Origin of the sequence: Pseudomonas sp. UM16 (assembly GCF_050312595.1) — a bacterium.
Lineage (GTDB): Bacteria > Pseudomonadota > Gammaproteobacteria > Pseudomonadales > Pseudomonadaceae > Aquipseudomonas.
This window is the reverse complement of sequence record NZ_JBNPJT010000017.1, coordinates 57,672-146,311: the sequence shown is the minus strand read 5'-3', so window position 1 is coordinate 146,311 and position 88,640 is coordinate 57,672. Positions and strand designations below refer to the sequence as shown.

General features: G+C 59.5%; 78 protein-coding genes and 1 pseudogene (1 of these 79 only partly in view). 37 read left to right on the top strand and 42 right to left on the bottom strand.

Annotated features, from left to right (window positions below; translation table 11 throughout):
* The 6 genes from ACQRAX_RS20300 to ACQRAX_RS20275 all read right to left on the bottom strand — a co-directional run.
* Nucleotides 1-584 (bottom strand): PAAR domain-containing protein (locus ACQRAX_RS20300; protein WP_427867752.1); only part of this gene is annotated, 584 nt, incomplete at its 3' end.
* 6 nt (nt 585-590) lie between these two features.
* A complete protein-coding gene (locus ACQRAX_RS20295) occupies nt 591-1,058 on the bottom strand; it encodes a DcrB-related protein (protein WP_412040947.1) in 468 nt (155 codons plus the stop codon).
* 37 nt (nt 1,059-1,095) lie between these two features.
* On the bottom strand, nt 1,096-1,680 hold the full coding sequence (locus tag ACQRAX_RS20290; RefSeq protein WP_412040948.1) for a hypothetical protein: 585 nt from the start codon (nt 1,678-1,680) through the stop codon (nt 1,096-1,098).
* A gap of 11 nt (nt 1,681-1,691) precedes the next feature.
* A complete protein-coding gene (locus ACQRAX_RS20285) occupies nt 1,692-3,548 on the bottom strand; it encodes a type VI secretion system tip protein VgrG (RefSeq protein ID WP_412040949.1) in 1,857 nt (618 codons plus the stop codon).
* A 35-nt stretch (nt 3,549-3,583) separates the two neighbouring features.
* Nucleotides 3,584-4,288, bottom strand: coding sequence for a hypothetical protein (locus ACQRAX_RS20280; RefSeq protein WP_412040950.1), 705 nt, complete (start codon nt 4,286-4,288; stop codon nt 3,584-3,586).
* A gap of 4 nt (nt 4,289-4,292) precedes the next feature.
* Entirely contained in the window at nt 4,293-5,315 is a 1,023-nt protein-coding gene (locus ACQRAX_RS20275) for a hypothetical protein (RefSeq protein WP_412040951.1), read from the bottom strand.
* Nucleotides 5,316-5,738: 423 nt separating this feature from the next.
* On the opposite strand from ACQRAX_RS20275, the pseudogene ACQRAX_RS20270 reads away from it, so the two are divergent.
* Nucleotides 5,739-6,039, top strand: a pseudogene (locus tag ACQRAX_RS20270) (ADP-ribosylarginine hydrolase Tri1); the annotation flags it as partial.
* A gap of 52 nt (nt 6,040-6,091) precedes the next feature.
* Here ACQRAX_RS20270 and ACQRAX_RS20265 read toward each other — a convergent pair.
* Both ACQRAX_RS20265 and ACQRAX_RS20260 read right to left on the bottom strand, forming a co-directional pair.
* Nucleotides 6,092-7,390: an ATP-binding protein gene (locus ACQRAX_RS20265; RefSeq protein WP_412040952.1), complete on the bottom strand. Its 1,299-nt coding sequence runs from the start codon at nt 7,388-7,390 to the stop codon at nt 6,092-6,094.
* A gap of 6 nt (nt 7,391-7,396) precedes the next feature.
* Entirely contained in the window at nt 7,397-8,098 is a 702-nt protein-coding gene (locus ACQRAX_RS20260) for a response regulator (RefSeq protein ID WP_412040953.1), read from the bottom strand.
* A gap of 157 nt (nt 8,099-8,255) precedes the next feature.
* On the opposite strand from ACQRAX_RS20260, the gene ACQRAX_RS20255 reads away from it, so the two are divergent.
* The 3 genes from ACQRAX_RS20255 (at nt 8,256) to mobA (ending at nt 13,208) form a co-directional block, all read left to right on the top strand.
* Nucleotides 8,256-9,434, top strand: a complete 1,179-nt coding sequence (locus ACQRAX_RS20255; protein WP_412040954.1) for an efflux RND transporter periplasmic adaptor subunit — start codon at nt 8,256-8,258, stop codon at nt 9,432-9,434.
* 11 nt (nt 9,435-9,445) lie between these two features.
* Nucleotides 9,446-12,574 carry a multidrug efflux RND transporter permease subunit gene (locus ACQRAX_RS20250; RefSeq protein ID WP_412040955.1) on the top strand — a complete coding sequence of 1,043 codons (3,129 nt, stop codon included), beginning with the start codon at nt 9,446-9,448 and terminating at the stop codon, nt 12,572-12,574.
* A gap of 61 nt (nt 12,575-12,635) precedes the next feature.
* Complete coding sequence (mobA, locus tag ACQRAX_RS20245) at nt 12,636-13,208, top strand: molybdenum cofactor guanylyltransferase MobA (RefSeq protein WP_412040956.1); 573 nt, start codon at nt 12,636-12,638, stop codon at nt 13,206-13,208.
* A 37-nt stretch (nt 13,209-13,245) separates the two neighbouring features.
* Here mobA and ACQRAX_RS20240 read toward each other — a convergent pair whose 3' ends face one another.
* The 5 genes from ACQRAX_RS20240 to ACQRAX_RS20220 form a co-directional block, all read right to left on the bottom strand.
* Nucleotides 13,246-13,674 (bottom strand): MarR family winged helix-turn-helix transcriptional regulator, encoded by a 429-nt coding sequence (locus ACQRAX_RS20240; RefSeq protein ID WP_412040957.1) that lies wholly within the window; start codon nt 13,672-13,674, stop codon nt 13,246-13,248.
* Nucleotides 13,675-13,782: 108 nt separating this feature from the next.
* Nucleotides 13,783-14,466: a ribulose-phosphate 3-epimerase gene (gene rpe / locus ACQRAX_RS20235; protein WP_412040958.1), complete on the bottom strand. Its 684-nt coding sequence runs from the start codon at nt 14,464-14,466 to the stop codon at nt 13,783-13,785.
* Between the two features lie 12 nt (nt 14,467-14,478).
* Nucleotides 14,479-15,405 (bottom strand): alpha/beta fold hydrolase, encoded by a 927-nt coding sequence (locus ACQRAX_RS20230; RefSeq protein ID WP_412040959.1) that lies wholly within the window; start codon nt 15,403-15,405, stop codon nt 14,479-14,481.
* 37 nt (nt 15,406-15,442) lie between these two features.
* Complete coding sequence (locus ACQRAX_RS20225; protein WP_412040960.1) at nt 15,443-17,020, bottom strand: class I adenylate-forming enzyme family protein; 1,578 nt, start codon at nt 17,018-17,020, stop codon at nt 15,443-15,445.
* Nucleotides 17,007-18,608, bottom strand: coding sequence for a phosphopantetheine-binding protein (locus ACQRAX_RS20220; RefSeq protein ID WP_412040961.1), 1,602 nt, complete (start codon nt 18,606-18,608; stop codon nt 17,007-17,009). Before ACQRAX_RS20220 ends, ACQRAX_RS20225 begins: the two co-directional genes overlap by 14 nt.
* Nucleotides 18,609-19,057: 449 nt before the next feature.
* On the opposite strand from ACQRAX_RS20220, the gene ccoN reads away from it, so the two are divergent.
* Both ccoN and ACQRAX_RS20210 read left to right on the top strand, forming a co-directional pair.
* Complete coding sequence (gene ccoN, locus ACQRAX_RS20215) at nt 19,058-20,485, top strand: cytochrome-c oxidase, cbb3-type subunit I (RefSeq protein WP_412040962.1); 1,428 nt, start codon at nt 19,058-19,060, stop codon at nt 20,483-20,485.
* A gap of 11 nt (nt 20,486-20,496) precedes the next feature.
* Complete coding sequence (locus tag ACQRAX_RS20210; protein WP_412040963.1) at nt 20,497-20,709, top strand: cbb3-type cytochrome c oxidase subunit 3; 213 nt, start codon at nt 20,497-20,499, stop codon at nt 20,707-20,709.
* 56 nt (nt 20,710-20,765) lie between these two features.
* Here ACQRAX_RS20210 and ACQRAX_RS20205 read toward each other — a convergent pair whose 3' ends face one another.
* Nucleotides 20,766-23,243 (bottom strand): UvrD-helicase domain-containing protein, encoded by a 2,478-nt coding sequence (locus ACQRAX_RS20205; RefSeq protein ID WP_412040964.1) that lies wholly within the window; start codon nt 23,241-23,243, stop codon nt 20,766-20,768.
* Between the two features lie 221 nt (nt 23,244-23,464).
* Here ACQRAX_RS20205 and ACQRAX_RS20200 point away from each other — a divergent pair, with 221 nt between their 5' ends.
* The gene (locus ACQRAX_RS20200) at nt 23,465-24,163 is read left to right on the top strand and encodes a pirin family protein (protein ID WP_412041060.1); all 699 of its coding nucleotides are present in this window, start codon (nt 23,465-23,467) and stop codon (nt 24,161-24,163) included.
* Between the two features lie 51 nt (nt 24,164-24,214).
* Here ACQRAX_RS20200 and pgm read toward each other — a convergent pair whose 3' ends face one another.
* The 5 genes from pgm to ACQRAX_RS20175 all read right to left on the bottom strand — a co-directional run bounded on the left by pgm (nt 24,215) and on the right by ACQRAX_RS20175 (nt 32,824).
* Nucleotides 24,215-25,852: a phosphoglucomutase (alpha-D-glucose-1,6-bisphosphate-dependent) gene (pgm, locus tag ACQRAX_RS20195; protein ID WP_412040965.1), complete on the bottom strand. Its 1,638-nt coding sequence runs from the start codon at nt 25,850-25,852 to the stop codon at nt 24,215-24,217.
* A 95-nt stretch (nt 25,853-25,947) separates the two neighbouring features.
* A complete protein-coding gene (locus ACQRAX_RS20190; RefSeq protein WP_412040966.1) occupies nt 25,948-28,209 on the bottom strand; it encodes an ATP-dependent DNA helicase in 2,262 nt (753 codons plus the stop codon).
* Nucleotides 28,206-29,858, bottom strand: coding sequence for a VRR-NUC domain-containing protein (locus ACQRAX_RS20185; RefSeq protein WP_412040967.1), 1,653 nt, complete (start codon nt 29,856-29,858; stop codon nt 28,206-28,208). The genes ACQRAX_RS20190 and ACQRAX_RS20185 overlap by 4 nt, the downstream gene beginning before the upstream one ends.
* Nucleotides 29,859-29,948: 90 nt before the next feature.
* Nucleotides 29,949-31,352 (bottom strand): PLP-dependent aminotransferase family protein, encoded by a 1,404-nt coding sequence (locus ACQRAX_RS20180; RefSeq protein ID WP_412040968.1) that lies wholly within the window; start codon nt 31,350-31,352, stop codon nt 29,949-29,951.
* Nucleotides 31,352-32,824 (bottom strand): hypothetical protein, encoded by a 1,473-nt coding sequence (locus ACQRAX_RS20175; protein WP_412040969.1) that lies wholly within the window; start codon nt 32,822-32,824, stop codon nt 31,352-31,354. The genes ACQRAX_RS20180 and ACQRAX_RS20175 overlap by 1 nt, the downstream gene beginning before the upstream one ends.
* Before the next feature lie 554 nt (nt 32,825-33,378).
* Between ACQRAX_RS20175 and ACQRAX_RS20170 the strand changes: the two genes are divergently transcribed.
* Nucleotides 33,379-34,017, top strand: a complete 639-nt coding sequence (locus tag ACQRAX_RS20170) for an START domain-containing protein (protein ID WP_412040970.1) — start codon at nt 33,379-33,381, stop codon at nt 34,015-34,017.
* On the opposite strand, the gene ACQRAX_RS20165 is transcribed toward ACQRAX_RS20170, so the two are convergent.
* Nucleotides 34,014-34,895 (bottom strand): LysR substrate-binding domain-containing protein, encoded by an 882-nt coding sequence (locus ACQRAX_RS20165; protein ID WP_412040971.1) that lies wholly within the window; start codon nt 34,893-34,895, stop codon nt 34,014-34,016. The genes ACQRAX_RS20170 and ACQRAX_RS20165 overlap by 4 nt on opposite strands.
* 78 nt (nt 34,896-34,973) lie before the next feature.
* Here ACQRAX_RS20165 and ACQRAX_RS20160 point away from each other — a divergent pair, with 78 nt between their 5' ends.
* Nucleotides 34,974-35,645 carry an ankyrin repeat domain-containing protein gene (locus tag ACQRAX_RS20160; RefSeq protein WP_412040972.1) on the top strand — a complete coding sequence of 224 codons (672 nt, stop codon included), beginning with the start codon at nt 34,974-34,976 and terminating at the stop codon, nt 35,643-35,645.
* Between the two features lie 15 nt (nt 35,646-35,660).
* Here ACQRAX_RS20160 and tatA read toward each other — a convergent pair whose 3' ends face one another.
* On the bottom strand, nt 35,661-35,858 hold the full coding sequence (gene tatA / locus ACQRAX_RS20155; RefSeq protein ID WP_412040973.1) for a twin-arginine translocase TatA/TatE family subunit: 198 nt from the start codon (nt 35,856-35,858) through the stop codon (nt 35,661-35,663).
* Between the two features lie 15 nt (nt 35,859-35,873).
* Entirely contained in the window at nt 35,874-37,061 is a 1,188-nt protein-coding gene (pobA, locus tag ACQRAX_RS20150) for a 4-hydroxybenzoate 3-monooxygenase (RefSeq protein WP_412040974.1), read from the bottom strand.
* Between the two features lie 182 nt (nt 37,062-37,243).
* On the opposite strand from pobA, the gene ACQRAX_RS20145 reads away from it, so the two are divergent.
* Together ACQRAX_RS20145 and ACQRAX_RS20140 are read left to right on the top strand one after the other, a co-directional pair.
* Complete coding sequence (locus ACQRAX_RS20145; protein ID WP_412040975.1) at nt 37,244-38,155, top strand: helix-turn-helix domain-containing protein; 912 nt, start codon at nt 37,244-37,246, stop codon at nt 38,153-38,155.
* 213 nt (nt 38,156-38,368) lie between these two features.
* Complete coding sequence (locus ACQRAX_RS20140; RefSeq protein ID WP_412040976.1) at nt 38,369-39,292, top strand: SphA family protein; 924 nt, start codon at nt 38,369-38,371, stop codon at nt 39,290-39,292.
* Nucleotides 39,293-39,306: 14 nt separating this feature from the next.
* Here the strand turns inward: ACQRAX_RS20140 and ACQRAX_RS20135 are convergent, their stop codons facing one another.
* Entirely contained in the window at nt 39,307-41,145 is a 1,839-nt protein-coding gene (locus tag ACQRAX_RS20135) for a sigma 54-interacting transcriptional regulator (protein WP_412041061.1), read from the bottom strand.
* A 319-nt stretch (nt 41,146-41,464) separates the two neighbouring features.
* On the opposite strand from ACQRAX_RS20135, the gene pchA reads away from it, so the two are divergent.
* From pchA to ACQRAX_RS20115, 4 genes are read left to right on the top strand one after another with little or no spacing between them, the layout of a single operon-like run.
* A complete protein-coding gene (gene pchA, locus ACQRAX_RS20130) occupies nt 41,465-42,940 on the top strand; it encodes a 4-hydroxybenzaldehyde dehydrogenase (protein WP_412040977.1) in 1,476 nt (491 codons plus the stop codon).
* A gap of 37 nt (nt 42,941-42,977) precedes the next feature.
* A complete protein-coding gene (locus ACQRAX_RS20125) occupies nt 42,978-43,313 on the top strand; it encodes a c-type cytochrome (RefSeq protein ID WP_412040978.1) in 336 nt (111 codons plus the stop codon).
* 10 nt (nt 43,314-43,323) lie between these two features.
* The gene (locus tag ACQRAX_RS20120; protein ID WP_412040979.1) at nt 43,324-44,016 is read left to right on the top strand and encodes a hypothetical protein; all 693 of its coding nucleotides are present in this window, start codon (nt 43,324-43,326) and stop codon (nt 44,014-44,016) included.
* A gap of 10 nt (nt 44,017-44,026) precedes the next feature.
* Complete coding sequence (locus tag ACQRAX_RS20115; RefSeq protein WP_412040980.1) at nt 44,027-45,595, top strand: FAD-binding oxidoreductase; 1,569 nt, start codon at nt 44,027-44,029, stop codon at nt 45,593-45,595.
* A 61-nt stretch (nt 45,596-45,656) separates the two neighbouring features.
* Here the strand turns inward: ACQRAX_RS20115 and ACQRAX_RS20110 are convergent, their stop codons facing one another.
* A complete protein-coding gene (locus ACQRAX_RS20110) occupies nt 45,657-46,706 on the bottom strand; it encodes an AraC family transcriptional regulator (RefSeq protein WP_412040981.1) in 1,050 nt (349 codons plus the stop codon).
* 134 nt (nt 46,707-46,840) lie between these two features.
* Between ACQRAX_RS20110 and ACQRAX_RS20105 the strand changes: the two genes are divergently transcribed.
* From ACQRAX_RS20105 to ACQRAX_RS20090, 4 genes are all read left to right on the top strand, one after another.
* Nucleotides 46,841-47,530 (top strand): OmpW/AlkL family protein, encoded by a 690-nt coding sequence (locus ACQRAX_RS20105; protein WP_412040982.1) that lies wholly within the window; start codon nt 46,841-46,843, stop codon nt 47,528-47,530.
* A gap of 37 nt (nt 47,531-47,567) precedes the next feature.
* Nucleotides 47,568-49,184 carry a GMC family oxidoreductase gene (locus ACQRAX_RS20100; protein WP_412040983.1) on the top strand — a complete coding sequence of 539 codons (1,617 nt, stop codon included), beginning with the start codon at nt 47,568-47,570 and terminating at the stop codon, nt 49,182-49,184.
* Nucleotides 49,185-49,187: 3 nt separating this feature from the next.
* Nucleotides 49,188-50,630 (top strand): coniferyl aldehyde dehydrogenase, encoded by a 1,443-nt coding sequence (locus ACQRAX_RS20095; RefSeq protein ID WP_412040984.1) that lies wholly within the window; start codon nt 49,188-49,190, stop codon nt 50,628-50,630.
* 204 nt (nt 50,631-50,834) lie between these two features.
* The gene (locus ACQRAX_RS20090; RefSeq protein WP_412040985.1) at nt 50,835-51,890 is read left to right on the top strand and encodes a tetratricopeptide repeat protein; all 1,056 of its coding nucleotides are present in this window, start codon (nt 50,835-50,837) and stop codon (nt 51,888-51,890) included.
* A 9-nt stretch (nt 51,891-51,899) separates the two neighbouring features.
* On the opposite strand, the gene ACQRAX_RS20085 is transcribed toward ACQRAX_RS20090, so the two are convergent.
* Nucleotides 51,900-52,373: a nucleoside deaminase gene (locus tag ACQRAX_RS20085; RefSeq protein WP_412040986.1), complete on the bottom strand. Its 474-nt coding sequence runs from the start codon at nt 52,371-52,373 to the stop codon at nt 51,900-51,902.
* A gap of 154 nt (nt 52,374-52,527) precedes the next feature.
* Here ACQRAX_RS20085 and ACQRAX_RS20080 point away from each other — a divergent pair, with 154 nt between their 5' ends.
* Complete coding sequence (locus tag ACQRAX_RS20080) at nt 52,528-53,232, top strand: type 1 glutamine amidotransferase domain-containing protein (RefSeq protein WP_412040987.1); 705 nt, start codon at nt 52,528-52,530, stop codon at nt 53,230-53,232.
* A 101-nt stretch (nt 53,233-53,333) separates the two neighbouring features.
* Complete coding sequence (locus ACQRAX_RS20075) at nt 53,334-54,137, top strand: CSS-motif domain-containing protein (protein WP_412040988.1); 804 nt, start codon at nt 53,334-53,336, stop codon at nt 54,135-54,137.
* A gap of 63 nt (nt 54,138-54,200) precedes the next feature.
* On the opposite strand, the gene hppD is transcribed toward ACQRAX_RS20075, so the two are convergent.
* Complete coding sequence (gene hppD / locus ACQRAX_RS20070; protein ID WP_412040989.1) at nt 54,201-55,277, bottom strand: 4-hydroxyphenylpyruvate dioxygenase; 1,077 nt, start codon at nt 55,275-55,277, stop codon at nt 54,201-54,203.
* 308 nt (nt 55,278-55,585) lie between these two features.
* Here hppD and ACQRAX_RS20065 point away from each other — a divergent pair, with 308 nt between their 5' ends.
* Both ACQRAX_RS20065 and rarD read left to right on the top strand, forming a co-directional pair.
* Nucleotides 55,586-57,148 carry an EAL domain-containing protein gene (locus tag ACQRAX_RS20065; RefSeq protein WP_412040990.1) on the top strand — a complete coding sequence of 521 codons (1,563 nt, stop codon included), beginning with the start codon at nt 55,586-55,588 and terminating at the stop codon, nt 57,146-57,148.
* A 59-nt stretch (nt 57,149-57,207) separates the two neighbouring features.
* Nucleotides 57,208-58,095, top strand: coding sequence for an EamA family transporter RarD (gene rarD / locus ACQRAX_RS20060; RefSeq protein ID WP_412040991.1), 888 nt, complete (start codon nt 57,208-57,210; stop codon nt 58,093-58,095).
* On the opposite strand, the gene ACQRAX_RS20055 is transcribed toward rarD, so the two are convergent.
* A complete protein-coding gene (locus ACQRAX_RS20055) occupies nt 58,058-59,629 on the bottom strand; it encodes a TerC family protein (RefSeq protein WP_412040992.1) in 1,572 nt (523 codons plus the stop codon). The genes rarD and ACQRAX_RS20055 overlap by 38 nt on opposite strands.
* Before the next feature lie 284 nt (nt 59,630-59,913).
* On the opposite strand from ACQRAX_RS20055, the gene ACQRAX_RS20050 reads away from it, so the two are divergent.
* Nucleotides 59,914-60,501, top strand: coding sequence for a LysE family translocator (locus ACQRAX_RS20050; protein WP_412040993.1), 588 nt, complete (start codon nt 59,914-59,916; stop codon nt 60,499-60,501).
* On the opposite strand, the gene ACQRAX_RS20045 is transcribed toward ACQRAX_RS20050, so the two are convergent.
* Nucleotides 60,490-61,275: an AraC family transcriptional regulator gene (locus ACQRAX_RS20045; RefSeq protein ID WP_412040994.1), complete on the bottom strand. Its 786-nt coding sequence runs from the start codon at nt 61,273-61,275 to the stop codon at nt 60,490-60,492. The genes ACQRAX_RS20050 and ACQRAX_RS20045 overlap by 12 nt on opposite strands.
* 5 nt (nt 61,276-61,280) lie before the next feature.
* Nucleotides 61,281-61,823 carry a helix-turn-helix domain-containing protein gene (locus ACQRAX_RS20040; RefSeq protein WP_412040995.1) on the bottom strand — a complete coding sequence of 181 codons (543 nt, stop codon included), beginning with the start codon at nt 61,821-61,823 and terminating at the stop codon, nt 61,281-61,283.
* A gap of 159 nt (nt 61,824-61,982) precedes the next feature.
* On the opposite strand from ACQRAX_RS20040, the gene ACQRAX_RS20035 reads away from it, so the two are divergent.
* Nucleotides 61,983-62,765, top strand: coding sequence for an aldolase (locus tag ACQRAX_RS20035; RefSeq protein WP_412040996.1), 783 nt, complete (start codon nt 61,983-61,985; stop codon nt 62,763-62,765).
* 38 nt (nt 62,766-62,803) lie between these two features.
* Entirely contained in the window at nt 62,804-63,706 is a 903-nt protein-coding gene (locus ACQRAX_RS20030) for a dihydrodipicolinate synthase family protein (RefSeq protein ID WP_412040997.1), read from the top strand.
* On the opposite strand, the gene ACQRAX_RS20025 is transcribed toward ACQRAX_RS20030, so the two are convergent.
* A complete protein-coding gene (locus ACQRAX_RS20025; RefSeq protein WP_412040998.1) occupies nt 63,683-64,696 on the bottom strand; it encodes an AraC family transcriptional regulator in 1,014 nt (337 codons plus the stop codon). The two genes, ACQRAX_RS20030 and ACQRAX_RS20025, sit on opposite strands and share 24 nt — an antisense overlap.
* A 168-nt stretch (nt 64,697-64,864) precedes the next feature.
* Here ACQRAX_RS20025 and ACQRAX_RS20020 point away from each other — a divergent pair, with 168 nt between their 5' ends.
* Genes ACQRAX_RS20020 through ACQRAX_RS20010 form a run of 3 tightly spaced genes read left to right on the top strand, consistent with a single transcriptional unit; the run spans nt 64,865 to nt 67,519 of the window.
* Nucleotides 64,865-66,049, top strand: a complete 1,185-nt coding sequence (locus ACQRAX_RS20020) for an acetyl-CoA C-acyltransferase family protein (RefSeq protein ID WP_412040999.1) — start codon at nt 64,865-64,867, stop codon at nt 66,047-66,049.
* Nucleotides 66,050-66,066: 17 nt separating this feature from the next.
* Nucleotides 66,067-66,915, top strand: a complete 849-nt coding sequence (locus tag ACQRAX_RS20015; RefSeq protein WP_412041000.1) for a 3-hydroxybutyryl-CoA dehydrogenase — start codon at nt 66,067-66,069, stop codon at nt 66,913-66,915.
* Between the two features lie 10 nt (nt 66,916-66,925).
* Nucleotides 66,926-67,519 carry a TetR/AcrR family transcriptional regulator gene (locus ACQRAX_RS20010; protein WP_412041001.1) on the top strand — a complete coding sequence of 198 codons (594 nt, stop codon included), beginning with the start codon at nt 66,926-66,928 and terminating at the stop codon, nt 67,517-67,519.
* A gap of 47 nt (nt 67,520-67,566) precedes the next feature.
* Here the strand turns inward: ACQRAX_RS20010 and ACQRAX_RS20005 are convergent, their stop codons facing one another.
* From ACQRAX_RS20005 to ACQRAX_RS19990, 4 genes are read right to left on the bottom strand one after another with little or no spacing between them, the layout of a single operon-like run.
* Entirely contained in the window at nt 67,567-68,760 is a 1,194-nt protein-coding gene (locus ACQRAX_RS20005; RefSeq protein ID WP_412041002.1) for a hybrid sensor histidine kinase/response regulator, read from the bottom strand.
* On the bottom strand, nt 68,754-69,329 hold the full coding sequence (locus ACQRAX_RS20000; RefSeq protein WP_412041003.1) for a chemotaxis protein CheB: 576 nt from the start codon (nt 69,327-69,329) through the stop codon (nt 68,754-68,756). Before ACQRAX_RS20000 ends, ACQRAX_RS20005 begins: the two co-directional genes overlap by 7 nt.
* Complete coding sequence (locus ACQRAX_RS19995; protein WP_412041004.1) at nt 69,326-70,147, bottom strand: CheR family methyltransferase; 822 nt, start codon at nt 70,145-70,147, stop codon at nt 69,326-69,328. The genes ACQRAX_RS20000 and ACQRAX_RS19995 overlap by 4 nt, the downstream gene beginning before the upstream one ends.
* Complete coding sequence (locus ACQRAX_RS19990; protein WP_412041005.1) at nt 70,144-73,638, bottom strand: response regulator; 3,495 nt, start codon at nt 73,636-73,638, stop codon at nt 70,144-70,146. The genes ACQRAX_RS19995 and ACQRAX_RS19990 overlap by 4 nt, the downstream gene beginning before the upstream one ends.
* A 278-nt stretch (nt 73,639-73,916) precedes the next feature.
* On the opposite strand from ACQRAX_RS19990, the gene ACQRAX_RS19985 reads away from it, so the two are divergent.
* Nucleotides 73,917-74,279, top strand: a complete 363-nt coding sequence (locus ACQRAX_RS19985) for a response regulator (protein WP_412041006.1) — start codon at nt 73,917-73,919, stop codon at nt 74,277-74,279.
* 73 nt (nt 74,280-74,352) lie between these two features.
* Entirely contained in the window at nt 74,353-75,672 is a 1,320-nt protein-coding gene (locus ACQRAX_RS19980; protein WP_412041007.1) for a glycosyltransferase, read from the top strand.
* On the opposite strand, the gene cobF is transcribed toward ACQRAX_RS19980, so the two are convergent.
* The gene (gene cobF, locus ACQRAX_RS19975) at nt 75,638-76,387 is read right to left on the bottom strand and encodes a precorrin-6A synthase (deacetylating) (RefSeq protein WP_412041008.1); all 750 of its coding nucleotides are present in this window, start codon (nt 76,385-76,387) and stop codon (nt 75,638-75,640) included. The two genes, ACQRAX_RS19980 and cobF, sit on opposite strands and share 35 nt — an antisense overlap.
* A 68-nt stretch (nt 76,388-76,455) precedes the next feature.
* Nucleotides 76,456-77,745, bottom strand: coding sequence for an OprD family porin (locus ACQRAX_RS19970; protein WP_412041009.1), 1,290 nt, complete (start codon nt 77,743-77,745; stop codon nt 76,456-76,458).
* Between the two features lie 365 nt (nt 77,746-78,110).
* On the opposite strand from ACQRAX_RS19970, the gene ACQRAX_RS19965 reads away from it, so the two are divergent.
* Both ACQRAX_RS19965 and gloA read left to right on the top strand, forming a co-directional pair.
* A complete protein-coding gene (locus ACQRAX_RS19965; protein WP_412041010.1) occupies nt 78,111-78,470 on the top strand; it encodes a histone-like nucleoid-structuring protein, MvaT/MvaU family in 360 nt (119 codons plus the stop codon).
* Nucleotides 78,471-78,687: 217 nt separating this feature from the next.
* Nucleotides 78,688-79,209: a lactoylglutathione lyase gene (gene gloA / locus ACQRAX_RS19960; RefSeq protein ID WP_412041011.1), complete on the top strand. Its 522-nt coding sequence runs from the start codon at nt 78,688-78,690 to the stop codon at nt 79,207-79,209.
* A 42-nt stretch (nt 79,210-79,251) separates the two neighbouring features.
* Here gloA and ACQRAX_RS19955 read toward each other — a convergent pair whose 3' ends face one another.
* From ACQRAX_RS19955 to ACQRAX_RS19940, 4 genes are all read right to left on the bottom strand, one after another.
* A complete protein-coding gene (locus tag ACQRAX_RS19955) occupies nt 79,252-80,004 on the bottom strand; it encodes a FecR family protein (protein WP_412041012.1) in 753 nt (250 codons plus the stop codon).
* A 72-nt stretch (nt 80,005-80,076) separates the two neighbouring features.
* The gene (locus ACQRAX_RS19950) at nt 80,077-80,412 is read right to left on the bottom strand and encodes a DUF2790 domain-containing protein (protein ID WP_412041013.1); all 336 of its coding nucleotides are present in this window, start codon (nt 80,410-80,412) and stop codon (nt 80,077-80,079) included.
* A gap of 77 nt (nt 80,413-80,489) precedes the next feature.
* Nucleotides 80,490-81,242, bottom strand: coding sequence for an anti-sigma factor family protein (locus ACQRAX_RS19945; protein WP_412041014.1), 753 nt, complete (start codon nt 81,240-81,242; stop codon nt 80,490-80,492).
* Entirely contained in the window at nt 81,239-81,748 is a 510-nt protein-coding gene (locus ACQRAX_RS19940; RefSeq protein WP_412041015.1) for a sigma-70 family RNA polymerase sigma factor, read from the bottom strand. The genes ACQRAX_RS19945 and ACQRAX_RS19940 overlap by 4 nt, the downstream gene beginning before the upstream one ends.
* A gap of 131 nt (nt 81,749-81,879) precedes the next feature.
* Between ACQRAX_RS19940 and ACQRAX_RS19935 the strand changes: the two genes are divergently transcribed.
* Together ACQRAX_RS19935 and ACQRAX_RS19930 are read left to right on the top strand one after the other, a co-directional pair.
* Nucleotides 81,880-82,926, top strand: coding sequence for a catalase family peroxidase (locus tag ACQRAX_RS19935; protein ID WP_412041016.1), 1,047 nt, complete (start codon nt 81,880-81,882; stop codon nt 82,924-82,926).
* Nucleotides 82,923-83,450, top strand: a complete 528-nt coding sequence (locus tag ACQRAX_RS19930; protein ID WP_412041017.1) for a cytochrome b — start codon at nt 82,923-82,925, stop codon at nt 83,448-83,450. Before ACQRAX_RS19935 ends, ACQRAX_RS19930 begins: the two co-directional genes overlap by 4 nt.
* Here the strand turns inward: ACQRAX_RS19930 and ACQRAX_RS19925 are convergent, their stop codons facing one another.
* Nucleotides 83,451-85,709, bottom strand: a complete 2,259-nt coding sequence (locus tag ACQRAX_RS19925) for a KAP family P-loop NTPase fold protein (protein ID WP_412041018.1) — start codon at nt 85,707-85,709, stop codon at nt 83,451-83,453.
* A 160-nt stretch (nt 85,710-85,869) separates the two neighbouring features.
* On the opposite strand from ACQRAX_RS19925, the gene ACQRAX_RS19920 reads away from it, so the two are divergent.
* Together ACQRAX_RS19920 and ACQRAX_RS19915 are read left to right on the top strand one after the other, a co-directional pair.
* The gene (locus ACQRAX_RS19920) at nt 85,870-87,099 is read left to right on the top strand and encodes an MFS transporter (protein ID WP_412041019.1); all 1,230 of its coding nucleotides are present in this window, start codon (nt 85,870-85,872) and stop codon (nt 87,097-87,099) included.
* 58 nt (nt 87,100-87,157) lie between these two features.
* Entirely contained in the window at nt 87,158-87,706 is a 549-nt protein-coding gene (locus tag ACQRAX_RS19915; RefSeq protein ID WP_045183137.1) for a cupin domain-containing protein, read from the top strand.
* A gap of 126 nt (nt 87,707-87,832) precedes the next feature.
* Here the strand turns inward: ACQRAX_RS19915 and ACQRAX_RS19910 are convergent, their stop codons facing one another.
* Nucleotides 87,833-88,640 carry the 3' portion of a DASS family sodium-coupled anion symporter gene (locus ACQRAX_RS19910; RefSeq protein ID WP_412041020.1) on the bottom strand. 683 nt of this gene lie beyond the right edge of the window, so only the last 808 of its 1,491 coding nucleotides appear in the window; its start codon lies off the right edge, out of view; it ends in the stop codon at nt 87,833-87,835.

The window sequence follows — 88,640 nt, the reverse complement described above, 5'->3', positions numbered from 1 at the left end:
TTCATGCCGGCCTGGGTGCCGGCCTTGATCAGCTGGGCGATGCCACCGGCCGCACCGGCAATGGCCATCAACACATCCACGGTGGTGCGCAGCCATTTGGGAATTTCATCGTCCACCGGCAGGTAACGGTAGGTGCCGCCGCCGATGAGGACGTTGTCCGAACCGCCAGAAATAGTGGCGCCGCAAGTCAGCTTGTCGCCCTTGCGCGCCGCGGCCACGCTGTTGATAAAGACGTTGGTCGAGCCTTCGGCGATCTGCACCGGGCCTGGATGTTTGTCGCATGCCCCCAGGCTTTTCTCGACCCGGGCAGCCTTGCGGCTATTGACGAAGACATTCGGTGAGGCAGTCGCAATCGTCCCGGAGGGGGAAGAGAACATACTGCCTATGGCCTCCCCGGCGGCGGTCAGCAAGCTGCCCCCGATCCCCGCTGCAAGGCCGGCCAGCAACGCCACGCCGAACCCGCAGGTGAATGTGGCGATGGCCACCGTGGCGATCAGTGCGATGCCCAGGGCGGCACCGATCAGAAAGCCCCCCAATGCGCTGGTGTGCGATATATCGTCGCCAAACCTGGCCGCTTCGAACATGAGGGGTTACTCCTGTTCGCCGGATTCGGTGCTGGTCACCACCGGGTTGCGCGGGGTGAAGCTGGCCAGCAAGTTGTCCCAGTCCTGGTTCTGCTGTGGGCTGAAATCGGCTTGCGCGGTGGTGGAAAAAATCAAGGCGCGTTCAGGTGTCAGCAGGAACGCCGCCTGGCGTTGGTAGAGCGGCCGTCCCTGGTTCATGTAGTAAGCATCGATCTGCAGCCCCTCGACGGGTGCGCTGCTGGAGAGCCTGACGTCCTTGCTACCCATCCGGGTATAGCCACGCAACTTGGACGTAAGCATTTTGACCTGCCGATCAACGTACGCCTGCAACAGCTCACCGGGCAGTAGCGTGTCGCGCGAGATCGTAATGCTCAACGGCGCAGGAATACTGGCCCCCAGCACAAACATGTTGACCGTGCGATCCTCAAAACCTTCCGGCAATGCGATGCCACCTTCCTGCAGTTCATAGTCCATGCGATGAAAATTCCTGGTATCAAAAAATGTTGTTACATCAGCGCAGTGCAAGGCCATCGAGCAAGCGATCGAACGCCGTCAGCCACAGGCTCAGCCCGGGACTGGTCGGATCGATCACGCATGAAATATCCAGCCATTGCACCGCGTCACGGCCTTCGACAGGCACAAGTGCCCCCACCAGACGCCCATGGCGTGGCTCATGGCCCGCGCTGAAATGAAAATCCACGGCCTTGGCCGCACTCCCCGCAATAAGGCAGTCACGCTGACGAATCACCCTTAGTTGCGGGGTGAGTTCGCGAAGGGTCTGGGTTGCCGCCTCGAACAACTGCTCGAGTGTTTGTCCGGGGCGTACATCACGTCGGCGGATCGTCAAGGTAACCGGCTCACCGTCATGTTCGAGGGTGGTCTGGATATCGCGAAAGCGAAAGCCGGCCGGGAACATCAGGTTGAAACCAGCAAATGTGAAGCTGCTGGTGACGTCTTGTAACGCAACAGGCTCGGGTTCTGGCTCAGGCTGTGGTTCAGCCTTGCTGGCAGCCTCGGCCAAGGCTGCAATGCGGGCAGCTTCTTCCTGCGCTATACGCTTGGCGGAAATGCGGTCGTAGATCGAGGGTCTGCTCATCACTCGCGGCCTCAGTCGTTGATCCGGACTGTAGCGCCGGTGATCGTGGTGGTTTCGCTACTGGTGGTGGTGATGACCTTGCCCTTGATCTCGATGCCATCCGGGGTGAGGGTGATGCTGCTCTGCCCTACTTGCAGGATGATGTGCTGCTGGGCGCTGACCTGGATGAACTGGTTGTCCACTTGCAAAGTGAACGACCCTTGCTGGATGTTCATCACCGTGTCTTGCTGGATCGTTTCGGTATGGGTGCCACCGACAGTGATGGAGCGGTTGTTGCCGACATGGAGCGACTCGTCCAGCTCGATCTCGGTGTCCATGTTGCGCTCGGCGTGCATGATGATCTGCTCAGCGCCAGCCTTGTCTTCAAAGCGGAAAAAGTTCGCCGTGCCGCCGTCGCCTTTCATCGAGCGAGTAAGAAAACCACTTTGGGTCTTGTTGGCCGGCAAGGACCAGGGTGGGGTGTTCTGGCTGTTGTAGAGGCTGCCCATGATCAGCGGGCGATCAGGATTGCCGTCGAGGAACACCACGACCACTTCGTCACCGACCCGAGGGATCTGAATGCTGCCGAAACCACCACTGGCGCCGGCTTGGGCGACACGGACCCAGCAGGAGCTTTCATCATTGAACTGGCCCTGCCTGTCCCAGTGGAACTGCACCTTCACCCTGCCCAACTCGTCGGTGTAAATCTCCTCACCTGGCGGGCCAACGATAATGGCAGTTTGTGGCCCATTGATCGAAGGCCTACGGGTAGTCAGCTGTGGACGGTATGCGATTTTTTTCCGAACACAAACGAACTTGTTCAGGTATCCCGCCTGGTCGCCGGTCAGGTAGTTGTTGCTGCCTCGGTGCTGGATGCTCAACAACAAAAATTGGCGGTTATCTACGCCACCCAGGTCATGCTCGAAGTGTTGTGTGAGTTCAAAGGTATAGCCCGGCTTCATGGCCCGACAGTTACTGTCGCCATAGAAGGTCTTGCCCATCAATTCGAGCGCTTCGATGCGATTGCGCACCAGCGCTTCACCATCTTCGTAAGTGCCGTGGGTGTACTGACCTGGGAAGTCGTAGATCTCAAAGTTGTCGACATCGCCCTGCTGGTTGAGGCTCTGCATCGTCACAGGGAGGAAATTGCGCGGCTGGCGATAGTCAAACGTTCGAACAGCGATCTTGCCTGACTGTAACTGCCGGGTTGCATGCCACTGGGTGATCGAGTCAGCTGTCTCGGTGACCGAAGCGCTATGAAAGCGGATCTGCGGCTGCTCCGGCAACGGCAGCAGCGTGCTGGAATCATCGCAGATGATCATCACGTGCGAGTCAGCGGTGTGTTCGAAGTAATAAAACAGTCCTTCGTTTTCTAGAAGGCGCTGCACAAAATTGAAATCACTCTCACGATATTGAGTGATATAGCTGTGCTGCTTAAGTGGTTTACTCAAGCGGAACTCATACTTGGGTAAAGTGCCGAAGCCCGCGAACACTTCACTAATGACGTCCTGCACTGTTTTATCTTGAAAGATGCGCGAGTCGAACCGGCACGTGAGCATCCACAGCCAAGGCCCAAGCACCGCAGCGTAGCGCACAAACCCACCGTCGCTACCTTGGCTACTGAAACGATTTATGTAGCCATTGATGTATCGTATAGAGCCGTCAGCCAATTCAATTTCGACGGTTGCCGGGCGGCCGATCAACGACTTGAGCTTCACATCGGCGCGTTGACTCAACAGAGACAGGTCAAGCTCATACAGGCGTGACAAACCTTCACCGCCGGAGAAATGCTCCAACAGCAGGTGCTCTTCATTACCTTGGGCGAAGGTGTTGAGCTTGAACAGCCGCCTGTTCTGCGGGCTCAGCATGGAAAGAAGGTCCGTCAACATGGTGCTCTCCTTAAGAACTGAATTTCTGGCAGACCTTAACGGCCGGCTCTTACAGCAAAAATCCGGCCGAGCAGAGACGCCGCGCGCTTCTCTCGGATTTCTTCGATGTTCATGAATGTGTAATGGCAACGATCTCGTGCTTCTTGCTGCTTTAATGCCCGTAAGGCTGAGATATTGGCCTTATTAGAAAGCACCATGTAAAGCGAAACAGCGATCAAGACAATGAGCAACAGTGCATAGGCAATGTTATAAACCTGAAACACCGGAAAGAGCAAACTGCCAATGACAGCCGATGCACCACCAAGTAGCGTGTTGTTTGCCCACTCCACCTCTATCACTTCAACACGCTGCCCACGTACGACGAGAGGGCTGCGCTTATTTTTCAAAGTCCCCACCCAGACATAGGCAACTGCAGTGACGAGCAACGGCACACAACTGATACTCACTGACAACAAAGAAGTCGACTGTGAGTGTTTGTGCATCAATGCGAGCAGCAAGACAAACGCCACCATAGGTGTAACCGAAAGACTGTAAAACAATCGTAATGTTACATATGTGCTGAAACGTTCCGTACGAAACGCACACTCCACAGTCCAATAGGTCAACGCCAGAACGCCGACTACCGCTGGAACAATCAACAGCGTGAAATTAAGCACGACTGAAGATACTGCGAACATCGTAAACAAACACCAGCCGGCGAATAGTTTCACGAAAAATCGTTCTGGCTCGACGCTGAACATGAACTTATTCTTTCCCCGTCAGATAATTACCCAGTGACGTCCCCAGCCCTGAAACTTCATCACTCATGAAAAGTTGCACCCAAACGCCAACAGCCAGGCCCACGGGGATCATTACGACTGCGGTGGTGCCTCCAATGAAAGCGCCTACCATCAAGCCGCCAGCGAATGCAAGGGCATTGGTCGGTTGGCTGTAAGCTGATTTATTTATAAAATCTTCAAAGCCTGTTGCATCTTTAGCATCAAAGTAAAGCTGAGGAACAAAAGCCAGTACCGGCCCTGCCGCTCTACCCGCGAGGAGTTTTCCAACCCCTCGCTGACCATACACATTACTGTCGATATGCGCTTTCGCACGCAAAGCGCTGGCCGTGTTATAAACGGGAAGATGTGCAAACGCCCCTACCGGCGCACCTGAAACCCTGTACATATTAGCCCGTGCATTGGTGGGGACTTCAAAATATAGATTGCCACTTAATCGAATTATTTTTATACGCCCACGAAACGCCCGATTAGCAGAAACGCTGCCGGGTTTTCCACGCGTTGCGGCCCACCGCTTAAGTTTCTTTCTAGTAGCATCGGTCAAGTCAAGTAGGTTTTCAACTTTGGTTGCTTTTGATGCCGAGTGGAGAGTCCCACCGACACTCGCGAGCGTACCCGGCAAGTTTGCGTTCGAGAACAGTAAATTCCCGATATAGGGAACCGATTTGGCTTTTTCCTGAAGAGTCAGCAACTGCTCACTAGAAATATTTCCAGCAGTGCTGATCTTTCCCAGCAGAGAATGAAGCAGTACCGTGTACTCTTCAGTCTCTTGCTCATTCAATTCCGTTTCGGGCGCACTGAGTTCTGCAATCAAAAATTCGGTAGCACTTACATCGTCAACAGCATAAGTGCCAGCAATATCTATGGTCGAAGGAAAAGCCCGCGCGGCCACATCTCTCGGCCATGGCAAGGCTCCATCACCAAGCAATCCATTCTGAGGCCCGACCCCCATCGGATCGGCAGCAGTACATGGATAGAGTCCATTACTCACACCACACCTCCAGCGCCCCAAGGTTTAGTGCTGTGGAGCGATACAACCTTGCAATGAAATCCATAATCCCGCGTATCTCCTTGAAATCAACTGACCTTCAGCGCGTCAGTTTCCCGCTCTGCCCGGTTCCCGTCTGATCGACTGCAGCATGCCCGAAAAGTGCCCAGCATCCACTGAAAGTGGGACACATGTCACAACAGGAGCAGCGTTTCGGCGAAAAATGGATCCAAAGGAAACACCGGGAAAAACGGCCTGTCAACCTATGGCAGAACGACACTATTCGTGAAAGCTCGTCCCTTCATGCAATGCTTTGATGCTGGGTCGATCTCCACCCATTCGAATGATCCTTCTTCTGGGTTGTGACCGGGCCAAGCTACGGTGAACTTCGACCCTCTGTTTTGTTGCTACTTTTCAAGGAATGAAATGATCGACCTACGCAGCCCAAACGAGACGATGTCCAGGTACGTGGATCGCTACGACCACCTACTTCCGCCCCCCTGCTCCACAGTTGCAGCAGCGAATGGCTTACACCTTGCAGCCAGATGCTCCCAATCTGCCCATGCGCAAGCCGACATGGCTTTCATCGCGAACCTGCACCCTGCCAGAGGCGCAGGGTTTGAACCGAGCGCAAGGCGCGTTGCTTGGCCTGGCGATAGGCGATGCTGTGGGTACAACCCTCGAGTTTTTGCCACGTGATCGGGCACAGGTAAGTGATATGGTGGGCAATGCCAGCTCCCACCACATCAAAGCAAGCCAGTTAATCCTGCACAGCCAGCTCACCCACGTGGCAAGCGAATCCTGAACTGCGCCCCGCCCAACGCCGACTGACTCACGGTCAACGTCCCGCCCTGCCCCTCAATCGCCCGTCGGCTGATCGCCAGGCCCAAACCAAAACCGCCCGTAGCGCGGTCGCGGCTACGATCAAGGCGATAGAACGGCTGGAAGATCAGTTCGCGCTGGTCATGGGGAATGCCGATGCCGTCATCTTCAACAGTCAGCAGGCAGTGACCTTCGGCATCCAGGCTCAGGCGCAGCAACAGGTGTCGGTCACAGTAGCGCATGGCATTGCGCACCAGGTTCTGCAAGGCACGGGCGGTCAGGCGCGGGTCGAGGATAAAGCGTGGCAGGTTGCTTTCTGCACGCACCTGCCACTCGATGCCACGGCTATCAAGCTCTTCGGCAAAGCTGCCAAGGATGCTGTCGACCAGCTCCAGTAACGACACTTCAACCCGTTCACGGGCCTGATCGGCATTTTGCAAGCGGCTATAGGACAGCAGTTCGAGCACCAGTTCGTCCAGCTCGCGCACGTGCCCGACCAGCTCCAGCAAACGCTTGCGGCAATTGGCCGGGACTTCGTCGAACAGCAGCACCAGACCGAAATCAAGCCGGGTCAGAGGCGTGCGTAACTCATGTGAGACGGCATTGAGCAGCTCGCGCTGTTGCGTCAGCAAGCGCTCGACGTCCTGGGCCATGGTGTCGAACACCTGGGCCAGCTCGCCAATGTTCGAGCGCGCCGGGATCTGCGTGCGCTCCGACAACTGTCCACGGCCCAGGCTGCGGGCGGTTTCTTTGAGCCGTTGCAGGTCGCGCCAGTGCGGCCATACCCATAGCAGCAAGCAACCTAGCAACGCGGCACCGATCAACACGGTAACCCCCCAGGACAACAGATTGATGTCCAGGGGATCCGGCGGATTACGCAGCTCTACCGCCCAGGTCCCGTCCAACGGCGCCAATGCCGAGTTGTAGTAACCCCAATCCCCCAAGCGTACGACGTTTTCCCCGGCACTCAGGCGTGCCCGGTCAGCATGCGATAAACCAATCTGGTCCTGGCGCCGCAGTTCGATCTCCAGCGGGGCGAAATCCGCCGCCAAGGCGCGCGCCACCTCTGGCCAGCGCTCGGCCGGGGCCTGGCGAAAACGTTCGACGATAAGCGTTTGCACGCCTTTGGCCTGGTCGAGGTTGTAGGCGATGAAGCGCTCATGGAACGCGCCGACGATGGCGTCGGGAATCAGCAGCAAGGCACCGGCATAGGCGGCGATGATCACCAGGTACAGGCGGATCAGGATCTTCAGCATGCCGAATCAAAACTCCCATTCAACACGGCTGAACAAGTAGCCCTTGCCCCATACCGTCTTGATCTTGCGCGCTTCGCCGGCGCTGTCATCGAACTTGCGGCGCAGCTTGGAAATGGCCACGTCCACCGAGCGGTCAGTGCCGTTGAACTCGATGCCGCGCAACTGCTGCAGGATACGGTCGCGGCTGAGTACCTCGCCGGCATTGCGTGCCAGCACCACCAACAGGTTGTATTCACCGCTGGACAGTTCCACCAGTTGCTCGCGCCAGAACACATTGCGTTCGGCAAGGTCAATGCGCAGGCCACCCACGACGATCAGATCGGACTCAAGCCGCGGCTCGTTGATACTGCTGCGGCGCAACAAGGTCCGTACCCGCGCTAACAACACCCGCGGCTCACACGGTTTGGTGACATAGTCATCAGCGCCCATCTCCAGCCCCAGGACCTGATCATGACTGTCGTCGCGCGCGGTCAACATGAGGATCGGCAACGATTGTGACTCGGCGCGCAACAGGCGGCAAACTTGCAGGCCATCCAAACCTGGCAGCATCAGGTCGAGGATCACCAGGTCCGGCTTGGTGCGCCGCGCCTCGGCCAGCACGTGGTCACCGCGGGCAATCACACTGACGCAGAAATCATTGCGCTGCAGGTAGCTGGCGATCAATTCAGACAGCGCGCAGTCGTCTTCGACCAGAAGGATGTTGGGCATGGGTAATTTGACAGGCTGGAAAAGTCAGGCAAGGATATAGGACCTTATGCGCCGCTAGCGCAACCCTTCACACTTTTTCACACTCGGCCTACACAGCTTAACAGTTGGACGTTGGCCTCCTGCCTTAGCATTGCCGGGTCATTTATGGAAGATCCGCATGTTCAGTTCAAGACCCGTCCGTCTGTGTGCGCTACTGCCACTGTTTGTCGCTATGTTGGCGTTGAGCGCCTGCGATGACAGCGCCGTCGATGAAGAAAAAGCGCCGCCCAGCAACGTCAGTATCGAAACCGTAACCGTCCAGCCGCTGGCCATCAGCGCTGAACTCAATGGTCGCATCCTCGCCCCGCGTACCGCCGAAGTCCGCGCCCGGGTGGCCGGCGTGGTGCTCAAGCGGGTGTACCGCGAAGGCAGCGACGTCAAACAGGGCGATGTCCTGTTCAAGATCGACCCTGCTCCGTTCCAGGCCGACTACGACAGCGCCCGTGCCACCCTGGCCAAGGCCGAGGCCAACCGCTACCAGGCACGCCTGCAAGATGAGCGCTATCGCGAACTGATCACCATCAACGCCGTCAGCCGCCAGGACCACGACAACGCCCGCGCCGCGCTGATGCAAGCCGATGCGGCCGTTGCCGAAGCCAAGGCCGCGTTGGAACGGGCGCGTCTGAACCTGGGCTACGCGACGGTCACGGCGCCGATTTCCGGGCGCATCGGGCGTGCGCTGGTCACCGAAGGTGCCCTGGTAGGGCAGAACGAAAGCACGCCGCTGGCGACCATCCAACAATTGGACCCGATTCACGCCGACGTCACCCAGTCGACCCGTGAGATCAACACCCTGCGGCGTGCCCTGCGTGCCGGCGAATTGCAGCAAGTGGGCCAGGACCAGGCCAGCGCCACCCTGATCCAGGATGACGGCACGCCGTATCCGCTGCCAGGCAAACTGTTGTTTTCCGACATCAGTGTTGACCCCAGCACCGGGCAGATCACCTTGCGCAGCGAGTTCCCCAACCCGGACCTGGACCTGCTGCCTGGCAGCTTCATCCGCGTGCGCCTGGAGCAGGCGATCAAGCAGCAAGGCATCAGCGTGCCCCAGCGCGCCATCCTGCGCGACAGCGCCGGCCAGCCGCGAGTGTTGCTGGTGGATGCCGAACAACGCATCCACGAACGTCCGGTGGTACTGGGCAGCGTGCAGAACGATCGCTGGATCGTCAGCCAAGGCCTGGCCCCCGGTGACCGGGTCGTGGTCGAAGGCTTGCAACATGTACGCCCAGGCGACCAGGTGCAGGTCGACAGCCCCGGCAAAGACGCTCCCGTCATCGTTCAGACCACCGGCCAGTGAGGGCCTGATTCATGCCGCAGTTTTTTATTGATCGCCCGGTATTCGCCTGGGTGGTCGCGCTGTTCATCCTGCTGGCCGGTGCCTTGGCGATCCCGCAGTTGCCGGTGGCCCAGTACCCCGACGTGGCGCCGCCGCAAGTCGAGATCTATGCCGTGTACCCCGGCGCTTCAGCGCAAACCGTCGACGAAAGCGTGGTCAGCCTGATTGAAGAAGAGCTCAATGGCGCCGACAACCTGCTCTACTTCAGCTCGCAAAGTAGCCTGGGCAGCGCCACCATTACCGCCACCTTCGAGCCGGGCACTAACCCGGACCTGGCCCAGGTCGACGTGCAGAACCGCCTGAAAGTGGTCGAGTCCCGATTGCCGCGCCCCGTCACCCAGCAAGGCCTGCAGGTTGAGAAAGTCTCCACCGGTTTTCTCCTGATGGTCACCCTCACCGCTGAGGATGGCACCCTGGATGAAGTGACGCTAAGCGACTTTCTGGCGCGTAACGTCATGAACGAAATCCGCCGCCTCAAAGGTGTCGGCAAGGCGCAGCTGTATGGTTCCGAGCGGGCGATGCGGATCTGGCTCGATCCGCAAAAACTGATCGGCTTCAACCTCACCCCCGATGATGTCAGCGAGGCGATTGCCGCCCAGAACGCCCAAGTTGCCCCAGGCAGCATCGGCGACCTGCCCGGCCCAGGCACCCAGGAAATCACCGCCAACGTGGTGATCAAGGGGCAACTGAGCAGCGTCCAGGAATTCTCCGATATCGTTTTGCGCGCCAATCCGGACGGTTCGCGGGTGACCATCGGTGATGTCGCCCGGGTCGAGATCGGCAGCGAGGAGTACCAGTACGGCACTCGCCTCAACGGCAAACCGACCAGCGCCTTCAGCGTGCAGTTGTCGCCCGGCGCCAACGCCATGGAAACCGCCACCCTGGTTCGCGCCAAGCTGCAGGACCTGTCGCGTTATCTGCCACCTGGGGCGAAGTTCGACATCCCCTACGACACCTCGCCGTTCGTCAAAGTCTCGATCCAGCAGGTGATCACCACCCTGCTCGAAGCCATGGCCCTGGTGTTCGCGGTGATGTTCCTGTTCCTGCAGAACATCCGCTACACCCTGATTCCAACTTTGGTCGTGCCGGTGGCACTGGCCGGCACCTTCGCGGTGATGTTTGCGCTGGGCTTTTCGGTCAACGTCCTGACCCTGTTTGGCATGGTCCTGGCTATCGGCATTCTGGTCGACGACGCCATTGTCGTGGTCGAGAACGTCGAGCGGATCATGAGCGAGGAAGGCCTGTCGCCGCGTGATGCCACCAAAAAGGCCATGGGTCAGATCACTGGAGCGATCGTCGGCATTACCCTGGTGCTGGTGGCGGTGTTCCTGCCCATGGCCTTCATGCAGGGCTCGGTCGGAGTCATCTATCAGCAGTTCTCGGTGGCCATGGCGGTGTCGATCCTGTTCTCGGCGTTCCTCGCCTTGAGCCTGACGCCGGCTCTGTGCGCGACGTTGCTCAAGCCGATTGCCAAGGGTGAGCATCACGAAAAACGCGGATTCTTCGGCTGGTTCAACCGTTGCTTTGAGCGCATGACCAATGGTTACCAGCGTTGGGTGATTCAGGCACTCAAGCGCAGTACACGCTATCTGATGGTGTATCTGCTGCTGGTCGGCGCACTGGTGTATGGCTTCAGCCAACTGCCTTCCTCGTTCCTGCCGACTGAGGATCAGGGCTACACCATCACCGATATCCAGCTGCCGCCAGGCGCCAGCCGCGCACGCACGGAACAGGTGGCGGCACAGATCGAAGCGCACAACAGCACCGAGCCTGGCGTGGGCAATACCACCCTGATTCTGGGCTTCAGCTTCTCCGGTAACGGCCAGAACGCGGCGCTGGCGTTCACCACACTCAAGGACTGGTCCGAGCGCGGTGCCGAGGACAGCGCACAATCGATCGCCGACCGCGCCAACATCGCCTTTACCCAGCTCAAGGACGCCATTGCCTATTCCGTACTGCCGCCGCCAATTGACGGTTTGGGCACCTCCAGCGGTTTTGAGTTCCGCCTGCAAGACCGCGGCGGCATGGGTCATCCAGCGCTGATGGCGGCACGCGATCAGCTGCTGGCCGGTGCCGAGAAAAGCCCGGTGCTGGTCAACGTGCGCGAAAGCGCCCTGGCCGAAAGCCCGCAAGTGCAGTTGGAGGTCGATCGCAAGCAGGCTAACGCCTTGGGCGTGTCGTTCAACGATATTGGCAATGTGCTGAACACCGCGGTCGGTTCCAACTATGTCAATGACTTCCCCAACCAAGGGCGTATGCAGCGTGTAGTCGTGCAGGCCGAAGGCGACCAGCGCGCCCAGGTTGAAGACCTGCTGAAAATTCACGTGCGTAACAGCAGCGGCAAGATGGTCCCGCTGTCAGCCTTCGTTCAGGCCAAATGGGTCAGCGGCCCGGTGCAACTGACCCGCTACAACGGCTACCCAGCGGTTGCGGTGTCGGGCGAACCGGCGCCGGGCTATAGCTCGGGTCAGGCCATGGAGGAGATCCAGCGCCTGGTCGACCAGCTGCCAGTGGGAATGGGCCTGGAATGGACCGGCCTGTCGCTGCAGGAGCGGCTTTCCGGCTCACAGGCACCGATGCTCATGGCGTTATCGCTGCTGGTGGTGTTCCTGTGCCTGGCGGCGCTGTATGAAAGCTGGTCGATTCCGACGTCGGTGCTGCTGGTCGTGCCGCTCGGTGTATTGGGTGCGGTGATTGCCGTGAGCTTGCGCGGCATGCCCAACGATGTGTTCTTCAAGGTCGGCTTGATCACCCTGATTGGTCTGTCGGCGAAGAACGCTATCCTGATCATCGAGTTTGCCAAGAGCCTGGTCGATGAAGGCCATGATCTGGTCGAGGCCACAGTGCAGGCAGCACGTTTGCGTTTGCGGCCGATCGTCATGACCTCGCTGGCGTTTATCCTCGGCGTCGTGCCGCTGGCCATTGCCAGCGGTGCCAGTTCGGCCAGCCAACAGGCAATCGGCACCGGGGTGATCGGCGGCATGCTCAGTGCCACCCTGGCGGTGGTCTTCGTGCCGGTGTTCTTCGTTGTAGTCATGCGCCTGACCGGCAAGCGCCGGGCCCAGGCCGACGAGGTCCAGGCGGCGACGCAGCCGCACTGATCTGGACAGACGGCGGCGTGCATGGGAAGGTGACCAGCTGACACAGCCTGGAACCTTACCAATGCACACCGCCCTCGCCCCCTGCTCTATTCTTTTGCTCGCCGGTGGTCGTGGCCAGCGCATGGGCGGCCAGGACAAAGGCCTGCTGAGCTGGAACGGCCAACCGCTGATTGCCCATGTGCAGGCAGTGGTGCGACCCTTGACCGATGACCTGATTATCTCCTGCAACCGCAACCAGGCGCAGTATCGGCCTTATGCCGATCAATTGGTGAGTGATGCCGAAGCTGACTTTCCCGGACCACTGGCCGGGGTACTGGCGGGGCTTGCGGTGGCTCGGCACCCCTGGATGCTGGTGCTGGCCTGCGATGCGCCGTTGATCGACACGGCATTGATTACTGAGCTATTGAGTCAGGCCAACGATCAGGCCCACCCGGCGATGATTCGCCAGGGCGGCTTCTGGCAGCCGATGTTCAGCCTGATCCCCTGCGCCTTGCGTGGTGACCTTGAGCAGGCCTGGCAACAGGGTGATCGAGGAATTCAACGGGCGTTGCTCAAACATCCGGTTCGGGCGCTGGAGTACCCTGAGGGTGATCGGCGGCTAAGCAACTTCAACACCCCGGAGTTTCTTCAATAGCCTACACACGCCTTACCCTACAGGTCATTCGAGCGCATCAACGCAACCGCGAGCGTATGCGCTGACAGACGTTGAGCACCTGTTGCACCTCACTCTCGCCAAGGTCGATCTTGCAAGCCATGCTGTTGAACACTTTGGCAGCTTCTGCCTTGAGCTCACGGCCCTTGTCAGTCAACAGCAGGTTGCGCCGACGGCGGTCGCTCGGATCAAGGTAGACGGTGATAAAACCGTTATCGGCCAGGCGTTTGACAATCGGCGTCAACGTACCCAGGTCGAACAGGGTCAATTCACTCAAAGCGCTGATCGAGACGTCGTCCTTCCCCCACAAGCCGGCCATCACCAGCAGTTGCGGGTAGGTAATGCCACGCTTTTTCAAGGGTTCGGCATAATCGCGAACCATGGCATTGGCAGTCGAGTACAACGAAAAGCACAGCATTTTTTCGAAGTCGAAGGTCGGGTCAAGCATGCCCACCTCCCTTGACCCGACTGAACGGCTGCAAGGTAGTTTCGGTTTTATTGTGCAAGGACAGGTAACTCATGCTGGATTCGCGAGAATCGTGGGTATGACCGCGTATCAGTTGTGCTTGGCCACAGCGTCGGAAATCTTGCCACGCAAGGCCGAGATCGTATCGCGGTAATCGTGCTGGGCGAAGATTGCCGTACCGGCGACAAACATATCAGCGCCAGCGGCGGCCACCTGACCAATGGTGTCCAGATTGACCCCGCCATCCACCTCCAGGCGGATGTTACGACCGCATTCGTCAATCAGCTTGCGCGCTGCGGCAATCTTGGGCAATACCTGAGGGATGAAACGCTGGCCACCAAAGCCGGGGTTGACCGACATCAGCAATATCAGGTCAAGACGGTCCAGCAGGTAGTGAGCCGCCTCAAGGCTACTGGCCGGATTGAACACCAAACCCGCCTTGCAGCCAAGATCCTTGATCAATTGCACCGAGCGGTCCAGGTGCAGGGTCGCCTCGGGATGAATTGAAATGTAGTCGGCCCCTGCCTCGGCGAACGCTTGGATCATGCTGTCCACGGGCGTCACCATCAGGTGCACATCAATCGGCGCGGTGATGCCATGGCTGCGCAAGGCCTTGCAGAACTGTGGGCCCATGGTCAGGTTGGGCACATAGTGGTTATCCATGACATCGATATGGATGACATCGGCACCCGCTGCCAGCACCTGTTCAGCCTCTTCGCCCAAGCGAGCAAAATCGGCTGCCAGTATCGACGGTGCAATCCAGAACTCTTTCACGTAGGTACTCCATTACTCGTTGACTAAGCGTTGCTGTGGTCCCGACTCACCCCGCCCCAAGGCCTGGTTGAGCTGTTCAATCAGCGCTGGCGCTGGGGCATCCAGGTGAAAATGATGACCGCCCTCGTGCCACTGCACCTGGGTGTGTGGAGGCAAGGCGTGTTTGCGCTTGTCGAAGGCACTCCCGGCAAACAACCCCTGATGGCCCAGCAGCAGGTGCAACGGACAGTTGATTTGCTGCAAGAACTCGCAGGCCTGGCGTTCGCTCAGTTGCAGTGGCTCAGGTAACACCAGTCGCGGGTCATGACGCCAGCGATAGCCATGCCCAAGATTGATCAAGTCACGCATGACCAACAACCGTGCCCCTTCGACACTCAAGCTGGCACCGGCACCGCTGCGCCGCTCGTTGATGGCCATCTCCAGGCTGCGGAACTGCACCTCTTCAGGCCCGCTGAAGCCGTGCAAGCGTGCGCGCAAGGCCAGACGCAACAAGCGTTGAGCCTTACGCATATGCTCGACGGTATTGCCCTCCTCGACAGTGAAGGGGGCTCCCATGCCATCAATGAACACCAAGGTGTCGATGCTGCGGTTCATCGCCGCCAGAATCGAAGCGACGCCGCTGCCCATGGAATGGCCAAGCACGCCAAAACGCTTCCAGCCCAGGCATTCGACCAGGGCATTCATGTCGTCAGCGTGTTCCCACAAGTAGTAACCACTGTCGGCTCGGCGGTGCTGGGAACGGCCATGGCCAGCCAGGTCCGGGGCTACAACGAAACAATCACGCAGCAAGGGGGCGATGCGTTCAAAAGATGCGGCATTGTCCAGCCAACCATGCAAGGCCAGCACCGGCGGGTCACTTTCATTACCCCAGGTACGCAAGGCAAAGTGATTGCCATTGACATCCAGCGTTTGCTCACGACCGATGTGCCCCAGATTCATGGGTAGCCCTCCCTATGCAGGCGACGCGCAGTGACTTTCATCCCGCCACCAAGCGCTGTCCGTTACGTGCCGAGTGCTGTAGCTGCTGCAAGTCGACCTTGCCATTGGCGGTGCGTGGCAGGCTGTTTTCGATGCTGATCGAAAAAGGCACTTTGTGTGCCTCCAGGCCGAGGCGGCAACGTTCGAGCAGTTGTTCGGCACTGAGGCTTACGCCCTGCCCCAAGGTGATGAACGCACACAGCCCCTCACCGACTGAGGTATGTTCGACCCCAACCACGGCAGCGGCTTCGACACCGTCTATGGCATAGAGAAAGCCTTCCACTTCACTGGGGCTGACCTTCATGCCCCGTGACTTGATCATGTGATCCATGCGTCCGCGAAAATACAGGTAGCCATCTTCATCAAGGCTGCAGTAGTCACCGGTATAAAGCACACTTTCCCCCGGATAGCGCCCAGGTTTGAGCTTCAGCGCGGTGGCTGCAGGGTTGCGCCAATAGCCAGCCATGACCGTCGCCCCACGAATCACTAACTGCCCCACCTGGTGGGGCTGATCAATGCGCTGGCCGTCATCATCCACCAGCCACAACTCGGTATTGGGAATGGCAATACCGACGCTGCCCGGTTTGCTGTCGATGTCTTCAGGGGGCAAATAGGTGCAGCGCTTGCACTCGGTCAGGCCATACATGGAAAAAATCTGCGCCTGCGGGAACAGCGCCTTCATCTGCGCGATGTGCGGTGCCTTGAGCGCCGCACCTGTATTGGTAACCATGCGCACCCCGGCAAAGATCGCCTCACGCTTGTGGGCGTATTCATGCAGCAGGGTGAGCATGGTGGGGACGAACGGGATCACCGTGACCTGGTACTGGCGAATTTTCCTGATCAGGAATATCGGCCAGGTGAATTCCTTCTCCAGCACCAGGGTAGCACCGGCGCTGATCGCCATGATCATCTGGTAAAGGCCATAGTCAAACGACAGCGGCAGAGAACAAAGTACGTTGTCGCTGTCGTTGTAACCGAGGTAGGTGTGCAATGAAGTCAGGGCCGCGAGCATGTTGCGGTGGGTCAGCATCACCCCCTTCGGTGCACCTGTGGAGCCAGAGGTATAAATGATCGCCGCCAGGTCCAGGTCCAGATTGCCACACGGCAGCGGTATGCCAGCGCCCTGGCCAAGCAGGCTTTCGAAGGTCTGGGCGACGCTCGAGCCGGCTTCGCCATCAAGCAGTACGATCAGCTTGAGATGGGTAAGCTCGGCGGTGCTCAGCGCCAGGCTGGCAATTTTCTCGGTAGTGGTGATCAGCACCGATGCCTCGGCATCGCGAACGATGTAGTCGAGGCTGTCGGCTGGGGTTTCCAGGCCAACATTGACCACCACGCCACCCGCCTTGAGAATGCCCCAGAAGGCGCAGACCGTTTCGACCCGGTTGCCCAGGCACACCACGACCCGCTGCTGACGCTGCAGGCCATTGACCTGCAAGCCCGCCGCCAGGCGTGCGCTGGCTTCGTCCAGTTGTGCGTAGGTGTAGGTCTCGTCGGCGTAGATGATCGCCGCTTTGTCCGGGTGCAAGCCGTTACGGTTTTCCAACACATCCTGCAGGAGGACTTCAGGCGCGTTCATGCTGCACCTCGACCACCCCCAGCGGTCGGCGTAACGCACTGTCTTGCCGATGCGCATCAATATACCCGGCGAGCGTCGCCACGGTATTGAAATGCCCCGGGACAATGGTGTCCGGATTGACGAAGAAACCTTCAATCTGGTCTTCCAGGCTGATCAACAGCTCCATGGAGGTCAACGAATCCAGGCCCAGGTGGTCACGCAAGTGCGAATCGGCATTGATCACGGTGCCTTCTGGCAACTTCAGCACCACGCGCAAGATGTCACTTAATTGCTGCTGGGTCGCCAGCTGAACCTGCGCAGCGGGTTGCTCGGCAATAGCACTGCTGAGCATCGCTTCTAGCGGCACGTCGGCATGGCTGTCACGTATCTCCAAGGCGGTCTGGCGCGCCCTGGCGAGAAACAGCTGGTTGTTGCTGACCACGACCTCGGCCGGGTAGCCATGACTGTGGAACAGCGTCGGCGAGGCCGACGGGCCATAGGCGCCAGAGGCGGTCACGGCCAGCAGATCACCTTCGTGCAAGGTTTCCAGCTGGACGTCGCGCCCGAGCAAGTCATCGGGACTGCACAGGGGGCCGGAGACATGGTACTCGCGCAGCGGCGCACCGTTGTTGCCTGTGGCTTTGACGATACGGAAGTTGCGCTTGAGCACCTGACCGCTGCCGGCCGCCGCGCCGTGGCAGTTGGTGCCACCATCGGTGACCGCAAAGGTCTTGCCGTGGTTGTCTTTGATATTGTCGACAGTAACCAGCAAGGCGCCGCACTTGCCGGCAATGAAGCGTCCAGACTCGAGAATGATGCGGGTACGCGGAAATTCCTGGTGAAAGTCATTGAACAGCGGTACCAGCAAGTGTTTGAGCTGGGCGGTATCAAGTTCGGTTTCGTTCTCGTAGTACTTGATCCCCAGGCCACCACCGACATCGACCATGCGCATGTCCAATTGATGACGCCGCGACAGGGTACGAAACAGGCTGAGGATGTACGCAGCGTTGTCATACACCGATTGGGCGTCGAGGATCTTGGTGCCGTTGTAAACGTGGATACCCTTGATCTTGATATTCGGTAGCGCCAGGTACTCGGCAAAGTTGGCCACAGCCGTGTCTTCCTGGATCCCGAAGTGCGTGGGCCGCCCGCCCATCTTCCACGGTGAACCTGCGGCGGAAAAATTCGGGTTGATACGAATCGCCACTGGCGCGTCGCAGCCCAGCTCCCCAGCCAGGACCGACAACTTACGCAGCTCGCTTTCCGATTCGACAACGATGGCGAACACCCCCACTTCCAAGGCCCGGCGGTGTTCTTCAGGTTTTTTGTACGGGCCCAGGAGGATAATATCCTGCGCCGCCACCCCGGCTTTCAGGGCGATTTCCAGCTCGCCCAACGAGCAGACCTCAGTGTTACCGCCATATGAACGGATCAATTTCACCAGGGACAGGTTCGGGTTGACCTTCAACGCATAGAAGATATCCACGCACTCCGGCAATGCCTGACGCAACTCGTTGAAACTGCTGCGCAACACGGCTTCATCGTAGAGGTAGGTCGGTGTCCCGAACCGCGCCTTTGCCTGGAGGACGAGTTCCTTGGAAAGCTTCATCTGTTGCTCCCATCGTTCTTATAGTGTTCCGCTCTGCTGACGGTGCTGATTGCTGGCGTGTAAGCACCAGCGCACACGCTCGATGGCGGATTGGCTAGAGGTTTGATCGCGCATGTCTGACTGATCTTTGCGACTGCAGACAAAACTTTGCGCGCAAAGTTTATAGAAATATTGCGGGCGAGCCAAAGCTGATGTCAAGGTAATTCCACCAGCATCGGCTGCGGCACGAAGCCACGGTATCGTCAGCAATTTCCGACAAAACAGCGATATTTCGCCGCACATTAGCCATATCAGTGCGGAGTATTCCCAGTAAATACGGGGGATTTATCTGATCCGGTGTTCTAGCCAGTTTCTGAGTCTGTTTTGAATATCGGCAGCTTCCTACAGTCTGCGTCGATGTCCTGCATCTTCCGACAGTACCAGCCTTACAGGAATTGTGAATTCTAGTCATGAGCACACATCATCAGGCACAGGCCTATAACTACAAGGTGGTCCGACAATTCGTGATCATGACGGTGTTCTGGGGCATCCTCGGCATGGCGATGGGGGTCTGGATCGCGTCGCAACTGGTCTGGCCTGAACTCAACCTCGAACTGCCCTGGACCAGCTTTGGCCGCCTGCGCCCGTTGCACACCAGCCTGGTGATTTTCGGCTTTGCCGGCAGCGCGCAATTTGCCGCCAGCTACTACGCCGTGCAGCGTACCTGCCAGGTGCGCCTGTACAGCGACAAGCTGGCCGCCTTCACCTTCTGGGGCTGGCAGGCGACTATCGTGATCATGCTGGTCAGTCTGCCGCTGGGCCTGACCACCACCAAGGAATATGCCGAGATCGAGTTCACCGGCGCGGTGTGGATGGCCATCGTCTGGGTCGTGTATGGCATCGTGTTCTTTGCCACCCTGTTGCGCCGTAAGGTCAAGCACATCTATGTCGGCAACTGGTTCTTCGGGGCGTTCATCGTGGTGATCGCCATGTTGCACGTGGTCAACCACCTGTCGATCCCGGTCAGCTGGTTCAAGTCCTACCCGGTCTATTCCGGGGCCACCGATGCCATGGTCCAGTGGTGGTACGGGCACAACGCCGTGGGCTTTTTTCTGACCACGGGCTTTCTCGGCATGATGTACTACTTCGTGCCCAAGCAGGTCGGTCGACCGGTGTACTCCTATCGCCTGTCGATCGTGCACTTCTGGGCGCTGATCACCCTGTATATCTGGGCCGGCCCCCATCACCTGCACTACACCGCCCTGCCCGACTGGGCACAATCGCTGGGCATGGCCATGTCGCTGATTCTCCTGGCGCCAAGCTGGGGCGGCATGATCAACGGCATGATGACCCTCTCGGGTGCCTGGCATAAGCTGCGCAGCGACCCGATCCTGCGCTTTCTGGTGCTATCGCTGGCGTTCTACGGCATGTCGACCTTTGAAGGCCCGATGATGGCGATCAAGACCGTCAATGCCCTGTCTCACTACACCGACTGGACCATCGGCCACGTACATGCCGGCGCCCTTGGCTGGGTGGCAATGATTACGTTTGGCTCGCTGTATCACATGATCCCGAAAATCTTTGGCCGCGAGCAGATGCACAGCATTGGCCTGATCAACGCGCACTTCTGGCTGGCAACCATCGGCACCGTGCTGTACATCGCCTCGATGTGGGTCAACGGCATCGCCCAAGGCCTGATGTGGCGCGCCACCAACGAAGACGGCACCCTCACCTATTCCTTTGTCGAAGCGCTGGTGGCCAGCCATCCGGGCTTTGTCGTGCGCTTCATCGGCGGCGTGCTGTTTCTCAGCGGCATGCTGCTGATGGCGTACAACACATGGCGCACGGTGCGTGTGGCGGACGAACAACTGGCACTGGCCAACGCCCGCCTGGCCTGAGGAGCATCATCATGGATCAGTGGTTATATGCCCTGCATTGCCTCAATGGCGTGCTGTTCTTCTACCTGATCACCAGCGTCTGCCTGCGTGGTCATAGCCGCGAAGTGGATGATCAGGCCAGCCTGATGCCATTTGCCGATGATCCGGCCGTGGCGCAGCGGGTTGAACAGGCGATTGGCAAGCCGGTGCCGGCGGTGAAGCCGGATGTGGCGTTGGAAGCCTGATTGACGACCGCTTCGCGGCCGATCGCCGGCAAGGCCGGCGATCCGCCGCGACGTGGTCAAGTAACCAACATCTCCCGCCCATCCTCGAAGAACACCTTGCGCCCATCCACCTGGCTCGACGCCCTGGGCAGGTTAGCCGCATCCCCCGTGGGTTTCTCCACATACCAATAGCAATGCTTCGCTGCACGGGTAATGGCCACATAGGCCAGGCGCAGTACTTCATCTTTCTGGGCGTTATCGAAGGCCAGCGGATCACCCGCACGCGCCAACCCCGCCTGGCGATACACCTGATTTTTGTACGGCGAGCTGGTCAGGTGCTGGCAATCACCGAGCATGAACACGGCGTCAGCCTGCAGCCCCTTGGCGCTGTGGTAGGTCAGCTGACGGAAGCGTCGCTGGTTGGCTGGCAGCCCTGCCTCATGATTTATCAGAGGCTGAATATGCTCTGAAATCAATTGTTTATCGCTACTTTTTCGAAATAACATCATCACCGATTCACCGCGTCGGTAATGCTCCATCAGTGTCTGCGCCAAGGCGGCCTCGTCACGCTCAAGCACTTTCACCGGTAACGGATCCTCCGCTGCCGGACCACAGGCCCTGGCCTTCTTGCCAGTGATCGCTGGTGCCGACTTCACGATATGTTCGGCCGCATCAATGATGTGCTGATGGCTGCGGTAATTATCAGCAAGCATCACCCGCGTGGTACTCGGCGCGGCAAATTCCTTGGTGAATTCCATGAAGAATTTGGGCGAGCTGCCACGCCAGCCGTAGATTGACTGCCAGTCGTCGCCCACACACAGCAGTGAGGAATGCTGGGCTACCCGACCGATGTGCAAGTCAGGTCCGCGTCGACGGATCTCACGCAGGCAGGCCCGTAACCAGGAGACGATCTGTGGCGAGACATCCTGGAATTCATCGATCATCAGGTGCGCCAACGGACGCAGCAAGGGATCGGGCAGCAGCCGCAGGTTCTCCGGATTGTTCTCGCCGAACAAGGCGAACATGCGGTTGTAGCTCATGATCGGTGGCGATTGAGCAAGCAGGTGCGCTTCCAGAGCCTTCCAATACAGACTCAAGGCTTCGAAGAATCGGGCATCGCTATCCCCGGTGGGAAAGCTCATTGCACCTACGGCCCTGTTTACTTCAAGACCGAGGTTCTCGATAAAGCCTGCAGCACCGACGAAAGCATCGAGCAGCGGCACCGCTGAGAGTTCGCCCTTGACCTTGTAATCGAACCCCGGCCCGGCCACCGCATCACCTGCAAGGGAAGAGGTCAGGCGTTTTGCGGCAGCATAATTTTCAAGCCAAATCACAGGCTTATCGCAGAAAGCTTGAAACAAGGTGCGCTTTATTACCCATTCCGCCCAGACCGGCAACTTGGCCCCCGGACGCTTGTACTGCTGGTTTTCGCCCGGATCGAAACCGAGCACCACCCAGGCATCGAGCTCGGCAATATGGCCATGGAAATGGAAACGGCTGCCGTTGATCTCCACCGTTTCACGGCTCGGCTCGATGCCCTTGATTGGCCAGGCACCGGCGCCGAACCAGAGATCTTCCAGGGTATCGCAGAGCTCTTCGTCTCGGCTGGCGGAGAGCTGGGTCACGGCCATGCGCTTTTGCACGTCTGGATGATCGCGGTCCAGGGCCTTGAGCTGTAGCGCCTCGCGGCGCAGGCCGGCGATCAGTTCGGCAAAACGCGGGCTGCTGCTGAGCAAATCGCGATAACACAGGTTGAGTTGCTGGCGCTGGGCGTCATTAATGCGCAGGTCGAACGGATTACTCTCGGCGTTGGCTTCGCTGCCCCCGGGCATTTCGCTGCCCAGGGTCTCGAACGCGCGCACCTGGCTGAAGCCCGGCAGGCTACGCACCAGCGGCAGGATGCGCGAGTGGAAGGTACGTACCAGCTCGCGGGCCTGGGCAGGGTTCAGGTTGAGCTGCCAAAGGCCGAACACCTGCACCAGACGGGCGATGAAGTCCTTGCGCGATTCACGGGTGAAGGTCACCACGGTCATGGCGTCCAGCTCAAAGCCCAAATAGTGGCGCAGCAGGAGGATACGCAACACCAGCGAGGTCGATTTGCCAGCACCGGCGCCAGCGATGACACAGGTCGACGGTGTATCACTGAAAATCATCTTCCACTGTGCCGCACTGGGTTGCGCATGCGCTGGCAGACGCTGGACAACATCGACCTTGAAACGTTTCTTCAGCTCAGCCGTCAACGGCAGGCGCCAGTCGTCGAACAAGTGATCGTCCTGGCCCGGCACAGCATGGCCGTCAGGGCGCGTGTCGCGGATCACCAAGACCTGGCGCCCGGCTTCATATCCGTCTACCCGCCCTTCTTCGTAACCTTCGCGCAAACCGTCGGCATGCCCGTTGCGCTGGCCCGTGGCGTGGCCCTGAAACCAGGAATCGCGGTGCTGCGCGTGCAAGTGGCTCAGGCCACGGCCGAGCAAGCGCGCCGTTAGACGCTTGATCCACGGCAATTGCGCGGGTGGGGTCAACTCCAGGGATAGCTTGGGACGCTCTTCAGACACACCGACTCCAACAAGAAAAAACCTGCGCTCATGTTCGCTCCATCAGGCAAAAATCACCAGCTGAATGCTTACGGATCAGTGAATTAGACGATGAAGCGTATAAATTACCCCAGCTAACAACATCCAATAATTCGATTAAAACAAGCCGAAATTTACGCTTAATTTCGATCATAGATTGCGCCATGATCGCTCCATCAACCGACTCACCCGGAGAGCCCATCATGCTGCAACTGCGCCCCTTCAAGAGCCTTGGCCACGCCAACCATGGCTGGCTCGACGCCCACCATCACTTTTCCTTTGCCGAGTACTATGACCCGCAACGGATGCATTGGGGCAACCTGCGGGTCTGGAACGACGACCTGATCGCCGCCGGCAGTGGCTTCCCGCCGCATCCGCACCGCGACATGGAAATCATCACGTACGTACGTGAGGGAGCTATCAGCCACCAGGACAGCCTGGGCAATAAGGGTCGTACCGAAGCTGGCGATGTGCAGGTAATGAGTGCCGGCACCGGTATCACTCACAGCGAATACAACCTGGAGAACGTCGATACGCGGATTTTCCAGATCTGGATCGTACCTGAGCGCGTTGGCCAAGCACCGACCTGGGGCAGTCGCCCTTTCCCTAAAGGCGAGCGCGGGGAAGGCTTTGTGACCCTGGCCAGTGGTCGTGAGGGTGATGAGGACAGTCTGCGCATTCGCGCCGATGCACGGCTGGTCGCCGCTACGCTGCAGGCTGGAGAAAGCGCTGAGTATCGTTTCGACAACGGTCGCCGTGGTTATTTGGTGCCGGCCAAAGGTCTGATTGAAGTCAATGGCGTGCGTGCTGAGGCACGCGACGGGGTTGCCATCGAGGACGAACAGCTGCTCACCGTGACAGCGTTGCAAGACAGCGAGATTGTGCTGGTGGATGTGGCCTGATAGTTCAGGCTCTGGTGGGGGTCGACAAGGCCGGCCCCCACCAGGCCACAATCAAGCGATTGCCGCATCCACCAGTTCTTGGGCCTCAGCCACCAGACGCTGCAGGTGTGCTTCGTCAATGAAGCTTTCCGCGTAAATCTTGTAGATGTCTTCGGTACCCGATGGCCGCGCCGCGAACCAACCATTGGCGGTCATCACCTTCAGGCCGCCAATGGCCTGGTTGTTACCCGGCGCATGACTGAGGATCTGGATGATCGGTTCACCCGCAAGCTCAGTCGACTTGACCTGCTCCGGCGCCAGCTTGCTCAGCAAGGCTTTCTGCTGTGCGTTGGCCTTGGCCTCGACACGGGTGGCAAAGGGCTCACCCAGCTCAGCCGTCAATTGGGCATAAGCCTGGCTTGGGTTGCGACCGGTGCGCGCGGTGATTTCTGCCGCCAGCAGCGCCGGAATCAAGCCATCCTTGTCGGTGGTCCAGACGCTACCATCCTTGCGCAGGAACGACGCCCCCGCGCTTTCTTCACCACCAAAGCCCAGGCTGCCATCGAACAAGCCATCAGCAAAGAACTTGAAGCCTACCGGCACCTCGTACAAGCGCCGGCCCAGACGCGCTGTCACACGGTCGATCAAACCGCTGCTGACCACCGTCTTGCCGACTGCCGCATCCTGGCGCCACTGCGGGCGGTGCTGGAACAGATAGTCGATGGCCACGGCCAGGTAGTTGTTCGGGGCCAGCAGGCCGTCCGGGGTGACGATGCCATGGCGGTCGTGGTCCGGGTCGCAGGCAAAAGCCACATCGAATCGTTCACGCAGACCGATCAAGCCTTGCATGGCATAGGGTGAAGACGGGTCCATGCGGATTTGCCCGTCCCAGTCCACGCACATGAAGCGGAAGGTCGGGTCGACCTCGGTGTTGACCACTTCCAGATTCAATTTGTAGTGTTCGGCAATCGCCGACCAATAACACACCCCTGCTCCGCCTAGCGGATCGACACCCAGGCGCAAGTTAGCGCTGCGGATAACGTCGAAATCGATGACATTTTCCAGGTCGGCGACGTAACTGCTGACATAGTCATGGCGCTGAGTGGTGCTGGCTTGCAGCGCCTGCTCATGGGCCATGCACTTGATGTCTGTGCAACCGGCGGCCAACAGCTCGTTAGCCTTGGCCTCGATCCACTTGGTTACATCACTGTCAGCCGGCCCACCATTGGGCGGGTTGTATTTGAAGCCACCGCTTTGCGGCGGGTTGTGTGAAGGGGTGATGACAATACCGTCAGCCAGGCCGCTGCTGCGCCCACGGTTGTAGCAGATGATGGCGTGGGATACCGCCGGTGTTGGCGTGTATTCGTCATCCTTGGACAGCATGACCTGCACGCCATTGGCGGCCAGCACCTGCAAGGCACTGGCGGCAGCAGGCGCCGACAGCGCATGGGTGTCAGCGCCGATGAACAGTGGGCCATCAATGCCCTGAGCCTGACGGTACAAGCAAATTGCCTGGCTGATGGCCAATACATGATTCTGGTTGAAGCTCAGGTCCAGCGAGCTGCCGCGGTGCCCGGAGGTGCCGAACGCGACGCGTTGGCTGGCAATGCTGGCATCGGGTTGGCCGGTGTAGTAAGCGGTCAACAGGCGCGGGATATCCACCAACACGGAGGCTGGCGCCGGTTTGCCTGCCAAAGGACTGAGCTTCATGCAAAACCTCAAGAAAGGATGTTCAGTGTATTCAAAATGCGCAGTTTACTGGCACTTTGACAAGCATGCGACGCCAATGCTCCCTCCCCCGGTGATTATTTGTCCTGCGGCGCCCACCAGGCTGGGAACATGCCTTGCACCCTCGGCTCGGCAAAGCGATCGTCGATCAGCATGACCATGCCCCTGTCATCAGTGCCGCGGATTACCCGGCCAGCTGCCTGGATGACCTTCTGCACACCTGGGTACAAGTAGGTGTAGTCGAAGCCGGCAGCGAACAACTGGGTCATGCGCTGCTTGATCTGTTCGTTCACCGGGTTGACCTGGGGAAGCCCGAGGGTCGCGACAAAAGCGCCAATCAAGCGCGTGCCAGGCAAGTCAACGCCTTCGGCAAAGGCGCCACCGAGCACTGCGAAGCCCACGCCGCAGCCCTGAGGTTCGAAACGTTGCAAAAAACCCTGGCGCTGCGCCTCATCCATGCCCGGCGCCTGACGCCACTGGACAATCTGCGGATGCGTTGTCGCCAACATCTGGGCCACCTGTTGCAGGTACTCGAAGCTGCTGAAAAACGCCAGGTAATTGCCAGGTTCTGCAGCATATTGCCCGGCAATCAGCGCTGCGATCGGCGCCACCGAAGCAGCACGGTGCTGATAACGGGTCGATATTTGACGGATCACCTGCACTCGCAACTGCTCGGCTTCGAAGGGCGAGGCCACGTCAAGCCAGGCGGTGTCGGCCGGCATCCCAAGCAAATCGGCGTAATAGTGTCGCGGGCTCAACGTTGCGGAAAACAACACGGTGCTGCGGGTTGCGGCGATCCGCGGCGCGATTTGCCTGGCGGGCACCACATTACGCAGGCACAGGGTCGACATGCTGCGCTTGCCCGGCCCTTCTCGCTTGGTGATATCGAAAAGAAAGTGGCCGTCGAACAATTCACTGACACGAAGAAACTGCAACGCATCGAAGTAGAACTGCAACAACGCCGGGTCAATGCCGGCGGGTTGCTGATTGAGCTGTTCCTGGATCAGGCCAACGCAGTGCAGTAACGTTTTGAGTAAGCCTTCGGGCAACGCGTCGACTACCTGATAGGACGCCAACTGCGACTGGTGCAGGGCATTCCATTGACGATTCAGGCGGTCCAGCGCACTGCCCATGCCCACCGGTTTGCTTCGACGCAACGCCTGCAACTGCCATTGATCGAGGCTGGCGCTGTACATTTGCCGGGCACGATCTACCAGGTTGTGCGCCTCGTCCACCAGCAACGCCAAGCGCCACTGATTGACCTGCGCGAGGCTATACAGCAACGCACTCTGGTCAAAGTAGTAGTTGTAGTCGGCCACCAGCACATCGACCCAGCGCGCCATCTCCTGCCCCAGGTAATAGGGGCAGACCTGATGTGCCAGGGCAACTTCACGCACGGCCGCTTTGTCGAGAATGGTCCGCGCCTGAGCGGCCTGGCGAGCTGCCGGCAGGCGGTCATAAAAGCCCTTGGCCAAGGGGCAGGCTTCGCCATGACAGGCGCTGCCCGGGTATTCGCATGCTTTGTCGCGAGCCACCAACTCCAGGCTACGCAACGCGAGTTCGGGGGCGCTGGCGTGTACCTGATGCAAGGCGTCCAAGGCTAAAGCACGGCCCGGCGTCTTGGCCGTCAGGAACAGGATCTTGTCCAACTGCTGCGGGACCATGGCCTTGAGCAACGGGAACAGCGTACCGAGGGTTTTGCCAATGCCCGTGGTGGCCTGGGCCATCAGGCAGCGTCCGGTACTGACTGCCTTGTAAACGGTTTCGGCCAGTTCCCGCTGGCCCCGGCGAAATTGCCCGTGGGGAAAACCCAGGCCCTGCAGCCCGGCGTCGCGCACTGCCACGCGTTGCAGTTGCTGCTGCGCCCAGTGCAGAAACAGCGTGCACTGGGTGTTGAAGAACTGTTCAAGCACTTGCGCACTGCAGTGTTGTTCAATCAGGGTCTGGGTATCGCTGTCGACATCCAGGTACACCAACGCCAGATTGATGTCGGACAACTGGCGCTGCTGACAGAGCAACCAAGCATAGACCTTGGCCTGGGCCCAGTGCAGCTGTCGATGATTGTCGGGCTGACGCGCCAGGTCGCCACGGTAGGTCTTGATTTCCTCCAGGCGGTTCAGCTGAGAGTCATAGCCATCTGCCCTGCCGCGCACGTGCAGGGCAGCAAACTGCCCCTCAAGGCTGATTTCAGCCTCATAACCCGCACCCCGCCGGGCCACTACCCGTTGATGACCGCTAATGCCTTCCTGAGCCGTGGGTGATGGGGTGAAGCGCAGGTCCAGGTCGCCCACCTTGGCGCTGAACTCGCACAATGCCCGCACCGCGACGCGATAACTCATGGTGCTTGAGTCACCCAGCTGACATGGCAGACTTCGACCGGCAGACCATGCTCGGTGCAGAAGTCGATCCAGCGCAGCTGGTTGTCCTGCAGGCGATCCCCCGGCCCTTTGACCTCGATCATCCGGTACCGCTGTTGCTCGGGCCAGAACTGGATCAGATCGGGCATGCCGGCGCGGTTGCCCTGGATATCGTTCAGCAAGCGTTCGAAACAGTACTTGAGGTGCAGCGCTGGCAGGCAGGCAAGGGCCTGTTCGAGCAACGCTTCGCTAAGCACCTGCCAATAAACAAACGGCGACTGCAGCCCCTGCTTAATGACAAAGTGGCGACGAATCGTCTGTTGATAGCGGCCATCGTCCAGTTGCCCCAGGCAATCGGCGAACAGCTCGCCACGTCGTGCCTGAAACTCACCATCGTGCAAATCCTGTGGCGCGCTCTGGAACGGGTGGAAGAAGGCCCCCGGCAACGGCGCGAAAATCGCTTCCCAGCACAGCAGGCCAAACAGGCTGTTGAACAAGGTGTTCTCCACGTAATGTACGTGGCCGCCCTGCTGTTCAAGGTGCAACTGCACCGCCTGCTCCACACCCAGGACTGCGTGTTCTGTCGGCAACTGCAGCTCGATCAGGCCGGTGAGTTTTTTCCCCCGCCGAGATTGTGCTGGTCCGCCCAGCTTACGCTGCAAGCGTGGCAGTATCCGCGCCAGGGCCTGGACTTCGATCGCATTGGCAGGCTGCTGGGCAACTTCGCTGGCCAATGCCTGGGCCTGGGCCCACTGTTCACTACGTTCAAACACCCGGATGCGGCGAATTCGCGCCTGCGGGTGCTGGCTGCGTGGGTAGATTTGCAAGGCCAGCTCCCAGTCCGCTAATCGCTCGCACTGCTGGCCAAGCTGGTACAGCAATCGTGAGCGGCGACGGAGCAGCCACGGGTTATCGCTGCCCAGAGACTCAACCTGCGCCAGCACCTGCGACACTGGCGCCCCCTGCTCCAGCAGCTCGGCACAGTGGTGCAGGGCCAGGGCCAGATCGACATCGCCACGTTGACGCAGGGCCCGCGAATCATCACTGAAGGCCACCTGTTCGTAGCGCAGTAAGCCCAGGTCCGCCAGGACGAACTCTGACCAGTCCTGATACAGGTTGCCGAAAAACAGTAAGCGCAGGCGATCACACAGGGCCTGCAGGTGCAACGTGATGATCGGTTCGGCAAAACCTGGCAGCCATTCCTGCAAGGCGCGTGGCGTCTGTTCAAGGGCCTGTAATTGAACCCACAGCTCAGCCTTGGGTGCTTTCGGGCGGGTCAACTGCGCGACAAAGCCACTGGCAATTTCTTCTTTGCGCAAAACCTGGAACAATTGCTCCAGGCTCATCGGGCTGTTGTCGCTGACCCAGCCCCGTTCAAGCAAGGGCTTGAGCGCTGCCAACGGTGAACCAATCTCGGCGTAGAGCAGTTTGCTTGGACGAAACAGCTCCCCCTTGCGCATGACCATGCGCACCAGCAACGCCTGAGAAGGACGCGGCAGCTTGCGGAACTCGCGGATGAAGACCTGTTCGTCGCTGTTGAGCAGATCGGCATAACGTAACGCGATCCAGTCGAGGACCTGCTGAAAATTACCCAGGTAATAGAAGGGATCGTCGACAGAGTAAGCAATCACGATGAGGCTACAGAAAGACATTCAAGATACTGGTTATACATACAGAACACTGGCTTATGCAAGTACCGCAGCGACCGTCGATCGGTAGAGCTACTTGCCGACCTTCTGCGCCCGCTGTAATTCTTCGCTGAGCACACTCAGCCCATTGTGCAGGTCGCCTTGGGCACCGGATGGCCAGCCCAAGTGCAGGTGCTGTTGATAGTCGCCCTGCAAACTGAACACCTCGCCTGGCTCGATCACCAATCCTTGGCTCAACAAGCGGTTGAACAAGGCGCGGGAGTCCAGCGGTACGCGCACTTGTGCCCAGATGGTTGCGCCACCTGCCGGCATCTGAAAATGCAATTGGCTGCCCAGTTGCAATTGCATTTGCCGGTACAAATGGCTAACGCGCTCGCGCAAGCGCAGCCGCGCTTGCGTCAGGTGCACGTCAATCCTTCCCTTGGCATACAACCGCGCCACCGCTTGCTGACGCAAAGGCGGCAAACGAAAGCCCCGAGCCAGAAACTGGCGCTGCAAGCGACTCTGACAATGGCGCGACAACAGATAAGCGTAAGGTGCTTCGGCCCCCACACTACGTTGCAGTGACGAAAACACCAGTAGACGCTGCGGATCAACCATTTCGCGCAAACACGCTTGCGGGTTGGCGGCGAAGTAATACTCGGCGTCCAGGTCGTTTTCCAGCAACCACACGCCATGCCGGGCCAGCAAATGGGCAATGGCCTGATGCTGAGTCGCAAGCACCAGGCTGCCGTGAGGGCTGTGTAAACGCGAGGCAAGCATGACCATCCGTACCGGCTCACGTTCGAGCAGGCTGGCAAAGCGCTCCAGATCCACCGCCCCATCACTGCCCAGCGGCAACTCGATGACCCGCAACCCGACACTCTGCAAGATCCCCAGCAAGCGCCAGGAACAGGGTGATGTCACCACAATCGTGCAGCCCTGCAGCTCCAATGCTGCCAGCAGGGTCTCGAACAGCGAACGCAAGTCCAGCGCCAGATAAACATCTTCAGCATTCCAATACAGCTGCACCGACCGGGTGTAGCGCGCCGCCAGCGCCGTGCGCAGCTCCAACTCGCCACAAGGGTGGATATGCCCGACAGGCCGTGGGTACTGACGCAACAACTGCCGCTCAATGCCGAGCAAGCTAGCTTCCATCGACGGCAACGAGTGTGCGCCGCTGAACACCAGCATCTGCGGACTGCTGGCGTGCTGCTGCAAATCTTGCAACAAATCTTCGCCGGCGAATGGCTGCACAGGTACAGTGCTGCCGCTGGCGAAATAGCCGGATTTGGGTACTGACTGTACGCGACCTTCGTGCTCAAGCAGTGAATAGGCATACTGGATGGTCGAGATCGATACATTCAGGCGCTGGGCAAGATCACGTAGCGAAGGCAGCTTGCTGTAGCTACCCGGGGCCATCTGGGCTATCAGCTCCAGCAGGTAGCGATACACAGCTTGATAGGCAAAGTCGCTGCTTTTTGTCTGACGTCTCATCAAAGGCTGCCAACCTGCTCGCCCCTATGCTGAGTGCTGTTTGCAATGCGGGTCGACAAATGACGCAGGTCGGCCCCCCTCCCCTGCAAACGGCTCAACAGGCAATCGGTGCGACGAGCGGGCAATGGCTCCCGACCATAAAGCGTTTGCAGGACCAGCAGTGGCAAGCCGCTGATGTCCACCAGCCACTGCACCACCGGTTCTGGCGCTGGTTGCCCGCGCAAGGCCTTGTGCAAGTAAGGGACGGCCACCAACATGCCGGGATGGCAGCGACGGAGAAATGTCTCCAGCTGCAGCCCCTGGCCAACAAAAGGGCGGAACAATTGGCAAATCAATTGCGCTTCGCTAAGGCCATAAGCGCGCAAGGCAAAGTCATTGGCCTGAGCTCGTCGCTGCTCCACCTCTCCAAACTGCCAGTCATTGAGGACACTCGCTTGTAGGGTTCTGGATAACCCTTTACGTTGCATCAAGTGCCGGATCTGTTGCAGATACAGATCAATACCATCTCGATAGTGCCGATCATCAACGAACTCCGCCCGCAGTCCCTGCAGGTGTGCCAACAACAAGGGATTGGCACCTCCTGAGCGTTCGCAGGGGAACGCCTGTTCGTCGAAACGATAGCCCAGGAAACGGCTCAGCCGCTCACCTTTGGTAGAGTCATAATCAAACACCAGGTCGTCGATGGTGATAAAGCGCAATGCTGGCCGGTAGTCTGCATCGGACTCCGGCAGTTGCACCGGCATCCGCTTCTGCCCCAGCAACAGACTCAAATAGCGGGCGTGCAGTTCGCTCATTCCTTCCAGCAAAGACGCTGCACAGCTGTGGATCGGACGCACCCCGAGCAAGTCGGCATTGCGCAATGAACGTCGCCCCCACGCCAGGTAGCGCTTGCGATCAGCCAATGCGTCGGCACTGATGATTGCATCCACCCCGCCCTTGCAGCACAGTGCTTGGCGCCCAAGCTCCGCCAGGTGCAAGTAACCATGACTGGCAAAATTCGCCCACAGCGGCTTATCACTCGACAGGTGTCCGCACAGCAGCCACTCCTGCCGCTCTGCCTGCTGTTGGTCATTGGACGGTAGCCGGCGGCTGTCATAAGCCAGCATCTGCCCGGCATCCAGCACAAGCAAATCGATGCGCGGGTCATCATGCATGAACAACCGCGAGAACGTGCTCTCTATGTTTGCCTGGGTGGTTGTGCTCATACCCGCCTGCCAGGCAGTGGCAATGCGCAGCAAGAAAGTACCTGAGGAGCGTGCGGCAATACTCAACTGCGCAGCGCGCAGGCACGCCAGCGCTTGCGCACTGGGCTGACTGGCATCGAACACAAACAACAGCCGCAGCCCCTTCATCTGCTCGACACCACCGGCCGCCACAATCAATCGCTGAATCAACAACTGTAGCGAGGCTTTTTGCGCCTGCGACAAATGTTCAAGCAATCGCTGCAATACTTGTTGATATATAAACTGCATGGCTTGATCGTGAATACTGCCCATAACGCCCACCTGAATTTCAGTTACGGCCGCCTGAAAAATATCGCCATCGCGAAATCATTCAATCAGCAGAAATAAGGACCTACCTCATATCCTAGGAAACTTCCTACAATTTCCTACAACAACTTACGGACAAACAAACTCAACCACCCCAACCCCACGGCACCCGCGTCGTGCATCAACTTGACCACAAGACCTTGCTTCATTGCCACTCACTCCTTGAGCTCACAAAATGACAGGTTATTATCGGGCGTTGACCGATGAATAAAAGATACAGAACGCGGCAAAAAATCCGTTCAGATTTAAATACTCCCCGCTGACCTTCAGCCCCTCTAGAGGCTATTTGCCGCCTAACTTGAAAATACTCTAAACATCTGCGTCGTGCCGGGATAATAGTTGTTTGAAACATCCGACAATCATTTAGGAAAACGTTTTCTTGGCGCAGGTGCCACTCACAAGGTAATGGCCGCCACCCACGGAAAAAAATCACGCCTCACCTATGCTTGTTTCGACCGTCCGGCAGTGGAGCCTCCATGAATTCCAGATCCTTGTGCACCGCGCTGCTACTTCTGCTGCTTGGCAACGGTGCCCACGCCGACGCCTGGCAATTGGCCAAAGATGAAGACGGTATTCAGGTGTATCTGGATGATTCCGCCCACTCGAGATACCAACGCTTTCGGGGCGTGGCGCTGATCAAGGCCAGCGTCAGCACCCTCAACGACCTACAGGAAAATCTGCGGGTGGCCTGCAAATGGCTGTATGGCTGCGCCTCAATGCACCTGGTAGAAATCGAAGGCGACAGCACCTGGGTCTACCTCACCACCGACCTACCCTGGCCAGCCAGTCCGCGTGACATGGTGATCAAGGTGCAAACCGAACGTACCGATGACGGCGGCCTGATTCGCCACCTCAGTGCCGACCCCGAGAAGCTGGAAACGATGCCTGGGCTGATTCGTGTCAGTCAGCTCAGCGGCCTGTGGAGCCTGGTACCCAAAGGAGAGCGCCTGACTGAAGTAACCTACCAACTGGAGGCCGAACCTGCCGGGGACATTCCCTCGTGGCTGGCCAACCAGTTCGTCATCGACGCACCGATGGTGTCACTGCGCACTCTGCGCGCAGTGGCCGAGCGCCAAGGGGGAACGCCCCGCCCAAGACACCCGACGAATAACTAGACCTCATGGGCCTCAAGCAAACTGGCCAGCACCGCGGCCAACTCCTTGACCATCGGGTCGGCCGTTGGCCGATGAACAATGACAATCTCATAACTGTCGATCATCGGCAGCCCATTGTGTTCGCCCAACACCGCATGGTCACGGGTCGCTGCGCGCGGCGGCAGCAAGCTGATGCCCATGCCATCGGCCACCGCCGCCTGAATGCCACTCAGGCTCGAACTGGTAAAGCTGATGCGCCAGCGCCGCCCCATGCCTTCGATGGCGTTGATCATGTCATCACGGTAAAGGCCCCGCGGAGGAAAGGTCACCAACGGGATCGGGTCCAGATCAATCGACGGGGTATTGGCGCTATCGATCCATTGCAGCTCTTCCGGCCAGCAGGCAACTCCTTCGCGACTGTTGCGCCGCTGCTTGAGCAACACCAGATCGAGTTCACCGTTGTCATAGCTCTGGCTCAGATCACGGCACAGCCCGCTGGTAACTTCCAGCTTGATCTGCTGGTACTTGCGATTGAACGCCGACAATGCATTGGTAGTGCGGCCGCCGACGAAGTCTTCCGGTACCCCCAAGCGCACCGTCACACCGACGGTAGCGCCCGCCAGGGCTTCGAGCATCTGGTCGTTGAGGGCCAGCATGTGCCGGGCGTAACCGAGCAGGGTCTGACCGGCATCGGTAGGCAACACATCGCGATTGCCGCGCACCAGGAGGCGATGACCAACCATGTCTTCCAGGCGCCGTACCTTCTGGCTCACGGTGGACTGGGTGGAGTGCAGGCGTGCCGCAGCAGTGGTAAAGCTGCCACAGTCAGCCACCACGACAATGGCCCGAAGCAGGTCGAGATCGAACAAGGACCTATTCGGTTTTACACTGATATCCATGTAAATATTTAACTTCTAAATGGGAAGCTCGATATTTACCATGCGCTCACTCACAGGACAACACACGGAGACAAGCGGATGCGCCGGGAACAGTTGAACGTCTTTCTCGCCTTCCTTTTGGCCATGATGACCTCGATCACCGCCAGCGCCGAAGGCGGCGTGCTGGAAAGCCAACTGCGCGAAGCTGCTGAACAGGGTAACGCCGAGCGCGTACATAGCTTGCTCGACCAAGGCGCCAAGCCCGAGGCCCGCGACAAGCTCGGCCGCACGCCGCTGCTGCTGGCCACTCAGCGCAACCAGGTGGCCGCTGCACGGGTACTGATCGAAGCCGGAGCAGACGTCAACGCCAAGGACAACATCGACGACAGCCCTTACCTGTATGCCGGCGCGCGTGGTTTCAACCAGATCCTGCGCCTGACGTTGGCCCACGGCGCCGATCTCAAGAGCACCAACCGCTATGGCGGTACCGCATTGATCCCGGCTGCCGAACGAGGGCATGTCGACAATGTGCGTACCCTGATTGACGCTGGGGTCGACGTGAACCACCTCAATCGTCTGCACTGGACCGCGTTGATGGAAGCCATCGTGCTCAGCGACGGCGGGCCGCGCCATGTCGAAATTGTCGAGTTGCTGGTGAAAGCCGGCGCGGATGTGAACATTGCCGACAAGGATGGGGTAACGCCGCTAGCCCATGCCCGAGAGCGAGGCTATACGGCGATGGTGAAGATACTGGAGACGGCAAGCCGTTAGGCCCCCACAAGGATCTCAAGCCTGGTCGAGGGTACTCGGTTGACGCTCCACTGCCACTGCTGGCTTCACTTGTTCATCGGCGTTGACCGAGCGCCGAAAGCCTTTGATCGACTCACCCAGGTCGCTGCCCAGCGTTTTGAGCCGCTTGCTGCCAAACACCAGGACCACCACAACCAACAGCACCACCCAGTGTTTCCAGTCGAACACGCCCATGATCACCCTCCTCGCTTACTTGATGTCTTCGAATGGCAGGCCGACGTAGTTCTCGGCGATGTTGACCAGCCCGGCGTGAGAGGTGAGAAAGTACTCACGGTCAGCCTGCTGCATCTTGTGGTCCCAGGCATCCTGGTGCTCGCCAAAGTCATGCAGCAGGTTGGTCATAAACCAGCTGAAGCGCTCGCCCTTCCACACCCGGCGCAAGGCAATTTCCGAGTACTTTTCGAGCAGATCGGTGCGCCCTTCACGGTAAACCTTGAGCAAAATCCGGTACAGATAGCAGACATCCGAAGCCGCGAGGTTCAGGCCTTTGGCGCCCGTAGGTGGCACGATGTGCGCAGCGTCACCAAGCAGGAACAGTTTGCCGTACTGCATCGGCTCAACCACGTAGCTGCGCAGCGGCGCGATACTTTTTTCCAGCGACGGCCCGGTAACCAGCCGCGCGCCGACCTCTTCAGGCAGGCGTGCCTTGAGTTCATTCCAGAAGCGCTCATCGGACCAGTCATCGACATGGTCAGTCAGCGGCACTTGCAGGTAATAACGGCTGCGGGTCAGCGAGCGCTGACTGCACAACACGAAGCCGCGATCATGGTGGGCGTAGATCAGTTCGTGGTTGACCGGTGGCGTATCAGACAACAGCCCCAACCAGCCGAAGGGGTAGACGCGCTCGTAATGTTTGAGCACTGACTCGGGAATGCTCTTGCGCGCCACACCATGAAAGCCGTCGCAGCCAGCGATGTAGTCGCAGTCGATGCGATGGGTTTGGCCGTCTTTGTGGTAGGTGATGTAGGGCTGCTGGCCTTTCATCTCGTGGGGTTGAACATTGTCGGCCGAATAAATGATCGGCGCTCCGCAGGCTTCGCGGGCTTGCATCAGGTCGCGGGTGACTTCGGTCTGACCGTACACCATGACCGTCTTGCCACCGGTCAGGGTTTTAAGGTCAACGCGGATGCGCTTGCCCCCCACCAGCAGCTCGACGCCATCGTGCACCAGGCCTTCAGCGTCCATACGTTCGGACACACCGGCTTCGCGCAGCAGGTCGACGGTGCCTTGCTCAAGCACACCGGCACGGATGCGGCCGAGGACATAATCGGGGGTCTGGCGTTCGACGATCACGGTGTCGATACCGGCGTTGTGCAGCAGCTGACCAAGTAACAGCCCGGAGGGACCGGCGCCAATAATGGCTACCTGAGTTTTCATTATTTTTGTCTCGTATCAGGGTTCCAGGCAGTTCAACGGCAGTACCCGGAAATATTGTTGTTGTGTACCCCTGCATTTTTGCTGACAAAAAGCGTAAAAAAAGGTGATATTCCTTCGGTAAATTGCACTTTTAAACATTTCGTTCGATTATCGAACACACTAGCTCCGTCAGGTTGCCCACAATGACAAGATCCAACCTCCCGCGCATTCCGGTGTTCAAACTGTACGGCGAGAATCAGGCCTGGCCGACGCCCGACCTGCTGCACTGCGAATCCATCCCCAAGCGCAGCAGCCTGCACCATTGGGAGATCAAGGCGCATCGGCACGCCGACCTGTTTCAGTTGCTGTATGTGCGCCGCGGCCGGGCGCTGATCGAGATTGAAGGCAAGCGCAGCGAAGTGCGTGAAGCGGCGATCCAGGTCATCCCGCCGATGACCGTGCACGGCTTTCAGTTCTCTGAAGACATCGATGGCTATGTACTGACGCTGGGCGCGCCGTTGGTGGCGCAACTGGAAGCGCAACTGCATGCGCCGCTAACAGTCCTGGCATCGGCGGGCTGCTATCGCCTGGGACGTGATCGGCGCGCTTTGCACACCTTAATCCGGGTGCTGCACCAAGAGTATGAAGGCAGCGCACCTGCGCGCGATCTGTTGCTGCATTCGCTGGTCACCAGCCTGATGGTCTGGATCAGTCGCCACAGCCAGCAGAAGCCGGCACCGGGCAACCGCGACGAGCGCAATCAGCAACTGCTCGGACGCTACATCAAACTGGTGGAGCAACACTACCGCGAACACCTGTCGGTGGAGCAATTCGCTCATCGCCTGGGGGTTTCCAGCGTGCACCTGAACATCCTCTGCCGCGAGCTTGCCGAGCAGACCGCACTACAAATCATTCACCAGCGCTTGCTGCTCGAAGCCAAGCGCAACCTGATCTACACCAACATGAGCATCAGCCAGCTGTCCGACAGCCTGGGTTTCAGCGACCCGACTTACTTCTCACGTTTTTTCCGCCGCCTGTGCGGGCAGACGCCTAATGCGTTTCGCCAGGCGGGGGTGAGCCCTGCAGGTGCAGCTAACTCGACTGGCTTCATGTAGCCGCAGCCTCACGGCAGCGGCTACAGCAAATTACGCACCTTGCTGAAAAGTCTTAACAGATTCCAGCGAAGCCTTCGGTAATCCAACTAGGCATTATAAATTAACGTATTGATAAACAAGGAAATAAATACAAAAACAAACCTGGCACGGTAGTTGAGAGGGACCGAGTGAGCGTCGCGACGCATCACTCATAACAATAAGGTTAACCCTCTCATGTTCAAACGCACCTCGCAGCACCTCACTGCCGGCCTGTTGGTGGCCGTCTCTGCCTTGCACGCCCACGCCACTGAAGGCGGCATCTCCTCCTGGCCCATGGGTATCGAACTCTACGGTATGGGCATACTCCCCCCGCCGGGCACCTACGGCCAGCTGTTCGCCGGCAACTATCTGGCCGACAGCCTGCGTGACAACAGCGGCGCCAAGGCCGCCGATATCGACCTGCGCGTCTCTACCCTAGCCCCGCGTTTTGTCTGGGTCACTGAGCAGAAAGTATTGGGGGGTGATCTGGGCTTTCATGCCCTGCTACCGCTCAACGACATGCGCCTGAATATCAAACGCGGCCCCCATGACCACAAGCGCGGCCTCGGCGATGCTCACCTGGGCCCGGTAATTGGCTTTCACCCCAACGACAAGCTGCACATTGCCACCGGTGTCGACTTCGTCCTGCCCACCGCCAGCGAGTATGACGAAGACGACCTGATCAATCTGGGCAACCACTACTACACCGTGCAGGCGGTGCTGGCGATGACCTACCTGGACCCCAACGGCCTGAATGCCGATATTCGCCTGATGCATGACTACAACTTCGAAAACCGCGCGACTAACTACCAGTCCGGCCGCGAGTTGCACGCCGACTACACCCTCGGCTGGGGCCTGGGTAACGGCTGGGTGGTGGGCGTTGGCGGGCATGCCTATCAGCAGATCAGTGACGACAAATGCAGTGCCAACGACTGCGCGGCGGCTGCCCTGGTAGACGCCAACGACGGAAACCGTGGACGCTCGCTTTCCATCGGCCCGGCAGTGCAATACAGCAGTAAACAAGGCTGGATGTTCAGCGCCAAATGGCAAGATGATTCGGGAGTGCGCAACCGCGCCGAGGGTCAGACCTACTGGTTCAAGTTCACCACGCCGCTCTGACCCTGCCCTTACGCTCAGCTACCTTTGAGCCGGTAGCTGACCTGGGCGCGGCTCATGCCAAGCATCTGCGCTGCGGCGGTGACATTGCCGCCGGAGCGTTCCAGCGCCAGTTGCACCAGACGCCGTTCGATTTCCTCCAGGGAGGTACCCAACACCCGCTGCTGGCCAGTGAAGAATGCCTGCAGGCTGGCAAGTTCCGGCGCGCCGTTGTCGGGCAACACTTGGGCGCTTTGGTCGGCTGCAGGCCCAGCCTGCGTCGGTGCCTTGCTCATTGCCAAACGGCCTTCGGTGGTCAGGCCAATGGCTGCTTCCATCAAGGGTGCACCGGCCTCGGCCAGGTGTACAACGTCCATCACCTCGCCATCGCTGGCAGCAATTACCCCGCGTTCCACCAGGTTCTGCAGCTCGCGAATATTGCCAGGGAAGCGGTAGGTCAGCAGAGCATTGACCAGACGCATGCTGAACCCTGCCAATTGCCGGCCGTGTCGCTGGCTGAAGCTGCGCAGGAAGTAGCTCATCAGCAGCGGAATGTCTTCGCGGCGTTCGCGCAACGGCGGCAAATGAATGGGGAACACGTTCAGACGATAGAACAGGTCTTCACGAAAGCGCCCGGCTTCGACCTCCCGGCGCAGGTCCAGATTGGTCGCGGCGATTACCCGCACATCCACCTGAATCGGTGCGCGACCGCCCACCCGCTCGATCTCGCCTTCCTGCAGGGCGCGCAGGATCTTGCTTTGCGCATGCAGGCTCAAGGTGCCGATTTCATCGAGAAACAACGTACCGCCATGCGCCCGCTCGAAGCGCCCGGGCCGTGAACGTTCAGCGCCGGTGTAGGCGCCGCGCTCGACCCCGAACAGTTCTGCTTCCACCAGGTTTTCCGGCAAGGTCGCACAGTTCAGCGCCACCATCGGTGTGTGCTGGCGGCTACTGGCTTGATGCAAGGTACGGGCGAACAGTTCTTTACCTACGCCAGACTCACCGGTGAGCAGTACCGTGGCCTGAGTCGGTGCTACCCGCTGCAGCAATTGGCTGGCGGCGACGAAGCTGGCTGAAATACCCACCAGTTGCTTGCCCTCCGGCAGTACCTCAAGCTCGGCAACCGGCGTTTCAATACCCGTGTGATAGGCGCTGCGGCTAAGAAAATCGCTGGGGTCGAGGTAGGCCAGGTCGATATCGATGTCGTCCCACTGCTCGGCCGGCTTGCCGATGATGCGGCAGGCGCCATGCCCCATGGCCCGACACTGATGCTCGCGAAACACCACCAGGCGCCCGAGCAAGGATGAGGCATAGCCACTGGCGTAGCCGATTTCCATCCAGCACGCCGGCTCGCCACCCAGGCCATAGGCGGCAATGTGCTCGTCGACTTCGAGGGAGTTGTGCCAGAGAAATTCGGAATAGAAATGACCGATGCTCGAATCGATTTCGAAGCGCACCACCTCGACATTGACCATGCCTTCGAGCATGTGTAGGCGCGGCCCGGCACTGTAGAGGCTTGCGTGATCGCCGTCAGGCCATTGCTCACTGACCTGGGCGGCATCGCGAGCACCTGCTTGCCAGCCAATGCGGGTGAGCAAGCCACGGGCCTTGTCCAGCCCCAGAGCCTCGATCAGCTCGCGGCGAATCGCGCCAAAGGCTGAGCCTTGCAGCAGCATCATGCGTTGGCCGCACAACCAGATACTACCGTCTTGCGGCGCGAAGGCCAGCGACTCGGCCAGTTGCTCGGCCGAGGGCAGGCCGCTGCTGCCAAATTGACTGGTGCGGTCGACGATCAGGCGCTTGTGGCGGCCCAGGAGCTGTTTGAAGAAAGCTTCATCTACGGGGCGGCCCGGTTTGCCAGGTGTTGTAGGAGTCATAGGCAATGAACGCAAGGCAGAGAGTAAGGCCATCAGTATGCCCCCCACCCCGGCAGGGTCAATCAGCAGTCAGCTGTGGTGCCAGGTCAACGTTCGATAATCGCCCGAAATTTGATCTTGGCCGATATTGACGAGCTTTCTGCAATTGACGACTTCTCTGCATAAATTTCCGCAGCTGGCGGCGATACTACCTGGGCGCACTGACTCACAGAATTATGTTATCTAGTTGTTTTATATGATTATTTATCAAAAATCAGTACATGGCACGATAGTTGTTTAGGGCTGTTCATCGCAATGTCACAACAAGAGAGAGAAGCCGATGACACCTTCCCGCCCTGCCTACCAGAACCTTCACCTGCAGCCTTTGGCTGGCCAGTGGCGCCCCGGCAGCGCCGGGCGCTCGCTGACGGTGAGCGACCCGTTCAATCAGCAGGCCTTGCTGGAAATTCCGCTGGCCAACCGTGACGACCTCGACGCCGCCTACCGCGCCGCCCGCCAGGTGCAACCGGACTGGGCCGCGCAAACACCGGCTGCACGCAGCCAGGTGATGCTCGAAGCGGTGCGTATTTTCGACGAGCGTCGCGACGAGATCATCGACTGGATCATTCGCGAATCGGGTAGCACACGAATCAAGGCCCACATTGAATGGGGCGCTGCCCGCGCCATTATCCTCGAATCGGCGAGCCTGCCCAGCCGTGTGCACGGACGCATCGTTGCCTCGAACATTCCTGGCAAAGAAAGCCGTGTTTACCGCAAGCCTCTGGGGGTGATCGGCGTGATCAGCCCGTGGAACTTCCCCCTGCACCTGACCGCCCGTTCGCTGGCTCCTGCCCTGGCGCTGGGTAACACCGTAGTGGTCAAACCGGCCAGCGACACCCCGGTCAGCGGCGGCTTGCTGCTGGCACGCATCTTCGAAGAAGCCGGCTTGCCCACTGGCGCACTCAGCGTGGTGGTCGGTGCCGGGGCCGAAATCGGCGATGCTTTCGTCGAGCATCCGATACCGGCGTTTATCTCGTTCACCGGTTCCACCCAGGTCGGCCGCAACATCGGCCGTATCGCCAGTGGCGGTGAACACCTCAAACATGTGGCCTTGGAATTGGGCGGCAACAGCCCGTTCGTGGTCCTTGCCGATGCCGATCTTGAGCAAGCAGTCAGCGCCGCTGTAGTGGGCAAATTCCTCCATCAGGGGCAGATCTGCATGGCGGTCAATCGCATCATTGTCGAACAACCGCTGCTCGAGGCCTTCAGCGAACGCTTCGTTGCGCGGGTCAAGGCCCTGCCCTTTGGCGACCCAAGCCTGCCCGCGACCGTCATCGGTCCCGTGATCAACGCTCGGCAACTGGCCGCTCTGCAGGACAAGATCGCCACTGCTTTGAAAGAAGGCGCGCAATTGCTGGTCGGTGGTCAGGCCCAAGGCAATGTGCTGCCGCCGCACGTGTTTGGCAATGTCACCGCTGACATGGATATCGCCCATGAAGAAATCTTCGGTCCGCTTGTCGGTATCCAGGCCGCACGCGATGCCGAACACGCCCTGGAACTGGCCAACCAAAGTGAGTACGGGCTGTCGAGCGCCGTGTTCACGGCCAGCCTTGAGCGCGGTGTACAGTTCGCCCAGCGCATTCACGCCGGCATGACCCATATCAATGACATCCCGGTCAACGACGAGCCCAACGCCCCGTTCGGCGGTGAGAAAAATTCAGGCCTGGGTCGCTTCAACGGCGACTGGGCCATAGAAGAATTCACCACTGACCACTGGATCACCGTGCAGCACCGCCCGCGCGCCTACCCGTTCTGATTGCTGTGCCCATACCCATAACAATAAGGAGTCCGCAATGTCCCTAGTGCCTAACCATCAGGCTGTGCGACGGACCGTCAATGCCTGTCTCGCCTTGCCCTTGATCCTGCTTGCCGGCACTGCCGCCGCCGATGGCGACGGTGTGTTCAAAAGTGGTGAAAACGTTTATGCCAAAGTCTGCGGCCACTGCCATGAGGGCCAGGTTGGCCCAATGCTCAAGGGTCGCCAACTGCCACCGGCCTACATCAGTGCCGTGGTGCGCAACGGCTTTCGCGCCATGCCGGCCTTTCCCGCCTCGTTCATCGACGACAACGCCCTGCAGCAGGTCGGCGAGTACGTGTCCAAGGCCCCTGCCCCAGCGGCCAAACCATGAGGGCGCGCGCATGATCACCGTTGAACGTCGTTCGCTACTCAAGGGCATGGCCCTGGGTGGCCTGGCCGGTGTGGCCATCAGCAGTTCAGGCCTGAGCCTGGCTAACACGGTACTGGGCCGTAGCGCACAGGGCCTGGCTCCGACCCTTGCCGTGGTCAGCGCCGACGTCGCAGGCTCGGCGTTTGTCCATGGCCTGCAGGCAAGTCCATTCAATCCTCGCGTGCAGGTGATGCCCGCAAACCTTGAGCTGGAGGTACTGCTCGGGCTGCAGCAGCGCCTTGCCGGTGGCCAGCACCAGCGTCTGATCGGCTTGCTGGACGATGCCAGCGCCGCATTGATCGTCGATCTGGCGCGCAGCGCCGGTGCCCGCGTGCAGTGGCTGGGCCAACACAGCGCCAACCCGGGTCGCTGCGCACATCGCCTGCTCAGCGCCCAGGCCGCTCACGGTTGCGCCCTGCAATTGAGCCAGCAATTACACGCCTGCGGTCAGGATTTCAGCCTGCACGAGCAGCGCTTGCATAGCCGGGCCCCGACCTTACAACTGACAACCGCCAGCCGCGCGCCAGGCGACGACCAATGGGCGGCCACACTCGGTTATGCCCTGGCCGTACTCGGCAGCTCCGACACCGGTCGGGCGCCGCTGATTGCCCGCCGTCCCGCGGCACTGACCGGCACCTACGTGTCGTTCTTGATCGAAGTCTGAGGATTCCCTAATGAGCCAAGCAACAGCCAGTACCCTGCTACCTCGCGGCGTCGATGCTGCACATTTCGAGCAAGCCATCAGCCAGTTCCGTGCCCTGTTGGGCGAGGACAATGTCCTGGTCAAGGACGAGCAACTGATCCCCTACAACAAGATCATGATGGCCGTGGACAACGCCGAGCACGCGCCCGCCGCTGCCGTCACCGCCACCACGGTCGAACAGGTGCAAGGGGTGGTAAAGATCTGCAACCAGTTCAAGATTCCAGTGTGGACCATCTCCACTGGTCGCAACTTCGGTTACGGTTCGGCAGCTCCCGGCCAGCGCGGCCAGGTGATTCTCGACCTGAAAAAGATGAACAAGATCCTCCATGTCGACCCCGAGCTGTGCACCGCGCTGGTCGAACCGGGGGTGACCTACCAGCAGCTCTACGACTACATCCAGGAGCACAAACTGCCGCTGATGCTGTCGTTCTCCGCGCCTTCGGCAATTGCCGGCCCGTTAGGCAACACCATGGACCGCGGCGTCGGCTACACCCCTTATGGCGAACACTTCCTCATGCAGTGCGGCATGGAGGTGGTGCTGGCCAACGGCGACGTCTACCGCACCGGCATGGGCGGGGTCAAAGGCGACAACGCCTGGCAGGTATTCAAATGGGGCTACGGCCCGACCCTGGACGGCATGTTCACCCAGGCCAACTATGGCATCTGCACCAAGATGGGTTTCTGGCTGATGCCCAAGCCACCGGTGTTCAAGCCGTTCGAAATCAAGTTCGATAACGAATCGGACATTGCCGAGATCGTCGAATTCATCCGTCCGCTGCGCATTGCACAAGTCATCCCCAACTCGGTGGTGATCGCTGGCGTATTGTGGGAAGCCTCGACCTGCAATACGCGCCGCAGCGACTACACCAGTGAGCCCGGTGCCACCCCCGACGCCATCCTCAAGCAGATCCAGAAGGACAAGAGCCTCGGCGCCTGGAACGTCTATGCCGCCCTTTACGGCACCGAGGAACAGGTGGCAGTGAACTGGAAGATCGTCACCGGCGCGCTCAAACAGCTGGGCAAAGGCCGCATCGTCACTGAGGAAGAAGCGGGCGATACCCAGCCTTTCAAGTACCGCGCGCAGTTGATGTCCGGTGTGCCCAACTTGCAAGAGTTCGGCCTGTACAACTGGCGTGGCGGCGGTGGTTCGATGTGGTTCGCCCCTGTCAGCCAGGCACGTGGCAGCGAATGCGACAAACAACAGGCCCTGGCCAAGAAGATTCTCAACAAGCACGGTTTGGACTACGTGGGTGAGTTCATCGTCGGCTGGCGCGACATGCACCATGTGATCGACGTGTTGTATGACCGTACCAACCCCGAGGAAACCCTGCGCGCCAATGCCTGTTTCGCCGAGCTGTTGGATGAGTTCGAGAAGCAAGGTTATGCCGTGTACCGGGTCAACACCGCCTTCCAGGAGCGCGTGGCGCAAAGCTACGGCCCGGTCAAACGCAAGCTCGAGCACGCGATCAAGCGTGCCCTGGACCCGAACAACATCCTCGCTCCAGGCAAGTCCGGTATCGACCTGGCCAACCCCTTCTGATCCCCTCACTACCCGCCAGGCCAGGCCTGGCGGATCGCTTTGACGGCATGAGACGGCACAGTCAAACAGCAGAGCGCAAGGCCTTGCGATAATCCCCTGGCGCCTGGCCGGTCCACTTCCTGAAGGCCTTGCGAAAGTTCGCCGCTTCGGAAAAACCGACCTGCGCGGCCAGATCATCCATGGGCATGTCGCTCTGTTGCAGAAATTCGATGGCCAGGGCGCAGCGCACTTCGTCGAGCACGCTTTGGTAGGTGCGCTGATATTCGGCCAGGCGTCGGTGCAGTGTGCGCGTCGACATCCCCAGTGTCGCCGCCACCGCATCAATGCCCGGGAAGCGCCCGTTGCGGCTCAGGCAGGCCAGGCGCACCGACTCAATCAGGTCGGACTCGTCGGGCAGACTGGCAACCAGTTGCTGGCAAAAACTGGTCGACATCGCCGAGGTAAGCGCGTTGGCATTCGGACACGGCTGTTGCAGCACTGAAGCGTCAAAGCGCCACTCCATCACCGGGCAGTTGAACTCCACCGGGCAGCGGAAGGCCTCTTCGTAATGTTGCCAATACGCCGGTGCAGGGTAAGGCAACAACATCCGTACCGATGGAAACGGCTTTTCCAGCACGCACTGGATCAGCGTTTGAATCGAGGCAAACCAGAACTCTGTGGCCAGCGGCATCAGTTCTCCCAAGGCAAAGAAACCTTGGGCGACAAACACCCCTTCGTCCCCCTCCAGACGAAACGACTTTTCAAACACCGGCCCCAACAGGCGAATGTGTTTGATGCCGAAATCGACCGCCTGAGCGAAGTTTTCGCTGCTCAGCATTGCATAGCCGAAGATCCCGAAATCACTGATACGTTGCCGCCCACCGGCCCGTAGGCCGCTTTCGGCGTGCTGCATCAGGCGTTGCATGTTGGCGAAGATCGCCACCTTCTGCCGGTGCGAGATCCGCGTGTTGGGGTCGTGCATTTGCGCCTGCGACAACTCGGTACCGTCCAGCAAGCCCTGGGCATCGACACCTTGCGCCTGTAGCTCGGCCACCAGCGCCGGTAGGCCGAGCATGTTGTGCTGGGGTACATCTTGGGAGGTGCCATAGGCGCCAACGATCAGTTGAGTCATTCGCGGCTCTCCATTCTCCGTTGGCAGAAATTAACCCCCACGCTGGCGTATTACAACCTCCCGCCGCGCAACGCAGCGTTGCAGCATCAGCACCGCAACACCACTCGACAAGAACAATAAAATCTGAGGCTTCCATGAGACGAATGCTTGCGCCCACGCTTGCCGCGTGCCTGCCGTTGCTCTCCCTGCCAGCACTGGCCGGTGATGAACCCCGCAATATAGTGCGCATCGGCTATGCCGATATCCAGTTCAACACCGACGCTGGTGACATGACCGGCATGCCCGGCACCACCCCGGCCAACGTTCAGGCCACGGTGCGTGACACCGGCACTCTGGCATTGATCTACGAGCGCCAGCTCAGTGGGCCGTGGTCCTTGGTGGTGCAGACCGGCGCGCCGCCGGTGATCGACTTCGACGGCGCCGGCTCTGCTGCGCCGTTGGGCAAGGTCGGTAGCGCCCGGGCCTGGTTCCCCGCGGTACTGCTGGCCTACAACTTTAACGTTTTTGGCGTTGAGCCCTATGTCGCCCTCGGGGTCAATTACACCTGGTTCAGCGAAGAGAAGATGACCGCCGCCTACAACACAGCCTTTGGCGGCACTTCCAGCACCTCGAAGCTGGATGACTCATGGGGGGCCGTGGCCAAGGTCGGCGTCGAAATCCCCCTGACCAACAATTGGAGTGCCGGGTTCTCCTACGCCCGCTACTGGATCGACACCACCGCCACGATCAAGACCCAAACCCCGGGCCTCGGCCAGGTCAAGCGCAAGATCGACGTCGAGGCTGATCCGGACGTCTATTCGCTAACCGTCGGCTACCGCTTCTGACGCCTCTTGCGCACGCGCATTTCACGGAGCACTTAACGTGACCACTGAATATAACAACACATTCGACTACATCGTGGTCGGCGGCGGCTCGGCAGGCTGTGTCATCGCCAGCCGCCTGAGCCAGGATCCGAGCATCAGCGTCTGTTTGATCGAAGCCGGCGGCGCCGACCGCAGCGTGTTGATCCATGCCCCAGTGGGTATGGTCGCCATGCTGCCGACGCGGATCAATAACTGGGCGTTTCAGACCGTGGCACAACCAGGCCTCAATGGCCGCCGCGGCTACCAGCCACGGGGCAAGACCCTGGGTGGTTCAAGCTCGATCAACGCCATGCTGTATGTGCGCGGTCATCGCCAGGATTACGATCACTGGGCGGCGTTGGGCAACCAGGGCTGGTCCTATGCCGACGTCCTGCCCTACTTCATCAAGTCCGAACAGAACCACAACCTGAACGATGACTACCATGGCCAACACGGGCCGCTGAGTGTCACCGAAGTGACCTGCCCCAGCGTCTTGAACGCCGCGTTTTTGCAAGCAGCCAAGCTCAACGGCATCGGCCCCACAACGGACTATAACGGCGTCGAGCAGGAAGGCGCGTTCATGTACCAGGTCACCCAGCGTAACGGCGAGCGCTGCAGCGCAGCCAAGGCTTTTCTCACGCCGAACCTGGACCGCCACAACCTCAAGGTGCTGACCGGCGCCACCGTCGAGCGGGTGCTGGTCGAGTCGGCTCGCGCGGTCGGCGTGCAATTGCGCCATGACGGCCAGCAGCTCGTACTCAAGGTGCGCCATGAGGTGGTGCTCAGCGCTGGCAGCTTCGGCTCGCCGCAGGTGCTCATGCTGTCGGGCATCGGCCCGCTTCAGGAGCTGCAAAAGCACGGTATCCCGGTCACCCACGAACTGCCCGGTGTCGGCGAAAACCTGCAGGACCATATCGATTACGTGTTCACTTATCGCAGCCGCAACAAAACCGATACCTTCGGTTTTTCGCCGACCTTCAGCTGGAAGATGCTCAAGGCCATGGCACAGTGGAAACGTGAGCGCAAAGGCCTGGTGACTTCACCCTTCGCCGAGTCAGGGGCGTTTTTCAAGAGTCAGCCCGACCTGCCCGCGCCCGACCTGCAACTGATTTTTGTCCCCGCCATCGTTGACGATCACGCACGTAAAATGCGCCCAGGCCACGGCTTCAGCTGTCACCTGACCCTGCTGCGACCCAAGAGCCGCGGTACGCTCAAACTGGCCAGCAACGACCCCACTGCAGCGCCGTTGATTGACCCGTGTTTCTTCAGCGAGCCACACGACCTGCAAGTGCTCATGCGCGGTGCCGATATCCAGCGCGCCATCCTCGATGCGTTGCCTTTGGCGCCGTTTCGCGGCAAGGCCCTGTACCCGCTGGCGCAGCAGGACCGCCAGGCCGTGGAGCAGGATATCCGCAATCGGGCCGACACCCAGTACCACCCGGTAGGTACGTGCAAGATGGGCAGCGATCCGCTGGCGGTAGTCGATGACCAGTTGCGCGTGCATGGGATCGCCGGCCTGCGGGTCGCCGACGCCTCGATCATGCCGACCCTGATCGGCGGCAACACCAACGCGCCAAGCATCATGATCGGTGAGAAAGCCGCCGACATGCTGCTGCGCAGCCGCCAGGAGGGTTAGGCCATGAACGATCTGTCACAGGCTTTCGACACTCAAGAAATCGAGCGCATGCACCTGCTGTTGCAACGCCAGCGCCAGGCCTTCAACCAACAGCCTTGCCCGCCACTGAGTGTTCGACTCAACAACCTCAAGCGCCTGATTGCGGTATTGCGCCGTTACCAGCAACCCATCGTCAAGGCGCTTGAAGCTGATTTCACCGGCCGCGCCGCCTTCGAAACCCTGCAGATCGAAGTGCTCGGCCCGGTACTGCAAGCGCGACATGCCATCGCCCATTTGCGCCGCTGGATGAAAGCCGAACGGCGCAAGACCGAGCTGCTGTTTTTTGGCAATCAGGCCTGGATTCAGTACCAACCCAAAGGTGTGGTGGGCATCGTCGGCACCTGGAACTTTCCGTTGTATCTGACCTTGGGACCGCTGGTAGCTGCACTGGCAGCCGGCAACCGGGCAATGATCAAAGTGTCGGAATACGCACCGCACAGTCGTCAGGTTCTGCAAACGCTGCTTGCCGAGGTATTCGACGAAGACGAAGTGGCCGTGTTCGGTGGTGAACTGGCCTGCGCCCAAGCCTTCACCGCACTGCCATTCGATCATTTGGTGTTCACCGGGGCGCCGCAGGTGGGCCGCCAGGTGATGCGCGCCGCCGCCGAGCACCTGGTGCCAGTGACCTTGGAGTTGGGCGGCAAGTCGCCAGCCTTGCTAGGCACCGAGGCAGACCTTGAGGATGCCGCGCTGCGCATTGCCCACGGCAAGGGCTTCAATGCCGGTCAGGTCTGCGTTGCGCCCGACTATGTGCTGGTCCCCGAGGGTAAAGCTCAGGTATTTGCCGCGGCACTCAAGCACGCCTTCGAACGGCTCTACCCTGACCCGGCCAGCAGCGCTGACTACACCAGCCTGATCAATGAGCGGCAAGCCCAGCGGATGCAGGCGCTACTGAGCGATGCGCGCGACAAAGGCGCGGTGATCCTGTCCTGTCGAAGTTCTGCGAGTGTGCCACGGCGCTTGCCCTTGCAGGTGATCACCGGCGTGAGCGACGATATGCGGGTGGCCCAGGAAGAAATTTTCGGTCCGCTGCTGCCGATCATCGAGTACACCGATTTCAGCCAGGCCATCGCCTACATCCAGGCGCGGCCACGGCCACTGGCGCTCTACCCGTTCGGCCTGGATGCGCGGCAAACCGAGCGCGTACTCAATGAAACACACAGCGGCGGTGTGACTCTGGACGACTGGGCCTGGCATGTGTTTCAGCACGACCTGCCGTTCGGTGGCGTGGGCAATTCGGGAATGGGTTCCTACCATGGTCAGGAAGGCTTTCGCAGCTTGTCGCATGGCAAAGCGCTGCTCAAGCGCCAGCGCTGGTTCCCCACCCAGTTGTTTTACCCGCCCTACGGACGCTGGGTTCAGCGCCTGGCCTTAAGGTTTTATCTAGGTAAGTCCGATAGGCAGTAGCCTCTGCCATACAAGCTTGCTTGTTTGTGAGCGCTGGCGTTGTCAGCGGTGCCAGCACGGCACACTGACTGGCGCCACGCTGATATCATCGGCGGCAATAAAATACGCTGTGGGCGGGCTGGCCTTGCAAGCCTGCCCACAATATTTGACGTCGCCACCCTCGCTGACCCAAGCTGACGCTCCTGTCGCGCCCCGGATTCACCCATGTCGAAACAACGCCAATACACCCTTGTCAGCTTGATCCTGCTCGTCGTCCTGGGCTTGGGTGGGTATTTTTGGCGTGATGACAGTCCGGCGCCGACGCCGGCGCTCAAGCATTCTTACGCCAAAGCAGTAGCCATGGCTCACAACGGTCAGCCCGGCGCGGCCAGGGTGTTGTATCAGCAACTGCAACGTACGGACCTTTCCCCCATTCGCCGCGCCGACCTGTATGCCGAACTGCCCAATTACCCCTCGCCGCTGGCGTTGAAGTTGGCCAGCCAGGACCTGCGACACGAAGACCCTTTGGTGCGCCGTGCAGCAGTCGCCAGCATGCAAGCGCTGTTACCCGACGCCCAGCGTAGCCTGGCACTTGCACCATTGCTCGAAGATGAGGATCACAGTGTGCGCTTTGCCGTGGTCGACGCGTTGCTGGAATTGAGCCCGGACGATATCGGCCTGTACTTCGGCCCCTTGCAGCACACGCTTGAGCAGTACCAGCAGGCGCTTGCACAACAGACCGAGGACCCCGCCGCACAGTTGCACCTGGCGCAGTTGTATCTGCATGAAAACAATTTCAAGGACGCCAGCGCAGCCTTGGAACGGACCCTGCAGTTGGCACCAGACAACCTTCAGGCGCTGGCTGTAAAGGTCCAATTACTAGAGCGCCAGGGCCAGACCGATGCTTCGCGCCAGATTCTGGCCAATGCCTTGCAGTTGCAACCAGACTCCGCCTTCCTGCAACACGAACTGGGACGCTGGCTGCTGCGTCATGGCCAGGACGAATACGCCCTGCTGGCGTTCGCCAGGGCCTTGGAACTTGAGCCGGACAACAATGAGTATCGCTACACGCTGGCAACCAGCCTGCATCAACTCGAGCAAGTGGAACCCGCGCAAAAACAGCTCGAAGCACTGTTATCGCGTGACCCGGCCAACCGCAAGGCCAGGGTATTGTTGATTGCGTATTGGAAAGAAACCGGGCAGATGCAGAATGTGCAGGTCCTGCTGGCGCAGCTGGAACAGCTGAACCCTGACGACCCACTGGTGCAGCAAGGCCTCTAGAGCGCAGCTTTAGGCTTGCGGAGTATCAACGCCAATGTCTTCGTCCCACAACGCTGGCTGCTCGGCAATGAATTGCTCCATCATGCGAATGCAATCGTCATTGTGTTGAACCTCCAATGCCACACCACGGGACTTGAGCAGCTCTTCTTCCCCCATGAATGTTTGGTGCTCGCCGACAATCACCCGCTTGATCCCGTACAGCAGAATCGCACCACTGCACATCGCACACGGCGACAAGGTGGTGTACAGCGTCGACTCGGCATAGACCTTGGCCGGCTGGCGGCCGGCGTTCTCCAGCGCATCCATTTCGCCATGCAAAATAGCGCTGCCAGACTGCACTCGACGATTGTGACCTCGACCAATGATCTGCCCCTGGTGCACCAACACCGAACCGATCGGAATCCCACCTTCAGCCAGCCCTTGTTGAGCTTCGTCGATGGCAGCTTGCATGAATTTATCCGTTTGCGTTGGGGAGGTGCTCATGAAGCGTTTGACTCCAATGTCAAAAATCAGGGTTGCAGCAAGGCTAGCATACCGCCAGCCCACAATGGCAACCCTGTCAACCACTACTATGCTGTAGAGGTTTTCCTTGGTGATCCGGGCGGACCGGGTCCAATCCAGTGAAGGGAGCCTGGTGATGAGCAAGAAGATTCTGGTGGTGCTGACCAATACGGCCAAATACCCAACACTCAAACGTGCCACCGGGCTCTGGCTGGGTGAGGCAGTGCATTTTGTCGAAAAGGTCGAGAAAGCTGGCTACAAGGTCGACTATGTCAGCCCCGCCGGTGGTTATGTGCCGATTGACCCCCACAGCCTGAGCATGGCCCAAGACATCGACTGGCAGTGGTACAACGACAAAGCGTTCATGAACCGCCTGGGCAGCAGCTTAAACCCCGGCCAGGTCAAAGCTCAGGATTACGTCGCGATCTACTATGCCGGCGGACACGGGGTTATCTGGGACCTCCCGGAGAATACTGGGCTGCAGGAGTTGGCCCGCAGGATATTCGAGGCCGGCGGGGTTGTCGCGTCGATCTGCCATGGGGCCGTCGGCTTGCTCAACATCAAGCTCAGCGATAACACGCTGCTGGTCAAAGACCGAGAGGTAACCGGCTTCTCCGATACCGAAGAGAAATTGGCCGAACTGGACAAAGTGGTGCCCTTCCTTACCGAAACAGAGCTGAAGGCCCGAGGTGGTCTTTACCGCAAGGCTGAAGATCCCTGGCAGGCGTTTGCCATCGCCGACCAGAAAGAAGGCCGTTTGATCACCGGCCAGAACCCGGCATCAGGGGTGGCGGTCGCCGAATTGGTGCTGAAGGCGCTAAGTGAACGCAAGCAGCCATGACCTTTAGCTGAAGGGTACTACAAACGCTATCAATGGAGCCTACAGGCACCTTAGAGTCGCTTCTCTATGCTGACCATCAGTTCAGCATAGAGGCACCTATCATGGTTTCACACTCCAACGCCGGGCGTAGCCTGATCGAATTCTTGATCACTGTTCTGATCGGAATGGCGCCAATCGCCTGTGGCTTGCTCGTACTCACCTTGCAAGTTGACCGCAAACAAGAAGAAACGATCGAGGTCACGGCACGTGAGGCCGTGTATGCCATCGACAGAGTGATTGAGTCTCTGCACAACACCAGTAGCCAGGTAACGGGGCTGGTGGGTAGACCCTGCGAAGAAATTTTACCCGAGTTGCGTCGGGAAGTAGTCCGACAACCGAACGCACGATCGATATCACTCAAAAAACAGACGCAGATTTATTGCAGCACCCTCTATGGTTCAACAGACATTAATATGGAGGCGGGTCATTACATCAACGGGCGACTGCGCATTCACACCAGCGACAGAGCAACCCCAGGTTCGCCCATTTTGCTCTATCGCCTACAGGTTAACGATCACGGAGTCGTCACTGCCGCCAATCTGCGCGCCTTGCAGCTAGAGTTGCTAGGGTTCCAGAACTCAGTGGTACTGAGCTTGCAATTTGACAGACAGTTTGTCTGGGCAACGGGTAACGGGGAGTCCTACCAAGTACCCAACCATGCTGAAAACACCATGCAACTCGTTTCGGAACGGTATGGGTATACCGTACACGCAGGCTATCCCAGCGGGGAATCCTGGCAGGTAATACGTCAGGCGATGCAAGCTACCTTACCCTCACTTCTGCTGGTAGGCATCATGACCTCCGCAGCCGCCTATTGGGGCTTGTTCAGAAGAGGAAGAGCCCGCCCTGCACCTGCCCAACGCTGAAAAGCGCAACAAAAAAGGCCATTGAGATTTCGCTCAATGGCCTTTTCTTGTTGCTGAACCCCATTACTCTGCGTTCAACACACCACGGCGGACCTGATCACGCTCGATGGACTCGAATAGCGCCTTGAAGTTGCCTTCACCGAAACCATCATCACCCTTGCGTTGAATGAACTCGAAGAACACAGGCCCCATCAAGGTTTCCGAGAAAATTTGCAGCAGCAGACGCTTGTCGTCCGGCTGTGAAGAGCCGTCCAGCAAGATGCCTCGCGCCTGCAACTCGCCTACCGGCTCACCGTGGCCTGGCAAACGGCCTTCGAGCATCTCGTAGTAGGTCTCTGGCGGCGCAGTCATGAAGCGCATGCCAATCTTCTTCAGGGCATCCCAGCTCTGCAGCAAGTCATCGGTGAGGAACGCCACGTGCTGAATGCCTTCACCGTTGAACTGCATCAGGAACTCTTCGATCTGACCAGCGCCCTTGGACGACTCTTCGTTCAGCGGGATGCGGATCATGCCATCGGGCGCCGTCATGGCCTTGGAGGTCAGACCGGTGTATTCGCCTTTGATATCGAAGTAACGGATTTCACGGAAGTTGAACAACTTCTCGTAGAACCCGGCCCAGTAGGCCATGCGCCCGCGATAAACGTTATGGGTCAGGTGATCGATGATCTTCAGACCGGCCCCGACCGGATGACGGTCGACGCCTTCGATGAAGTTGAAGTCGATGTCATAGATCGAGCTGCCTTCTTCGAAACGGTCGATCAGGTACAGCGGCGCACCACCGATACCTTTGATCGCCGGCAAACGCAGCTCCATCGGACCGGTTTCGATTTCCACCGGCTGAGCCCCCAGTTCCAGGGCGCGGGCATAGGCTTCATGGGCGTTGCGCACGCGGAAGGCCATACCGCACACCGACGGCCCGTGCTCGGCGGCAAAGTACGAAGCGACGCTTTTCGGCTCGTTGTTCAGAATCAGGTTGATGTCGCCCTGGCGGTACAGGTGCACATCCTTGGAACGGTGGGTCGCCACCTTGGTGAAGCCCATGATCTGGAAGATCGGCTCCAGAACGCCAGGGGTGGGCGATGCGAACTCGATGAATTCAAAGCCCATCAGGCCCATCGGGTTTTCAAAAATGTCAGCCATGCTCAATACCTCATCATCAATGCGCTAAAAACGGTGGTTACTTGCTATCGATGTCGAGCGAAGATGGCGGCGCGCAGGAGATACCCCTCACACTGCGTGCGAGGTAGTCACCATAAATCAGCTGGAACCCATGACACTTCATATGGACCCATTCTCGGCGGGTTGATTCCCCGTTGACGAGGAACCTTATTATTGTATGCGTAAGACGATTCTACAGTGCGTAATCAAATTTGTCGCACTTTAAGTTCAGCCACCCGGTCGACGTACGGCTATCCTCTGCACAGTTCAGTTATTTCAGGTTAGTCGCCATGCCCCTATCGGTACAACATCGCCGCCCGCGCCGCCCGCTGCGTTTGCTGTTGCCGTGGCTGGTGGGGGCTTTGCCGATTCTCTGCGGGCTGCTAATCATGTACTGGCAGGCCGAGCGCGAATTGCAAAGCCGCAGCGAAGCCAGCGCTAAACAGATGGCCACCCAGATCGAACGCATCCTCGACAATATCTCCGCTGCCGCCCGGGAACTGCTGCCGCTGGCGGGGCTTCCCTGCGGCGAGGAAAAACTGGCCCTGCGTGACCAGGTCACCCGACGCGCGTTCGTGCGCTCCACCAACCTGGTGTACCGCGGTGAGCTGTATTGCAGTTCGCTGTTCGGCCCCTACAGCGAACCGGTGCATGACAGTGACTATACCCAGGGCACACTGTGGCTGATGAGCGGCAATTCGGTAACGCCTGGCCATGCGCTGTTGGTGTACCGCACCACTGAAGGCGATCGCGGCGCCATCAGCACGGTGGACGGTGATCATCTGGTTAGCGCCCTGCACCTGCTGGATGCCGACAATAACCCCGTGTTGCAAGTTGGTCCGCATTGGATGGACCGCGATGGCCATGTCAACGATAGCCCACTGCCGCCCGCTGAAGTCGCCGCTGCCCATGTCGTTTCAGCGCGCTACCCCTTCTCGATCCACAGCAGTTACGCCCCAGGCAAAATCGGCGAAGTGATGCGCAGTGAATACCCGGCACTGTTCGGCTTGCTGGTGGTGCTTGGGGCCATCGCCGGGGTGACCTGCTATTGGCAATTGCGTCGGGTCACTTCGCAGCGCGCCGAGTTGCAACGGGCGATGGAGGCCCAGGAATTTCTGCCGTATTTTCAGCCTGTGGTGCGCCGTGGCGACTACCGATGGGCCGGCGCCGAAGTGTTGATGCGCTGGCAACATCCGCGCGAGGGTCTGGTGAGCCCGGACTTGTTCATCCCCTATGCCGAGCACAGCGGCCAGATCGTACCGATGACCCGTCAACTGATGCAGCGCACCGCAGAACTGTTGGCCCCGCATGCCGACGCCCTGGACGACGGTTTTCATATCGGCATCAACATCACCGCCGACCACTGCCAGGACCTGACCCTGTACGATGACTGCCAAGCCTTTCTGGCCGCCTTTCCGGCCGGCAAGATAGTCCTTACCTTGGAACTGACCGAGCGCAAACTCATCGTCCCCAGCGAGGCAACCCATGCTTTGTTCAATAAACTCCATGAGCTGGGCGTGTTGATCGCGTTGGATGACTTTGGCACTGGCCAGTCCAGTCTGGCCTACCTGCAGCAGTTCAAGGTTGACTACCTGAAAATCGATCAAAGCTTCGTCGCCATGATCGGCGGCGATGCGCTGTCATTGCATATCCTCGACAGTGTCATCGAGCTGTCGAGCAAGCTGGGGCTGGGGATCGCCGCCGAAGGCGTGGAAAACGAGGTGCAACGTGACTACCTCGCCCGGCACAACGTCGATTTCCAGCAAGGCTACCTGTTTGCGCGACCGATGTCGGGTGATGCATTCATTCAGGCCCTGGCAACCCAACGCCCGCTGCAGGCAGTCAGCCACTGACACTCGCGTTACTCAATGCGTGGCGACGCGCCCTTCTTTTTCTTGCTACAGAGGCCCTCGTGTCCAAAGGCATCGTTTCATCAGTCATGGCGTCGTGCTTGTTCGCCGTGATGTATTACTACACCTCGCTGTTAACGCCGTTGGACGGTGAGGAAGTGTTTGGCTGGCGGACCTTGCTGACCCTGCCCTGCCTGACTCTGTTCCTGCTGTTGAGCAAGGACTGGTCATTGATCAGCGGCCTGCTCCAGCGCATCCGGCAAACGCCAATATTGCTACTGGGCCTGCTCGGCACGTCGTCGATGCTTGGGGTACAGTTGTGGTTGTTCCTCTGGGCACCCCTGCACGGCCGCAGCCTCGAGGTGTCGCTGGGGTATTTCCTGTTGCCGCTGAGCATGGTCCTGACCGGGCGAGTGGTCTACGGTGAACGCCTGTCACGCCTGCAAAAGCTCGCTGTGGCGTGCGCAGCGACCGGCGTCGGCCACGAGCTGTACCAGCATGGCAGTTTCGCCTGGGAAACCCTGGTGGTCGCTATTGGCTATCCGTTGTACTTCGTGCTCCGGCGCAAATGCCGCACCGACCACCTCGGCGGTCTCTGGGCGGATATGTGTCTATTGCTGCCAGCAGCGCTGTACTTTGTCATCCAGGGCCCCTTGAGCGCCCAGGACCTGATTGAGCATCCTGCGCTGTATGGCCTGATTCCGTTGCTCGGGGTGATCAGCGCCCTGGCGCTGATCTTCTACGTGTGGGCAAGCCGACTGCTAGCCTTCAGCCTGTTCGGCTTGCTCAGTTACGTCGAGCCGGTGTTGCTGGTGGCGGTGGCCTTGCTACTGGGCGAGACCATCGGCCCCGACCAGTGGCTGACCTATCTGCCAATCTGGCTGGCAGTGCTGGTGCTGATCCTTGAAGGCGTCAAGCACCTGCTGCGTCACCAGCGACGTTTGGCCTGAGGCGTACCTCTCGGACCCGACGCTCTTCCACCGCGACCACGGTCATCTGCCAGCCGTTCCACTGCAGGCTGTCACCAACCATTGGCAAACGATCGAGCAGGCTCATCACCAGGCCAGCCAGGGTCTGGTAATCCTCGGTCGGCTTGGCCGTGAAGCCGGTGCGTGCCTGAATCTGGCTGAGGTTCAGGGCGCCACTGACGACAAAGCCTTGCTCATCCTCAATGATCCCTGGGCCCTCGACCTCACTGGCGTCCGGCAACTCGCCAGCGATCGACTCAAGAATGTCGGTCATGGTCAGCAGGCCGGTGAAATCGCCAAACTCATTGACCACAAAAGCAATGTGCGTCGACTGCTGGCGCATCTGCTCCAGGGCATTGAGAATGCTGAAGCTCTCCAACAGGTTCAGCGGTGCGCGCACCAGGCTTTCCAGGTCTGGTTCATTGCCCGCCAACAGTTCCTTGAGCAACTCTTTCTTGTGCACGAAGCCTAATGGCTCGTCGATACGACCATCGCGAATGAGCGGCAAGCGTGAGTAAGACGAGTGCATCAGCGCGGTGCGGATCGCCTCGGGCGTCTGTGCCAGGTCGATGGCATCGATTTGCGCCCGTACCGTCATCAGTGTCTTGATTGGCCGCTCGGCAAGGTTCAGCACACCGCTGATCATCACCCGCTCACGACGGTCGAATAGCACATGCTCTTCACCGCCTTCGACCAGGTCGGCAATCTCTTCACCGACCTCATCGGCCTCGATACGCCGCCCACCCAACAGGCGCAATACCGCATGGGCGGTGCGTTCACGCAATGGCCGGTGCTGCTGCAGGCTGCGTTTGCGCCGGGCGCGAGCGACCTGATTGAACAGTTCGACCAGGATCGAGAAGCCGATCGCCGCATACAGATAGCCTTTGGGAATGTGGAAGCCCAGGCCTTCGGCAGTCAAGCTGAAACCGATCATCATCAAGAAGCCCAGGCACAACATGATCACTGTCGGGTGGCTATTGACGAAGCGTGTCAGTGGCTTGCTGGCAACGATCATGATGCCAATGGAGAAGATCACCGCGATCATCATCACCGACAAGTGTTCCACCATACCGACGGCCGTGATCACCGCATCGAGCGAGAACACCGCATCGAGCACCACGATCTGCGCCACAATTGGCCAGAACGCGGCATGACGGGCATTGCCATTGGTTTGCGTGACATGGCCCTCAAGGCGTTCGTGCAGCTCCATGGTGGCCTTGAACAGCAGGAACACACCACCAAACAGCATGATCAGGTCGCGACCGGAGAAACTCTTGCCGAGCACCTCGATCAACGGCGCGGTCAGGGTCACCATCCAGGAAATACTGGCCAGCAGGCCCAGACGCATGATCAACGCCAGAGACAAACCAATCACCCGCGCACGGTCGCGCTGATGGGGCGGTAGTTTGTCGGCAAGGATCGCGATGAACACCAGGTTGTCGATACCCAGTACCAGCTCAAGCACAATCAGCGTGGCAAGGCCCAGCCAGGCCGTGGGGTCGGCTAGCCATTCCATGGGCGGGTACTCATCTGGGCGAACAGCGGGGAAACGTCACAGGGACGGGAGAAAGGCCGGGACGGCCAGCTACTGGGGGGCTCCGAAAACGAAGTCATATCAACCTAGCATCAATTTGGGGAGGAGATCCTACAATTGCAGCAGGCTTTTCTGACAGCGCAAAACTATTTCAAATTCTGTAAAGCGTTTGCCGCCTGTCCAACCCTCAGCAGGGTAATTTCCTTCAATACCCGCCCCGGCCAGACCATCAGACTGATTCAACCTTTCCTGCAGGATGAACCCTCATGAGTCTGATGCTGTCCATGGCCGCCTTCGCGTTGGCCGCATCCATTTCACCCGGCCCGGTTAACATAGTCGCCCTGGGCAGCGGAGCCCGCTATGGCTTGCGCGCAAGCCTCAGGCATGTCACTGGCGCCACCCTGGGGTTCAGTCTACTGCTGATTCTCATTGGCCTTGGCTTGCATGAGCTGCTGCGTTATTGGCCCGCCCTGGCCCAGGTGCTGCACGCCGGTGGTGTGGCGTTTTTGCTGTACATGGCTTGGAGACTGGCCAGCGACCAAGGCGAGCTGACGAATCGCGCGGCTGCTTCTGCGCCGTCGATGTTCGCAGGTGCGACCTTGCAATGGCTCAACCCCAAAGCCTGGCTGGCATGCGTGGCCGGTGTCGGCGCATATGTCAGTGAAGGCGAAACCACCCTGCTCTGGCAGTTCACCGGGATCTATTTTGTTATCTGCTATCTGTCCATTGCTAGCTGGGCCTGGGCCGGGAGCGTCATCAGTCCGTATCTAGGCAATCCACAACGCATTCGTCTGTTCAATCGTGTGCTGGCAGCGCTGCTGGTAGCCAGCGCCCTGTACTTGCTACTGGGCTGATCGATAGTGCCCTGGCGTTACCGCAAGGTGACGCTTGAAGGCCCGCTGCAGGTGCGCCTGGTCGGCGAACCCTGCTTCCAGCGCCACTTCGGCGATGACACCACCGCAGCGCAACCGGGCCCGAGCGTACTGCACTCGCTGGTCGACCAGATAGCCGTGGGGGGTCAAACCGAAATGTTGCTTGAACGCCCGGATCAGGTACGAGGTGGAGAGCCCGGCCGCATCGCCGATGTCCTCCAGACGTAGCGCCTGGGTACAGTGTTCGCGCATGAACGCCGCAGCCACCAACAAGCCTGGGTTGACCCGTGCAACGCTCGCCACGCTGGAGGGCAATCGCTGGATAAGCTCACTGAAAAATATGCACAAAGCCGTGTGCTTGCTGGCGCTGATGAGCTGATCATCGAGCAACACGCCATGCAGTTGGCACAGATCCTGGTACAGGTCAGGCGATTGACTGCTGAGCACGTCGAACGGCTGGAACCCCAACGCCTGCAACCAGGGCAGGTCGACAAACAGCATGAGATAGGACCAAGGCTCACCGTCAATCGGGTTGCAGGTATGCACCACTCCCGGGTTCATCAGCACAACAGTGCCCGCGGTTACCTGTTGATGGCTGTCGCCGCTCACATAGGTGCTGCGCCCAGCTGTGATCGCCCCAATGGAAAAACTTTTGTGGGAGTGCGGCGAATAGCAGACTTTGCGCCCGTCGTCGACGCTGCGCGCCTCAATGAACGGCAGCGCCGGATCACGCCAGAAGCGCGAGTGACTGGCCATCGGCATCACTTCTCGGCGTCATGCACCACCACCAGCAGTTGCGCCTGCACCTCACCTAACGAGCGTAGCCGATGTGGCGTCTGGGCGTTGAAGTACAGCGCGTCACCGCGTTCGAGAATCACCCGCTCATTCATGAAGTCCACCTCCACCTGGCCCTCGTGAACAAACAGAAACTCCTCACCCAAGTGCTCCTTGAAGGTCGAGTCGCTGAAATCGCGGGGCGGGCTGATGATGAACGGCAGCAGGCTGCGACTGCCGATATGGTTGGCCAGCACCGCGTAGCCTGGCCCCTGGGCACTGCCCGACAAGGCTTGGCGCTCGCCGCTGCGCACCAGGCTGAAACGTGCCTGGCCAGGCGCATCCTCGGCGAACAGTTCTTCGACGTTGACACTCAGCGCCCGCGCCAGCTTCAAGGCCGCGGCAATCGACGGTGTGTTGAGGCCACGTTCCACCTTGGAGAGGTAACTCTTGGTCATGCCGGACTTTTCGGCCAACACCTCCAAGGTGATTCCAAGTTTTTTTCTTAACAATTTCAATCGGATAGACATGCGATGCAATTTTCCCAGTGTCACGGGCAAGCTTTTTCTTGCTAATGACACATTGTGTCATTTATACTTTTTTGTGTCATGGCCGTAACCGCCCCTTCACCTTCCAAGTAGCCGGGGCGGGCCAGCCTGACACTTCTCTACACCATCGAGGATATCCCCATGGCCAAGACACTGGCATTGCCCAAGGACCAACTGATCAAGCAGGCCCTTACACAGATGCAAGGCTCGCTTGCCGATAATACGTGGACTGCAAGGGAAAAGCTGGCCCTGACCTGTCGAATTCTCTTCGACAACGGTCACGATTCCGGCCTGGCCGGGCAAATCAGTACCCGAGGCCCCCAAACAGGCACCTTTTATACCCAGCAACTGGGGCTGGGTTTCGATGAAATCACCGCCAGCAATCTGCTGCTGGTCAATGAAGACCTCGAGGTGCTCGAAGGCCAGGGCATGCCCAATCCGGCCAACCGTTTCCACAGTTGGGTCTATCGGGCACGCCCGGATGTGAACTGCATCATTCACACCCACCCCACTCATGTCGCCGCGCTGTCGATGCTCGAAGTGCCGCTGCAGGTTTCGCACATGGACCTGTGCCCGCTGTATGAGGACTGCGCCTTTCTTGAAGCCTGGCCGGGTGTGCCGGTGGGCAATGAAGAAGGTGAAATCATCAGTGCAGCGCTGGGCGACAAGCGCGCCATTCTGCTCTCGCACCATGGCCAACTGTCGACTGGCGGCAGCATCGAAGAGGCGTGTGTCATCGCCCAACTGATTGAGCGTGCAGCCAAGCTGCAACTGCTGGCCATGTCTGCTGGCGAAGTCAAACCGATCGAACCGGCCCTGGGCCGCGAAGCCCACGACTGGATTTCACGTCCGAAGCGCCACAGCGCCGCCTTCAACTACTATGCGCGACAGTGCCTGCGGGTGCATGCCGACTGCCTGAGCTGATTGTTTGCCCTATTTGCCTTACTTGCGGAGTACTGTTCATGAGCACGAAATTTCACGGCATCATCGGCTACACCATCACCCCGTTCAGCAGCGACGGCCAGCAACTTGACCTGACTGCCTTGGGCCACTCCATCGACCGCCTGATTGCAAACGGGGTACATGCCATCGCGCCACTGGGCAGCACCGGTGAAGGCGCTTACCTGAGCGACAAGGAGTGGGACCAGGCCACCGAATTCAGTCTGGCGCACATCGCCGGACGCGTGCCGACCATTGTCAGCGTCTCCGACCTGACCACCGCCGGCGCCATTCGCCGCGCGCGTTTTGCCCAAGCGCATGGCGCCGATGCAGTGATGGTTTTGCCGACGGCCTACTGGAAGCTCAGCGAAGCGGAGATCTTCGAGCACTACCGGGCCATAGGTGCCAGCATCGATGTACCTATCATGCTCTACAACAACCCGGCCACCAGCGGCACCGACATGTCGGTGGAATTGATTCTGCGCATCGTGCGCGAAGTCGAGAATGTAACCATGGTCAAGGAGAGCACCGGCGACATTCAGCGCATGCACAAACTGCAGCTGCTCGGTGAGGGCCAGGTGCCCTTCTACAACGGTTGCAACCCGTTGGCCCTGGAAGCTTTTATTGCCGGTGCCAGCGGCTGGTGCACGGCGGCGGCGAACCTGATCCCCGCGCACAACCTGCAACTGTACAAGGCCATTGTCAGCAACGACCTGAAGACCGCCAAGAGCGTGTTCTACCGTCAGTTGCCGCTGCTGGACTTCATCCTCAAGGCCGGCTTGCCGGCAACGGTCAAGGCCGGGCTGGCCATTCAGGGGCTGCCGGTGGGCGAGCCACGTCGCCCGGTGTTTGCGCTGAACCAGGCCGGGCAGGATCACCTGCGTAGCTTGCTGGAGGAGCTGCTAGCGGCGGGTAGCCAGGCGTAAGCGATAACCCCCTGGGCTTTCGCCGGTCCATTTCTTGAAAGCGCGGTGAAACGCACTGGGTTCCTGGAACCCGGTGCGCTCAGCGATTTCGGCGATACTCATATCGGTTTCGCGCAAACACTCAAAAGCGGTGGCGCGACGCACCTCATCCTTGATCTGCTGGTAGGAGCGGCCTTCGCGTTCCAGCTGCCGACGAAAGCTGCTCGGGCTCAAGCCCTGACGCTTGGCCATGGCCAGCAAGGTAGGCCACTGGCCCTGCTCAGTTTCGCGCAGGTAGCGGTACACCTGAGCCACCTGACCATTCTGATTGCGATAACGTATCACCAACCATTGCGGCGCGCTGCGCAGGAACGTCTTGAGCGCGGCCAGATCCTGAATCACCGGCAAGCGCAGGTAGTCGGCGGCAAATTCGATTTCACTGACCCCCGCGCCCAACTGCAGGTTGGCCCCCCAGAGCAACAGATCGTCACCCTGGGCCGGACGCAGGTCCGTCAGTGCGGTGCGATCAATCACCAGGCGTTGCCCTCCCAACCAGCACAACAGGCTGATCACCAGGGCCAGGAAGGTTTCCTCGGCATACACCCGTGTCAACGGATCTTCGATGCGTGACTTCACGCTGATCAACGCCCGTGCGCCCTTGATCGACAGGCTGGCGCGCACATCTCGCAAGAACAGGGCGAAATTGCCCAGGCATTGTCGCAACGCCTTTTCCAGCGTCGGCTCCTGGATCAGTCCACGGCAGATCAGGGCAAAACTGCCCAACGGCATGCCATGGCTGTCGAGGTTAAAAAACTCGTCATTCAGCGCCTGGATCAGGATCAACCAGAGCCGGGCAAAGGCTGAAGCCGGCACCCGGGCACCTTGTGTATCGAGCACGGCCGGATCGATACCGGCTTCGCGCAACAAGGCCGCCGCCCGCTGCGGTTGGTCACGCAGCGAATGCAGCATGGTGTGGACGAAGTAAACCGCGACTGTATCGTTTTCCCGCATGGCGGATTCCGCAAGGGTATGGCAAAAAATACCAGTTTCAGTGAACAGTTATGGCATAGGCCCGGCGAAAGGCTTTGCCTAGACTCGTTGACAACCTGAACTGGCTTGGCGTGCATTCTGTCAGAGGCTGCCACCGCCCCGCCATGCTTTCGCATACTGGAGTCGACCATGAACACCCCGGAAATCTACGTAGTCAGCGCCGTCCGTTCGGCCATCGGCAGTTTTGGCGGCGCCCTCAAGGACCTGCCGCTGGCTGACCTGGCCAGCAGCGTGACTCGCGCGGCGATCGAGCGTGCCGGTGTAGCACCTGAGCAGATTGGCCATGTGGTCATGGGCACGGTCATCCCTACCGAAGCCCGCGATGCCTACCTGGCACGGGTCGCCGCCATGAATGCCGGCATTCCCAAAGAAACCCCGGCGTTCAACGTCAACCGCCTGTGCGGCTCGGGCCTGCAGGCGATTGTCTCCGCCGCGCAGAGCCTGCTGCTCGGTGACGCCGAGGCCGTGGTAGCTGCCGGTGCCGAATCCATGAGCCGTGGCCCGTACCTGCTGCCTCAGGCTCGCTGGGGTGCGCGTATGGGTGATCTGCAGGGTGTCGACTACATGCTCGGCATCCTCCACGATCCTTTCGCGGGCTTTCACATGGGCATCACTGCCGAGAACGTTGCCGAGCGCAATGGCATCACCCGTCAGATGCAGGATGAACTGGCCTTGGTCAGCCAGCAACGCGCCGCCCGCGCCATTGCCGAAGGCCGTTTCGACAGCCAGATCGTGCCGATCGATATTCCCGGGCGCAAAGGCACCGTGCGCTTCGAGGTCGACGAGCACGTGCGCGGCAGCGTGACCACCGAGCAACTGGCGGGGATGAAGCCGGCGTTCAAGAAAGACGGCACCGTCACTGCCGGCAATGCCAGCGGCCTGAACGATGGCGCTGGCGCGCTGGTGCTGGCCACCGGTGATTTCGTCAAACGCCATGGCCTCAAGCCATTAGCGCGCCTGGTTGCCTATGCACATGCCGGCGTCGAACCTGAGCTGATGGGCCTGGGCCCAGTGCCAGCCACCCGCAAGGTTCTGGAAAAAGCGGGCCTTGACGTCGCTGATCTGGACGTCATCGAATCCAACGAGGCCTTTGCCGCCCAAGCCTGCGCCGTGGCCGCTGAACTGGGCTTTGACCCCGAGAAGGTCAACCCCAACGGTTCCGGCATTTCCCTCGGCCACCCGGTCGGTGCTACCGGTGCGATCATCGCCACCAAGGCCATCCACGAACTGCAGCGCATTGAAGGCCGCTACGCCCTGGCCACCATGTGCATCGGCGGCGGTCAAGGTATCGCCGTGGTCTTCGAGCGCGTCTGAGCCCAGGAGCTTTCACCGTGAGTATTCAAAACGTTGCTGTCATCGGCGCTGGCACCATGGGCAATGGCATTGCCCAGGTGTGTGCGGTAGCCGGTTACCAGGTCACTCTGATCGATGTGTCCGAGGCCGCGCTGGAACGCGGTCTGGCCACCTTGCGCAAGAACCTTGAGCGCCAGGTCAGTAAGCAGACCCTCGCCGCCGACGCTGCCCAAGCGGCGGCGGCGCGGATTACCACCAGCACTGACTACGCCCAGTTGCAGCACGCACAGCTGGTGATCGAGGCGGCCACCGAAAACCTCGAGCTCAAGCTGCGCATTCTTCAGCAGATTGCTGCAAGCGTCAGCAGTGAATGCGTGATTGCCACCAACACCTCGTCACTGTCGATCACCCAACTGGGTGCGGCGGTCAGCCAGCCGGAGCGCTTTATCGGCGTGCACTTCTTCAACCCGGTGCCGATGATGGCCCTGGTCGAGATCATTCGCGGCCTGCAGACCAGTGACGCCACCTACGCAACAGCCCTGGCCCTGACCGAGCAGGTCGGCAAGTCGCCGATCAGCGCAGGCAACCGTCCGGGGTTCGTGGTCAATCGCATCCTGGTGCCGATGATCAACGAAGCGATCTTCGTGCTGCAGGAAGGCCTGGCCAGCGCCGAAGACATCGACACCGGCATGCGCCTGGGCTGCAACCAGCCGATCGGCCCGCTGGCCCTGGCCGACCTGATCGGCCTGGACACCCTGCTGGCGATCATGCAGGCGTTCCATGAAGGCTATAACGACAGCAAGTACCGCCCTGCCCCTCTGCTCAAGGAAATGGTTGCCGCCGGCTACCTGGGACGCAAGAGCGGTCGTGGCTTCTTCACCTACTGAGGACGAGCCCATGGACGCCGCTTTGCGCTGTACGAACTTCGAAGAGCGGCGTGACAAAGCCCTGGCGCTGTTCGCCGAAAAGGGCTTTGGCCAGGTCAGCATGCGCGAGCTGGCCAGCCACCTGGGCTTGACCGCAGGGTCGTTGTATCACCACTTCCCCAGCAAGCAGGACCTGTTGTACGACCTGATCGAAGAGTTGTACGAGGAACTGCTCGCCACCCTCAACCAAGGGCGCCGTGCTCATCAGCAAACCCTGGGGCAAGTGATTGCCGCACATTGGGCGCTGCACACGGAGCGTCCGCTGCAATTTCGTCTGGCTGAACGTGACCAATGCTGCCTGAGCCCCGAGCAACAAGCCCGGATCGGCCAGTTACGCCAACAGTATGAAGCGGCGTTGCTGCGCTTGATCGTGCCCAAGGCCACCTTGCGTGGTCCGGCACTGGCCGCTACCGCCCATGTAATTGCCAACCTGCTCAACAGCCTGCCCAGTTGGTTGCAGGCCTCGCAGCTACCTCAAGCCCAGGGTCTGGCCCTAATGGAAAGCATGTTGCTGGGCGGCATCGAGCGGACCTTGCGCGGCGAAAGCCTGAACTCGATGGTCTGAGGCTAATCCTGTCGCAGGCGCACTAGGCGCCAGCAACCGTTCGTGCCTCAACTCGGTCTGGGAAGCGGCAAGCGCACGGTGAAGGTTGCGCCTTGGCCTTCGGCACTGCGCACCTCAATCCTGCCGCCATGGGCCAGAACGATCTGTTCCGAGATGTACAACCCCAGGCCTAGCCCGGCATTGCCTGGATTGCTCGCCACCCGCTCGAACTGCTGAAAGATGCGTTGCTGATTTTGCTCACTGATGCCGATGCCTTGATCGCGCACTTCAATGCAGGCCTGTTCCTGTTGCTCGAAGGTGCGTACCTGGACAGGATGATTTGCCCCGTAGCGCAGTGCGTTGGTCAGCAGGTTAGCCACAACCTGTTCGATACGAAATTCATCCCAGACCCCTGATAGTGGCGCCTCAGCCTTGAACACAATGGACGATGCCGCCGCTGCAGCCTGGGCGGAAAAATTTTCGATCAAACCCGCGACCAGTTGGCTCAGGTCGAACTGGTTGGGACGAATTGACAGCTTGCCGGTACGGATCCGCGACACATCGAGCATGTCTTCGATCAGGCGAATCAAACTATTGATCTGGCGCTCGTCGCGTTCGACCATCGCGCGCATCTTGTCCAGGGTGAAAGCATCAGCGTTATCCCGGGCCAGGTGTAACTTGCGTAGCTGGGTTTCCAGAATCAAGCCATTGAGCGGCGTGCGCACTTCATGCGAGACAATCGACATGAAATCATCGCGCATGCGCACCGCATGCTCCAGTTCGCGGCGGGTAACCTGCAACTGCGACAGCAATTGCTCCTGCTCGGCGCGGCTGCGCTCGAGCGCTTCGAGTTGTTGGCCCAAGGCCTTGCGCTGGCGAAAAAGATCAACGAACACCGCGACTTTGCTTTTTACCGCCTGGTTGTCCAGCGGCTTGTGCAAGAAATCCACCGCGCCGCTTTCATAGCCCTTGAAGGCATAGTTCATCTCGCGCCCGGCGGCGCTGACAAAAACAATCGGGATGTTCTTGGTCTTTTCCGTACCGCGCATCAATTCGGCCAACTCGAAACCATTCATGCCCGGCATCTGTACATCCAGAATCGCCAGGGCAAACTCATGTTCAAGCAACAACGACAGGGCCTCGTCGGCAGATTGCGCCTGATGCACCTGACAATCGCTGCCCTTGATCAACGCCTCCAGAGCCAAGAGGTTTTCTGGCAGGTCGTCGACGATCAGTAGCTTGGCTTGGATATGGCTTAGCATTCAGAAAATTCCAGCTTAGCGAGCAATTGCCCGATGCCGCTCAACGGCAGAATGTGGTCAGGTCGATGCAGTGCCAATGCCGCGTTGGGCATGGTCGCGACCTGTGCTTCGTGCGGGTCCTGGACGATAGTGTGACCGCCCATCTGCTTGATACGGGCCAGGCCGTGCGCCCCGTCTTCGTTAGCACCGGTCAGCAGCACGCCGAGCAGCGCCGGGCCATAGGCATCGGCAGCCGACTCAAAAAGAATGTCGATGGCTGGCCGGGAGAAGTACACCCGTTCTTCCTGGCTCAACGAAAAACGGCGGTCCTGTTCCACTGACAAGTGATAACTGGGGCCGGCGAAATAGATCATCCCCGGGGCTACCGGCTGCTTGTCCTGCGCCTCGCATACTGGGCGCCGGAGCCTGCGACTGAATACCTCGGCCAACTGGCTGTGGCGGTCATCGGGCAGGTGCAGTACACACAACAAGGGGATCTGAAAATCCACCGGCAGGTCATGGAACAGGTGCAGCAAAGCACTGACGCCACCCGCCGAAGCGCCCAGGGTGATCGCCTGAATGCCGTTCATGATTTGCGGTAGATCCGTTCTGGTTTGACCAGTGCCTGGAACTGCTCGGCATAGGCGGAAAAGTCCACGGTTTCTTTGCTGCCCAGGACCAGGAAGCCGCGGTGGCACAGCGATTCGTGGAACAAGCCGAAGGCGCGATCCTGCAAGGCTTTGTTGAAGTAGATCAACACGTTGCGGCAGGAGATCAACTGGGTTTCGGAAAACACGCTGTCGGTCGCCAGACTGTGATCAGCGAAGGTCACGTTGTCACGCAGGCTGCTGTCGACAATGGCGTTGCCGTAGGCGCAGGTGTAGTACTCGCTGAAATCGCGCTGGCCACCCGCCTTGCGGTAGTTGTCTTCATACTCGCGCATGTTCTGCATTGAGTAGATGCCCAGCTTGGCCTTCTCCAGCGAACTGGGGTTGATATCGGTGGCATAGATGATGGTGCGTTCCAGCAAGCCTTCTTCACGCAACAGAATCGCCATCGAGTAGACCTCTTCACCGGTACTGCAACCGGCGATCCAGATCTTCAGCGATGGCCAGGTACGCAGCAGCGGCACCACCTCTTTACGCATCGCCAGAAAGTGCTCCGGGTCGCGAAACATCTCGCTGACCGGGATGGTCAGGAACTGCAACAGCTGCATGAACATGCCCGGATCGTGCAACACCCGCTCCTGCAGCGCCGAAACCGTCTTGCACTCGAACTGGCGCAAGGCATGCAGGATCCGGCGCTTGATCGAGGCACCGGAGTAATCCCGAAAGTCATAGCTGTACTTGAGGTAAATCGCCTCGATCAACAGGCGTATTTCGATGTCGGTATTACGTTCGATAGTCAAATTCGCTCCAGTTGCGGCAGCCAGACGCGGATCAGCGAGAACAACCGGTCAAGGTCAATCGGTTTGGCCAGGTAATCGTTGGCCCCGGCCTGCAGGCAACGTTGCTGGTCGTCCTTCATGGCCTTGGCAGTCACCGCAATGATCGGCAGCTTGCGCCACTGCGCTTGCTTGCGGATCAACCGCGTGGCTTCGTAGCCGTCCATTTGCGGCATCATCACGTCCATTAGCACCAGGTCGATGTCGATGTTCTGCTCAAGTCGCTCGATCGCCTCGCGACCATTGCGAGCAATTTCGACAGTTGCCCCTTTTTGCTCGAGAGCGCTGGTCAGGGCGAAGATATTGCGAACATCATCGTCGACCAACAGCAGTTTTCGCCCTTCAAAAACCTTGTCGCGACTGCGTGCGGTCTTGAGCATGCGTTGTCGTTCATGGGACAGCGTCGACTCGACTTTGTGCAGAAACAGCGTCACTTCATCGAGCAGGCGCTCCGGTGAGCGGGCACCTTTGATAATGATCGAACGTGAATACTTGAGCAGGTCGGCTTCTTCATCGCGGGTCAGGTTACGCCCGGTGTAGACGATCACCGGGGGGAACGAACGAATGTCCTCCTCCGACATCCGCTTGAGCAACTCGTTGCCGAGCATGTCCGGCAGTTTCAAGTCAATGATCATGCAGTCGTAGATGTTCTCGCGCAGCAGATCCAGCGCCTCCTGGGCCATGCCGACGGCGGTGATCTCGATGTCATCGTCGCCGATCAGGCGGGCGATGCTCTCGCGCTGCAGATCGTCGTCTTCTACCAGAAGAATATGCTTGAGCTTCTGGGTCAACTTGGCTTCCAGGCGTGCGAACACCGCCTTGAGCTCTTCGCGGCTGGTAGGTTTGACCGCATAGCCGACGGCCCCCATGTGCATGGCCGCCTCCACGCGGTCCTCGACCGAAATGATGTGCACCGGAATGTGCCGGGTGCTGGCCTGCTCCTTGAGCCGCTGCAACACAGTGAGGCCAGAGTGATCTGGCAGGCGCATGTCCAGCAAAATAGCGTCGGGAATAAAGCGTGCGGCAAGCTCAAAGCCTTCGTCAGCAACCTGGGCTACCAGGCAGCTATAACCCAACTCATGGGCAAGATCATAGAGAATGCGGGCAAAGTTCGGCTCATCCTCGACCACCAGAATGCAACGATTGCTGAACGGCGCCCGCTCACGGTCGTCGGCAAATGCTGGCACGCTGCGCATAATCGCTGCGGCATTGAGCGGCGTTTGCGGTTCGGGTTCGGCCAGGGTGGTAACCGGTTGATTGACGATCACCGCCGGCACCTGCTCAATGATCGGCTCATAGCGCTGCGGCAGGATCAGGCTGAATACACTGCCTTTGCCGGCACTGCTGTCGACACTGATCTGGCCACCGAGCAAGCGGGCCAGATCACGCGAGATCGACAAGCCCAGGCCGGTGCCGCCATAGCGCCGATTGCTGGTGCCATCAGCCTGGTGGAAGGCTTCGAAAATACTCTGTTGCTGGTCGGCGGCGATGCCAATGCCGCTGTCGCGCACCGAGAAGACCATACCGGTGCCCGCCTGATAGCTGACCGTCAGGCTGACCTGGCCGTGCTCGGTGAATTTCACGGCGTTGGACAGCAGATTCTTGAGAATCTGCTCCAGGCGCTGGCGGTCGGTGTACAGGGTTGCCGGAACCTGCGGCTCAACGAGCACGCTAAAACTCAGTTGCTTATCGCGGGCCAGCGGCTCGAACAGGCTCTGCAAGCCTTCGGTCAGACGTGCTACGTGGGTGGTTTCCGGGCGCACTTCAAGTTTGCCGGCCTCGACCTTGGCGATGTCGAGGATGTCGTTGATCAAGTTGAGCAGGTCATTGCCCGCCGAATAGATCGACTCGGCAAATTTGACCTGCTCCTCGCTGAGGTTGTCCTGCGGGTTCTCCGCCAGCAGCTTGGCGAGGATCAGCGAACTGTTGAGCGGTGTGCGCAACTCGTGGGACATGTTGGCGAGGAACTCGGACTTGTATTTGCTCGAGCGCTGCAACTCCTCGGCGCGCGCCTGCAGTTCGAGCTGCGCCTGGTTCAATTCACCGTTCTTGCGGTCCAGTGCATCGCGCTGGTCGGCCAGGGCATCGGTACGTTCGGCCAATTGCTCGTTGGTCTGTTCGAGTTCGGCCTGTTGAGTCTCAAGGTGCGCCTGCGACTCTTTGAGCACCCGCGATTGCTCTTCGAGCTCTTCGTTGGCGGTTTTCAGCTCTTCCTGTTGTACCTGCAGCTCTTCGTTGAGCTGCTGGGTTTCGGCCAACACTTCTTGCAGGCGCTGGCGGTAACGCGCACTTTCAATGGAGGTGCCAAGGTTGTCAGCGACCAATTCCAGCAGCTCGATATCGCGGTCGGTCAAGGGTCGCAGAAAGCCCAGTTCGACCACCCCGTTGATCTGCCCGTCGTTACTGGCCGGCATCACCAGGACACTGCGCGGCAAGCCTTCACCCAGCCCGGAACTGACTTTGAAGTAGTCCTCGGGTACCTGATCAAGGCGCAGCAGGCGCCCCTGGCTCAGCGCCTGGCCGAGAATGCCTTCGTGCGAACCGACCACCTGTTCACGGGCTTCCTGCTCACTGGAGAAGCCATAGCTGGCCACTCGGCGCAAACCACCATGTTCGTCACGCACGTACAGCGCTGCAACTACGCTGCCCAGATAGGTAGCGAAAAAACGCAGGATATTGTTACCCAACATTGGCAGCGTAAGCTGGCCGAGCACCTGTTCGGCCAGCTGTGTCTGGCCGCTACGCAGCCAGGCTTGCTGTTCGAGGCGCTGGGTCGCGCGCTGCTGGGTCTGCAGGTTACTGGTGTAACTCGATGACAACGCCAGCAAATCGCGTCGACCGAGAAACGCCAGCAACGCGCTGAGCAGGAGGACGAACACCAGGTACACGGTAATTCCGCCCCAGGAAAGGGTGCTCACCTGCTGGTTACGTGCTACCCGCAACTGCTGTTCCATGGCGATGAAGGCATCGAACTCTTTGCGGATCTGATCGGTGATGCGTTTACCCCGACCGACGCGGATTGGCTCACGGTAGTCAGCGTCCTCGCGACGCAGATTGATCATCTGGTTGGCAAACGCATTCCACTCTTGCTGCAGCCCCATCAAGCGGTCCAGCCGGTCGACTTGTTGCGGGTTGTCCTGGACCAACTGCTGCAAGCCCATCAGGCCGGACAGCACTTGCGGCTTGGCCACTTCGTAGGGTTCGAGGAAGCGTTCGTCGCCGGTGATCAGGAAGCCGCGCATGCCGGTTTCCAAATCGATCGACAGTTTGACCGCCTCGTTGGCGTTATTGATCACCCGGTCTGAATGTTCCACCCACTGGATGGCCGACAACAGGTAGTTGATCACCACCACGAACACCACCGCGCTGAGCAGGCCTACCCCCAGGGGCAGGGCGATGTTGCGGCTCAGCAACTTGCGAAAGCTTTGCTGATCTATCGAGGCTGGCTGAATCATCTCAAAAGGTCCGAGCAAGTGAATCAAACAAAAGAGTGTGGAGGATTATTCGAGTAATTGTTCTACTTTTCCACGTCGACAGCCGTTTCAGTGGCTGTCTACACACCAGTCTAAGCAGCTTTTGCACTTCTGGCAGGGCATTTAGCCAGCATTTGAGACCTGCAAGCGCTAATCGTTCCCTGCACGCGCAGGGATGGTTATGCTGCAAAGCACGCAGGGAACTTCAGGCATCCCCTGGCTTACAGAGTATCAACAGACATTTGTACAGGACTTTCACCATGCCCTCATCTCACCCACCCCTTCTGGTTGTCGAGGATGACGCCATCGTACGCATGCTGATCGTCGATGTACTTGAAGCGTTGGGCTATGCCGTCATTGAGGCCGATAACGCCGCGGCGGCCTTGAGGGTTCTCAATAATCCTCAGCAATCGCTGGCCCTGATGATGACCGACATCGGCCTGCCGGATATGAATGGCAAGGTGTTGGCGGGCAAGGCCCTCGACGCCAGGCCGACGCTGCCGATCCTGTTCGCCAGTGGCTATGGCGACAGCGTCCAAGTGCCGCAAGGCATGCACCTGATCGGCAAGCCGTTCAGCATCGATCAGTTGCGCGACAAGGTACGAAGCATTCTGGCGGAGTAAGGACGGCAATGCCGGCTCCCAGCGTGGCGCCAATCTGTTCTAATAGGCGTTTTTGCCAAGGCGCTTTTCGCACATGCTCACACCCGCCCTCAACGTCCTGGTCATCGGCTATGTCTGGCCCGAACCGCGCTCCTCGGCCGCCGGCGGGCACATGATGCAGATCCTCGAAAGCTTCGTGCAACGTGGCTGGCAGGTGACCTTCAGCAGCCCGGCGACCATCGGTGAGCACAAAGCCGACCTTGCCCAGCTGGGTATCGCCGAGCAGGCCATCTCCCTCAATGACAGCAGTTTCGACCACTTTGTCAGCGAGTTGGCCCCGGATGTGGTGCTGTTCGACCGTTTCATGATGGAAGAGCAATTTGGCTGGCGCGTGGAAAAGCACTGCCCCAACGCCTTGCGGGTGCTGGAAACCTCCGACCTGCAAAGCCTGCGTGACGCCCGCCAGCAGTTGCTGCGCCGACGCCTGATCGAGGGGCTGGACCCTAACGATTTCCGCGCGCTGTTCGCCACCCCCGGTCCCGAGCTGTACCGGCAAATGGCTACAGCCGACCTGACCCTGCGCGAACTGGCGGCAATCTACCGAAGTGACCTGAGCCTGATGATCTCCGATGTCGAGATCGACCTGTTGATTAACGGCTTCGGCGTGCCCGAGCACCTGCTGCACTGGTGCCCGCTGATGGTCGATGTGCCCAACGAGCCGTTCAAGCCTTTCGAGCAACGAGACCACTTCCTCAGCATCGGCAACTTCCGCCACGCACCCAACTGGGATGCCGTGTTGTGGATGAAGAACAGCCTATGGCCAATGATCCGCCGTCGCCTGCCCCAGGCGCAGCTGCACATCTACGGCGCCTACACGCCGCCCAAAGCCACGGCGCTGCACAAGCCGGGCGAAGGCTTCCACATCATGAACTGGGCTGAAGACGCCCTGGAGGTGATGGGCAATGCGCGGATTTGCCTGGCGCCGCTGCGTTTCGGCGCCGGGATCAAGGGCAAACTCACCGATGCCATGCTCTGCGGCACCCCCAGCGTCACTACCCCGATCGGCGCCGAAGCCATGCACGGCGACCTGCCCTGGCCTGGTGCGGTGGCCAGCACTGCTGAAGGGCTGGCTGAAGCCGCAACGCAGCTGTACAACGATCAGACCCGCTGGGAGCACGCGCAACAACAGGGCTTACAACTGCTCAAAGCCCGCTATGACGGCCGCCAACACAGTACGGCTCTGGTCGAGCGCATCGAATATGCCCTGAGCGATCTGGACCAACACCGATTGTTCAACTTCACCGGCGCCATGCTGCGTCACCACCAGCACAAGAGCACCCAGTACATGGCGCAGTGGATCGAAGCGAAGAACCGCTTGGCTACAGCGGCCGACGCAATAGATAAGTGTCCATGATCCACCCCTTGCGCGCGCGCGCCTGTTCGCGCTGCTCGAGTATCTGCTGGCGAACGGCGTGCAACGGTCCGGCAATGAGCATCTCGTCGGCCGTGCCGAGGTAAGCACCCCAGTAGATGAACAATTGCGGGTCGTCGAGCGCGGCGAACGCACAGTGGCCGTCGAGCATTACCACCAGGTTGTCGATCCGCGCCTGCTCGGCAAGCCGTCGTCCTGGCAGCACTGTCAGTGGTTCGCCAACACGGTTCAAGGCAATGCAATGGCGGGCGGCCAGTGCTTGTACGCTGCTGATGCCGGGGATGACCTCAAGTTCGATGCCAACGCCAAGGGATCTGACCCCATCAAGTATGCGCAAAGTGCTGTCATACAGCGTCGGCTCTCCCCACAGCAGGAACGCCCCACACTCACCTTCGGCCAGCTCGGTTTCAATCAAGTGGGCATAAAGCGCAGCGCGTTGTTGGTGCCACGCCTGCACAGCGCCGACGTAGTCACTGGCCGCGCCCTCTCGCTGCGGATCTTCGACCTGTACCAAGCGGTAGTGCGGATGCTGGATGTAGCGTTCGAGGATGTCTTTACGCCGTTGCAGCAGTTCATCCTTGTCGCGGCCCTTGTCGAGAACGAAAAACACCTGGGCACGATTGAGCGCATCAACCGCTTCAAAGGTAATCTGGCGCGGATTGCCCGGGCCAATTCCGATCAACAGCAGGTGCTTCATTGCACTCCCCTCCCCAGCTTGGCCAGTCGTCATTGTCGACCGGCCAAGGGGCAGTGGCAAAGTACGGATTACCAGATCGAGAAGTTGTAGCTGACGATCACCCGCGTTTCATCCATGTCCCGCGCCCACTTCTCGTAGTTGCTGCGATAGGTGGAGTTGCGCAAGCGCACGCTGACATCTTTGAAGGTGCCGCTCTGGACCTGGTATTTGAGTTCACTGTCGCGCTCCCACTCTTTGCCCTCAGCCAGGCTGCCCGGCACCTTGATGTGGTCACCGTTGATATAGCGGGTCAAGAAGGTCAAGCCAGGCACACCGACGGCCTTGAAGTCATAGTCGTAGCGCAACTGCCAGGAACGCTCCTGGGCGGCGGCAAAGTCATTGACCTGGGCATAGTTGACCAGATACGGGTTACTGCCATCGAGGTACGGCATCGAATTCTCACCGTACATGCGCTGCCAACCGGCACTGATCTTATGGCCACCCAGGCTGTAGCCGAGCATGCCGCTGAACGCGCGGTGGTCGATATCACCGGCTCGGGCGTTGCCGATATCATCACTTTTGATCAGACGCAGGTCCGCAGACAGGCTACCGACACTAAGCGGCTGGCTGGCCACCACACCCAGGAAGTGCTGGCGGTAGATGTTCTCCAGCTTGGCGACCTGATACTGAGCGCTAAGCCGCTCGCTGAATTTGTAATCGACGCCGGCCATGTCGAAATGATCAGCTTCAATGTTGCAGGCATAGCGCTTGTTCTTGCAGTGCACGCGAATGTCCTGGCGATCAGTGGAATCACGCGCGGTGTATTTGTCTAAACGGGCAATGCTGAACTTGAGATTGTTGATCTCCTCGGAGGTCAGCATCGCCCCCTGGAACATCGTCGGCAGCAAGCGGCCATCGTTGTACTTGAGCAGCGGCATGTCCGGCAGCATCGAACCGTACTTGAGTACGGTCTGCGAATAGCGCATTTTCCCGGTCAGGCCCATTTTCGCGTATTGGTCGACGGACTCACGCGGGTTGTTGCCACTGGACGGCAACAACCCGCTGTTACTGTCAGCGGGGCTGGAGTCGAGTTTGATCCCGAGCATGCCCAGGGCATCGACGCCAAAACCGACAGGGCCCTGGGTATAGCCGGACTGTACATTGAGGATGAATCCCTGTGCCCACTCTTCGCGTTTCGACGCGCCCTGACTGGAACTGACATGGCCATCGCGAAAGTCACGATTGAAATAGACATTACGTGCTTCGACTTTGGCACTGCTGTCTTCAACAAAACCGGCAGCCTGAGTCGAAGCGGCAGTCAACATCGCGAGCAGGCCGGCAAGGCCGCGCTCGGGTGCAAGGGGAAATGGGGCAAACATGAGAAGCACAATCCGAAAGAATGACGAAAAACAACCGGCAGCCGTCCAGGCACCGGCACTGCATCCAGCGCCAATAAAGCTCGAGGCTGACCGTAAATTATCTCGAAACCGCTCTAGACCGGGCCATTGGACCTTGGTCTAAGGCGCTGCTCAGGTAACCGACTAGTTGTTTGGTATTAACGCCCAAGCAAGTAAGAAAGTTCCATTGCAGCGATGTTAAATTTCAAATGTTTACCCCCGACGCGCAGACTACTACACTCTTTATTAGTGCGATGTTGTGCCCAACCCAGTGCTGGCGGCGTTATTCAGACTGTTGCTGATTTTTACGCCTGCCGGGCCACTGAAGACATAAAGGAGTGATGACAGTGTCCAGACTTGCAGAGTTTCGTGCTGCCGAAAAAGCGCTTCAAGAACAGATGGCGCAACTGGAGGCGCTGAAGAAGGACGCCGGCCTCAAGCGCGAAATCGAGTTCGAACGAAAACTTGTCGAGCTGATGAATAGCTACGGCAAAAACCTGCGCGATATCATTTCCATCCTTGACCCCAAAGCCGTGACAAAAGGTGTGGTAGCCGCACCGAAAACCCGCCGCGCCCGGGTGGTCAAAGTGTATGAAAACCCACACACCGGTGAGCTGATCGAAACCAAAGGTGGCAACCACCGCGGCCTCAAAGCCTGGAAAGAACAGTACGGCGCGAAAACTGTCGACAGCTGGTTGCGCTCATGAAAGCGTTCTTCACACTTTTTTCACATGGACTCGATCAGGATGAAGGCTGCTAACGGACTAGCGCCCCATACGCCCGCCTCGGCGGGCTTCTAATTCTTGCGCCCCGCCCCTTCCAGGCGGGGCGCAATACGTTTGCGCAATCGACTCAGTTCCGTATCATGTCGCTCTGACTGTTTTGCTGGCAGCGCTATTGCCAGCCTCTTGAAGCGGAGTGCCCATGAGCCAGAACCCTCTCGACACCCTTGCCGGTGTCACCGCGCAACCGGATGCCGCGACTGCAAACTTTGTTTTCAACCACACCATGCTGCGGGTCAAGGACGTTACCAAGTCCCTGGACTTCTACACCCGCGTGTTGGGTTTCAGCTTGGTGGAAAAGCGCGACTTCGCGGAAGCCGAGTTCAGCCTGTATTTCCTCGCCCTGGTCGACAAGGCGCAGATTCCTGCCGATGCCGCCAAGCGCACCGAGTGGATGAAATCGATCCCCGGCATTCTCGAGCTGACCCACAACCACGGCACAGAAAACGACGCGGACTTTGCCTACCACAATGGCAATACCGACCCGCGTGGCTTTGGCCATATCTGCATCTCGGTGCCGGATATCCGCGCAGCCTGCGAGCGTTTCGAACAACTGGGCGTGACCTTTCAAAAGCGTCTGAGTGACGGTCGCATGAAGCACCTGGCTTTCATCAAGGACCCGGACGACTACTGGGTTGAGATCATCCAACCAACCGAGCTGTAAGCACTGGCGCCAGGCTGCGATTGGCCGTGAAACGGCGATGCTTCAGGCCTCACGCTGCAGGACTGGTAGCGGCACCAGCGTGACCCAGTATCGACTGCGGGCTTGCACCGCCACCGGCAGGCTGGTCGTCAGCTGCGCCAATATCCGGTCGGTATCGTTCAATTGGAACGTGCCGGTGACCGTGAGTGCATCCAGCGCTGGCTCCCAGCGCAGGATGCCCGGTCGATAACGACCGATTTCACGCAAGAAACGCCCCAGTGGTTGATCACGGACGCTCAACACGCCATCGCGCCAGTCCGGCGCATGCGGATCAAATCGCCCCATCGCACCGCTGCCATTGTTGTACAAGGTCAGTTGGTCACCCTGATGCAGCGCCAGCTCCATCCCTTGCTCCGGTTTCACCTGTACCGTGCCATGCAGCACTGAAATCTGGCAACGATCGGCATCGCGGCGCAAACAGATGTGTGCCTGCCCGATGCTTACCCACCCCAGGCCAAAATCCACATCGGTGGGCTGCGCGCGATTGACGCTGAGGGCAATTTCACCTTCGATCAACTTCAGCCGATGACGGGCCATATCCACATTAACAGCTGTATCGGTATTCAATTGAAGCACATTGCCATCAGCTAGACGTACGCCGCGCCGCTCACCGACGGCCGTCTGCAAGTCGGCACGCCACACGGCCAGCAACTGCTGACTCAACACCCAACCGCCCGGTACCAGCGCAGCCAACGCCAAACCGCGCTTGAGCAACGTGCGGCGATTATGCTGCGGACTTCCTGTCGGTGCTTGCATGTCCTCTGTCTCTGACGCTAGAAGCGCCAAATACTAAATGGCCATTACTGGATCATCCAGTGATTCCGTTCTTTAACGCGTGGCCTGGAATCGCGGACACTGCCCTTCAAGCCGATAACGCAAAGTTATCAACTGCCCGGAGGCGTCCTCGTAGGTCATCAACATGGGCGCCGCTTCGCAGCCGCGCGCCATGGACGTCTGTTCGATGAGCCGGGCAACATCGATTGAAGTGCCATAGCTATAGTCCTGAACAGTAGGGACTGACTTGCCGGTTCTTGCCGCATAGGCCTGCACTGCCTGCTCATGGGCAACCAGACGCGCATCCTTCACTTCCGGTGCCGAGGCGAGCGCGCTTTGGCCGGCCAGCAGCACCAGGGCTGCCACTACCAAACCTTGCTTGCGCTTCATTTCGCCTTTCCTCACTGGTGATGGAACGAACTGCTGGATCACACCGTTTCGAGCTTACGCTTGCTCACGGTGAACGGCTACAAAGCGATATCAAGAACCTTGCTCAGTTGCGCACCGCGACGGTCGGAAGCCTTGCTGACCAAGGCATAGTTGTAATCACCATGAGACCAGTAGCGCGCTTGTAATTGCCCATCGATTCGTTCACCGCTGGGCATTCGCGCAAAACGTTCGCCCGGCGAGCGCAGAAACAGGCTGATCCGTTGCCCTTGAGCATCTGCAAATACCAGCAACGCCGCCGGCCCCTGCTCGTTGCTCAGCAACCGCGCACCCAACGGGGTGAAACCATATGCCGACAAGTCCGGCAGATTGCCAACATGGCGAAAATGCTGCCCAAGCCATGCCTGCACCTGCACCGGGTCACGGGCGCTAAGGTCCAGGGCCCCAGCATCGGCGAACAGCTTATGTGCCTGCAGCGCATCGGCCATCGGCAAATTGCTGGCACCAAGACTCGCCTCGCGCATTTGCCAGCCACCGAGCCCACCCATGCCCAGGGTCAGCAGCAGCACCGCAGTATTGGCCCAGCGCCGCTGCCGACGCCGACGCTGCTCACCGCGTACATAGGCTGGATCAAGCCGCGGGTTGGCGGGCTGCCCGGCCAATCCGGACAACGCTGCACGCAATTGCCGGGCATCACGACGCCAACCCTCAACCCGCATGGCCTGCTCGGGGTTGGCGGCCAGGTACAGCTCCACCGTCCGACGACGTTCGGGATCCAGGCATTCGTCGACATAGGCGTGCAACTCAGCCTCTGAAGGGATCAACTGACTCATTTCAACCTCCGCAACACCGGGGACGCTGTCGAGCCCTCGGCCAGTTCACGCAGCGCTGTACGTGCCCGCGACAAACGCGACATCACCGTGCCGATGGGAACTTCCAACGCCTGGGCCGCCTCCTTGTAGCTGAGCCCCTCAACACTGACCAGCAACAACAGTGCACGTTGTTCGGCGGGTAAACGGGCAAAGGCCGCCAGCCCGAACTGGGCCAGGACAATGTCTTCGGTGGCATTACCCGCCTCTTCACTGCGGCCAAACCAGGCCAACCAACGCGCATGGCGTCGCTCCCGACGTTTACCGTCGATAAATTGCCGGTAAAGGATCGCAAACAGCCAGGCGCGCAGGCTGTCCTGCTGACGCTGCTGCCGCCGCCGGCTGAGGGCGCGCTCGACGGTGGCCTGGACCAGGTCGTCAGCACTGCTGGCCTCGCGGGTCAGGCACAGGGCGAAACGGCGTAGGCGCTCAAGCATTTCGCGCAATTGGTCGTCATCAAGCTCGTTCATTGCCAGGGTCTTGGCCTGTGGGTGGTCAGTGTAAGAGACAGACGCTGCGCAGAAAAACTTATTCCAAGGCCGCGGAATAAAATCTTTGCCCAGGCGTCGTACTGGCTCATTCACTGACCCGGATCGCCGCCATGAGCACTCCGTTACACGGTCGACCGCGCGCCTTGCGCCTGGTCGCAATCGGCCTGGGCCTGAGCGCCCTGGCCGCAAGCTTTGCCTATGCCGCCGGCTGGATCGGCAGCGAGCGCCTGACCCCGAAACGCATTATCGATACCTTCGAGGCACAGGCTGGGCACTACCCAGGGTACCGTAAGAATCACGCCAAGGGCCTGTGCGTGAGTGGTTACTTCCTCAGTAGCCAGCAGGCCGCGCCGCTGTCTCAGGCGCGCGCGTTCAGTCAGGAACGGGTACCGGTGATCGGCCGCTTCGCCATCGGCGGCAGCAATCCTTACAGTGCCGACACCAGCGTGCCAACCCGGAGCCTGGCGCTGCAGTTGACCAGCGATGATGGGCAAGTCTGGCGTACGGGCATGAATACGCCTCCGGTGCTCGCGGTAAATACCCCTGAAGCCTTCTACCAGCAGGTAGTGGCCATGACTCCGGACCCAGCCAGCGGCAAACCCGACCCGGCACGGGTGCAAGCATTCTTCGCCGCGCACCCGGAAAGCGCCGCCTTTCGCCAATGGGCCAAGGACTACAAGGCTCCCGACAGTTTTGCCAACTCCAGCTTCAACAGCATCAATGCCTTTGCCTTGATCGATGACAACGGTAACAGTCACTTTGTGCGCTGGAGTTTGCTGCCACACACGCCGTTCGCCGCCTTGCAAGGTCAGATTGATGACCGTGATTACCTGCAGCACGACCTGCAACACCGTCTAAGCCAAGGACCGCTGCTCTGGACCTTGCGCCTGACTCTGGCTGAGACGGGTGATCTTGTCGATGATCCGACCCAGCCCTGGCCCGCCGAGCGGCAAAACGTCGATGCCGGCACCCTGGTGATCGAGCAGGTAGACGGCCCCGAACAAGGCGCCTGCCGCGACCTCAATTTCGATCCGCTGATCTTGCCTGCGGGCATCAAGCCCTCTGCCGACCCGATCCTGGCTGCCCGCTCGGCGGCGTACGCCGAGTCCTTCAACCGCCGCAGCCGCGAAGCGGCGCTACTGGGAGCACACCCATGAAACCAGTACCGCTCGCCTTCCATCCACTCGCCCGCTTGCTGCACTGGCTGATGGCAGTGCTGATCCTGGCCATGCTGTTCGTCGGGGTGAGCATGATCGCCGACTTGTCGCCGCGCCACACCTGGTTGCTTGGCTTGCACAAAGCCATTGGCTTGGCGTTGCTGCTATTGGTGCTGGTACGCATCGCTCTGCGCCTGATGCTACCCCACCCGTCTTTACCCGCCGACCTGCCCACACTGCAAAAACTAGCGGCTGGCGCGTCACACCTGCTGCTGTATGCATTGATGCTGGCGATGCCGTTGATAGGCTGGGGCATGCTCTCGGCCAGTGGCAATCCACTGCCATGGCAATTGCCTGCGATACTGCCCCACGACCTGCAGCTGTATGCCTTGTTACGCCAGGCGCATGGCTGGTTGGCCTATCTGCTGTTCGCCACCGTGCTGGCCCACTTGGGCGCGGCGCTGGTGCACGGTTTAGTGCGGCGCGACGGGGTGTTGCGCAGCATGTGGCCAGGCCGCAGTTAGTCAGGGCTTGTGCGCGCCCGTGCTACCGGCTTCAGGCAATCCGGCGACATCGACGCCTCGTTGCTGTAGCCGGTCGCGCAGCCAATGCAACCGTTGGAGGGTCTCCTGTTGCCAATCCTCCCCAATTACCAGGCGCCAGCAGCCGCTCAGGACATCAGGATGAACCTGGAAAAATCGTTTCAGATCATGGTTGCGGTCAATTAACAAACTCAAGTAGTCCAAGGCATTTTTGGCGAGGATGTACTGTTGCTCCCGCCCTTGAGCACCTTCAAATAACCTCAGCAGCATGGCCTTGTGGGGTTTGGAATACAGCATGGAGTTCTCGTCGCGCAGCAATTCCAGGCGGTGCGAGGGTTCCTTCTCATAGCTGCACAGTTGAATCGCATTGGTGACGCTGAACAATCCAATAGCATCGTCAACCGCCGCCTTGGCCGTGGCCGTATACACACACTGAACAATTGGCGGCATGCTGCCGGCCCCCTGCCCCTTGGTTTCATAGGCTTTGCAACGAAAAAACAGCGCGGCCTGATCCTCGCAACGTTCGGCTAGCACCCGCATCATCCAACCTTCGATGCAGCGCAACCAGAGCTCATCCAGTGGAAAATTTCGCCTTGCGAAACGGGTAAATAGCTCAAGCATCTGGACACTGAGGGTAATGTGACTGCTCGCCCTGTACAGGTCACTAATCTTTTCGGCGCTCAACAGCCCCCAGAGAAACCTTGCGGCTTGCTCTGCCTGATCAATCCAGCGGCTACGCTGTGCAACAGATTTCTGTTCGGCGAATTGCGCTATACACACGTTGTATCTGTCCAACGCCAGGTTGAGCAGTATCGCCGCAGCCTGCAAGCGGCTGGTGCAGGCGACATTCGCAGCCGTGTCCAACGCCTCAGCCAGTAACCGATTGTCCGGGGTCTGGTCCCAGTGTTGGACCAACTGAAGAAACTCCTGCTGGGTAAAGCAGGGCTCACGCGAAGTGAGTAACATTTCTGAACGGATTCGCTCAGGTGTATCAAATGCCCGCAGCCCCTGCAATTTGACCACCATGCGACTGTAGCGATCAAACGCTTCGCTGCCGTGCTCGAAGCCAGACGCTGTGATCGCCTTAACGAGCAAGTCCATCGCTTCGCTCTTGCTGTCTTGATTGAAGGCCAACACCAAAGTCGGAGCCCCCTTCCCCAGCAACCGAGCCTCAACCATCGCGGCACACAGCGGAGCCTCACGGCGCAATACCGCCTGCAGAATGATCGCTTCCCATCTCAGTTCGCCCGGGCCATGGCGAAGCGCTGCCGCTTTGAGGCTGCCCAACTCCCGGGCAATGGTGCGTGTCAGCCGCGGGTTGTCGGGGAACCACTCGGCTGCGCGACTTCTGTCCTGCTCGGGAATGAAGGTGCAATACTGTGCCAGGGTGTTGGCTGCAAATTGGCTCGACAATCCGCCAGGCAGCACCCTGAGTTCGAACTCAAAGTCGATGATCTTGTTCAGAAATGCCTGACGGGACGAGGAAAAGGCCTGGGAATAGGCCTTCAGTGACTGGGTGACGATAGCCTTGTCAAACGCCAGCACAAACGCAAATCCAGGCAGATCAAGGTATTCGCGTAGTGCCATCAGGGTTTTTGGCAAAATGACCGGATCGGCGCGATCAAGGTCATCAATAAAGACAACGACGTGATGTTCCTTGAGCAACGCCCGCAAAGGCACAAGGTCAACGGTGTCAAGCGCCAGCCGTTGCTGGATATGGGTGGCGACTGTTCCGGTCAGGGCCGCCCCCATGGTGAGCATCGTCCCCATGTCGTTATCGATCTTACCGGCAGCCTGCCCGGTCATCTGAGACAGGCCCGCGACTGTCGACGAAGTCTTTGCGCCCCGGTGCTTCCATCTCAAATACCAAGGTTCTGCGATCTTCAAGGTCTTGATCTTGGCCCTCATCGCATCGCTCAGGGATTTCACGAAGCCGTCCGCATCCACTGCCCGCCAGGCGGAGACATGGACAACCACATCCCCCTTGGCTTGCGCGATCTCACTGAGGAAATTCAGGACAGTCGTCTTGCCCGCGCCCCACTCGCCATACAAACCAATTCGCGTCGAGTACCCTTCAGGCGTGGCCTTGATCGTGCGATACATGGACTGCGCGAGCCACAGCCGGTCCAGGCCATCCTCATCACCCTTGAACCTGGCCGCGTCATGGCCCGCCTGGGTATTGGCCAACTCCGCGTCCACCGTTGGCGCCTGCTTGGCGTCTGCGCGGCGAAAAAAACCCATGTTCAACTTCATCCTTGCCTGCCGACTCGAAAATCAAAACGCCAGCATACGCAACCCGTGGTCGATATGAGCTAAAAGAACGTAATTGCGCATTCTTTGCCCGCTATCTTGTTCAGCCTGCGGCACAATACCGGGCTTAACTGCAGAGCCTTGGATAGCCATGAATAGCGCACAGGACCCCGTCCAACCCTTCCCGAGTCACACTGACGAGGCCAGCTTCGACTTGCGCCCGCTGCTGATCGCCAACATGGCTTGCACCATGGCGATGATGGCTTTTGTGTCGCTGATTGGGCCGATTGCCCGCACTCTCGGCCTGGCCACTTGGCAGGCTGGGGCGGCCGTGACGGTTGCCGGGGTGGTCTGGATGCTGCTGGCACGCCCCTGGGGCCAGGCTAGTGATCGCTTGGGACGGCGCCGGGTACTGTTACTTGGCACCGCAGGTTTTACGCTGGCGTACTGGGCGTTGTGTCTGTTCATCGATAGCGCCCTACAGCTGTTGCCCAGCGCCACCTTGGCGTTCATCGGCCTGGTGATCGGACGTGGCTTGATCGGTGCCTTCTACGCCGCCCTGCCAGTGGGCGGTGCGGCGTTGATTGCCGATAATGTCGCGCCGCAGCACCGCGCCCGCACCCTGGCCTCGCTCGGGGCCGCCAACGCCGTTGGCCTGGTGCTTGGCCCGGCCCTGGCAGCATTGCTGGCGCGTCACAGCTTGAGCCTGCCGTTCTACGCGATGGCGCTATTGCCGATGCTCGCGTTCGTGGTACTGCTGCGTAAACTCAAACGTCAGGAACTGCACCTCAAGCAACCACCCCGCCCGGTACGCTTGACCGACCCACGCTTGCGCCGGCCGCTGATGGTGGCCTTCGTGGCCATGCTCGGCGTTTCAGTGGCGCAGATCACGGTAGGCTTCTTCGCTCTGGACCGTTTGCACATGAACCCAGCGGACGCCGCCCAAACTGCCGGTATCGCCCTGACCATGGTCGGCGTGGCACTGATCCTGGCGCAGGTACTGGTACGCAGGTTGCAATGGCCGCCGCTGCGCATGATCCGCTTCGGCGCCTGCCTTTCAGCCCTCGGTTTTGCCGCTGCCGCCTTTGCCCTCAGTGCGCCGCTGTTGTGGGCCAGCTTCTTTGTTTCGGCATGTGGCATGGGCTGGGTATTTCCGGCCTTTTCGGCATTGGCCGCCAACGCCATGGACGCCGCCGAACAAGGCGCCACCGCCGGCTCCATTGGCGCCGCACAAGGCCTGGGCGTGGTCATTGGCCCTTTGGCCGGAACCCTGATCTACGCCGCCGAGCCACGCCTGCCATACCTGATCGTCGCCGTACTGTTGCTGCTGGTTGGGCTGTGGCCGCACCCGCGTCACGCGTCCCTACAGGCGGACCGCTAAAGCATCACGGAATGTGCTTTAATGCTCCGCCAAAAAATTTTCGATATATAAGGCGGCTATGGACACGGGGACACGACTCAAACTGGTGCGTGAACGCAACAAACTCTCCCAGCGGGAGCTGGCCCGTCGCAGCGGGCTGACAAACTCGACGATCTCCCAGATCGAGCAGAATCGCGTCAGCCCCTCGGTCAGTTCCCTGAAAAAACTGCTCGAAGGCATCCCCATGTCCTTGGCGGAGTTCTTCAGCTTCGACGAGCCGCCACGCGAAGAGCGCTTCGTGTTCCGCTCCACCGAACAACCCGACTTGGGCAACAGCGGTCTGCGTATGCTGCTGGTGGGTGCCAGCGTTGAAGGCCGGCAAATGCGCATGCTGCGCGAACTGTACGCACCCGGCGCCGATTCCGGAGACGAACCGATTGTTCACTCCGAAGGCGAAGAGTGCGGCCTGGTGACCCGTGGCACCATCGAATTGCGCGTGGATGGCCAGGTCAGCGTCCTCAACTCAGGTGACGGCTACTACTTCCCCACCACCCTGCCCCATAGTTTTAAGAATATCGGCCAGGACGAAGCAGAAATCATCAGCGCCAACACCCCCGCGAACTTCTGATCATCGTGTCTAAACTCCTGCGACCGCTTGGCGGTTGTGGGAGCCAGCCTTGCTGGCGATGAGATCGACACTGTTTGCCGACTGCGCAGTGCCTGCACCGCTGGCAAAACCAGCACCCACACGTTCCTACATCCAGCCCAACCAGTGCCACCAGGTGGCGGCAAACACCAGCATCAGCAGATAGCCAATCACTGTCACCAGAATCCCCACCCGGGCGAACTGCTTAGCGCTGAACGTCTCCGTCCCCAGGCACACCATGTTCTGCGGCGCGTTGATCGGCAAAATAAAGCCATAGCTGACGACAAAGCCCAACGCCATGGTCATCCCCAGGCGGCTGAAGTCCCCTGGTAAAGTCTGCAGCACCGCGATCAGGATCGGCAGCAACGCCGAGGTCAGTGCTGTCGCACTGGCAAAGCCCAGATGGATGAGAATCAAAAACGCTGCCAGGATCGAAAACACCCCCAAGGTGCCCAACTGATCCAGCCCGGTGTTGGCGACTACCTGCGCTCCCAGCCACTGCCCGGCCTGCGTGGTCAGCAAGGTTGTGCCCAGACTGATCCCAACGCCGAAGACAATTACCGTGCCCCAGGGAATCCGCGCCTGCACATCTTTCCAGGTCATCACCCCAACCCGTGGCAACAACAGAATCACCAGCCCCGCATAGGTGGTCGAGGTGGTATCGAAAGGGTGCAGTTTGCCCTCTGTGGCCCACGCCAGCAGCAACAGTACCGACACAGTAAGTAGCCGTTTCTGCGCCCCGCTCATCGGTCCCAACTCAGCCAGGTTCTTGCTCACCGCCGCCTTACCACCGGGGATGCTGTCACTCTCAGGTGGTAACAGCTTGAGGACAATGAATATCAGCACGGCGGACATAATCACCGCCCACGGCGCGCCTGCGATCAACCAGTCGATCCATGACACCCGGGCTCCCAGC

What these genes read in the sequence shown, in the direction of transcription:
- ACQRAX_RS20210 (WP_412040963.1), top strand. Translation starts at nt 20,497, where the DNA reads ATGGATCAGTGGTTATATGCCCTGCATTGCCTCAATGGCGTGCTGTTC.
- ACQRAX_RS20075 (WP_412040988.1), top strand. Translation starts at nt 53,334, where the DNA reads ATGGTTTCACACTCCAACGCCGGGCGTAGCCTGATCGAATTCTTGATC.
- ACQRAX_RS20175 (WP_412040969.1), bottom strand. Translation starts at nt 32,824, where the DNA reads ATGCAGTTTATATATCAACAAGTATTGCAGCGATTGCTTGAACATTTG.
- ACQRAX_RS20225 (WP_412040960.1), bottom strand. Translation starts at nt 17,020, where the DNA reads ATGAACGCGCCTGAAGTCCTCCTGCAGGATGTGTTGGAAAACCGTAAC.
- ACQRAX_RS20035 (WP_412040996.1), top strand. Translation starts at nt 61,983, where the DNA reads ATGGCCAAGACACTGGCATTGCCCAAGGACCAACTGATCAAGCAGGCC.
- ACQRAX_RS20000 (WP_412041003.1), bottom strand. Translation starts at nt 69,329, where the DNA reads ATGAACGGCATTCAGGCGATCACCCTGGGCGCTTCGGCGGGTGGCGTC.
- ACQRAX_RS20085 (WP_412040986.1), bottom strand. Translation starts at nt 52,373, where the DNA reads ATGAGCACCTCCCCAACGCAAACGGATAAATTCATGCAAGCTGCCATC.
- ACQRAX_RS20065 (WP_412040990.1), top strand. Translation starts at nt 55,586, where the DNA reads ATGCCCCTATCGGTACAACATCGCCGCCCGCGCCGCCCGCTGCGTTTG.
- ACQRAX_RS19950 (WP_412041013.1), bottom strand. Translation starts at nt 80,412, where the DNA reads ATGAAGCGCAAGCAAGGTTTGGTAGTGGCAGCCCTGGTGCTGCTGGCC.
- ACQRAX_RS20005 (WP_412041002.1), bottom strand. Translation starts at nt 68,760, where the DNA reads ATGCTAAGCCATATCCAAGCCAAGCTACTGATCGTCGACGACCTGCCA.
- ACQRAX_RS20050 (WP_412040993.1), top strand. Translation starts at nt 59,914, where the DNA reads ATGAGTCTGATGCTGTCCATGGCCGCCTTCGCGTTGGCCGCATCCATT.
- ACQRAX_RS20255 (WP_412040954.1), top strand. Translation starts at nt 8,256, where the DNA reads ATGTTCAGTTCAAGACCCGTCCGTCTGTGTGCGCTACTGCCACTGTTT.
- ACQRAX_RS20135 (WP_412041061.1), bottom strand. Translation starts at nt 41,145, where the DNA reads ATGACTCCTACAACACCTGGCAAACCGGGCCGCCCCGTAGATGAAGCT.
- ACQRAX_RS19945 (WP_412041014.1), bottom strand. Translation starts at nt 81,242, where the DNA reads ATGAGTCAGTTGATCCCTTCAGAGGCTGAGTTGCACGCCTATGTCGAC.
- ACQRAX_RS20200 (WP_412041060.1), top strand. Translation starts at nt 23,465, where the DNA reads ATGCTGCAACTGCGCCCCTTCAAGAGCCTTGGCCACGCCAACCATGGC.
- ACQRAX_RS20160 (WP_412040972.1), top strand. Translation starts at nt 34,974, where the DNA reads ATGCGCCGGGAACAGTTGAACGTCTTTCTCGCCTTCCTTTTGGCCATG.
- ACQRAX_RS20230 (WP_412040959.1), bottom strand. Translation starts at nt 15,405, where the DNA reads ATGAATCTGGGGCACATCGGTCGTGAGCAAACGCTGGATGTCAATGGC.
- ACQRAX_RS20115 (WP_412040980.1), top strand. Translation starts at nt 44,027, where the DNA reads ATGAGCCAAGCAACAGCCAGTACCCTGCTACCTCGCGGCGTCGATGCT.
- ACQRAX_RS20090 (WP_412040985.1), top strand. Translation starts at nt 50,835, where the DNA reads ATGTCGAAACAACGCCAATACACCCTTGTCAGCTTGATCCTGCTCGTC.
- ACQRAX_RS20030 (WP_412040997.1), top strand. Translation starts at nt 62,804, where the DNA reads ATGAGCACGAAATTTCACGGCATCATCGGCTACACCATCACCCCGTTC.
- ACQRAX_RS20240 (WP_412040957.1), bottom strand. Translation starts at nt 13,674, where the DNA reads ATGCTTGACCCGACCTTCGACTTCGAAAAAATGCTGTGCTTTTCGTTG.
- ACQRAX_RS19915 (WP_045183137.1), top strand. Translation starts at nt 87,158, where the DNA reads ATGGACACGGGGACACGACTCAAACTGGTGCGTGAACGCAACAAACTC.
- ACQRAX_RS20290 (WP_412040948.1), bottom strand. Translation starts at nt 1,680, where the DNA reads ATGAGCAGACCCTCGATCTACGACCGCATTTCCGCCAAGCGTATAGCG.
- mobA (WP_412040956.1), top strand. Translation starts at nt 12,636, where the DNA reads ATGCACACCGCCCTCGCCCCCTGCTCTATTCTTTTGCTCGCCGGTGGT.
- pgm (WP_412040965.1), bottom strand. Translation starts at nt 25,852, where the DNA reads ATGAAGCTCAGTCCTTTGGCAGGCAAACCGGCGCCAGCCTCCGTGTTG.
- ACQRAX_RS20190 (WP_412040966.1), bottom strand. Translation starts at nt 28,209, where the DNA reads ATGAGTTATCGCGTCGCGGTGCGGGCATTGTGCGAGTTCAGCGCCAAG.
- ACQRAX_RS20120 (WP_412040979.1), top strand. Translation starts at nt 43,324, where the DNA reads ATGATCACCGTTGAACGTCGTTCGCTACTCAAGGGCATGGCCCTGGGT.
- ACQRAX_RS20260 (WP_412040953.1), bottom strand. Translation starts at nt 8,098, where the DNA reads ATGCCCAACATCCTTCTGGTCGAAGACGACTGCGCGCTGTCTGAATTG.
- ACQRAX_RS20250 (WP_412040955.1), top strand. Translation starts at nt 9,446, where the DNA reads ATGCCGCAGTTTTTTATTGATCGCCCGGTATTCGCCTGGGTGGTCGCG.
- ACQRAX_RS19955 (WP_412041012.1), bottom strand. Translation starts at nt 80,004, where the DNA reads ATGCAAGCACCGACAGGAAGTCCGCAGCATAATCGCCGCACGTTGCTC.
- ACQRAX_RS20010 (WP_412041001.1), top strand. Translation starts at nt 66,926, where the DNA reads ATGGACGCCGCTTTGCGCTGTACGAACTTCGAAGAGCGGCGTGACAAA.
- ACQRAX_RS19930 (WP_412041017.1), top strand. Translation starts at nt 82,923, where the DNA reads ATGAAACCAGTACCGCTCGCCTTCCATCCACTCGCCCGCTTGCTGCAC.
- ACQRAX_RS20265 (WP_412040952.1), bottom strand. Translation starts at nt 7,390, where the DNA reads ATGCTGAAGATCCTGATCCGCCTGTACCTGGTGATCATCGCCGCCTAT.
- ACQRAX_RS19985 (WP_412041006.1), top strand. Translation starts at nt 73,917, where the DNA reads ATGCCCTCATCTCACCCACCCCTTCTGGTTGTCGAGGATGACGCCATC.
- ACQRAX_RS19990 (WP_412041005.1), bottom strand. Translation starts at nt 73,638, where the DNA reads ATGATTCAGCCAGCCTCGATAGATCAGCAAAGCTTTCGCAAGTTGCTG.
- ACQRAX_RS19970 (WP_412041009.1), bottom strand. Translation starts at nt 77,745, where the DNA reads ATGTTTGCCCCATTTCCCCTTGCACCCGAGCGCGGCCTTGCCGGCCTG.
- ACQRAX_RS20040 (WP_412040995.1), bottom strand. Translation starts at nt 61,823, where the DNA reads ATGTCTATCCGATTGAAATTGTTAAGAAAAAAACTTGGAATCACCTTG.
- pchA (WP_412040977.1), top strand. Translation starts at nt 41,465, where the DNA reads ATGACACCTTCCCGCCCTGCCTACCAGAACCTTCACCTGCAGCCTTTG.
- ACQRAX_RS20145 (WP_412040975.1), top strand. Translation starts at nt 37,244, where the DNA reads ATGACAAGATCCAACCTCCCGCGCATTCCGGTGTTCAAACTGTACGGC.
- ACQRAX_RS20295 (WP_412040947.1), bottom strand. Translation starts at nt 1,058, where the DNA reads ATGGACTATGAACTGCAGGAAGGTGGCATCGCATTGCCGGAAGGTTTT.
- ACQRAX_RS20125 (WP_412040978.1), top strand. Translation starts at nt 42,978, where the DNA reads ATGTCCCTAGTGCCTAACCATCAGGCTGTGCGACGGACCGTCAATGCC.
- ACQRAX_RS20180 (WP_412040968.1), bottom strand. Translation starts at nt 31,352, where the DNA reads ATGAGACGTCAGACAAAAAGCAGCGACTTTGCCTATCAAGCTGTGTAT.
- ACQRAX_RS20280 (WP_412040950.1), bottom strand. Translation starts at nt 4,288, where the DNA reads ATGTTCAGCGTCGAGCCAGAACGATTTTTCGTGAAACTATTCGCCGGC.
- ACQRAX_RS20140 (WP_412040976.1), top strand. Translation starts at nt 38,369, where the DNA reads ATGTTCAAACGCACCTCGCAGCACCTCACTGCCGGCCTGTTGGTGGCC.
- ACQRAX_RS20080 (WP_412040987.1), top strand. Translation starts at nt 52,528, where the DNA reads ATGAGCAAGAAGATTCTGGTGGTGCTGACCAATACGGCCAAATACCCA.
- ACQRAX_RS20170 (WP_412040970.1), top strand. Translation starts at nt 33,379, where the DNA reads ATGAATTCCAGATCCTTGTGCACCGCGCTGCTACTTCTGCTGCTTGGC.
- gloA (WP_412041011.1), top strand. Translation starts at nt 78,688, where the DNA reads ATGAGCCAGAACCCTCTCGACACCCTTGCCGGTGTCACCGCGCAACCG.
- ACQRAX_RS20165 (WP_412040971.1), bottom strand. Translation starts at nt 34,895, where the DNA reads ATGGATATCAGTGTAAAACCGAATAGGTCCTTGTTCGATCTCGACCTG.
- ACQRAX_RS20285 (WP_412040949.1), bottom strand. Translation starts at nt 3,548, where the DNA reads ATGTTGACGGACCTTCTTTCCATGCTGAGCCCGCAGAACAGGCGGCTG.
- tatA (WP_412040973.1), bottom strand. Translation starts at nt 35,858, where the DNA reads ATGGGCGTGTTCGACTGGAAACACTGGGTGGTGCTGTTGGTTGTGGTG.
- ACQRAX_RS20220 (WP_412040961.1), bottom strand. Translation starts at nt 18,608, where the DNA reads ATGAAGCTTTCCAAGGAACTCGTCCTCCAGGCAAAGGCGCGGTTCGGG.
- ACQRAX_RS20110 (WP_412040981.1), bottom strand. Translation starts at nt 46,706, where the DNA reads ATGACTCAACTGATCGTTGGCGCCTATGGCACCTCCCAAGATGTACCC.
- hppD (WP_412040989.1), bottom strand. Translation starts at nt 55,277, where the DNA reads ATGGCTGACATTTTTGAAAACCCGATGGGCCTGATGGGCTTTGAATTC.
- ACQRAX_RS20095 (WP_412040984.1), top strand. Translation starts at nt 49,188, where the DNA reads ATGAACGATCTGTCACAGGCTTTCGACACTCAAGAAATCGAGCGCATG.
- ACQRAX_RS20020 (WP_412040999.1), top strand. Translation starts at nt 64,865, where the DNA reads ATGAACACCCCGGAAATCTACGTAGTCAGCGCCGTCCGTTCGGCCATC.
- ACQRAX_RS20025 (WP_412040998.1), bottom strand. Translation starts at nt 64,696, where the DNA reads ATGCGGGAAAACGATACAGTCGCGGTTTACTTCGTCCACACCATGCTG.
- ACQRAX_RS19935 (WP_412041016.1), top strand. Translation starts at nt 81,880, where the DNA reads ATGAGCACTCCGTTACACGGTCGACCGCGCGCCTTGCGCCTGGTCGCA.
- pobA (WP_412040974.1), bottom strand. Translation starts at nt 37,061, where the DNA reads ATGAAAACTCAGGTAGCCATTATTGGCGCCGGTCCCTCCGGGCTGTTA.
- ACQRAX_RS20105 (WP_412040982.1), top strand. Translation starts at nt 46,841, where the DNA reads ATGAGACGAATGCTTGCGCCCACGCTTGCCGCGTGCCTGCCGTTGCTC.
- ACQRAX_RS19925 (WP_412041018.1), bottom strand. Translation starts at nt 85,709, where the DNA reads ATGGGTTTTTTTCGCCGCGCAGACGCCAAGCAGGCGCCAACGGTGGAC.
- ACQRAX_RS19920 (WP_412041019.1), top strand. Translation starts at nt 85,870, where the DNA reads ATGAATAGCGCACAGGACCCCGTCCAACCCTTCCCGAGTCACACTGAC.
- ACQRAX_RS20055 (WP_412040992.1), bottom strand. Translation starts at nt 59,629, where the DNA reads ATGGAATGGCTAGCCGACCCCACGGCCTGGCTGGGCCTTGCCACGCTG.
- ACQRAX_RS19940 (WP_412041015.1), bottom strand. Translation starts at nt 81,748, where the DNA reads ATGAACGAGCTTGATGACGACCAATTGCGCGAAATGCTTGAGCGCCTA.
- cobF (WP_412041008.1), bottom strand. Translation starts at nt 76,387, where the DNA reads ATGAAGCACCTGCTGTTGATCGGAATTGGCCCGGGCAATCCGCGCCAG.
- ccoN (WP_412040962.1), top strand. Translation starts at nt 19,058, where the DNA reads ATGAGCACACATCATCAGGCACAGGCCTATAACTACAAGGTGGTCCGA.
- ACQRAX_RS19980 (WP_412041007.1), top strand. Translation starts at nt 74,353, where the DNA reads ATGCTCACACCCGCCCTCAACGTCCTGGTCATCGGCTATGTCTGGCCC.
- ACQRAX_RS20045 (WP_412040994.1), bottom strand. Translation starts at nt 61,275, where the DNA reads ATGGCCAGTCACTCGCGCTTCTGGCGTGATCCGGCGCTGCCGTTCATT.